The 112,303-nt window shown below is 66.8% G+C and carries 106 protein-coding genes (1 of these 106 only partly in view); 45 read left to right on the top strand and 61 right to left on the bottom strand.

Features of this window, described 5'->3' with window-relative positions:
* Both C5B90_RS18835 and C5B90_RS18830 read left to right on the top strand, forming a co-directional pair.
* Positions 1-810, top strand: partial view of a glycosyltransferase gene (locus C5B90_RS18835; protein WP_115883478.1) — the 3' portion only. It extends 345 nt beyond the left edge of the window; the window shows 810 of its 1,155 coding nt (coding positions 346-1,155); the start codon falls outside the window, past its left edge; it ends in the stop codon at positions 808-810.
* Positions 807-1,874, top strand: coding sequence for a glycosyltransferase family 4 protein (locus C5B90_RS18830; protein ID WP_115883477.1), 1,068 nt, complete (start codon positions 807-809; stop codon positions 1,872-1,874). The genes C5B90_RS18835 and C5B90_RS18830 overlap by 4 nt, the downstream gene beginning before the upstream one ends.
* Before the next feature lie 56 nt (positions 1,875-1,930).
* Here the strand turns inward: C5B90_RS18830 and C5B90_RS18825 are convergent, their stop codons facing one another.
* The 3 genes from C5B90_RS18825 to C5B90_RS18815 form a co-directional block, all read right to left on the bottom strand.
* A complete protein-coding gene (locus tag C5B90_RS18825) occupies positions 1,931-3,373 on the bottom strand; it encodes a lipopolysaccharide biosynthesis protein (RefSeq protein ID WP_115883476.1) in 1,443 nt (480 codons plus the stop codon).
* A 48-nt stretch (positions 3,374-3,421) separates the two neighbouring features.
* Complete coding sequence (locus C5B90_RS18820) at positions 3,422-4,819, bottom strand: sulfatase-like hydrolase/transferase (protein ID WP_115883475.1); 1,398 nt, start codon at positions 4,817-4,819, stop codon at positions 3,422-3,424.
* Positions 4,820-4,930: 111 nt separating this feature from the next.
* Complete coding sequence (locus C5B90_RS18815) at positions 4,931-6,343, bottom strand: sulfatase-like hydrolase/transferase (RefSeq protein ID WP_115883474.1); 1,413 nt, start codon at positions 6,341-6,343, stop codon at positions 4,931-4,933.
* Between the two features lie 101 nt (positions 6,344-6,444).
* Here C5B90_RS18815 and C5B90_RS18810 point away from each other — a divergent pair, with 101 nt between their 5' ends.
* On the top strand, positions 6,445-7,788 hold the full coding sequence (locus tag C5B90_RS18810; RefSeq protein WP_115883473.1) for a sulfatase: 1,344 nt from the start codon (positions 6,445-6,447) through the stop codon (positions 7,786-7,788).
* Positions 7,789-7,845: 57 nt separating this feature from the next.
* Here C5B90_RS18810 and C5B90_RS18805 read toward each other — a convergent pair whose 3' ends face one another.
* Positions 7,846-8,604, bottom strand: a complete 759-nt coding sequence (locus C5B90_RS18805; RefSeq protein WP_115883472.1) for a hypothetical protein — start codon at positions 8,602-8,604, stop codon at positions 7,846-7,848.
* Between the two features lie 282 nt (positions 8,605-8,886).
* The gene (locus tag C5B90_RS18800; protein ID WP_115883471.1) at positions 8,887-9,810 is read right to left on the bottom strand and encodes a glycosyltransferase family 2 protein; all 924 of its coding nucleotides are present in this window, start codon (positions 9,808-9,810) and stop codon (positions 8,887-8,889) included.
* Between the two features lie 133 nt (positions 9,811-9,943).
* Here C5B90_RS18800 and C5B90_RS18795 point away from each other — a divergent pair, with 133 nt between their 5' ends.
* Complete coding sequence (locus tag C5B90_RS18795; protein ID WP_233512126.1) at positions 9,944-10,642, top strand: CatB-related O-acetyltransferase; 699 nt, start codon at positions 9,944-9,946, stop codon at positions 10,640-10,642.
* Between the two features lie 36 nt (positions 10,643-10,678).
* Here C5B90_RS18795 and C5B90_RS18790 read toward each other — a convergent pair whose 3' ends face one another.
* The 3 genes from C5B90_RS18790 to C5B90_RS18780 all read right to left on the bottom strand — a co-directional run bounded on the left by C5B90_RS18790 (position 10,679) and on the right by C5B90_RS18780 (position 13,916).
* Entirely contained in the window at positions 10,679-11,626 is a 948-nt protein-coding gene (locus C5B90_RS18790) for a hypothetical protein (protein WP_115883470.1), read from the bottom strand.
* 106 nt (positions 11,627-11,732) lie between these two features.
* On the bottom strand, positions 11,733-13,178 hold the full coding sequence (locus C5B90_RS18785) for a sulfatase (protein WP_115883469.1): 1,446 nt from the start codon (positions 13,176-13,178) through the stop codon (positions 11,733-11,735).
* A gap of 18 nt (positions 13,179-13,196) precedes the next feature.
* On the bottom strand, positions 13,197-13,916 hold the full coding sequence (locus C5B90_RS18780; RefSeq protein WP_115883468.1) for a glycosyltransferase family 2 protein: 720 nt from the start codon (positions 13,914-13,916) through the stop codon (positions 13,197-13,199).
* Positions 13,917-14,102: 186 nt separating this feature from the next.
* Between C5B90_RS18780 and C5B90_RS18775 the strand changes: the two genes are divergently transcribed.
* Together C5B90_RS18775 and C5B90_RS18770 are read left to right on the top strand one after the other, a co-directional pair.
* Complete coding sequence (locus tag C5B90_RS18775) at positions 14,103-17,237, top strand: oligosaccharyl transferase, archaeosortase A system-associated (RefSeq protein WP_115883467.1); 3,135 nt, start codon at positions 14,103-14,105, stop codon at positions 17,235-17,237.
* A gap of 104 nt (positions 17,238-17,341) precedes the next feature.
* Positions 17,342-18,310, top strand: a complete 969-nt coding sequence (locus tag C5B90_RS18770; protein ID WP_115883466.1) for a DUF368 domain-containing protein — start codon at positions 17,342-17,344, stop codon at positions 18,308-18,310.
* 91 nt (positions 18,311-18,401) lie between these two features.
* Here the strand turns inward: C5B90_RS18770 and C5B90_RS18765 are convergent, their stop codons facing one another.
* Positions 18,402-18,557, bottom strand: coding sequence for a rubrerythrin-like domain-containing protein (locus tag C5B90_RS18765; protein WP_115883465.1), 156 nt, complete (start codon positions 18,555-18,557; stop codon positions 18,402-18,404).
* A gap of 173 nt (positions 18,558-18,730) precedes the next feature.
* Positions 18,731-19,285 (bottom strand): class I SAM-dependent methyltransferase, encoded by a 555-nt coding sequence (locus C5B90_RS18760; RefSeq protein ID WP_115883464.1) that lies wholly within the window; start codon positions 19,283-19,285, stop codon positions 18,731-18,733.
* Between the two features lie 177 nt (positions 19,286-19,462).
* On the opposite strand from C5B90_RS18760, the gene C5B90_RS18755 reads away from it, so the two are divergent.
* Positions 19,463-19,651, top strand: coding sequence for an HEWD family protein (locus C5B90_RS18755; RefSeq protein WP_115883463.1), 189 nt, complete (start codon positions 19,463-19,465; stop codon positions 19,649-19,651).
* 39 nt (positions 19,652-19,690) lie between these two features.
* Here the strand turns inward: C5B90_RS18755 and C5B90_RS18750 are convergent, their stop codons facing one another.
* The gene (locus tag C5B90_RS18750; protein ID WP_115883462.1) at positions 19,691-20,371 is read right to left on the bottom strand and encodes a phosphoglycolate phosphatase; all 681 of its coding nucleotides are present in this window, start codon (positions 20,369-20,371) and stop codon (positions 19,691-19,693) included.
* 124 nt (positions 20,372-20,495) lie between these two features.
* On the bottom strand, positions 20,496-21,716 hold the full coding sequence (locus C5B90_RS18745) for a Cdc6/Cdc18 family protein (protein WP_115883461.1): 1,221 nt from the start codon (positions 21,714-21,716) through the stop codon (positions 20,496-20,498).
* A 355-nt stretch (positions 21,717-22,071) separates the two neighbouring features.
* On the opposite strand from C5B90_RS18745, the gene glpA reads away from it, so the two are divergent.
* The 6 genes from glpA (at position 22,072) to ptsH1 (ending at position 29,761) form a co-directional block, all read left to right on the top strand.
* Positions 22,072-23,859, top strand: a complete 1,788-nt coding sequence (glpA, locus tag C5B90_RS18740; protein ID WP_115883460.1) for an anaerobic glycerol-3-phosphate dehydrogenase subunit GlpA — start codon at positions 22,072-22,074, stop codon at positions 23,857-23,859.
* A complete protein-coding gene (glpB, locus tag C5B90_RS18735; protein WP_115883459.1) occupies positions 23,846-25,114 on the top strand; it encodes a glycerol-3-phosphate dehydrogenase subunit GlpB in 1,269 nt (422 codons plus the stop codon). The genes glpA and glpB overlap by 14 nt, the downstream gene beginning before the upstream one ends.
* The gene (locus C5B90_RS18730) at positions 25,111-26,421 is read left to right on the top strand and encodes an anaerobic glycerol-3-phosphate dehydrogenase subunit C (protein ID WP_115883458.1); all 1,311 of its coding nucleotides are present in this window, start codon (positions 25,111-25,113) and stop codon (positions 26,419-26,421) included. Before glpB ends, C5B90_RS18730 begins: the two co-directional genes overlap by 4 nt.
* Positions 26,422-26,784: 363 nt before the next feature.
* Entirely contained in the window at positions 26,785-28,317 is a 1,533-nt protein-coding gene (gene glpK, locus C5B90_RS18725) for a glycerol kinase GlpK (RefSeq protein WP_115883457.1), read from the top strand.
* Between the two features lie 3 nt (positions 28,318-28,320).
* Positions 28,321-29,385 carry a hypothetical protein gene (locus C5B90_RS18720; protein ID WP_115883456.1) on the top strand — a complete coding sequence of 355 codons (1,065 nt, stop codon included), beginning with the start codon at positions 28,321-28,323 and terminating at the stop codon, positions 29,383-29,385.
* Positions 29,386-29,485: 100 nt separating this feature from the next.
* Positions 29,486-29,761 (top strand): phosphocarrier protein HPr, encoded by a 276-nt coding sequence (gene ptsH1, locus C5B90_RS18715; protein WP_115883455.1) that lies wholly within the window; start codon positions 29,486-29,488, stop codon positions 29,759-29,761.
* Positions 29,762-29,866: 105 nt separating this feature from the next.
* Here the strand turns inward: ptsH1 and dhaM are convergent, their stop codons facing one another.
* The 10 genes from dhaM to C5B90_RS18665 all read right to left on the bottom strand — a co-directional run bounded on the left by dhaM (position 29,867) and on the right by C5B90_RS18665 (position 40,056).
* A complete protein-coding gene (gene dhaM, locus C5B90_RS18710; RefSeq protein ID WP_058827337.1) occupies positions 29,867-30,253 on the bottom strand; it encodes a dihydroxyacetone kinase phosphoryl donor subunit DhaM in 387 nt (128 codons plus the stop codon).
* Positions 30,250-30,948: a dihydroxyacetone kinase subunit DhaL gene (dhaL, locus tag C5B90_RS18705; RefSeq protein WP_115883454.1), complete on the bottom strand. Its 699-nt coding sequence runs from the start codon at positions 30,946-30,948 to the stop codon at positions 30,250-30,252. The genes dhaM and dhaL overlap by 4 nt, the downstream gene beginning before the upstream one ends.
* Positions 30,949-31,062: 114 nt before the next feature.
* Entirely contained in the window at positions 31,063-32,061 is a 999-nt protein-coding gene (dhaK, locus tag C5B90_RS18700) for a dihydroxyacetone kinase subunit DhaK (RefSeq protein ID WP_115883453.1), read from the bottom strand.
* 183 nt (positions 32,062-32,244) lie between these two features.
* Positions 32,245-35,376 carry an isoleucine--tRNA ligase gene (ileS, locus tag C5B90_RS18695; RefSeq protein ID WP_115883452.1) on the bottom strand — a complete coding sequence of 1,044 codons (3,132 nt, stop codon included), beginning with the start codon at positions 35,374-35,376 and terminating at the stop codon, positions 32,245-32,247.
* A 429-nt stretch (positions 35,377-35,805) separates the two neighbouring features.
* Entirely contained in the window at positions 35,806-36,408 is a 603-nt protein-coding gene (locus C5B90_RS18690; protein WP_115883451.1) for a hypothetical protein, read from the bottom strand.
* Positions 36,409-36,468: 60 nt separating this feature from the next.
* Positions 36,469-36,924 (bottom strand): hypothetical protein, encoded by a 456-nt coding sequence (locus C5B90_RS18685; RefSeq protein WP_115883450.1) that lies wholly within the window; start codon positions 36,922-36,924, stop codon positions 36,469-36,471.
* 48 nt (positions 36,925-36,972) lie between these two features.
* Entirely contained in the window at positions 36,973-37,458 is a 486-nt protein-coding gene (locus C5B90_RS18680; RefSeq protein WP_058567578.1) for an acyl-CoA thioesterase, read from the bottom strand.
* 60 nt (positions 37,459-37,518) lie between these two features.
* Complete coding sequence (locus C5B90_RS18675) at positions 37,519-37,962, bottom strand: bifunctional nuclease family protein (RefSeq protein ID WP_115883449.1); 444 nt, start codon at positions 37,960-37,962, stop codon at positions 37,519-37,521.
* A gap of 81 nt (positions 37,963-38,043) precedes the next feature.
* Positions 38,044-38,664, bottom strand: coding sequence for a winged helix-turn-helix domain-containing protein (locus C5B90_RS18670; protein WP_115883448.1), 621 nt, complete (start codon positions 38,662-38,664; stop codon positions 38,044-38,046).
* Between the two features lie 63 nt (positions 38,665-38,727).
* Positions 38,728-40,056, bottom strand: a complete 1,329-nt coding sequence (locus C5B90_RS18665; protein ID WP_115883447.1) for a glycerate kinase — start codon at positions 40,054-40,056, stop codon at positions 38,728-38,730.
* Positions 40,057-40,109: 53 nt separating this feature from the next.
* On the opposite strand from C5B90_RS18665, the gene C5B90_RS18660 reads away from it, so the two are divergent.
* Together C5B90_RS18660 and C5B90_RS18655 are read left to right on the top strand one after the other, a co-directional pair.
* Positions 40,110-41,789, top strand: a complete 1,680-nt coding sequence (locus C5B90_RS18660) for a TraB/GumN family protein (protein WP_115883446.1) — start codon at positions 40,110-40,112, stop codon at positions 41,787-41,789.
* Positions 41,786-42,409 (top strand): metalloprotease, encoded by a 624-nt coding sequence (locus tag C5B90_RS18655; RefSeq protein ID WP_115883445.1) that lies wholly within the window; start codon positions 41,786-41,788, stop codon positions 42,407-42,409. The genes C5B90_RS18660 and C5B90_RS18655 overlap by 4 nt, the downstream gene beginning before the upstream one ends.
* Positions 42,410-42,887: 478 nt before the next feature.
* On the opposite strand, the gene C5B90_RS18650 is transcribed toward C5B90_RS18655, so the two are convergent.
* Positions 42,888-43,124, bottom strand: a complete 237-nt coding sequence (locus C5B90_RS18650; protein WP_115883499.1) for a hypothetical protein — start codon at positions 43,122-43,124, stop codon at positions 42,888-42,890.
* A 414-nt stretch (positions 43,125-43,538) separates the two neighbouring features.
* Between C5B90_RS18650 and purM the strand changes: the two genes are divergently transcribed.
* Entirely contained in the window at positions 43,539-44,513 is a 975-nt protein-coding gene (gene purM, locus C5B90_RS18645; RefSeq protein WP_115883444.1) for a phosphoribosylformylglycinamidine cyclo-ligase, read from the top strand.
* Between the two features lie 72 nt (positions 44,514-44,585).
* Entirely contained in the window at positions 44,586-45,890 is a 1,305-nt protein-coding gene (locus tag C5B90_RS18640; RefSeq protein WP_115883443.1) for a cytochrome P450, read from the top strand.
* Positions 45,891-45,953: 63 nt separating this feature from the next.
* Here C5B90_RS18640 and C5B90_RS18635 read toward each other — a convergent pair whose 3' ends face one another.
* Positions 45,954-46,493: a CBS domain-containing protein gene (locus tag C5B90_RS18635; RefSeq protein ID WP_115883442.1), complete on the bottom strand. Its 540-nt coding sequence runs from the start codon at positions 46,491-46,493 to the stop codon at positions 45,954-45,956.
* 117 nt (positions 46,494-46,610) lie between these two features.
* Positions 46,611-46,970: a DUF555 domain-containing protein gene (locus C5B90_RS18630; RefSeq protein ID WP_004970698.1), complete on the bottom strand. Its 360-nt coding sequence runs from the start codon at positions 46,968-46,970 to the stop codon at positions 46,611-46,613.
* Positions 46,971-47,310: 340 nt separating this feature from the next.
* Here C5B90_RS18630 and C5B90_RS20955 point away from each other — a divergent pair, with 340 nt between their 5' ends.
* Together C5B90_RS20955 and psmB are read left to right on the top strand one after the other, a co-directional pair.
* Positions 47,311-47,484 carry a hypothetical protein gene (locus C5B90_RS20955; RefSeq protein WP_198526065.1) on the top strand — a complete coding sequence of 58 codons (174 nt, stop codon included), beginning with the start codon at positions 47,311-47,313 and terminating at the stop codon, positions 47,482-47,484.
* A 148-nt stretch (positions 47,485-47,632) separates the two neighbouring features.
* Positions 47,633-48,364 carry a proteasome endopeptidase complex subunit beta gene (gene psmB / locus C5B90_RS18625; RefSeq protein ID WP_004976882.1) on the top strand — a complete coding sequence of 244 codons (732 nt, stop codon included), beginning with the start codon at positions 47,633-47,635 and terminating at the stop codon, positions 48,362-48,364.
* Positions 48,365-48,502: 138 nt separating this feature from the next.
* On the opposite strand, the gene C5B90_RS18620 is transcribed toward psmB, so the two are convergent.
* Complete coding sequence (locus tag C5B90_RS18620; RefSeq protein ID WP_115883441.1) at positions 48,503-48,880, bottom strand: hypothetical protein; 378 nt, start codon at positions 48,878-48,880, stop codon at positions 48,503-48,505.
* 121 nt (positions 48,881-49,001) lie between these two features.
* Positions 49,002-50,531, bottom strand: a complete 1,530-nt coding sequence (locus C5B90_RS18615) for a hypothetical protein (RefSeq protein ID WP_115883440.1) — start codon at positions 50,529-50,531, stop codon at positions 49,002-49,004.
* Between the two features lie 118 nt (positions 50,532-50,649).
* Here C5B90_RS18615 and ligA point away from each other — a divergent pair, with 118 nt between their 5' ends.
* The 5 genes from ligA to C5B90_RS18590 all read left to right on the top strand — a co-directional run bounded on the left by ligA (position 50,650) and on the right by C5B90_RS18590 (position 54,868).
* On the top strand, positions 50,650-52,407 hold the full coding sequence (gene ligA / locus C5B90_RS18610; protein WP_115883439.1) for an ATP-dependent DNA ligase LigA: 1,758 nt from the start codon (positions 50,650-50,652) through the stop codon (positions 52,405-52,407).
* Between the two features lie 73 nt (positions 52,408-52,480).
* Entirely contained in the window at positions 52,481-52,831 is a 351-nt protein-coding gene (locus tag C5B90_RS18605; RefSeq protein ID WP_115883438.1) for a hypothetical protein, read from the top strand.
* A gap of 93 nt (positions 52,832-52,924) precedes the next feature.
* Positions 52,925-53,632 (top strand): MBL fold metallo-hydrolase, encoded by a 708-nt coding sequence (locus C5B90_RS18600; protein WP_115883437.1) that lies wholly within the window; start codon positions 52,925-52,927, stop codon positions 53,630-53,632.
* 80 nt (positions 53,633-53,712) lie between these two features.
* Positions 53,713-54,546 (top strand): alpha/beta fold hydrolase, encoded by an 834-nt coding sequence (locus tag C5B90_RS18595; RefSeq protein ID WP_115883436.1) that lies wholly within the window; start codon positions 53,713-53,715, stop codon positions 54,544-54,546.
* A gap of 79 nt (positions 54,547-54,625) precedes the next feature.
* Positions 54,626-54,868: a hypothetical protein gene (locus C5B90_RS18590; RefSeq protein ID WP_115883435.1), complete on the top strand. Its 243-nt coding sequence runs from the start codon at positions 54,626-54,628 to the stop codon at positions 54,866-54,868.
* Positions 54,869-54,874: 6 nt separating this feature from the next.
* On the opposite strand, the gene C5B90_RS18585 is transcribed toward C5B90_RS18590, so the two are convergent.
* The gene (locus tag C5B90_RS18585) at positions 54,875-55,975 is read right to left on the bottom strand and encodes a DNA topoisomerase IV subunit A (RefSeq protein ID WP_115883434.1); all 1,101 of its coding nucleotides are present in this window, start codon (positions 55,973-55,975) and stop codon (positions 54,875-54,877) included.
* A complete protein-coding gene (locus tag C5B90_RS18580) occupies positions 55,975-58,371 on the bottom strand; it encodes a DNA topoisomerase VI subunit B (protein ID WP_115883433.1) in 2,397 nt (798 codons plus the stop codon). The genes C5B90_RS18585 and C5B90_RS18580 overlap by 1 nt, the downstream gene beginning before the upstream one ends.
* Before the next feature lie 253 nt (positions 58,372-58,624).
* Here C5B90_RS18580 and gyrB point away from each other — a divergent pair, with 253 nt between their 5' ends.
* The 3 genes from gyrB to C5B90_RS18565 all read left to right on the top strand — a co-directional run bounded on the left by gyrB (position 58,625) and on the right by C5B90_RS18565 (position 63,623).
* Entirely contained in the window at positions 58,625-60,544 is a 1,920-nt protein-coding gene (gene gyrB, locus C5B90_RS18575; RefSeq protein ID WP_115883432.1) for a DNA topoisomerase (ATP-hydrolyzing) subunit B, read from the top strand.
* 1 nt (position 60,545) lies between these two features.
* Positions 60,546-63,101, top strand: a complete 2,556-nt coding sequence (gene gyrA / locus C5B90_RS18570; protein ID WP_115883431.1) for a DNA gyrase subunit A — start codon at positions 60,546-60,548, stop codon at positions 63,099-63,101.
* Positions 63,102-63,209: 108 nt separating this feature from the next.
* Positions 63,210-63,623: a hypothetical protein gene (locus C5B90_RS18565; protein ID WP_115883430.1), complete on the top strand. Its 414-nt coding sequence runs from the start codon at positions 63,210-63,212 to the stop codon at positions 63,621-63,623.
* Positions 63,624-63,626: 3 nt separating this feature from the next.
* Here the strand turns inward: C5B90_RS18565 and C5B90_RS18560 are convergent, their stop codons facing one another.
* Together C5B90_RS18560 and rocF are read right to left on the bottom strand one after the other, a co-directional pair.
* The gene (locus tag C5B90_RS18560) at positions 63,627-64,097 is read right to left on the bottom strand and encodes an NUDIX domain-containing protein (protein ID WP_042663302.1); all 471 of its coding nucleotides are present in this window, start codon (positions 64,095-64,097) and stop codon (positions 63,627-63,629) included.
* Positions 64,097-64,996, bottom strand: coding sequence for an arginase (gene rocF, locus C5B90_RS18555; RefSeq protein ID WP_115883429.1), 900 nt, complete (start codon positions 64,994-64,996; stop codon positions 64,097-64,099). Before rocF ends, C5B90_RS18560 begins: the two co-directional genes overlap by 1 nt.
* 88 nt (positions 64,997-65,084) lie before the next feature.
* On the opposite strand from rocF, the gene C5B90_RS18550 reads away from it, so the two are divergent.
* Entirely contained in the window at positions 65,085-66,464 is a 1,380-nt protein-coding gene (locus C5B90_RS18550; RefSeq protein ID WP_233512124.1) for a TIGR00341 family protein, read from the top strand.
* Positions 66,465-66,507: 43 nt separating this feature from the next.
* Here the strand turns inward: C5B90_RS18550 and C5B90_RS18545 are convergent, their stop codons facing one another.
* The gene (locus C5B90_RS18545; protein ID WP_115883428.1) at positions 66,508-67,428 is read right to left on the bottom strand and encodes an NAD-dependent epimerase/dehydratase family protein; all 921 of its coding nucleotides are present in this window, start codon (positions 67,426-67,428) and stop codon (positions 66,508-66,510) included.
* Between the two features lie 165 nt (positions 67,429-67,593).
* Here C5B90_RS18545 and C5B90_RS18540 point away from each other — a divergent pair, with 165 nt between their 5' ends.
* The gene (locus C5B90_RS18540) at positions 67,594-68,127 is read left to right on the top strand and encodes an Rrf2 family transcriptional regulator (protein WP_004976849.1); all 534 of its coding nucleotides are present in this window, start codon (positions 67,594-67,596) and stop codon (positions 68,125-68,127) included.
* A 273-nt stretch (positions 68,128-68,400) separates the two neighbouring features.
* Here C5B90_RS18540 and C5B90_RS18535 read toward each other — a convergent pair whose 3' ends face one another.
* From C5B90_RS18535 to cdd, 4 genes are all read right to left on the bottom strand, one after another.
* Positions 68,401-69,594: an NAD(P)/FAD-dependent oxidoreductase gene (locus C5B90_RS18535; protein WP_115883427.1), complete on the bottom strand. Its 1,194-nt coding sequence runs from the start codon at positions 69,592-69,594 to the stop codon at positions 68,401-68,403.
* A 114-nt stretch (positions 69,595-69,708) separates the two neighbouring features.
* Complete coding sequence (locus C5B90_RS18530) at positions 69,709-70,527, bottom strand: nucleoside phosphorylase (protein ID WP_115883426.1); 819 nt, start codon at positions 70,525-70,527, stop codon at positions 69,709-69,711.
* Positions 70,524-71,765, bottom strand: a complete 1,242-nt coding sequence (locus tag C5B90_RS18525) for a hypothetical protein (protein WP_115883425.1) — start codon at positions 71,763-71,765, stop codon at positions 70,524-70,526. The genes C5B90_RS18530 and C5B90_RS18525 overlap by 4 nt, the downstream gene beginning before the upstream one ends.
* Before the next feature lies 1 nt (position 71,766).
* Positions 71,767-72,198, bottom strand: a complete 432-nt coding sequence (gene cdd, locus C5B90_RS18520) for a cytidine deaminase (protein WP_115883424.1) — start codon at positions 72,196-72,198, stop codon at positions 71,767-71,769.
* A gap of 145 nt (positions 72,199-72,343) precedes the next feature.
* Here cdd and C5B90_RS18515 point away from each other — a divergent pair, with 145 nt between their 5' ends.
* Both C5B90_RS18515 and C5B90_RS18510 read left to right on the top strand, forming a co-directional pair.
* Positions 72,344-72,598, top strand: coding sequence for a hypothetical protein (locus C5B90_RS18515; RefSeq protein ID WP_115883423.1), 255 nt, complete (start codon positions 72,344-72,346; stop codon positions 72,596-72,598).
* Between the two features lie 125 nt (positions 72,599-72,723).
* A complete protein-coding gene (locus C5B90_RS18510) occupies positions 72,724-72,993 on the top strand; it encodes a hypothetical protein (RefSeq protein ID WP_004976836.1) in 270 nt (89 codons plus the stop codon).
* A gap of 26 nt (positions 72,994-73,019) precedes the next feature.
* Here C5B90_RS18510 and C5B90_RS18505 read toward each other — a convergent pair whose 3' ends face one another.
* Positions 73,020-73,601 carry a GNAT family N-acetyltransferase gene (locus C5B90_RS18505; protein WP_115883422.1) on the bottom strand — a complete coding sequence of 194 codons (582 nt, stop codon included), beginning with the start codon at positions 73,599-73,601 and terminating at the stop codon, positions 73,020-73,022.
* A gap of 123 nt (positions 73,602-73,724) precedes the next feature.
* Between C5B90_RS18505 and C5B90_RS18500 the strand changes: the two genes are divergently transcribed.
* The gene (locus C5B90_RS18500) at positions 73,725-75,731 is read left to right on the top strand and encodes an AMP-binding protein (protein WP_115883421.1); all 2,007 of its coding nucleotides are present in this window, start codon (positions 73,725-73,727) and stop codon (positions 75,729-75,731) included.
* A 20-nt stretch (positions 75,732-75,751) separates the two neighbouring features.
* Here C5B90_RS18500 and C5B90_RS18495 read toward each other — a convergent pair whose 3' ends face one another.
* From C5B90_RS18495 to C5B90_RS18460, 8 genes are all read right to left on the bottom strand, one after another.
* The gene (locus C5B90_RS18495; RefSeq protein ID WP_115883420.1) at positions 75,752-77,059 is read right to left on the bottom strand and encodes a dicarboxylate/amino acid:cation symporter; all 1,308 of its coding nucleotides are present in this window, start codon (positions 77,057-77,059) and stop codon (positions 75,752-75,754) included.
* Between the two features lie 143 nt (positions 77,060-77,202).
* Positions 77,203-77,910: an AMP-binding protein gene (locus C5B90_RS18490; RefSeq protein ID WP_115883419.1), complete on the bottom strand. Its 708-nt coding sequence runs from the start codon at positions 77,908-77,910 to the stop codon at positions 77,203-77,205.
* A 108-nt stretch (positions 77,911-78,018) separates the two neighbouring features.
* Positions 78,019-78,339, bottom strand: coding sequence for a cupin domain-containing protein (locus C5B90_RS18485; protein WP_115883418.1), 321 nt, complete (start codon positions 78,337-78,339; stop codon positions 78,019-78,021).
* A gap of 52 nt (positions 78,340-78,391) precedes the next feature.
* Positions 78,392-79,546, bottom strand: coding sequence for a molecular chaperone DnaJ (dnaJ, locus tag C5B90_RS18480; RefSeq protein ID WP_115883417.1), 1,155 nt, complete (start codon positions 79,544-79,546; stop codon positions 78,392-78,394).
* 145 nt (positions 79,547-79,691) lie between these two features.
* Positions 79,692-81,563: a molecular chaperone DnaK gene (gene dnaK / locus C5B90_RS18475; RefSeq protein ID WP_115883416.1), complete on the bottom strand. Its 1,872-nt coding sequence runs from the start codon at positions 81,561-81,563 to the stop codon at positions 79,692-79,694.
* A 190-nt stretch (positions 81,564-81,753) separates the two neighbouring features.
* A complete protein-coding gene (locus C5B90_RS18470) occupies positions 81,754-82,524 on the bottom strand; it encodes an alpha/beta fold hydrolase (RefSeq protein ID WP_199517559.1) in 771 nt (256 codons plus the stop codon).
* A 133-nt stretch (positions 82,525-82,657) separates the two neighbouring features.
* Positions 82,658-83,353 (bottom strand): nucleotide exchange factor GrpE, encoded by a 696-nt coding sequence (locus C5B90_RS18465; RefSeq protein ID WP_115883414.1) that lies wholly within the window; start codon positions 83,351-83,353, stop codon positions 82,658-82,660.
* Between the two features lie 99 nt (positions 83,354-83,452).
* On the bottom strand, positions 83,453-84,199 hold the full coding sequence (locus C5B90_RS18460) for a proteasome assembly chaperone family protein (protein WP_115883413.1): 747 nt from the start codon (positions 84,197-84,199) through the stop codon (positions 83,453-83,455).
* A gap of 163 nt (positions 84,200-84,362) precedes the next feature.
* Here C5B90_RS18460 and C5B90_RS18455 point away from each other — a divergent pair, with 163 nt between their 5' ends.
* Entirely contained in the window at positions 84,363-85,304 is a 942-nt protein-coding gene (locus tag C5B90_RS18455) for an RsmB/NOP family class I SAM-dependent RNA methyltransferase (protein ID WP_115883412.1), read from the top strand.
* The gene (locus C5B90_RS18450; RefSeq protein WP_115883411.1) at positions 85,301-85,837 is read left to right on the top strand and encodes a hypothetical protein; all 537 of its coding nucleotides are present in this window, start codon (positions 85,301-85,303) and stop codon (positions 85,835-85,837) included. Before C5B90_RS18455 ends, C5B90_RS18450 begins: the two co-directional genes overlap by 4 nt.
* A gap of 33 nt (positions 85,838-85,870) precedes the next feature.
* Here C5B90_RS18450 and C5B90_RS18445 read toward each other — a convergent pair whose 3' ends face one another.
* On the bottom strand, positions 85,871-87,373 hold the full coding sequence (locus C5B90_RS18445; RefSeq protein ID WP_115883410.1) for a DUF790 family protein: 1,503 nt from the start codon (positions 87,371-87,373) through the stop codon (positions 85,871-85,873).
* A gap of 131 nt (positions 87,374-87,504) precedes the next feature.
* Between C5B90_RS18445 and C5B90_RS18440 the strand changes: the two genes are divergently transcribed.
* Positions 87,505-87,897, top strand: a complete 393-nt coding sequence (locus tag C5B90_RS18440; RefSeq protein WP_115883409.1) for a transcriptional initiation protein Tat — start codon at positions 87,505-87,507, stop codon at positions 87,895-87,897.
* A gap of 56 nt (positions 87,898-87,953) precedes the next feature.
* Here the strand turns inward: C5B90_RS18440 and C5B90_RS18435 are convergent, their stop codons facing one another.
* On the bottom strand, positions 87,954-89,324 hold the full coding sequence (locus C5B90_RS18435) for a DEAD/DEAH box helicase family protein (protein ID WP_115883408.1): 1,371 nt from the start codon (positions 89,322-89,324) through the stop codon (positions 87,954-87,956).
* Positions 89,325-89,459: 135 nt separating this feature from the next.
* On the opposite strand from C5B90_RS18435, the gene C5B90_RS20950 reads away from it, so the two are divergent.
* Positions 89,460-89,609 (top strand): hypothetical protein, encoded by a 150-nt coding sequence (locus C5B90_RS20950; protein ID WP_004970650.1) that lies wholly within the window; start codon positions 89,460-89,462, stop codon positions 89,607-89,609.
* 31 nt (positions 89,610-89,640) lie between these two features.
* On the opposite strand, the gene C5B90_RS18430 is transcribed toward C5B90_RS20950, so the two are convergent.
* From C5B90_RS18430 to C5B90_RS18420, 3 genes are read right to left on the bottom strand one after another with little or no spacing between them, the layout of a single operon-like run.
* Positions 89,641-90,450 (bottom strand): ABC transporter ATP-binding protein, encoded by an 810-nt coding sequence (locus C5B90_RS18430; RefSeq protein WP_115883407.1) that lies wholly within the window; start codon positions 90,448-90,450, stop codon positions 89,641-89,643.
* Positions 90,438-91,307 carry an ABC transporter permease gene (locus C5B90_RS18425; RefSeq protein WP_115883406.1) on the bottom strand — a complete coding sequence of 290 codons (870 nt, stop codon included), beginning with the start codon at positions 91,305-91,307 and terminating at the stop codon, positions 90,438-90,440. The genes C5B90_RS18430 and C5B90_RS18425 overlap by 13 nt, the downstream gene beginning before the upstream one ends.
* Positions 91,304-92,350, bottom strand: coding sequence for an ABC transporter substrate-binding protein (locus C5B90_RS18420; protein ID WP_115883405.1), 1,047 nt, complete (start codon positions 92,348-92,350; stop codon positions 91,304-91,306). The genes C5B90_RS18425 and C5B90_RS18420 overlap by 4 nt, the downstream gene beginning before the upstream one ends.
* Positions 92,351-92,606: 256 nt before the next feature.
* Here C5B90_RS18420 and C5B90_RS18415 point away from each other — a divergent pair, with 256 nt between their 5' ends.
* Positions 92,607-93,728 carry a pyridoxal phosphate-dependent aminotransferase gene (locus tag C5B90_RS18415; RefSeq protein WP_115883404.1) on the top strand — a complete coding sequence of 374 codons (1,122 nt, stop codon included), beginning with the start codon at positions 92,607-92,609 and terminating at the stop codon, positions 93,726-93,728.
* Positions 93,729-93,858: 130 nt separating this feature from the next.
* Complete coding sequence (locus tag C5B90_RS18410) at positions 93,859-95,427, top strand: Na+/H+ antiporter NhaC family protein (protein ID WP_115883403.1); 1,569 nt, start codon at positions 93,859-93,861, stop codon at positions 95,425-95,427.
* A gap of 128 nt (positions 95,428-95,555) precedes the next feature.
* Here C5B90_RS18410 and C5B90_RS18405 read toward each other — a convergent pair whose 3' ends face one another.
* The gene (locus C5B90_RS18405) at positions 95,556-95,975 is read right to left on the bottom strand and encodes a DUF5367 family protein (RefSeq protein WP_115883402.1); all 420 of its coding nucleotides are present in this window, start codon (positions 95,973-95,975) and stop codon (positions 95,556-95,558) included.
* 82 nt (positions 95,976-96,057) lie between these two features.
* Here C5B90_RS18405 and C5B90_RS18400 point away from each other — a divergent pair, with 82 nt between their 5' ends.
* Positions 96,058-96,303, top strand: a complete 246-nt coding sequence (locus C5B90_RS18400) for a hypothetical protein (RefSeq protein ID WP_042666638.1) — start codon at positions 96,058-96,060, stop codon at positions 96,301-96,303.
* A 242-nt stretch (positions 96,304-96,545) separates the two neighbouring features.
* On the opposite strand, the gene C5B90_RS18395 is transcribed toward C5B90_RS18400, so the two are convergent.
* The 3 genes from C5B90_RS18395 to C5B90_RS18385 all read right to left on the bottom strand — a co-directional run bounded on the left by C5B90_RS18395 (position 96,546) and on the right by C5B90_RS18385 (position 99,631).
* Positions 96,546-97,721, bottom strand: a complete 1,176-nt coding sequence (locus C5B90_RS18395; RefSeq protein ID WP_115883401.1) for a redox-regulated ATPase YchF — start codon at positions 97,719-97,721, stop codon at positions 96,546-96,548.
* A 75-nt stretch (positions 97,722-97,796) separates the two neighbouring features.
* Positions 97,797-98,660: a DUF4349 domain-containing protein gene (locus tag C5B90_RS18390; RefSeq protein ID WP_115883400.1), complete on the bottom strand. Its 864-nt coding sequence runs from the start codon at positions 98,658-98,660 to the stop codon at positions 97,797-97,799.
* Between the two features lie 119 nt (positions 98,661-98,779).
* Positions 98,780-99,631: a polymer-forming cytoskeletal protein gene (locus C5B90_RS18385; protein ID WP_115883399.1), complete on the bottom strand. Its 852-nt coding sequence runs from the start codon at positions 99,629-99,631 to the stop codon at positions 98,780-98,782.
* 121 nt (positions 99,632-99,752) lie between these two features.
* Here C5B90_RS18385 and C5B90_RS18380 point away from each other — a divergent pair, with 121 nt between their 5' ends.
* Positions 99,753-99,956, top strand: a complete 204-nt coding sequence (locus C5B90_RS18380; RefSeq protein ID WP_004976775.1) for a DUF5800 family protein — start codon at positions 99,753-99,755, stop codon at positions 99,954-99,956.
* 74 nt (positions 99,957-100,030) lie between these two features.
* On the opposite strand, the gene C5B90_RS18375 is transcribed toward C5B90_RS18380, so the two are convergent.
* The 4 genes from C5B90_RS18375 to C5B90_RS18360 form a co-directional block, all read right to left on the bottom strand.
* Entirely contained in the window at positions 100,031-101,191 is a 1,161-nt protein-coding gene (locus C5B90_RS18375) for a DUF3179 domain-containing protein (protein ID WP_115883398.1), read from the bottom strand.
* A gap of 117 nt (positions 101,192-101,308) precedes the next feature.
* On the bottom strand, positions 101,309-101,995 hold the full coding sequence (locus tag C5B90_RS18370) for a dolichyl-phosphate hexose transferase (RefSeq protein ID WP_042666633.1): 687 nt from the start codon (positions 101,993-101,995) through the stop codon (positions 101,309-101,311).
* Between the two features lie 71 nt (positions 101,996-102,066).
* Positions 102,067-102,411 carry a hypothetical protein gene (locus C5B90_RS18365; RefSeq protein ID WP_115883397.1) on the bottom strand — a complete coding sequence of 115 codons (345 nt, stop codon included), beginning with the start codon at positions 102,409-102,411 and terminating at the stop codon, positions 102,067-102,069.
* A gap of 106 nt (positions 102,412-102,517) precedes the next feature.
* Positions 102,518-103,273 (bottom strand): ribonuclease H-like domain-containing protein, encoded by a 756-nt coding sequence (locus tag C5B90_RS18360; RefSeq protein WP_115883396.1) that lies wholly within the window; start codon positions 103,271-103,273, stop codon positions 102,518-102,520.
* Positions 103,274-103,394: 121 nt separating this feature from the next.
* On the opposite strand from C5B90_RS18360, the gene C5B90_RS18355 reads away from it, so the two are divergent.
* From C5B90_RS18355 to C5B90_RS18345, 3 genes are all read left to right on the top strand, one after another.
* Positions 103,395-104,099: an SOS response-associated peptidase gene (locus tag C5B90_RS18355; protein ID WP_115883395.1), complete on the top strand. Its 705-nt coding sequence runs from the start codon at positions 103,395-103,397 to the stop codon at positions 104,097-104,099.
* A gap of 1,400 nt (positions 104,100-105,499) precedes the next feature.
* Positions 105,500-105,946, top strand: a complete 447-nt coding sequence (locus C5B90_RS18350; protein WP_115883394.1) for a DUF5805 domain-containing protein — start codon at positions 105,500-105,502, stop codon at positions 105,944-105,946.
* Positions 105,936-106,985 (top strand): tyrosine-type recombinase/integrase, encoded by a 1,050-nt coding sequence (locus C5B90_RS18345; protein ID WP_115883393.1) that lies wholly within the window; start codon positions 105,936-105,938, stop codon positions 106,983-106,985. The genes C5B90_RS18350 and C5B90_RS18345 overlap by 11 nt, the downstream gene beginning before the upstream one ends.
* 71 nt (positions 106,986-107,056) lie before the next feature.
* On the opposite strand, the gene C5B90_RS18340 is transcribed toward C5B90_RS18345, so the two are convergent.
* Positions 107,057-107,440: a RidA family protein gene (locus C5B90_RS18340; RefSeq protein WP_115883392.1), complete on the bottom strand. Its 384-nt coding sequence runs from the start codon at positions 107,438-107,440 to the stop codon at positions 107,057-107,059.
* 188 nt (positions 107,441-107,628) lie between these two features.
* Here C5B90_RS18340 and C5B90_RS18335 point away from each other — a divergent pair, with 188 nt between their 5' ends.
* Positions 107,629-108,243, top strand: a complete 615-nt coding sequence (locus tag C5B90_RS18335; protein ID WP_115883497.1) for a transcriptional regulator — start codon at positions 107,629-107,631, stop codon at positions 108,241-108,243.
* Between the two features lie 42 nt (positions 108,244-108,285).
* Entirely contained in the window at positions 108,286-109,245 is a 960-nt protein-coding gene (locus C5B90_RS18330) for a hypothetical protein (protein WP_115883391.1), read from the top strand.
* 8 nt (positions 109,246-109,253) lie between these two features.
* Here the strand turns inward: C5B90_RS18330 and C5B90_RS18325 are convergent, their stop codons facing one another.
* Positions 109,254-110,150, bottom strand: coding sequence for a hypothetical protein (locus tag C5B90_RS18325; RefSeq protein WP_004970628.1), 897 nt, complete (start codon positions 110,148-110,150; stop codon positions 109,254-109,256).
* Positions 110,151-110,225: 75 nt separating this feature from the next.
* Positions 110,226-112,241, bottom strand: coding sequence for a hypothetical protein (locus C5B90_RS18320; RefSeq protein WP_115883390.1), 2,016 nt, complete (start codon positions 112,239-112,241; stop codon positions 110,226-110,228).
* Between the last annotated feature and the right edge of the window lie 62 nt (positions 112,242-112,303).

The following is a 112,303-nucleotide window of genomic DNA, read 5'->3' as shown; positions in this document are numbered from 1 at the left end:
CGGGGGGTCGCACCCGCCCTCAACGAGGCGTTCGCGGCGGCGAGCAACGAACTGCTCTTCCGAACCGACGCCGACTCGAAGCTCGCCCCGGACGTGCTCCGGCAGGCGGCGGCGAACCTCTCGGACCCGACTATCGGCGCGGTGACGGGCCAACAGTCCGAAGTCCTCGGCGACAGCGAGGTCGAATCGGACTACCGCGGCATCCTCACGAAGATTCAGGGCCTCGAATCCCACCTCGACTCGACGTTCATCTTCCACGGCCCCTGCTTCGCGTTCCGCGCCGAGGACTTCGTTCCCATCGACCCTGACTCCCTCGCCGACGACACCGAACTCGCGCTCCGCATCCGCCGGGCCGGCAAGCGCGTCGTGATGGACCCCGCGATGGCGTTCACCGAGTCCGGCGTCTCCGAGTTCTCGAAGCGCCGCCAGCGCAAGGACCGCCGGGCGATGGGCCTACTCAAACTCCTCGTCCAGAACCGGGACATGCTCGGCCGCTACGGGTTCTACGGGACCGTCGTCCTCCCGTTCAACTGGTGGTTCATGATCGTTTCGCCGTGGCTGCTCGCGGCGAGCGTCACGCTGGCGACCGTCGCCGGCGTCCTCCTCGCGGGGCCGCTCGGCCTCGCCGTGCCGGCCGCCGTCGCCGCCTTCGCGTGGGCCGGCCAGTCTGAACGCCTCGGCCCGCTCCAACCGCTGTACGCCGTCTTCGACTCGCAGGTGTCACTGCTCGTCGCCGCGGTCGAACTCCTCCGCGACGAGGGCGACGGCACGTGGGAACTCGACCGCGAATCGAGGGAGTACTTCGAGTGAACGTCCTCTACGTCACGACGCGGTATCCTCCGCACACCGGCGGCGTCGAGACCCACGTCGCCGAGCTCGCGTCCCGGTTCGCCGCGGCGGGACACGACGTAACGGTCCTCACCGCCGACGCCGAGGGACTCACCCGCTCGGCGGAGTACCGGGAGGGCGTCCGCGTGATTCGACACCCCGGCGTCGCCCCCGGTGGCGCGTTCCACGTCGCCCCGGAGATTCTGGCGACCCTACGCCGTCTCGTCGGCGACGCCGACATCGTCCACGCCCACAACTACCACTCGCTTCCACTCCTGTTCGCGGCGCTCGGTACCGACGCGGAGACGCCGTTTGTCGCCACCCCGCACTATCACGGCGGGAGCGCCTCCGCACTACGGGACAAACTGCTGTCCGTCTACCGAGTTCCGGGCCGCTGGGCGCTCCGCCGTGCCGACGCTCACATCGCCGTCAGCGGCTGGGAGCGCCGGCAACTCGAAGCCGACTTCGGCGTCGAGGCGACGGTGATTCCGAACGGCCTCGACGTGGCGCGGTTCGCCGAGGCGTCGCCCGACCCCGAGTGGGCGGACCGCGACTACCTGCTTTCCGTCGGGCGGTTAGAGGAGTACAAAGGCGTCCAGCACGTGATTCGAGCCCTCCCCGACCTCGATTACGACCTCGCGGTCGCCGGCTCCGGCGACTACGGGTCGGAGCTGAAGCGACTCGCCCGCGAGGTCGGCGTCGAAGACCGCGTTCACTTCCTCGGCTTCGTCGCCGACGAGGACCTACCGGGGCTGTACGCCGGTGCGGCGGCGTTCGTGACGATGTCGGAGTTCGAGGCTTACGGGATGACGGTCGCCGAGGCGCTCGCAGCGGGCACCCCGTGCGTCGTCCGCAACGCGGGAGCGCTCGTCGACTGGGCTGAGCGCCCTGACTGCGTCGGCGTTGACCCTGCAGACCTCGTCTCGGGCGTCGAGCGCGCCGTCGACCTCGACGCGCCGGCCGAGTCGCTCCCGACGTGGGAGGACGTGGTCGAACGGACGGCCACCGTCTACGACTCGGTCTGTCGCGGCAGCTGGGCCGAATAGAGAACCGAGGCCCCGTTCCAAGTCGGCACGGTAGTCTCCGCTCGATGGGCGCTGGCTTAGCTGCCCGATAGACCGGGGACCGTGTTTCTGATCGTCTCGCGGAAGTGGCTGCTCAGACCAAGGAGCGCCGCAAAGTAGGCGACGGCACCGAACCCGACGACGAGCAGCAGCGAAACCCACCCGGTGATCGAGACGGCGTATTCGATGACCGACCAGACAAGAGCGAACATGACCGCGCCGGCGACCGTCTGTTCGAGCATCGGGCGCGTGAACACGATGCCGCCGAACTCGCGGTGAGCGACGTACTGAAAGACCACGTGACGGGCGACCTCCGCGGCAACCGTGCTGGCAACGACGCCGACGAGCCCATAGACGCTCCCGAGCGCGACCGCGAGCGGGAGATGCAGGAGTACGATGAGGCTGTTCACCCGAAAGACGAGCTCCGGGCGGTCGGTTCCCTGCAGGACGGCCTCGAAGGGGTGGCGGTAGGCGTTACCGATCTGGAACAGGGTCATCCCGATAACCACGAGCACCGGCGTGTTTGCGAAGTCGCTACCGAACAGCGTCGTGACCAGCTCTTTCGGCATCGCGGCCGCGCCGAAGAAGACCGGTATCGCGATGAGCCCCGCATAAGAGATGGAGTTTATGAGGTCGAACCGCACGTCGCCGCCGACAGAGTCGACGCCGCTCGACTTAACGTTCAGCACGTTACCAATAGTCGTCGCGAACATCGCGCCGGGCTGGGCGAGCTGAATCGAGACCGAGTAGTACGCTACTGACGCCGGGCCGACGAACGCCTGGATGATGAGCACGTCGGCGCTGGAGTAGAAGTTCGACAGCATCGACGTGGGGACACTCCAGCGGGCGAAGTCGTAGATGCGCTCGGCGACCAGCTTCGTCGGGCGCGCGGGGAGGACGCGCGATAGGGCCGCGGCGAGGACGGCCGTTCCGACCGTCGCGATGGCCAGGCCGATGACGAGCCCGAACGCCTCGAAGCCGAGCCAGTAGAAGAGCAGTTGGAGCATGATGGTCAGGAGGCTCCGGATGCCGTCGACCCACGACGAGACCGCGGGGTGGCCGGTGCCGGCGTAGAGCTTGTTCGTGATATTGAACAGGCCGAGCGTCACGACCACGAGCACCACGCCGGCAGCCAGTTCGCGAGTTCCGAAGTAGTCGACCGCGTAGGGTTCGAGGAGGACGTATGCGCCGGCGACGACGAGCGAGAACGCGAGGTGTGCGAGGAGCGCCGTCCCCAAAAAGGAGTCTGGCTCGACGCCGACCTCGCTCACCCGCTTTTTCACCGCTGCGCCGATGCCGCTCGGAACCTGCGTGAGGACGAACGCGGCGGCGAGGACGGTCCGATACTTCCCCCAGCCGACATCGCCGAGGAGGTTCGCGAAGATGACCACCCCGGCGAATCCGGTGCCGGCAGTAAGGACCTTCGAGAACAGGGAGATAAACGCCTCGCGGCCGATAGAGAGGCTGTCTGTCTCTTTCATGGGGCGCTGTACGACCGGCGTGCGAGAGGGTAGTCGGTCACGGTTGGGTCAGAGGTATCCGAGCTCGCGGAGTCGGTCCGCCGTCGCGCCGTCGACGCCGAGTTCGTCTTCGGCGGACCGGGCACGCTCCGCGGAGTCGGCGACGGGCGTCTCGAAGAACGATTCATCGAGTGACTCGGCGTCGAACGAATCGTCGATGCCCGCCTGCCAGCACGGCCGGTCGGCGTCGAGGCGGTAGGTCTCTCGGCTCCCGTCGTCGGCCCAGACGAACTTCCGGTCACCGTCATAGACGGCGCGGAGCATCCGGTTCGTGTCCCGCTCCTGCTCGGCGAGCTTGTGCTGTTTGCCGCTGTGTCCGATTCGCTCGACTGGAATCCGTTCGTCGGTCACGTCGGGGCACTCGCCGCGGGCGAGGCCGACGAGGAGGTCGCCGAGTCGAAGGTGCGAAACGTAGCCGTCAACGACGTCGGTACCCTCGCTGGGCGAGTTCACGACCACGAGCGGAACGTGTGTCAGCGCCTCGTTGAGACTACTCTCGGTGTGGCCCCACAGGCCGCCGTCGGCCTCGAACGCGAGGTTGTCACCGTGATCGGAGGTGACGACGAACGTCGTCTCCTCGTCGGTCATCGACTGCACCTCGTCGATGAACGTACACACCTTGCGGTCGAGGTAGTCGATGGCCGCGCCGTAAAGGTCTCGGTAGCGCGTCATCTCGGTCTCGTCTCCCTCGGCAACGATGCGCGACCAGTCGAGGTGCTCTGAGCTCCACGAGTTCGGCGCGTCGTGGAGGTCCCTGTCGTATCCGAGGATGTGTCGCAGGGGACCGTGGGCGTCCATAAAGTTCGTAAAGAGGAAGAACGGCTCACTGGACGCGCCTACGAGGCGGTTCGCCTGCCCGATGAGCGTCTTCGCGCCATCGTCCATCGGTTTCGGGACCGGAGCGGTCGCCAGCGTGTTGTCGACCTGGACCGCAACGCCGTTGAGGAGGCTTTGAATCGGCTTTTCGTGTTCGAGCGCGCGCTTGAGGAACTCGAGTTGTTTCCCGAGGCCGGTCTTCTGTGAGGACTGGCCGAAGCGGGCCACGTCGATACCCTCAGGGAACCGCCGGTCGGGCGAGATGTTAGAGAACTCATCGAAGAAGCCGTCGAACCCGAACGACGACCCCGCCCAGACGTTGGCGCTCACGCCGAGCGCGCGGTGGTCCGGGAGGTCGGCGAGAAACGTATCGTCGCGGCCAATACCGGAGAAATCTCGGTGGTACGCATGGACACCGTGTTGGTGCGGGAGCGTCCCCGTGAACATGCTCGCGTGGCTCGGAGCGCTCCACGTACTGGCGGTGCGGCACTGGTCGTAGACGATGTCCGCCCGCTCCCGGAGCCGCGAGGAGAAGGAATCGAAGAAGTCCTTTCGGACAGTATCGAGACAGATAAGGACGACATTTCTCATACGTCGGTACAGGTGGTTGATGCGGCGGCCATAGAAAGGTTCTTCGGGACCGATATCACCGCCGAAATCGCCCGAAACCGGACGGGCGAGCAGCCGCTGGCCGGCTGCGCGTCATATGTAACCGAGGTCGCTCAGCCGCGCTTTCGTCGTCTGGTCCACGTCGTGGTCGGTGCTCGCGGTGACCGCCTCACGCTTGTACTCGTCGAGCGGGACGTCGAAGAACTCTTTATCGAGGTCACCGATATCGGCGTCCTCCGCGGTTGTTTCCTGCCAGTTCGGTCGCTCAGGGTCGAGACGATGGCGGAGCCGGTGTCCGTTTGAGTCCCACTCGTACTTGTCGGTGCCGTCGTAGACGACGCGAATCATGCGGTCCCACTCGCGGCGCTCGGCCTCGGATGCGTCGGCGGCCATGTTGGAGCCGATTCGCTCGGCGGCGATGCGGTCTTCGAATACGTCGGGGGCCTCCCCGTGTGCGAGGCCGACGAGCAAGCGACCGAGGTCGACGTGCGAGAAGTAGTCAGTTTCGTGAGCGTCGTAACCCTTCGGCGCGTTGACCACAAGAAGCGGGACGTGAAGCAGCCCCTCGGAGAGGACGCCCTTGTGGGCGAGGAGGCCGCCGTCGGCCTCGAACGCGAGGTTCTCGCCGTGGTCGGCGGTGACGACGAACGTCGTCTCCCTGTCCGTCGCCGCCTGGACGCGGTCGATGAACGAACACACTTTACGGTCGAGATAGTCGATGGCCGCGCCGTAGAGCCCACGGGTGTGTTCGATGTGCTCCCAGTTCTCCTCGAGTTCGCCGGAGACGTTGACCTCGTGGGTGCTGTACGCGCCCGTCGTCCACGAGTACGGCGCGTCGTGGAGGTCGGAATCGTAGCCACGGACGTGCGTGAGCGGCCCGTGAGCGTCCATGAAGTTCGTGAACATGAAAAACGGGTCCGCGTCGCCGTGTTCGCGGACGAGCTTCACCGCCTCGCGCGCGACGATATTCGCGCCGTCGTCGAGTGGTTTCGGAACGGGGAGCTCCGCGAACTGCCGGTCGAACTCGACGAGCGCGCCGTTGGCGAGGCTCTGGACCGGATGGTCACTGGCGAGCGAGGCTTTCAGGAAGGCGAGGTAGCGGGCGAGTCCCGTCTCCTCACACTCCTGTCCGAACTTTTCGGCGTCGATGCCATCGGGGAACCGCCGGTCGGGCGAGACGCTGGTAAAGTCGTCGAAAAGCAGGTCGAAGCCGAACGCGTCGCTGGCGTAGACGTTCGCGCTCGACCCGAACGCCCGGTGGTCCGGGAGGTCAGCGAGAAACGTGTCTTCCCGACGGAGCCCTGAGAAGTCCCGGTTGTACACGTGAATCCCGTGTTGGTGCGGTAGTTTCCCGGTCATCATGCTCGCGTGGCTCGGAACGCTCCAGCCACTCGCAGCGCGACACTGGTCGAAGGAAGCGTCGGCCCGCTCGCGCAACCGCTCGGCGAACCGGTCGAAGTAGTCCTTCCGGACGGTGTCGAGGCAGATGAGGACGACGTTTCTCATTTCGGATTGTCGGCGATTCACCGCCGGAGGTTATAGCACCTTCGAGTGCGCCGACCGCTGAGCAACAGATATTTGAACGCACCTGCCACACCACCGAAGCAATGAACACCGTGTTGATCACCGTCGACGCGCTCCGGGCCGGCCACGTCGGCCAGTACGGCTACCAGCGGGACACGCTTCCGGTCCTCGACCGCCTGCTCGACGACGACTCGACGCTGTTCACCGCCGCCTTCGCCAACGGGACCAACACGGGAATCTCGGTGCCGTCGCTTCTCACCTCCCGGTACCGCGGGGACGAACACGCCCGCGACGGACCGAACATCGCCTCTCCGCTCCCCGACGAGGTATCGACCGCCGGCATCCATTCGAACACCTATTTCGCGAGCCGCGTCCCCCGCCCGGCCGACTTCGACCACTTCGACGACTTCGGCATCATGGACTCCGAGGACTCGGGGTCGCCGTCGGCGGCCCACAGACTGTTTCGGCGGACGATGGACCTCGTCCGTCCGACGGTCGAGTCGCTCGGAATACGTCCCCTCGCCGAACGGATTCAGGAGGCCGTCTTCCCGGCGTCGCTCATCATGGAGCAGACGGTGTACGAGAACGCCGAGAAGACGACCGACCGGGCCCTGGAGTGGCTCGACGGCGTCGACGGCGACTTCTTCCTGTGGGTCCACTACATGGACCCACACCGTCCTTACGGCATCGACCTCGAGGACCCGGCGTACGCCGAGCCCGCCGACGAGTCGGAGATTCGCCGTCTCATGTCCAAGGCGGGAATCCACCCCGAAGACGTAACCGAAGCGGAGCGTCAGCGAATCGTCGATCTCTACGACTCGGATATCCGGTACACGTCCGACCACATCGACCGCTTCCTCGACGGGTTGCAGTCGCTCGGCCGCTACGACGAGACGGATATCATCCTCACCGCCGACCACGGCGAAGAGTTCGCCGACCACGGGAACTACTACCACCGGAACCGCCCCTACGACGAACTGACGCACGTCCCGCTCGTGGTGAAGTCCAACCGGGGCGACGGCGGGGTCGTCGACGAACAGCGCGAACTGCTCGACCTCGCGCCCACGGTAGCGCGAAACCACGGCGTCGAACCGCCGAGCGCGTTCCGCGGGACCGACCTCTTCGAGGGCGGTCCCCGGCGGGTCGTCTCGACCGGGTCGTTCAGCGACGCCGGCCCCGTCGTCGGCGTCCGCGAGGACGGCTGGAAGTACATCGCGGTCGACGGCGAGGAAGACGAACTGTACGACCTCCGCGCCGACCCGAAAGAGCGCGAGAACGTCGCGGCCGACCACCCCGACCGCTGTGCCTCGTTCCGGTCGGAGATTCCGCCGCACCTGCTGCGCGAGGCGACCGAGGGCGTCCCGGAGGCCGACGACGTGAGCGAGGACGTACAGAAGCGACTCGAAGAGCTCGGATATATGGATTGACTGCGAGGAGACGTCGCCAGCGGCGATAGCGTGGTGTCGTCCCGCTACGACGGGACGCTACAGGTAGCCGAGCGAAGAGAGCTTGCTATCGAGACCGACATCGTCGGGGTCGGTGGATGCGGCGGGCGGCTCGTGGGTTCCCTCGTCAGTCGCCTCGGTGACGACCCACGGAACACGAATGAGTTCCGGGACTGGAGTCGATTTGTGGTGGCCGTACAGCCCCCACTCGCCGAAACACTCGCCGTGATCCGACGTGATTATCACCCGCTCCGCATCGAGATTCGAGAGGAGGAGTTCGAGGTCATCGAGCGCCCAGCGTAGGTTGTCTAGGTAGCCCTCCCACGCCTCCTCGCGAGTTATCTTTCCGTCGAGAATCGCGCCGAATATCCCGGACCGGTCGTTCGCGTCGTCCTCGATGGCGAGCGCCCCACAATCGTGCTTCTCGAAGTGCGGGTACGGCGTGTGCGGCTGTTGGTACTGGATAATCGTTCGCTCTGGATCGAGTTCGCGGTGAGCCGCTATCGAGCGGTTCGTCACCGTCCGCGGCCGGACGCTCCCGATGTCGGTCTCCCAGGCGTCCCGCCACACCTCGTCCAACAGCAACCAGTCGTTGGGGTCGAGCATGGCGTCAGAGTTCGGGTTGAACGTGACGAACGCCGTCTGGTCCATCTCCTCGCGATACTCTTCGGTGAAGTTGTACCGCATGAACTCGCGGGAGTTCGACCCGAGCGAGGTGGCCGCCGGGACGCGACCGTTGGGGAGGAAGTCGTACCCCGATGCGACCGCTTCGAGGGCGTCGGGACGGCACGTGTCCAAAATAATCAGCGCGTCCCAGTCCCGCTCGTATATCGGTCTCCCAAGTCGTGGGGCGCGTGAATACGCCCGCCGAACCGCACCCCCCAGTAGCTCCGCGGCGCTGACTTTCGCCGCGGTCCCGAGATTCAGATTCTGATAGTACCACCGTGCGTTAGATACCCAATCGCCAAGCCCCATAGGTGATACTCCCTTCAGGGGGTTTTGAACGTTTCTCCACAGAAATACAGTTTGATAATTAGGAACCGGGTATCCCACTGTCGGCGCGAGACGTTCCAGCGTCGGTCACATGTCGGCGTATTTGCAGAACGCCTTCCTGCCCGCCTCGCTGAACTCGTCGCAGTCGACCTCGAAGCCGTAGTAGGCTTCCATCTCAGGGAGCGTCATCCGCGTCGCTGCGATGCGCGCTTCGAGCGCGCCCTTCCGCCGGAACTCCGCCGGGGCCTCGTGTCGTTCGAGCGGGAGCGATTTCAGGTAGGCGTACGGGAACGTCGCGAGGTCGTAGAGGCGCTTTAGGACCTCGCGAGGGAGGCTCCGCGGCCGCTCGAAGATGTAGTGGTGTTCGTGGTGGAGCGTCCATCGAATCGCGCTCCAGAAGGAGACGCCCGACTGGAAGTCGGTTATCTTCCCGTGGATGTCGCGGCTAATTTCGCCGCGCAGGTCGAAGTCGTAGCCCAGCGAGTCCGAGACGTGACCGTGGTCCAACCAGATGAGCGCGTCGCGGGCGTACAGCCGTCGCCAGTGGTCGCGGTCCTCTGCGCCGCCCACGTCGTAGTACGGCACGTCGAGCAGGAGTCCACGGGGAGCGATGTTCATCCCGCGCCCGCTGAGGAAGAAGGGGCGGTCGACCTGCGCCTCCAGCGCGTGGAATATCTCGACGAAGTCCTCGATGACCCCCTCGTGGTAGTAGTCGTCCGTGTCGAGCGATTCGAGGACGTACTCGCCGCGGGACTCCTCGAAGGAGATGTTTCGGTCCCCGCCGAGCCAGTTGCACTCGTCCGACCGGTCAAGAACCGCCCGCAGATTGTCGAATTCGGCCTCCAGCTCGCGGAGGATATCGCGGCTACCGTCGGTCGAACCGCCGTCGACGACGACGACCTCGTACAGCTCCTCGTCGACCTGCTCAACCATGCTCCGAAGCGACTCCTCGATGGTCTCGGCCATGTTGTAGTTACAGACCGCGATGGAGTAGCGAGGGGAACTGGACATACTCAGAGTGCCCCACACGAGGTTAAAAATCAACTGTCCGGTCGTCATCGTAGCCATTGCTCATCGTGCTTCTCTATCAACATTGATAACCGAGAGGAAAGGGTAATATAGCACCACGCGGAGACTCCGTACAATGCGGAGCGTAAAGACGACTGTCGAATCCGTGGTTTCGCGGCTTGGTTACCCCGAGGTCGCCACGACGCTCATCGACAAGTCGCCCGCGGAGACGAACTTCTCACGGGGGCGGAACGTCAGCATCGAATCCGGCTGTTCGATGCGAGGAGATATCTCACTCAGTGACGACGTGCACGTCGGTCCCGACTGCGTACTCAACGGGACGGTAGGTCTCGGGCGGGGGACGAACCTCAACGGTCGGAACACACTCAGAGGGACCGTCGATATCGGACGGTACTGTGCCGTTGCCCCCGGTGCGGAGTTTCGGTCGAAGAACCACACGACCGCGAATCCGACGCTGCAGTTGAAACTGTACCGACAGGTCACCGGCGACGAGTTGGCGTGGACCTCGAAAGGAGACATCGACATCGGAAGTGACGTGTGGATCGGTTCGAACGCGACCGTCCTCTCGGGGGTCTCAATCGGCCACGGCGCAATCGTCGGCGCGGGGGCCGTCGTGACGAGCGACGTAGAGCCCTACGCCGTTGTCGCTGGCGTCCCCGCCGAACGAAAGAAGTGGCGGTTCGACGAACACATCCGAGAGGAACTGCTCGACACGGCGTGGTGGAACTGGTCGGAGGAGAAGGTAGCAGAGAACAGGCAGTTCTTCGAGACGGACCTCACGAGCATCGAGAGCGTCTCCGACGTGCTCGGGTGAGACTGCCGAACGAATCCGAATCGGAACCCCAGCTGACTACTTGTAGCCGAGATTCTCCAGTCGCTCCGTGACCTCCGCGGAGGTGGCGCGGCTGCTGGACTCGACGCCGTCGTCGGTGATAGTCGGCCGCTCGCCGTCGAGGACCGCCCACGGGACCGTCACGAGGCCGGGATGGCGGTGGTACGGCAGGTGTTGGTGGTAGGTGAACGGCAGCGGCCACGACTTTGCTTCGACCACGTTGCCGTGGTCGGACGTGAGGACGATGCGCTCGTCGAACGCGTCGATGAGCCGTTGGACCTCGTCCATCGCGTAGGTCAGGTTCTCGCCGTACGCCTGCCACATCTCTTCTTCGTCGACGATGCCCTTGGCCGCGGCCTCGAAGACGTTTCCGGCGCGGTCGTCGCCGTCCATGTCCAGGTCCTCGAACAGCTGGTAGGTACAGAAGTGGAGGTCCGGGCGGCCGACGAACGGGACGTGCGGTTGCATCAGGTGGACGATGAGCCGCTTGTCCGGGTACTCTTCGCGCGCTCGAATCGCGGCGTCGATGATGGGCCCGGGGAGAATCGCCTCCACGTCGTCGTCGTAGGCGTCCTGCCACACTTCGAAGAGCTTGTGCCACTTGTCCGGCACCTTCTTCGAGACCTGCGGGTTGCCCGAGACGTAGACGATGTCGCCGTACTCGTCGGGGAACGAGACCGGGAGCCACTCGGGAGTCGCACTCGCTCGACTGGTCTCCGCGCGGTAGTCGTCGAACTGGTCGAGGTCGACGAACTCCTCGAAGAGGTCGGCCCGGCACGCGTCAAGGACGATGAGCGTGTCCCAATCCGCGTCGACCACGTCGATACCGCGCCTGCCCGGATACAGTTTCGTCTGAATCGCCCCGTTTCCCCGCCGCATCAGCGTCCCCCGCCACCAGTTCAAACTCCGGCCGTTCTCGGCGATCTGCGAGAGGCCGTATTTGATCCGGTCGAATGCGTTCGACATAGAGGACCGGACCCAACCGACCAAAGAAAAACTTTCTATGGCTTCGGAACACGACGGGCCGCGACGGCGACCCGCCGTCACAGCGACTCCGCCCGTAGACGCCCCGTTACAGGTACCCTAAGTCCTTCAGGCGCTCTTTCGTTGCACCCTCGGCGGCATCGATGCCCTCGCTCTCCTCGCGGACGCCGAGATCGTCGAACGCGCCGAACGTCTCCGAGACGACGCCGTCGTCGGTATCGGCGGCCTTCCACGCGGTCTTCGCGTCGAAGATGCGAACCGTGCTGGCGGCGTCCTCCCAAGACTGATACTGCACCACGCCCTCGTCGGTCGTCTCGTAAACGGTCCGTGAGACGCCTCCGTAGGGCATGACGGACCCGCAGAACTCCTCGGCGAGCGCCTGTGAGGGTTCGTCGAGGCCGTGGGTCGAGGCGACGACCGCCCCGTCGTCGGGGACGAACGCGTCGCGGTCCCAGTCGCCGTCAAGGACGGCGTCGACCACCCGTGGGAATTCGGTGAGCGAGGCCGCCGCGGAGACCGTCTCCGGGTCCGTCTGTCCAGGGAACTTGACCACGAGCGGGACGTGGAGGACCGCTTCGTGGACGTCCTTGCCGTGACCGGCGAGTCGGACGTCAGGCTTGACTTGGCTCATCTCGCCGAAGCCCTCGCCGTGGTCGCCGGTGACGACGATGAGAGTGTCCTCATACTCGCCACGGTCTTTCAGCGTCGAGACGAGGCGCTCGATTTGGGCGTCCATCTGGTGGATAGTTCCGTCGTACAGCCCCTCCATGGCGCGTTTCTCCCACCACGGGCGGTGATCACCGAGGTACTCCCACACCTGGTCGTCAACGTCCTGTTGGAGTTTCTGGAGGCGCTTTCCGCCCCACTTGTCGTGTTCCGGACGGGGTTCGTACGGCATGTGACCGTCCATAAGGTTGATGCAGGCGGCCCACGGGTCGTCGCGGTTCCGCTCCCAGTCCAAAAAGAGGTCGACGTACACGTCGGCGGGCGTCGTCGCCTTCAGCGAGTCGGGAAGGTACTGCGGGTAGTCCCACGCGAGCTTCGTGACGAGTCCGTTCGCGAGCGACTTCGCCGGGTGGTCGTGGGAGAGACACCGCTTGAGGTAGCCGACGTAGTTACCCTGACCCTCGGTGAGCACGAAATTGCTCGGGTCGAGCCCCTCGACGTACGGGATGTTCCGTGCTCCCTCGACGGTCTGGAAGGTCTCTTTCAGCCCCACGTCCATCTCGGTGACCCACGTGTTCTCCGAGAAGATACCCGTCGAGTAGCCCTCGTCGTCGGCGAGGCGCTCGAAGACGGTGTGACCGGGTTCGAGCTTGTTCTTCGCGCCGGTGACGCCGTGTTCGGCCACGTGGTAGCCGGTGAAGATGCTGGTGTGGCTCGGGAGGCTCCACGAGCCGGGGCTGATTCCGGTCTCGTAAACCGTGGCCTCGTCGGCGAGCGATTCCAAGAACGGGGTTGTCCGGTGTTCGTGTCCGTGCAGGCTGGTGTTGCTCGCACGGACGCTGTCCATGATGAGGAGTAGGATATTCATGATTCGGAGGTCTGAAATTCAGTGTTCGAGCGGTGCGTCGTCGGTGTCGCTGAGCGAGAAAACGTCACCAGTCCACGACGCGTCGTACTCGATTTTCGACGGGGAGATGACGTTCACCTTCGCGAGCGCCAGTTTGAGCGCGGGAACCGCGACCTGTTTCGGGTGGCGCTTGAACAGGTAGAACAGCCATTCGAGGTGCGTCCCCGTATCGAAGTCGGACTCGGTATCGTGGTGCGGGACGATGCGACGGGGCAGACGGTGAACCTCCGCGCCGGCCTTCTCGGCGCGAATCGCGAAGTCGGTGTCGCCGCCGTGTTCGCGGTTCTCGTCGAAGCCGCCGACGCGTTCCCACAGGCTTCGGTGGAATATCATGAACCTGGTGAGCGTCCACCGCATGGGCCAGAAGTCTTCTAGCCCGACGACCTGGAACTCGTGCATCGAGTCAACGAGGTGGGCCGCGAGCCGAGTGGGGAAGGTGATGTCGTCGTCGGCGACGATTATCCACTCGTTTTCGGCCTCCTCGATAGCTCTGTTTCGCGCGTAGTTGCGGCCCTTGTCGGTGCGGACGACGACGTCGAGCCACTCCGGGGCGGTCTCACTGGAGTAACATCGCTCTCGGTTGCTCGCGACGACGAGCGACGCGTCGGAGAGGGTGGCGGTCACGTCGAGCGCCCGCGCCGTGTCGTCGCGGTACGACGCACCCTCGTGGCTCCTGTCTTCCGTATCCCCGTCGGCCATACTGAGTGCTATCAGAAGGTCCCCTATAAAGAGTGTCGTTCGCGCGGGTCGGTGCTCGATCGGTCGCGAAACTGCGACCTGACGGCCGCAAAACCACTCTGAACCGGGTCTCGACGGGAGCGAGCCTGTCTCGCCGATGAAACCGAGTCATAAGGCTTATGCGGGTTTTCCCAGTCCATCGAAGCGATGAGCGCAGACACAGAGCGCATCGAGGGTCCCGACTCGAAGTCGGTCCTCGACCTCGCCAAAGACTGGTATCACGTCCCCGCCCTCCTCGTGATACTGGTCGCCATGTTGGCCGTCCGTCTTCGGTCGTATAGCAACTTTATCAGGGACGGTGATGTCCTCTTCTCCGGAAACGACGCTTGGTATCACCTCCGAGAGGTGACGTACACCGTCCAGAACTGGCCGTCGACGATGCCGTTCGACCCGTGGACGTACTTCCCGTTCGGGACGAGCGTCGGCCAGTTCGGGACGATTTACGACCAGATTATCGCCACGGCCGCCCTCGTCGTCGGCCTCGGCAGTCCGTCGGCCGACCTCGTCGCCAAGGCACTGCTCGTCGCCCCGGCTGTCTTCGGGGCGCTCGTAGCCATTCCGACGTTCCTCATCGGCCGTCGTCTCGGCGGTCGTCTCGGCGGCATCTTCGGGGTCGTTATCCTCGCTTTGCTCCCCGGGACGTTCCTCCAGCGCGGCCTCGTCGGCTTCGCCGACCACAACATCGCCGAGCCGTTCTTCCAGGGCTTCGCGGTCGTCGCTATCATGATCGCCCTTACCGTGGCGAACCGCGAGAAGCCCGTCTGGGAACTCGTCGCCGCCCGCGACTTCGACGCCCTCCGCTCCACCCTCATCTGGTCCGCGCTCGCCGGCGTGGGCATGGCGCTCTACATGTGGGCGTGGCCGCCGGGCGTCCTTCTGGTCGGTATCTTCGGCCTGTACCTGGTCCTCCAGATGGTCGCCGACTACGTCGGCGGACAGTCCCCGGAACACGTCGCGTTCGTCGGTGCGGTCTCGATGGCCGTCACCGGCCTCCTGATGTTCGTCCCGCTGACCGACTTCTCGTTCAGCGTGACGAACTTCAGTCTCCTCCACCCCGTGTTCGCCTTCGGTATCGGCGCGGGCGCGGTGTTCCTCGCCGCGCTGGCCCGGTGGTGGGAGTCTAACGACGTTGACGACCGTGGCTACCCGGTTGCGGTCGCCGCCCTCGGCCTCGTCGCCGTCATCGGCACGGCCGTCGTCCTCCCCGACGCCTTCCGTCAGGTGAGCGTCAACTTCCTCCGCACCGTCGGCTTCAGCGCCGGTGCGGCGACGCGCACCATCGGCGAGGCACAGCCCTTCATCGCCGCGAGCGTCCTGCAGAACAGCGGCATGACCGCCACCGAGCGCATCATGTCCGAGTACGGCTTCACGTTCTTCACCGGCCTCGTCGGTGCCATCTGGCTCGTCGGCAAGCCGCTCGTCCGCGACGGCGACACTCGGAAAATCGGCTACGTCGCCGGCAGCCTCGCCGTCTTCGGCGTTATCTTCCTGATTCCGGCCATCCCGGCCGGCATCGGTGGGGTCCTCGGCCTCGAATCCTCGCTCGTCAGCCTCGCCATCGCGAGCGCCCTCATCGTCGGCGCGGTGCTGCAGGCCGACTACGAGAGTCAACACCTGTTCGTGCTCGTCTGGGCGGCCATCATCACCTCGGCCGCCTTCACGCAGGTCCGCTTCAACTACTACCTCGCGGTCGTGGTCGCGGTGATGAACGCGTACCTCCTCCGCGAGATTCTCTCGCTCGGTATCATCGACCTCGCCGGCACCGACCGCCTCGACGACGTGTCGTACGGGACGGTCGCGGTCGTCGCCATCGCCCTGCTTCTCGTCCTCACCCCGGTGCTCGTCGTGCCGATTCAACTCGGCAACGCCGGCACCAGCAGCAACGCCATCGAGTCCGCTCAGACCGGACCGGGCACGGTGACGCAGTGGCAGGACAGCTTCGAGTGGATGCAGAACAGCACGCCCGAAGAAGGGCAGTTCGGCGGCGCATCCAACGAGATGGAGTACTACGGAACTTACGAGCGGACGAACGACTTCGACTACGCCGAAGGGACTTACGGCGTCATGTCGTGGTGGGACTACGGTCACTGGATAACCGTCCTCGGCGAGCGCATCCCGAACGCCAACCCGTTCCAGCAGGGCGCGACCGAGGCCGCGAACTTCCTCCTCGCGCCGAACGAGGAGCAGGCCTCCGACGTCCTCGCCGACATGAGCGAGGAGGGTAACGAGACCCGCTACGTCATGGTCGACTGGCAGATGGCCTCGACCGACTCGAAGTTCGGTGCGCCGACCGTCTTCTACGACGAGTCGAACGTCTCCACGTCCGACTTCTACAGTACGATGTACCGCCTGCAGGAGCAGGAGGGTCAGACGAGAGTCGCCGCCGTGTCGAGCCTCAAAGACCAGCGGTACTACGAGAGCCTGATGGTTCGGCTCTACGCGTACCACGGCAGCGCCCGTGAGGCGTCACCCATCGTCGTCGACTGGGAAGAACGCACGTCCGCCGACGGCGAGACCACGTTCAAGGTGACGCCGTCCGACGGGCAGGCAGTCAGAGTGTTCGACAACATGAGCGCCGCCGAGGAGTACGTCGCGAACGACCCGACCTCGCAGATCGGTGGTATCGGCACGTTCCCCGAGGAACGCGTCGCTGCCCTCGAACACTACCGCCTCGTGAAGTCCTCGAACAACTCGGCGCTCCGTTCGGGGTCGTACCAGAACTCGCTCGTCCGCGAGGGGAACACCTACGGCATCCAAGCACAGGCGCTCGTTCCCAACAACCCGTCGTGGGTCAAGACGTTCGAGCGCGTCCCCGGCGCGACGGTCGAAGGCAGCGGTGCCCCGGCCAACGCGACGGTGACCGCCCGCGTGCAGATGCGCGACCAGACCACGGGTACGAACTTCACCTACACGCAGCAGGCGCAGACCAACGCAGACGGTGAGTTCACGATGACGCTCCCGTACTCCACGACCGGCTACAACGAGTACGGCCCGGACAACGGCTACACGGACGTCAGCGTCCGCGCGACGGGTGGCTACACGTTCACCGGCCCGACGACGTTCGCCGGGAACAACACCATCGTCAGCTACCAGTCCCAGAACGTCGCCGTCGATGAAGGCCTCGTCAACGGTGCCGAAGACGGTGCCGTGGAGGTCACCCTCGAACGGAACGAACAGGAGTTCGACCTGACGGAGAACTCCGCTTCGAACGACTCGCAGACGAACGAGTCGTCGTCGACCTCGGCGTCGGTCGACGCGACCGCGGTCCCGGCCGCCGCGTAGGACCGGAACCGGTCCCCGCGCCGCCCGCAGTTTCACGCTTTTTTCGCGCACGGTCCGCAGAGCGGTGGACTGATGTCCTTCCCGAGCGAGCATCCGACAACGAAATGTCGAGGAACTCAGACGGGGCGACAGCCCGCTTCTCGTGGCTTCTCATCTACCTGAAGGGCGTCTGTATGGGTGCCGCCGACGCCGTTCCGGGCGTCTCGGGCGGCACCATCGCGCTCATCACGGGCATCTACGAACGGCTCATCAGCGCGGTGACGGCCATCACGCCCGGCCGCATCAAGCGCGCTCTCGGCATCGTCGTGCCGGGACGCCGAGCCGACGCAATCGCGGCGATGCGCGAGGTCGACGTCGGCTTCCTGCTCGCGCTCGGTGCGGGCATCGCCACCGCCATCGTGACCGTGATGCGCGTGCTGCACATCGCGCTCAACGACGCGCCGGTCCCCACCTACGGCTTCTTCTTCGGGCTCATCGCCGCGTCGGCGGTCGTCCTGTACGCGCAGGTCTCGCTCGACGGACCACGGCAAATCGCGGCGGCCGTCGCCGGGTTCGTCATCGCCTTCGTCGCCTCCGGCGGGGGCGGCGGCGCGTTCGGACACTCGCTTCCCGCGATAGCGGTCGCCGGCGGTATCGCCGTCAGCGCGATGATTCTCCCCGGCGTCTCCGGGTCGCTTCTCCTGTTGATTCTCGGCCAGTACGAGTACATGAATGCGGCGCTCAACACGTTCATCGACCGCCTCATCGACGTCGCCAGCGGTGCGCCGCTGTCGGTCGTCATCGAGCCGGGGACGGTCGTCGTCACGTTCATGATCGGGGCGGTCGCCGGCCTGTTCAGCATCGCACACGTCGTCCGCTGGGCGCTCGAACACCACCGACGGGCGACGCTCGCGTTCCTCGTGAGCCTCATCGTCGGCGCGCTCCGAGCGCCGGTAGTAGAGAGCAGCAGCGCACTCGTGGATGCGGGTCGGTCGTGGACGACAGAGCTCTACGCCGCGTTCGCCGTGGCCGCGGTCGTCGGCGCGGCGGTCGTCCTACTCGTCGACCGGTACACGGGAATCATCGAGTCCTGAGCAGGCCGTCGCGGCGGGCGGCCACGGCGACCCGTCGGACTGTCTGTTCGGATCCGATACGCTCACGGCGTCGCTCAGGCGACAGCGAGGGTCACTCGCGGGCGACGGCGATGTTACGAACCGACCCGCCGCAGTCGGGACACTCGGACAGGTGAGACCCACTGACCGTCCGCGTGCGACAAGAGCGACACTCGTAGTACCCCTCTGTCGGGTGATAGTCGTCGATGACTGAGTTATGCAATGCCATGGTATGTCGAACCATGGTTTTCGTGGTAAGCGTTGTCCTGATATTCACCAAATTGCTCTAGGATGTTAATATTTACAACCGCGTTAGTCCGAGAGGCGGAACCATATTGACTACTCGGTTCCTCATATCTCAATTCTTGTGAGAAGGTCTTTCCATCTTCCCTGTCGGTCGCGTCAGCGCTGGGCGACGCAGACGAACGTCTCGCGGCGCGTCTCACCGTGAGTAACGGTGAAGCCGACCGATTCGAGCGCGTCGGTAGCGTCGCCAAGACCGAAGCGCTCGTCGAGCGGCGGCCCGTTCTCCCCCGACCCGGATGTGGACCAATCGACCACGACCACGGTACCGCCGGGACGGACGGCGCGGGCGAGTTCGGCGAGCGCGTCGTCGGTGGCGAACTCGTGGTAGGTCATCGTCGAGAACGCGGCGTCGAGGTGGTCGTCGTCGAACGGAAGCGATGCCACGTCGGCCGTGACGAACTCGACGTTGTCGGGCGCTCCCTTCTCGCGGTAGTAGTCGTGCATGACCTCCTGTACGTCCACCGCGTAGAGCGTGCCGACGTGGGGTGCGACCTCGTCGGTGAAAAAGCCGGTCCCGCTCCCGAGGTCGGCGACGACTCGCTCGGGCGCAACGCCGAGGTGCGAGAGCAGTTCCTCTCGGGAGACGAATCGGAACCGCGTGGGGTCGTCGAGTTTCGCCGCCCTGTCGGCGTCGAAGGTGTGAAAGCCCATGGAATCACTCCGCGCCCCGGCCCGTAAGTCCCATCGGTTCCGGAAGACACGTGTTCGACTCGCACACAACCGACCCGGTGAGGTCGCTCCGGCGGCGAGCGGCCGGGTGCCGAGCGGGCCGACCGCGAAACTGCCGACGGCGATGGGCTTTTTTGCCCGGCAGTCAGTCTCACACGTATGGAACCCCAACTTCGACGACCGACGCGACGCATCTGCGAGCGCTGCGGTCGGGTGGAACGCTGGGACGACGACGCCGCGACGTGGGTCGTCGCCGAAGAGGACGGCGAGAAACGGGTCGGAAGCCCCTATTGTATCCACGAGTGGGACATCAACGGCCGCTTCGCTCCCTTCGAAGAGCCGGCCTGAGACGCCGACGAACTTCGCGCGTGGTCGGCGGCGACGCCGCTACGCCGCGTCTTCTTCCCGGAGCGATTCGAGCACCGAGAGCGTGCCGTCCATGTACGACCGTTCGAGCACCGTGTCGGCGGCCTCCCTGGCCACGTCGTCCGCGTTGGCGACGGCGAACGAGCGACCGGCGACGCGGAACGTCGAGGCGTCGTTGACGCTGTCGCCGACGGCGACGAACTCCGCCGGGTCGTAGCCCATCGTCTCGCAGACGCGTTCGAGGCCGACGCCCTTCTCCACCCCCGGAGTCTTGATGTGGTACGCGTAGCCGGTGTCGATGACTTCGAGGTCGAACTCGTCGGCGACCTCCCGGAGGAGCGCCTCGTCGGCGTCGAGGCGGGCGATGAGTTCGGTCTCGCGCCAGCGGTTCGCGGTGTCTGCGGCGTCCCACCCGAGGTCGCCGCCGCGCGCGACGAACTCGTCGGCGGCGGCCTGCGCGGCCTCGCGGTCGCCGGTGAACGTCACCTCGCCGTCGGCGAGGACGACCCCGCCGTTCTCCGCGATGACCGTCTGCGGGAGGCCGAGGTAGTGACACAGCGAGACCGGATAGGGAAACGCCTTGCCGGTGGCGAGGATGACGGGCGCGTCCCACGTCGGGAGCACCTCGAACGCACGCGGGTCGAGGCGGCCCTGCGCGTCGGTGAGCGTCCCGTCGATGTCGAGTACGAGCGGCGGAACCATACCCGGAGTTGGGAGACCGGGGAAAAAGATTCAGCGGTCGGGGAGAAGCGCGCCGCAGGACGGCCCCGGCGGGTCGTCGCTCTCGCAGGTCGCGGGGGTCGCGCGGGCCGTCACCTCCCGCGGCTCAGCGCTCGGCGTCGTCCAGCCCGCGGAACGCAAGCGTCGAGAAGTTCGGGACGGGGCGCGTCGCCGGCCGGCCCGGCCCGTCGGTGGAGTCGCCGTCGGAGACGCGGCGGACGATGCCGAGGTCCGAAAGTTCGTAGAGGACGCGTCGGATGGTCGCGGGCGACAGCGACACGCGCGGCGACGCGGCGACGTTCTCGGTCGCCGCCGAGACGGAGGCCGTCTCTTCGTCGTCGAGCGCGACGAACGCCCGGAGGACGCGCCGGCGGCTCTCGGGGAGCGCGAACACGCGCCCGAGCGAACAGCCGTCGTCGGGGACGGCGTCGATGCCGGCACAGACGTACTCGGTGTCGAGGGCGTCCGAGCCGTCGGCGGCGGCCAGAGTCGCCGCTCCGTAGAGCGCCGAGAGCGCGTCGTGGGCGTCGCCGTCGGCCCACTCGGCCACCTCGCGCGTCGCCTCGTGCGTGAGCGCGTTTCGGGTGACGCCGTCCGAGGCGCGCGCGACGAGGATGTCCACGAGGCTGTGTCGCTCGTAGGCCGGGACGGCGATTGACGCTGCGTTGGTGGCGTCGGTGGCATTGGTTGCGCCGGTCGCGCCGTCGGCAGCATCGTCCTCGCTCGCGTCGCTTCGAGGGTCGCGGCCGACGGTGAGCACCGAGACGTGCGGCGACACCGAGGAAAGGGTCTCGACCGCCGTCGCCGCGGGATAGGTCTCCGGTTCGCCGACGTGGTCGACGGCGACGACCGCGTGTTCGTCGTGGGCGACCCGCTCTGTGAGCCGCTCGCGGAGTGCCTCGACGCCGACGCCCTGCGACGGCACCGGCTCGTCGCAGAGCGCGTCGAGCGCCGCGTGGAGGAGTGCGAACTCGGTCGAGGCGTCGCGGGAGTCGACGTAGGCGAAAGAGGTCGTCGGCGTGGCGGCGGTACGCGTGGCGGTGTGGATGACCGACCGTTGGGAGGGGAGCGCGCTGGAGAGATGCTCGAAGAGCGTCTCGACGACCGCCGACTTCCCGGCTCCCTTCGGCCCGTGGACGTGGGCGTCGGGCGGCAGGTCGCCGTCGAACACCGGGTCGAGGTGGTCGAGGATGCGTTCGAGCGTCGGCCCGCGGCCGGTCGGCTCGTCGGGGTGGGCCGTCGGGTCGAGCGCGTTCAGGTCCCGGACGAGCCGCCGTCCCGTCCCGCCGCGGCGGCGGCGTCTGGTGATTCTGTCTTCGAGGCGCATAGCGTGGAACGTTCCGTACTGACGGTATCCGGCGCACGCGTAAAAATCGACCACTACCGACATCTCCCCTGAGATGTGAGAACACAAAACATGGAAATCGGCCGTTCGGGGCGCTTCAAAGCTAGTTGAGAGGTCCGTTGTCGGCGAGGATTCGATACCGGACGTAACTAATAAGAACAATAGTTTTGAATTATTGTCGTCGTTTCGAATAGGCGTAGAAACGCCGAGATACGGCATTCTACGGGCAGTACGATGGCAATCGGGTCGACGAAGTGGTCCGTTCCGTGAGACGAACGGGGCGCGAGACGAGTGAAGGTAAAATAAAGTGCCGTCGGTCCTACCTCACGAAAGACAGATGAAAAAATCGCCGAGCGTCCTCGTCATTGGCGGGGGGTCGACCGGCACGGGCATCGCGCGCGACCTCGCGATGCGCGGGCTGGACGTGACCCTCGTCGAGAAGGGGAACCTCACACACGGGACGACGGGGCGGATGCACGGACTCCTCCACAGCGGGGGCCGGTACGCGGTGTCGGACCAGCCGTCCGCCAAGGAGTGTATCGAGGAAAACCGGGTCCTGCGGCGAATCGCGGGCCACTGCGTCGAGATGACGGGCGGGCTGTTCGTCCAGCGCCCCGAGGACTCCGACGAGTACTTCGAGAAGAAGCTGGAGGGCTGTCGCGAGTGCGGCATCCCCGCCGAAGTGCTGTCCGCCGAGGAGGCGCGCGAGATAGAGCCATACCTCGCGAAGGACATCAAGCGCGCCATCAAGGTCCCCGACGGCGCGGTCGACCCGTTCCGCCTCTGCGTGGCGAACGCCGCGAGCGCCGTCGAACACGGCGCGCGCATCGAGACGCACTCAGAGGTCACCGACGTGCTCGTCGAGGGCGGCGAGGTCGTCGGCGTCGAGGTCACGCACCAGACCGGAACCGGCCCGTACGTCCACGGTGAACCCGGGGAAGTCGAGGAAATCCGCGCCGACTACGTCGTCAACGCGACGGGCGCGTGGGCCGGCCAAATCGGCGACCTCGCCGGCGTCGACGTGGAAGTCCGCCCGTCGAAGGGCGTCATGACCATCATGAACACGCGGCAGGTCGACACGGTCGTCAACCGCTGTCGGCCGAAGGGCGACGCCGACATCATCGTCCCGCACGAGACGACGTGCATCCTCGGGACGACCGACGAGGAAGTCGAGGACCCGGAGGACTACCCCGAAGAAGGCTGGGAAGTGGACCTGATGATAGAGACGCTGTCGGAGCTCGTTCCCATGCTGGCCGAGGCGCGGACGATTCGCTCCTTCTGGGGAGTCCGCCCGCTGTACGAGCCGCCGGGAACCGGCACGGAGGACCCGACGGACATCACCCGCGAGTTCTTCCTGCTCGACCACGACGACCGCGACGACCTGCCGGGCATGACGAGCATCGTCGGCGGCAAGCTCACGACCTACCGGATGATGGCCGAGCAGATTTCGGACCACGTCTGCGAGAAGCTCGACGTGGAAGCCGAGTGCCGCACCGCCGACGTGCCGCTGCCGGGCAGTGAGGACTTCACCGTCCTCCGCGACTACATGGACGACTTCGGCCTGCGGTCGCCTATCGGCCGCCGGTCGGCCCAGCGACTCGGCTCGCGCGCCGACGAGGTGCTCAACAGCGTCGACCCCAACCCGGTCGTCTGCGAGTGCGAGGCCGTCACCCGCGCCGAGATTCAGGACGCCCTCGACACCGCGGGCACGGACCTCAACTCCGTGCGCATCCAGACGCGCGCCTCGATGGGCAACTGTCAGGGCGCGATTTGCTGTCACCGGATGGCGAACGAACTTGCGCCCGAGTACGACGAGACGACCCTTCGCGCCTCCCTCGACGACCTCTATCAGGAGCGCTGGAAGGGCGAGCGCCACGCCATGTGGGGCACGCAGCTCTCCCAGTCCGCGCTGAAACACATGCTCCACGCGACGACGATGAACCGCGACGAAGACCCCGCGGCGGCCGACGCCGACATCGACTTCGCCGCCTTCGACGACGGCGGTGCCTCGGAGGACGACGCCTCGGGCGTCGCGTCCGGCGGGGCAGTCGCGGACGGCGGCCGCCAACGGACCGCGGACCGCGCGGACGACGACGCGTTCGGAGGTGCCGATGGCGATAACTGACGACGTGCTCGTCATCGGCGGCGGCATCGCCGCCTGCACAGCGGCTCTCTCGGCCGCGGAGACGGGCGCTCGCGTGCGCCTGCTCGCCCACAAGAAGAGCACGCTCCGGCAGGCCAGCGGGCTCGTGGACGTGCTCGGCTACGCCGGCGGTGACGGTCCACTCTCGGACCCCTACGCCGGTCTCGACGCGCTCCCGGAGGGCCACCCCTACCACGTCGTCGGCGAGGACGGCGTTCGCGCCGGGCTCCGCATCTTCGACGAGGCGGTCGGCGACGCCTACCGCGGCGGCCACACGGACTCGAACGCGCTCGTGATGACTCACGGCGGCGCGGTGAAACCGACCGCCCGGTACCCCGAGTCGGTCGCGCCCGGTCTCGCCAGCACCTCCGGCGACATGCTTTTGGTCGGCTTCGCGGGCCTCACGGACTTCGACGCGCCCGTCGCGGCCGACCACCTGACGGCCGCCGGCGTGCCGTTTTCGGCCCGCGGCGTCACCGTGGAGTTCCCCAAGCGGTTCCGCGCCGACGCGAAGGTGACCCGGTTCGCCAAGGCGCTCGACCGAGACGAGGACGTGAACGGCGGCACGGTCCGTTCCGTCCTCGCCGACACCATCGCCGAGGAACTGGACAGCCAATCGCGCGTCGGCTTCCCGGCGATGCTCGGCGACGACCACGACGAGGAGGTCCGCGCGGAGCTTTCGGACCGCCTCGGCGTCTCCGTCTTCGAGGTGCCGACCGGGCCGCCGAGTCTGCTCGGACTCAAGTTAGAGGACATCCTGTTCGACGCGCTCGACGAGGCGGGCGTTCGCATCTCCGCGGGCAACCCGGCGGTCGATTTCGAGGCCGAAAACGGCCGTGTCGAGACCGTCATCGTCGACCAGAAGAGCCGACCGACGCCCTACTCGGCCGATCAGGTCGTCCTCGCCACGGGCGGCCTCGTCGGCAAGGGCCTCGACTCCGACCGAGAATCGGTCACTGAGCCCGTCTTCGGCTGTCACGTCCCGCATCCCGAGGACCGCTACGACTGGTCCGAACCCGAGGCGTTCGGCGACCACGCGTTCGCGCGCTTCGGCGTCGTCCCCGACGACGAACTCCGGCCGACCGGCGAAGACGGCGAACCGCACTTCGAGAACCTGCGCGCCGCGGGCGGCGTCGTCGGCGGTGCCGACGTGGCGCGCGAGAAATCCGCGAGCGGCGTCTCCTTGGCGACGGGTGCCGTCGCCGGCCGACTCGCGGGCGAGGAGGCAACCAGATGAGTGACGCAGAATCCCCAGGCAACCCGACTTTGACCCCCGACGCACAGACAGACGACTTCGAGGCCGTCGAGGTGTTCCCCGACAGCACCGATATGGACCTCCGTCCCGGCGCGGACAACTGTTACAAGTGTACCGCCTGCGACGTGTCCTGCCCGGTCGCGGAAGTCGACGACGAGTTCCCCGGGCCGAAGTTCCAGGGGCCGGAGCAGTGGCGGCTCAAGCGCAAGGAAGACGAGGCCGTCGACGACTCAATCATGTCGTGTTCGAACTGCATGCGCTGTGACGACGCCTGTCCGTCGGGCGTCCCGCTCAGCCAGATGCACAACACGGCCCGCGGCGAGTACGTCGACGAACAGATGGACAAGCTCTCGCGGGAGTACATCCGCAACCGTATCCTCGCCAACTACGGCACGCTCGCCCAGTTGGGGAGCATGTTCCCGCGGCTGGCGAACGCCGTCATGGGCAACTCGGTCGTCCAGCGGATAAACGAGAAGGTGCTCGGCATCACGGCCGAGCGCGACTTCCCCGAGTTCGCCACCCAGACGTTCCGCGAGTGGTGGAACGAACGCGGCGGCCCGCAGGTCCGCTCCGAGGAAAAGCGCGTCGCCTACTTCCACGGCTGTTACTCCAACTACAACACGCCCGAGGTGGGCAAGGCGATGGTCCGCCTCTTCGAGTCGTTCGGCTACGAGGTCGTCGTCCCCAAACAGCGCTGTTCGGGGACGCCGATGTTCGCGAACGGCATGCTCGACGACGCAAAGCGCGCCGCCGGCATCAACGTCGAGAACTTCGCGGGGCTCATCCCCGAGGGCTACGACATCATCGCGTCGTGTACTTCCTGTTCGATGTCGCTCCGTCAGGAGTACCCCGAACTGTTCGACATCGACGGCATCGAGGACCTCTCGGCGCACACCTACGAGGCGCTGGAGTACCTCCGCATCCACGAGGACCTCGAAAGTGCGGTTCGCGAGGCCTCGGTCGAGGACCAATCGTTCGCGTACCACGCGCCGTGCCACGGCCGCAATCAGGGCCTCGACCGGCAGGCGGTCGAACTGTTCCGCCAGCTCGACGGCGTCGAAATCGAAGACGTGGGCGACTCCTGTTCCGGTATCTCCGGTACCTACGGCTGGAAGGAAGAGAAGTACGACAAGTCGATGCAGATCGGCGCGGACATGTTCGACCACATGGAGCACGCCCAAGGGAACGTCGGCATGACCGAGTGTCCCACCTGCTCGATGCAGATGGAACACGGCACTGGGTACGACATCAAACACCCGCTCCAGCTCCTCGAAGAGGCGCTGGTCTGACACGCGCGCACGGCTGACGGACGAGTCCGTTCGAGCGCCGGACTACTCAAACGGCGTCGCGCTCGGCGCGCGCGCCGATTCGACGGCAACTTTCCGGTGATTGTTGCTCATTAACCGCGGTATTTTGCCGCTATCGGACCGAGCGGGACGTTCTATCCGACAGAATCTGTCCTTGATTAAAAGTGCCGAAAAAGTGCCCGTGTGAAATAATAGATACCGTATTCGGTGTTTAGAAGTCCCCTAAGACGATTTTATTCGCTGCGATATACAAGGCAGTAGTAAAGAAACATTTATCATATAATTTGTACACGTTTGTAGTGGTAGGACTCTCACACCGAGAGTTCGTATCGAGGTTGGTTAGAAATGTCAGGAGAAACTTACGTCGGTGCCATCGACCAGGGTACCACAGGCACGCGGTTCATGGTGTTCGACCACGACGGCAAGGTGGTCGCCAACGCCTACGAAAAGCACGAACAGATCTACCCAGAGCCCGGTTGGGTCGAACACGACGCAAACGAGATTTGGGACAACACGAAGAAGGTCATCGACGCGGCGCTTTCGAGCGCCGGACTCGACGCCGAGCAGTTGGAAGCCATCGGTATCACGAACCAGCGCGAGACGACGCTCATCTGGGACCGTGAGACCGGACAGCCGATTCACAACGCTATCGTCTGGCAGGACCGTCGGACGACCGACCGCATCGAGACGCTCGAAGCGGACGGCAAGACCGACGACGTGCGCGCCAAGACGGGTCTCGAACCCGACGCGTACTTCTCCGCGACGAAAGCCGAGTGGCTGCTGGACAACTCCGACCCCATCAAGCTCCAGCGCTCCCGACCCGAGGATATCCGAGACCGCGCAGCCGACGGCGAACTCGCCTTCGGGACCATCGACACGTGGCTCATCTACAACCTGACGGGGAACCACATCACGGACGTGACGAACGCGTCGCGGACGATGCTGTTCAACATCCACGACATGGAGTGGGACGACGAACTCCTCGACGAGTTCAACGTCCCCCGCGAACTCCTCCCCGAGGTCCGCCCGTCGTCCGACGACGACCACTACGGCGAGACCGACGCGGACGGCTTCCTCGGCGCGGAAGTCCCCGTCGCCGGCGCGCTCGGCGACCAGCAGGCCGCGCTGTTCGGCCAGACCTGTTTCGACGCCGGCGACGCGAAGAACACCTACGGTACCGGCTCGTTCATGCTGATGAACACCGGCGAGGAGGCGGTCATGTCCGAACACGGCCTCCTCACCACCGTCGGCTTCCAGCGCTCCGGTGAGCCGGTCCAGTACGCCCTCGAAGGCTCCATCTTCATCACGGGCGCGGCAATCGAGTGGCTCGAAGACATGACACTCATCGACAACGCCGGTGAGTCCGAGAAGCTCGCTCGGTCGGTCGAGTCCACCGACGGCGTCTACTTCGTCCCGGCGTTCACGGGCCTCGGTGCGCCCCACTGGGACCAGCGCGCTCGCGGCACCATCGTCGGCATGACCCGCGGCACCCGCCGCGAGCACATCGTCCGCGCGACGCTCGAATCCATCGCGTTCCAGACGCGCGACGTGGCCGAGGCGATGGAGTCCGACAGCGACATCGACCTCTCCAGTCTCCGTGTCGACGGCGGCGCGGTCAAGAACAACTTCCTCTGTCAGCTCCAGTCGAACATCCTCGACACGGAAATCGTCCGCCCGCAGGTCGACGAGACGACCGCGCTGGGCGCGGCCTACGCCGCCGGCCTCGCCGTCGGCTACTGGGAGACGCTCGACGAACTCCGCGAGAACTGGCAGGTCGACCGCGAGTTCGCCCCGAAAGACCCACAGAACGTCGAAGCGCGCTACGGCCGCTGGAAAGAGGCCGTCGACCGCTCGCTCGACTGGGCACGGGAGGAGTAACTCGTGTTCGAAGCATTCGCACTCCAGATTCCGGTCATCGGCGTCAGCGCCGAGCGGTTCGTCGTCCTCCTGCTCGCGGCGTTCGCGGGCGGGATGTTCGGTGCGGCCATCGGCGCGCTGCCGTCGTTCATCTTCACCGGCTTCGTCGTGCTGCTCGGCGAGACGGCGGGCGTCGTCATCCGACAGTTGGAAGGTGCCGACCTCGTCACCGCTGGCGAACTCGGCACGGGCATCACCGGCAGTATCGGGTTCGGCCCCTTCGTCGGCCCGCACATCGCCTTCGCCGGCGGTGTCGCCGCCAGCGCCTACGCAGGCAAGCGGTACGCCGACATGAACCCCAGCGAAGGCGGCTACCACTTCGGTAAGGACATCACGTACGCCTTCGGCACCCAGCCCGACATCCTCGCCGTCGGTGGTCTGTTCGGCGTCCTCGGGCTCCTCATCTCCCGCGTCGCGGGCGGCATCGGCCTCCCGCTCGACAGCGTCGCCCTGTCCGTCATGACGACGGCGTTCATCGCGCGCATCGCCTTCGGCTACCCGCTCATCGGCTCGCCCGCCGGTAGCGGCCTCCTCGACATGTCGCCGTTCGAGAAGGGAACGATGCGCGGCGACGGCAGCGGCCGCCCCGCAACCGAACCGTGGCTTCCCCACCAGTACAAGTGGGTCAACATCGTGGTCATCGGCCTCGGAGCCGGTATCCTCGGCGGCTGGACGTGGCTCATCACGGAGAGCTTCTTCCTCGCCTACGGTATCTCCGCGGCCAGCCTGCTGTTCTTGAACCTCGGCGTCGAGAAGATACCCGTCACCCACCACATCACCCTCGGTGGGTCGGCGTTCGGAGCCGTCGCCGCGCCGATGGTCGGCGGGAGCGAACCGCTCATCATCGTCGCCGCCGCGTTCGGTGGACTCATCGGGGCGCTTCTCGGTGAAGTCACCCAGCGCATCGCCTACGCGCACTCCGGGACCCACGTGGACCCGCCGGCGATGTCGATTACCATCTACTCGCTGCTCATCGGCGTGCTGTTCCTGCTCGGGGCTATCCCCAACTCGGCGTACCTCGGGCTCTAACCGCCCGGACGCCCCCGGCCCCGCACACGTCGTTCGCGATTTTTTCTGCGCCGCGTTCCGCAACCGGTAGCGATAACGCTCCGCAGTCGATACCCGACGTATGGAACGCATCGTCGCCGTCGTCCCGAAAGACGGCCTGCACGCTCGTCCCGCCTCCCAGTTCGTCGAGACCGCGAACTCCTTCGACGCCGACATCCAACTCGGCCGTGCCGACGAGGACGACCTCGTCCCCGCCGCCAGCATGCTCGCCGTCACCGGCCTCGGCGTCGGCCACGGCGAGGAGATTCGCCTCGTCGCCGAGGGCGACGACGCGGAGGCCGCGCTCGACGCGCTCGAAGCAGTGCTCTCGACGCCCGAAGACGGCGACGAAGAATAACACGAAACAGAACAAAGCGGAACGGGACTGCGGGCCGCCACGTCGCGCGGCGGTCTCTTTTCCGGTTGGGTCGGTGGCGCGGAAACCGGGTCGTCCCCGGCCGGCTCAGTTCAGTTTCCGGTAGTCGCGGGCGTCCTCGGCGCGCTCGACGACCGAATCGAGCGTCGCCTTCTTGCTCGTCGTCTCGACGGCCGCGTTGAGCGTCCCCTCCAGAATCGGCGCGTCCGCGATGACGGCCTCGGAGTCCATCGCCATCTCGATGGCGAGTTCCGCGTTCATCACGGCGCTGCCGAGGTCGACGAGGACGACGACACCGTCGCCGTCGTCCGCCTCCTCGATGCCCTCGCGAATGCGGTCCGGCGAGGTTCCGATGCCGTCTTCGTCCCCACCGGCGGGGACGATGCGGGCGTTGCCGCCGCCCATCTGTGCGGCGACCTCAGCGATTCCCTCGGCCGCCTTCGCGCTGTGCGAGACGACGACGAGGCCGATCATTCGTCCCTCCCGACGGCGTCTTCGGCCCGGGCGTCGCGGTCGACCTCGCCGTCGAGGTACTCCTCGGCGGTCTCCAGTAGCTCTTCGAGGATGAACAGCGTGCTCGTCGCGCCGGGGTCCTGATGGCCGACAGAACGCCAGTCGAGGAACGACGCGCGGCCCTTCATCGCCTTGATGGGGACCGTGAAGGCGACGCCGCGCTCGGCCGCGTCGACGGCCTTGGCGAGGGCTTCGAGCGGCGGGAGGTCGTCCTGCTCGATGGACTTCTTGTAGGTGTGGACGGCGGGGACGAGCGCGTCGACCATCGTCTTCGCGCCGACCTGCGCGCCGCCGCGGTCCTTGACCTTGTCGAGGTACGCCTCGGCGAACGCCACCGAAGTCTCGGCGGTGATGCCGTCTTCGAGTTCCTGACTGGCGAACATGATAGAGCCGCCGTAGAGGGGCCCGGAGGCCCCGCCGACGTTCGAGATGAGCGTCGTCCCGACGTTCTTGACGACCTCGTTCGGCTCCATCTCGGCGAACTCCTCGCGCTTTTCGGCGGCCTTGCCGAAGCCGCGTTCCATGTTCGCGCCGTGGTCGGCGTCGCCGATGGCGGAGTCGAGGTCCGTGAGGTACTCCTTCTCCTCGGCGAGGCGCTCGGCGACGTTGTCGAGCGCGTCCAGCACCGCTTCGCGTTGTGTCTCTGCGTCAGCCATGGCTGTCCTTCGTCGGCCTGTCGTTAATCCCTTGTCCCGCGGGACTGTTCTGCCGCGAAAAATCGGTGGACGTGTCGGGAGTCGACCCCGAGAGCGCTCGGTGGGCGTCGCCGCTTACTCGGTGACGGTCAGGCCGGGCGTCTCCGCGGGCGCGCCGAGCAGTTCCTTCAGTTCGTCGTCGACGCGGAGCACGGAGACCGAACAGCCCATCATGTCGAGCGAGGTCATGTAGTCGCCGACCCACGCGTCCCACGTCTCGATGCCGCGGTCGCCGAGGATGGACTGGAGCTTGCGGTTGACGATGTACAGCTCGGACAGCGGCGTGCCGCCCATGCCGTTGACCATCGTCACGACCTCCTCGCCCTCGTCGAGTTCGAGGTCGTCGAGGACGTTCTCGGTCAGGTGTTCGGTTATCTCGTCGGCGCTCATGACGTCGGCGCGCTCGGTGCCCGGCTCGCCGTGGATGCCGATGCCGAGTTCGATTTCGTCCTCGCCGAGGTCGAACGTCGGTTCGCCCTTCTCCGGGGTGACACAGGAGGTGAGCGCCATACCCATCGTCCGCACGTTGTCGACGACCTTCTCGGCGACTGCCGCGACCTCGCCGAGGTCGCCGCCCGCAGCGGCCTTCGCGCCGGCGCACTTGTGGACGAAGATGGTCCCCGCGACGCCGCGCCGGCCCGACGTGTACAGCGAGTCCTCGACGGCCACGTCGTCGTTGACGACGACCTGTTCGACCTCGACGCCCTCCATGGCGGCCATCTCGGCGGCGGTGTCGAAGTTCATCACGTCGCCCTCGTAGTTCTTGACGACGCAGAGGACGCCCTCGCCCGCGTCCGTGGCCTGAATCATCTCGTTCAACTGGTCGGCCGTCGGCGAGGTGAACACCTCACCCGCCGCCGCGCCGTCGAGCATCCCCTCGCCGAGATAGCCCGCGTGCGTCGGCTCGTGACCCGACCCGCCGCCGGAGACGACCGCGACCTTCCCCTCGACCGGCGCGTCGCCGCGGACGAGGACGTTCGTGCCGTCGAGTCGGCGCAGTTCGGGGTGCGCCGCGACCATCCCGTCGAGCATCTCGTCTACGACCGCTCCGGGTTCGTTGATGAGTTTCTTCATGACTCACCGTCCATCACGTTCGATGAGGTCAAAAGTGTTAGTCAGCCGGAAGACGAGGCCGGCGTCGTCTGCGAAAAATCGGGTTACATCACCCCCCATTTCACGGGGGTCGACGGCGGCCGAGTATCGGTCGGCGTGCCGACCGACGCGCCGACCAGCGGTCGGGGGGTGGCGCGAGCCGTCTCAGTCGAGTTGCGTGACCGCGATGGTCACCGACACGTCCTCGACGTCCCATGTCTCGACCGTCTCGCCCTCGGCGCTTCCGAGGTCGAACTCGCGGGCGCGGACCTCCTCGGCGATGAGGTCGCGGTTCTCCTCGACGAAGCCGGCGACGCGCTCGTCGTCGACCGCGAGCGACACGTCGATTTCGGCCTCGACGTCGAGGTCGAGTTGTTTGCGCATCTCCTGGATGCGGCGGATGACGTCGCGGGCGTAGCCCTCGGACTCGATGTCGTCGGTGAGTTCGGTGTCGACGTAGACCGTGCCGCCCTCGAAGTCGGCACCGCTGACGTGTTCCGGCGGCTCCGCGCGGTACGAGACCATCTCGTCGGTGAGGTCGTACGTCTCGCCGTCGACCTCGACGCCGGCCTCGACTTCAGCGCGCGAGAGGCCTTCGACGGCCTCCATTATCTTCTGGGCCTCAGCGCCGAACTCCGGCCCGATGACGCTCATCTGCGGCTCTGCGGTCTCGACGAGTTCGTCGAAGACCTCGACGACCTGCACGTCGCGGGTGTTCACGCGCTCCGCGAGGAGGTCGGAGAGGGCTTCGACCGCGTCGGCGACGTTCTCGTCGTCGGACTCGACGACGATGCGCGAGACGGGCCAGCGGAGCTTGCGGCCGCCGAGTTGGCGGGCGTGCGCCGCGGCCTCCTCCACGTCGCGGAGGACGGCCATGTTGGTCTCCAGTTCCTCGTCGCGGCGGTCCTCGTCGGCCTCCGGGTACGACAGCATGTGGACGGACGTCTCCGAGCCGTCGAGTCGTTGGTACATCCGCTCGGCCATGTACGGCGCGTAGGGCGCGATGAGCCGGATGGACTCCGAGAGCACCGTCGAGAGCGTGGCGTACGCGCCGAGCTTCGACGCCGAGTCCTCCTCGTCCCACATGCGCTCGCGGATGGCCTTCACGTAGAAGCGCGACACGTCCTGCGTGATGAAGTCCAGAAGCGTGTTGAGCGCGGTGGAGACCTCGTAGTCGTCCCACGCGTCGGCCATCTCGGCCTCGACGGTCTGGAGCCGCGAGAGCACCCACTCGTCGACGACGGTGAGTTCGCCCTCCGAGAGGTCGGCCTCGGCGGGGTCGTAGCCGTCGAGGTCCATGTACGGAAGCGGGAAGCGAAAGACGTTCCAGAAGATGTTGAGCGTCGACTGGGTGTCGGCGAGGCCGTCCCACTCGAACGAGAGGTCCACGCCCTGCTGGTCGTGGCTGAGGAGGTAGGCGCGAAGCGGGTCGCGGCCGGCGCGGTCGATGGCCTCCTCGGGCGTGACGATGTTGCCGACGGACTTGGACATCTTGCGACCGTCCTTGTCGTTGGCGAAGCCGTGCATGATGACCTCCTTGTACGGCGACTCGCCGGTCGCGGCGGTGCCCATGCCGAGTTGCGACCAGAACCAGCCGCGGGTCTGGTCGTGCGCCTCGATGATGAGGTCGGCGGGCCACAGTTCGTCGTAGGCGTCCGTCTCGCCGGGGAAGTCGAGCGTGCCCCACGTGGCGACGGAGGAGTCGATCCACACGTCGAACACGTCGGGGACGCGCTCGTATGTCACGCCGTCTTCGGTGATGGTGATGGGGTCCACCGAGGGCCGGTGGAGGTCCACCGTCTCGGGGTCGATGTCCTGGTCGGCGCGCTCGGCGAGTTCCTCGCGGGTGCCGACGACAATCATCTCCTGTGCGCCCTCGGCGTCGGCGTCCTGCGGAACCCAGATGGGAAGCGGGATGCCCCAGTAGCGCTGGCGGGAGACGTTCCAGTCGGGCGCGTCGCTCACGAAGTCGCGGAAGCGGTTGTCGCGGGCCCACTGCGGGTGCCACTCGGACTCCTCGATGTTGTCGAGGAGTTGCTCTTTCACGTCGGTGACCGTGATGAACCACTGGTCGGTGGCGAGGAAGATGATGTCCGTGTCACAGCGCCAACAGTGACCGTAGCGGTGGTCGTGCTCGTCGGCGTGAAGCAGGTGCCCGAGTTCGTCGAGGTCCTCGATGACTTCCGGGTTGGCGTCGCGGACGAAGGTGCCCGCGTAGTCGCCGCCCTGCTCGGTGAACTCGCCTTTGTCGTCGACGGGAACGAACACGTCTAAGCCGAGTTCCTGCCCGCGGGCGAAGTCTTCCTGCCCGTGGCCGGGCGCGGAGTGGACGAGGCCCGTGCGGTCGGCCTCGACGTAGTCGGCGGTGTACACCTGTCCCGCGCCCTCGAAGTCGGCGTACTCGGCGACGACGCCGTCGAGCGGGTGGTCGTACTCCCAGCCGACCATCTCCTCGCCCGTGACCTCCGAGAGGACCTCGTAGTCCTCGTAGCGGCCCTTCTTCAGGACTTCCTCGACGCAGGGTTCGGCGAGGTAGAGCACTTCGCTCTCGCCGTCCTTCTCGGCGCGGACCTCCTGATACGTCATCTCGCCGTCGACGGCGACGAACGTGTTGGCGGGGATGGTCCACGGCGTCGTCGTCCAGATGACGAGGTTGCCCTCGCGGCCCTTCAGCGGGAACTTGACGTAGATAGACGGCGAGGTGATTTCGTCGTACTCGACCTCGTTGGCCGCGATGGCGGTCTGACAGCGCGGGCAGTAGTTGACGCTCCGCTTGCCCTGTTCGACCAGTCCGTTTTCGGCGACCTTCGAGAAGGCCCACCACGCGGACTCCATGTACTCGGGCGACAGCGTCTGATAGGGGTTGTCCCAGTCCATCCACGCGCCGATAGACTGGAAGTCCTCGTCCATCGCCTCGCGGTTGCGGACGGCGAACTCCTTGCACTTCTGGATGAACTGCTCCATGCCGAACTCCTCGATGTCGCGCTTCGAGGTGAAGCCGAGTTCCTCCTCGACTTTGACCTCGATGGGGAGGCCGTGCATGTCGTAGCCGGGGCGGTCCGTGACCTGATGCCCCGTCATGCGCTTGTGCCGGATGACGGCGTCCTTCAGCGTCTTGTTCCACGCCGTGCCGAGGTGCATCTGGCCGGACGTGTACGGCGGGCCGTCGACGAAGAAGAACGACGGGTCGTCGGCGTGTGCCTCCTTCGTCGCCTCGTACGCGTCGTTCTCGTCCCAGTACTCGCCGACGACGGACTCCACGTCCGACGGCGTGTACTGGTCTGCGATGTCTTCCATACCCCGTCCTTCTCGTGGATATATATCAAAACGGCGGGTCTGGTCCGCGTCGGCGGGACGTGCCGCCGGGTCGGGCTCAGACACGGGAGACCCTCCGCTGTCGATGCTCTGCTGGTCGCTGTCGATACGCCTGTCGGGTGTGGGTTGTGTGTCGCTCCATGTTGGGTTCCGGTGGTCGTGGTCACACCGGACGGGAGACCGCTGTCGCTCGGAAGTCGATACGGGCGGGAGTCGAGGATGAGAGATGTGCGAGGCTACTGCCCCGCAATAATGGACGACGGGGCGACGACCGAGCGCCGTGACTGGCCGACCGCGGGCGGGCGGCGCAGAGTCAGGAGTCGTCGCATGCTGTTCGAACGAAGTCTCGGAAGCGACATAACGCTTACTCCGACGCCGTCTCGCGGCCCGCCGCCACCGCCGCCACCGACGCTACCGGTCCGACCAGCGACCGACGCGATGTGTTGCAACGACCGACTCGGAGTCCGACCCGTGCGTGGTTCCGGACTCATCGTCGCGCTCGAACATCCGGAGCGTGGCGTTCGTCGGAGCCTCCCCTCTCGCTACGTCGAACTTCGAGAGGTGAGTGCAGACGAGCGTGTCCGCGTCGAACGGTTCGAGGTCGGCGGGCGGCGACCGGCGAATCGGGAGTTCCGCGTCGCGCCACCCGGTCCACGACGGGGACTGCGCGACGTTGTAGAACGCGGCGTCCTCGCGTGCCATCCGGACCTCGAACAGGAGGACGAACGAATCGCCCTCGGCCCACAGCAGGTCGTTCGAGTACTCGCCCTGCATCGCGCGGTCGGTGAACACGTCCGTCTGGTCGTCCGGCGGGTCGCCGAACAGCCACCCGCGGAAGTCGGCGTCGTCGGGGAACGACCCGTTCACGTACTGCTCGTCTGCCGGGTGGAGTTTCGAGTGGCCGGTGTCGGCGCGGATGCGACCGCTTGTGGTCTGTCGGGCGTCGGCGAGACAACCCGAGAGACCGGCAAGCGAGAGCGCGGCGGCGCTCGAAAGGAGGGCTCGGCGGTGCATACTGTCGTGTGGTGCGGGAACGACATAAACGTCCGCCGCCGTGACACGCGACCCGGCGGCTCAGCCGAAGTCCGGCAGGTCGTCGGGCGCTTCGTACTCGGACTCCCAGTCGATGTAGTCGTCTTTGAGCACGTCGCACACGTCCTGTCCGAGTTCGGTGAGGCCGGCGTTGATAGACGACACCTCGCCCCACGAGGTGAGGTCGGGGTGGAGTTCGCGCTCCTTCCAGTCTTCGGGAATGCCCGGCGCGTGGTAGCCGACGCGGTCCGCGAAGTCGTCCCAGAAGAAGTCGAAGTGGGAAAGGAGGTCGAGGTCGAGGACGATTTCCCACTGCGCCTCGGTGACGGGCGTCTCCGCGGCCCACGCCTCGAAGGCGTCGGCCCACGCGCCGGCTTCGAGGAACTCCTCCAACTCGGCGCGCTTGAAGTCGGCGTCGGCCGCCACCTGCGCGTCGTCGTACTGGTTCGGGTCCACCGTCGGGAGCGACGGCGGGTCCGGGACGGGAACGTCGAGCATGGTCGTCAGTCGGTCGCGGTCCGGGAAAAGGGTTCGGCGCTGGTCGTCTCAGTTCTCCATGCGCTCGATGACGGATTCGAGCTGGTCGGCGCGGGCGGCGACCGCCTCGGCGCGGAGTTCCTCTTCCTCGTCCGTCTCGCAGACGAGTCGGGGGACGGGCGTCGGCTTCCCGTCGTCGTCGAGGGCGACGAACGTCAGGAAGGAGGTGGTCGTCTTCCGTAGTTCGTCGGTCTTCGGGTTCTCGGCGTGTACGTCGACTTTCACGTCCACGCTGGTCCGGCCGACGTTGAACACGTACGCCTCCATGACGGCCACCTCGCCGAGGTCGATGGGGCTGATGAAGTCGACGTGGTCCATCGACGCGGTGACGCACTGCCGGTTCGAGAATCGCATCGCCGCGATGGCCCCGCAGATGTCCATCCAGTGGAGGACCGCCCCACCGAGGGCTCGCCCGAGGTTGTTGGTGTCGTTCGGCAGGAGGAGCTCGGTCATCTCGGTGCGCGACTCGTCGAGCGTCGCGGTGGATTCGCTCATGCGAGCAGAGTCACGCCGAGGGGGCTTGAAATCGTGGGGCGCGGCGGCGACGCCCCCGGTTCACTCGTCGAAGTCGGCGTCGAACGCCTCGGGCGACTGCCCGGCGGCGTCGAGCACCTCGTCGGAGACGAGGATGGGGCAGTCCACGCGGATGGCGAGTGCGATGGCGTCGCTCGGGCGGGCGTCGAAGACGAACGTCCGCGCCTCCCCGTCGTGGTATCGCTCCGCGTCGACCTTGGCGAGGAACGTGCCGTTCGAGAGGTCGTCGATGCGGATGCTGTCGATAGCTCCGCCGAACTCCGTCACCATCTCGACCAGGAGGTCGTGGGTCAGCGGGCGCTCGAACTGCTCGCCGGAGAGGCCGAGTTGGATGGCCTGGGCCTGGTCCGACGTGATGACGATGGGCAGGAACTCGTCGCGCGCTTCGAGGACGACCGCCGGGACGTTCGAGCCGTCTTCGCCGACGCCGACCCCGATACCGCGGACCACGGCACGGTGTTTCATGCTATGCTGTAGTTGGTCGGAGTACGAATAGTTACCCCAGAACGAGTCGCCGACGCGGTCGCCGTCCGCTCCCGCGGAGCCTCAGCGTCTGGCGAACTGGACGGCCGCGATGACGAGCAGGATGACGAGGCCGCCGGCGAAGAAGGCGAGCCCCGGCGGGATTCCCTGCGCCGCCGCGGGCGCGGCCTCCGCAGCCATCGTCGAGACCGTCCCGGCGTCGGCGGACTCAGCCGCACCGCCAGCCCCGCCGAGGACGCCGAGGCCGCGCGTGGCGACCCACTGGACGAACGCCGAGAGCAGACCCAAGACGGCGACGCCGCCGAGCAGACTCGACAGCATGGACGCGAGGCCCGTCCGGGTCTCCTCGCCGGCGGCGACGACGACCAGCGGCCTGTCGGCGGGCGCGTACACCTTCATCTCGCGGCCCTTCTCGGAGTAGACGGTGTCGACCACCTCGACGAGGCCCGCGTCGTCGAGCTTTCGGAGATGGTACTGGACGTTCTGGAGCGACGTGTCGACGCGCTCTGCGAGGTCCGCGGCGTTCGTCGGCGTTTCGTGGAGCGCGGCGAGCACGCGGCGGGCCGTTTCCGAGGAGAGCGCCGATAGGAGGTCCGACGCCTCGTCGTCGTCGAGTCCGATGACCCGCGGGGAGGATTCGTCCGCGGCGGAGGTGTCGGGGGTAGAGGGCAACAAACCGGCCATGGAGTGAGGTACTCCGCCGGAGGATACAAACCTGTTGTCCGTCGCCCGCGAAACTGTCGGCGCTCAGACGCCCTCGCCGACCACGACGACGCGCAGGTCGTTGACGTTCGTCCCCGTCGCGCCGGACTCGACGAGCGCGTCGGCCTCTCGAAGCACCGGGAGCGCGTCGTTTCTCGCCAGCGCGTCGTGAGCGTCACCTGCGTCGACGGTCGACGAGTCCACGACCGCGCCCGCGACCTCCGTCCCGCCGTCTTTCCCGTCGCTGTCGATGCTGGCGAGGACGGCCTCGTCGGGGAGTTCCGCGGCGGCCGCGAGGCAGAATTCGAGATTCGGGCCGCCGTCGCCGTCGCCGCGGACCGTCACGGTGCATTCGCCACCCGAGAGGACCACGGCGGGCGCGGCAATCGGGTTTCCGGTCGCAAGCGACTCTTCCGCGACGGCGACGTGGGTCTTCGCGGCCTCGCGCGCCTCGCCGCGCACGCGAGACGAGAGGACGAGCGGGTCGTAACCGCGTTCGTCGGCCACCTCGCGGGCGGCGTCGAGCGCGGTGAAGGTGTCCGCGAGAACGTGGTTCGTCACCCGGTCGAACACCGGGTCGCCGGGCTTCGGCGTCTCCGGAACGTCGCCCGCCGAGCCGCGGGCGAGGCGCGTTCGGACCGATTTCGGCACGTCGAGGTCGAAGCGGTCCAGCACGTCGAGGGCGTCGTCGTAGGTCGTCTCGTCGGGCGCAGTCGGGCCGGAGGCGATGACGCCGAGGTCGTTTCCGACCACGTCCGAGAGGACGAGGCCGACGACCGTCGCGGGCGCGGCGAGGCGCGCGAGACCGCCGCCCTTCAGCGTCGAAACGTGCTTTCTGACCGCGTTGAGGTCGTGAATCTCCGCGCCGCTTTCGAGCAGTCTGTCGGTCGTCTCCTGCAACTCGGCGAGCGAGACGCCCTCGGCGGGAGCCGGGAGGACCGCGCTCGCGCCGCCGGTGATGGCGGCGAGGACGAGCGTCCGGTCGTCGAGGTCGGAGATGAGGTCCACGAGCCGCCGGGTGCTCTCGACGCCGCGCGCGGAGGGGACCGGGTGGTCGCCGGGGAGTCGCTCGATGCGCCCGTCGGGGCTCGGCGTCGGGTCGGGCGTCACCACGACGCCGTCGTCGATGCGGTCGCCGAGGACGGCTTCGAGGGCGTCCGCGACGCCGTCACCGGCTTTGCCCCCGCCGACGACGAGGATGCGGTCGTAGGCGGTCAGGTCGTAGGTCTCGTCCGCGACGGTCAGGGTGTCGCCGTCGAGCGACACGGATTCGCGGACGACGCGGTCGGGTAGGACGGCCTCGACGCCGGCCTGCAGGCAGTCGATGGCCGTCTCGTGGGCGGGCGTCGGGGTTCGCGCGTCGAAATCCTGCATAGTTCGTGGGAGATGCCGACACGGATAAAAACCGTGGGGCGGTAAACCCGGCGATGAACGATTCGTCGCCCGGCGAGGGTCACGTCCGCGTCGTCGGCACGGCCCACGTCTCGGCCGACAGCGTCAGAGAGGTCGAAGAGACCGTCAGGGAGGAGCGTCCCGACGTCGTCGCGGTCGAACTCGACGAGGGGCGCTACCGGCAGATGAAGGGCGGAACGCCCGACGACATCGAAGCGCGCGACCTGCTTCGCGGCAACACCGTCTTCCAGTTTATCGCCTACTGGATGCTCTCGTACGTCCAGTCGCAGATGGGAGACAAGTTCGACGTGAAGCCCGGCGCGGACATGCTCGCGGCGGTCGAGACCGCCGAAGAGGAAGGCCTCGACGTGGCGCTCGTCGACCGCGACATCCAGGTGACCATCCAGCGCTTCTGGCGGCGGATGGGCACGCTCGAAAAGATACGCATGGCCGGCGACCTCCTGTTCGGCGTCGCCGACGCCCGCGGGGTCGGCGCGGTGTTGGGCATCGCCGTCGGCGTCTTCCTCGGGCCGCTCGTCGGCCTGTTCGGGGGCGCGGTCGGCGTCACCGACCTCCTGTTGACGCGCACCGCCACCGCCGCGGTCCTCGGCGCCGCGGCCGCGTACATGCTCTACACCGTCGCCTCGTTCTCCCTCGACGGCGACGACGCGGTTCTCGCGGGCCTCGGCGGCGGCGCGGCAATCGGTATCGTCGCCGGCTTCGGCCTCGGAATTGGAACCGGTCTCGTCTCGGGTATCCTCGGGAGCCTCGGAACCGCCATCGTCGGGAGCCTCGTTATCGGCGTCCTTGCGGGCGTCGTCGTGGGCATCACCGCCGGCGCGGTCCTGAACGCCTTCGGCCTGTTCGCGCCCGCCGAGGGCGACGCCGACTACGAGGAGTTCGACATGGCCGAACTGACAGACGGCGACGTGGTCTCGGCCATGATGGAGGAGTTCCGCCGGTTCAGCCCCGGCGGCGCTGAGGCGCTCATCGACGAGCGCGACGCCTACATTGCCCACCAACTCGTCGCACTCCGGCAGTCCGGTCGGCACGTGGTCGCCATCGTCGGCGCGGGCCACCGCGAGGGCATCGAGAACTACCTCGAACACCCCGAGACGCTCCCGCCGATGGAGTCGCTCGTCGGCGTCGCCGAAAAGGACGGCTTCCCGTGGGGCAAACTGCTCGGCTTCGGCGTCACCGCCGTGTTCGTCGCCTTCTTCGTCCTCCTCGCGATGGCCGGCGTCGGCAACGAACGGCTCTTGACCATCTTCGGCGCGTGGTTCCTCATCAACGGCGTGTTCGCCGCCGCCCTCGCCAAGGTCGCCGGCGCGCGGTGGACCTCCGCCCTCGTCGGCGGTCTCGTCGCGTGGATGACCTCCATCAACCCGCTTCTCGCGCCCGGCTGGTTCACCGGCTACGTCGAACTCCGGCACACGCCGGTCAACGTCGGCGACATCGGCAAACTGAACGAACTGCTCTCCGACGAGGAGACGCCCATCGTCGAACTCGTCGGCCAGATGTTCGACGTGCCGCTGTTCAAGCTCATCATGGTCGTCGCCATGACGAACATCGGGAGCATCATCGCCAGCTTCCTCTTCGTCACGTACGTCATCCCCGTCATCGCCTCCGACCTCGGCGGCATCGCGGGCGTGACGAATCTGATGTTCGAGGGCGCGCGCAACAGTGCCGACCTCATCTGGAGGTCCCTGACGTGAACGTCTCCTTTTCCTCGCGCGAACTCCGCGACCTGCTCGTCGCGTGGGTCGCGCTCGGCCTCGCCTTCGCCATCTTCTTCGCTGGCGGCGGCAACCGCACCATCCAACTGCTGACGAGCGGGTCGTTCGGCCTCGCGCTCGTCGTGAGTCTCCTGACGGCCGGCGTGGGCTTTCTCCTCCACGAGGTCGCCCACAAGGTCGTCGCCATCAGGTTCAATCAGGTCGCCGAGTTTCGCGCGGACTACGGCATGCTCGCGGTCGCAATCATGAGCGCGCTCGTCGGGTTCATCTTCGCCGCGCCCGGCGCGGTCTACCACCGCGGCGTGCTCACGGAGCGCGAACACGGCCTCATCGCCCTCGCGGGACCGGTGACGAACCTGCTGCTCCTCGTCGCGTTTGCGCCGGTGCTCGTCGTTGGCGTCCTCGTCGGTTCCGACGTGGTCCAACTCGTCGGCTCGCGCGGGCTCATCATCAACGCCTTCCTCGCGGCGTTCAACATGCTCCCGTTCGGCTCTCTGGACGGCAAGACGGTCAAGGCGTGGAGCACGCCGGTGTTCGCCGGCGTGCTCGCCCTGTCGATTCTCCTCACCGTCGGCCTGTTCCTGTTCGTCGGGTTCTGACCCGACCGACGGGGTTTCGGACGACCCCAATCGCGCTATCGCTGGCTCGTCTCGTTCTCGAAGTCGCGAGCGACCGCTAACGTCGAGACGCGGGCCGGAGAGCACTCGGAAGACTCGGAATGCACAGACGGTACTCGGGGCGCGTCAGGGACGAATGGGGGGAGAAGGGGGACCGTACGAGTGTGGCGGGGGCCAGTCGCCGTCGAGGTCGGGATTCGGGGGTAGTTGCGGCCGTGGAGTGCAGTTCGAGACGCGGGGTTGGGTTGGGTTGGGTTGGGTGTGAGCAGAGGTTAGCTGAGGTTGGTGTTCGGGTTGGAGTTGGGCTAAGGTTGGTGTTCCGATTGGAGTCGGTGTCAGGTGGGCTAATTTGCAGACGGTTCGCGGTCGGGCAGGGGCAGACGCGCGCCGTGTGGAGGGGAAAGCGTCGACGGGGAACCGAGACGAATCCGGGTTGGTCGTACGCGTCGGGGACCGCGGTTTACTGCTGGCCGTGGTTGCGCCCGAGAACGAGCGCGACGGCGTGGACAGCGATGAGCCCGGCGAAGAGGGGGAGTTCGCCGGCTGAGAGACCGCCGCTGAGGACGGGCAGATACGCGAGGGGAAGCGTGACTGCCGACCAGAACGCGACGGTTTCGAGGGGGGCATACGCGAGGCGGCCGATAGTCGATGCGAAGTCGAGCGCCATCGAGTCGGTCGTGGAGGGGATTCCGGACATCGTCACTTCTGCATACGACAGGGACCATCATATAAGGGGCCGAGCGTTACCGTGAATTCGCTTCTTTTTCGACTGTTCAGACCCGGCTTAGGACGAACATTCTTCTTTCGTAACGTTTTATGAAGCTACCAAAACCGCCGAGAAATTTTATACTGCTCTCTGGAGCTTTTTCGCAAATATTGCAAAAGTTGCAGATTATTCAACATGATCGGCTCGGAGAACGGCCGATTAGGAGGCTCGTAGTCGGTTCGGAGCGGGGTGGTCGGAGAGCGCGCGCGACCGGCAGGACGTGCGTAACCGGAAGGGCGACGACGACACGATCGACGACCGACCGGCGGTGAACACTCACTTATGCGAGAACGTGTATGATTCGTACCCTGTGATTTTATATTTCGGCCTATCTCGTACACGAACATGACGAACGACGACTCCGAAGGGATGACCTACGCCGACGCGGGCGTCGACATCGAGGCGAGCGAGGCCGCGACCGCCGCGCTCGTCGCACAGGTCGGCGGCGGGTCGGGCGACTACGCCGGACTCCTCGACATCGGCGACCGCTACCTCGGACTCGCCACCGACGGCGTCGGCACCAAACTGCTCGTCGCCGAGGCGCTCGGCGACTACTCGACGGTCGGCATCGACTGCATCGCGATGAACGCCAACGACCTCGTCGCGGCCGGCGTCCGACCCGTCGCGTTCGTGGACTACCTCGCGGTCGACGCTCCCGACGAAACGTTCGCCGAGCAGGTCGGACAGGGCCTCTCCGCGGGCGCCGAGGAGGCCGACATCGAACTCGTCGGCGGCGAGACGGCGGTCATGCCCGAGGTCATCAACGGTCTCGACCTCGCGGGCACCTGCGCGGGACTGGCGAAGAAAGACGCCATCTTCCCCGGCGAGGCCGAGGAGGGCGACGCCCTCGTCGGCTTCCCGTCGTCGGGCATCCACTCGAACGGTCTCACGCTCGCCCGCAAGGCCGCGACGGCCGACGGCGACTACGAGGACGCGTGGGACGGAGACGACTACGACACCGTCGGCGAGGCGCTCCTCGAACCGACACGGCTCTACACCTACCTGCTGGACGACCTGCGCGCCGCCGAGGCGAACGCTGCGGCCCACGTCACCGGCGGCGGCTGGACCAACCTCGAACGCATGGGCGAGTTCCGCTACGTCGTCGACGACGCCTTCGACCCCCAGCCGGTGTTCGAGTTCGTCCAGGAACGCGGCGGCGTCTCCGACGAGGAGATGCACACGACGTTCAACATGGGTACCGGCTTCGTCGCCGCCGTCCCCGAGGAGAACGCCGAGGCGCTGGTCGAAGCCACGGACGGCCGCGTCATCGGGCACGTCGAATCGGGCGAGGGCGTCTCGATTCGCGGCCTCGACCTCTAACCGCGGAAAGGCCCTCTAACCGAACTGTTCGATTAGAAGCACTATTTTATCGATGTTCGCCATAGTGGAGGTGTGACTTCACCGCCACCGACACCGAGCGGCCTCCCGCTCGTGGGACACTCCCTCGGCTTCGCGGCCGACCCGTTCGGCTTCGTCGCCGACCTCCTCGCGGACCACGGCGTCGAGGACGCGGTCGGACTCGACGTGGTTGGGATGGACGACCTGTACGTCCTCGCCCACCCCGACCACTTCGAGCGGGCGTTCGTGACCGACCGCGATTCCATCGTCAAGGGCGGCGAGTTCGAGGCCGCCTTTGGCGACGCCGTCATCGCTGCCGAAGGAGACGAGTGGCGGCGACAGCGCGACGAGCTAGACCCCTTCTTCCGCTGGGAGCGCGTCGACGAGTACGCGTCCGTGATGCGCCGACAGGTCGAGCGCCGCCTGCGGACGTGGCCCGACTCGGGAACGCTGTCGCTCGAAGCCGAGATGAAGGCCGTCACCCTGGACATCATCTTCGCCACCATCCTCGGGCGGGAACTCGACCTCGACGGCGACGAGCGGATTCGGGCGGCCGCCGACGGTCTCAACGGTCGCTTCGCGCCCGCGTCGTGGGTCCTTCCGTCGTGGGTGCCGACGCCGAGCCGGCGGCGGTTCGACCGGGCCGACCGCGTCCTCCGCGAGGAGGTCCGAAAGCTGGTCGAAACCGCCGACGAGGAGAGTCTGACGCGCCGACTCGCCGACGCGCTCGGAACCGACGCCGACTACCCGGCGACCGTCGAGTCGCTGGAGAACCAACTCGTGGGCATGATTTTCGCCGGTCACGAGACGACGGCGCTGGCGCTCACCTACGCGCTGTACCTGCTCGCAACGCACCCCGAGACCCGCGAGCGCGCCGCCGCCGAGGTCGACCGCGTCGTCGGTGACGGCCCCGTGACCGCGGAGGCGACCGGAGAACTCCCGGTGCTCGAACGCGTCATCAAAGAGACGCTCAGACTCTACCCGCCGGTCCACACCCTCCCCCGGGAGACGGCGAAGCCGTTTCCGACCGGCGACCGGGTCATCCCGGCGGGCACGGACATCCACCTCTCTATCATCCGCATCCACCGCGACGACCGGTGGTACGACGACCCGCTCGCGTTCCGGCCCGAGCGGTGGGACCGCGAGCGCGACCGACCCGCCTACGCCTATCTCCCCTTCGGGGCCGGGCCGCGAAGCTGTCTCGGTCGGGCGTTCGCGCTCACGGAGGCGAAAATCGTGCTCGCGACCGTCCTCCGCGACTTCGACCTCGACTGGGGCGGCGACGGAGCGTTAGCAATCACGCCCGAGATGACGACCCAACCGAAGGGCGAGACGCCCCTCGTCGTCCGACGGCGCTGAGTCCGTCGCGATGGGCCTCCGTTACTGGTTCCGGTTGCCGGTTCCCGTTCGCGGGGCTCGACCTCAGATGTGGGCCGCGATGTCGGCCTCGGTGATGATGCCGACCGTCTCGCCGCCCTCGACGACGATGATGGCCGAGTTGTGGTCGAGGTAGACGCCGATTTCGTCCAGCGTCGTCTCGGGTTCGACGGTCGTGACGCCCTCGGACATGACCTCGTTGACCGGGCGGTCGGTAACGTCGTCCTCTTGGACGTGCCGGATGTCGGCGTTCGAGATGATGCCGAGCGGGCGGCCGTTCTCGATGACGGGCAACTGCGAGAAGCCGGCGTCGAGCATGATGTCGCGCGCCTCGCGGACGGAGTTGTCGGGGGCGACGCTCCTGACAGTCGTGTTCATGATGTCCTCCGCGCGCACGATGCGACCCTCGGCCTCGTCCAGCGCCTCGACGATGCGCCGGAGCGTCGAGAGGCGCGGGTCGACGTCGCCGCCCTCGATGCGGGCGATGAGCGGCTGTGAGACGCCGGCCATTTCGGCGAGTTTGCTCTGCGTCAACTCAAGGGAGTTCCGCCGTTCCCTGAGGTCCTGCGGCGTGGGGAGTTCCATGCCGGGATGATAACCCGTAGTTATGAAAAAGTGTTCCGGTCGCTCGCCTCGGGGGTCGCCCCGGTTGCGCCGGACGACGCAGCGCGGCGCGACGCGGTCGACCCCGACGACGCGGCGTTACTGGTCTTCGTCGGAGTCGAACTCGCGGATGTCGATGACGTCGAGGGGGACGTCGCGGAGCGCGCCGCCGACCTCGCTTTTCGCGATGCGGGAGGCGTGCTTCTCGCCGTCCGCGTTGAAAATCTTGATTTCGAGGAGCAGGCCGACGAGCGCGGTGTTGGCCGCGATGAACGCGGAGTCGAACGGTTCGCCACAGGCGGGACAGGGCGTCGCGCCGACTTCGACCTCGACGTACTCCTTGTCCTTCTGGTTGAGTCGCTTGCCGGCCTCGCTGACCGCGACGCCGATGGCGTCGTCGATGTCTTCTACGTCCCGGACCAACCAGGCCGCCTCCATCGCGACGAGATAGTTGCTCATACACACGTTACGCGCCGGTGGGGTTTCGTGTCTTGTGGTTCGAGCGCCGGGGCGCGTGGGATTCACACACCCGGGCAGCGAATCGACCGCGACGCGTCCGAGCTCGCGACGCTCTCGTCGCCAAACCGGAGCGCGCACGGCTCGCGCATGCCACGGGGATTATCGCTATAACTTATGGAAAAGTGCTCCGCGGGTCACGCGCGACTCACGCCGAATAGTCGGTCTAGTTGGAGTAGAGACAAGTGCGCTTTAATCAGCAGACAGCGTCGGGGTGGAGTGCGGTCGTCTGAGAGAAGATTTATATACCGGCACCGCGCGAGCCTCGACTGAGGACACGGTGATGATACCCCGCCTAACGAAGTACGTCCTGTTCGCCGCCTACCAGCTATCGGTCGCGATGGGCATCGCGCTGCTCCCCGTCGCGCTCGCCGCTCGCCGGATGGGTGTGACCCTCCCGATTCGCCGGCTCGTGGAAACGACCGGAACCGCCTACGAACGCGCCGCGACTCGCTAACGCGACTCGCGCGACTCCCTCCTCCCGACAAAACTCGCCGCGAGCGACCGCGCCGCCCGGCCGCCGCCGACGCGCGTCTGACGCTTTGGCACCGGCAACGGCGAGGTGAAGGGTTGCATTTATCAGCGCCGAAGTGCAATCGCTGACAATGCGTACCCCGACTCACGACGAGTTCTCCGGCCGTCTCGACTCGCTGAACGGCGACCGCTCGAACGTGTTCGGTCCCGAGCTCGGCGAGTTCCCGCACGCCGAGCGTCGCGCCGACTCGCTCGGAGACAAAGAGACGAAGACCGGAACGACCACCGTCGGTATCAAGACCGAAGACGGCGTCGTCCTCGCGACCGACATGCGCGCGAGCATGGGCTACATGGTCTCCTCGAAGGACGTCCAGAAGGTCGAAGAGATTCACCCGACCGGCGCGCTGACCATCGCCGGCTCCGTCTCGGCCGCCCAGTCGCTTATCAGCTCCCTCCGCGCCGAGGTTCGACTCTACGAGGCCCGACGCGGCGAGGACATGAGCATGCAGGCGCTGTCGACGCTCGTCGGCAACTTCCTCCGCTCGGGCGGGTTCTACGTCGTCCAGCCCATCCTCGGCGGCGTCGACGAGACCGGACCCCACATCTACAGCATCGACCCCGCGGGCTCCATCCTCGAAGAGGAGTACACCGTCACCGGCTCCGGCAGCCAGTACGCCCTCGGTGTGCTCGAACAGGAGTTCGAAGACGGCCTCAGCATCGACGAGGCGAAGCAGGTCGCCACGAAGGCCATCCGCTCGGCGGTCGAGCGCGACCTCGCCTCGGGTAACGGCATCAACATCGCCGTCGTCACCGAGGACGGCGTCGACATCCAGCGCCACCAGAACTTCGAAGGCCTCGAATAAGTCGCCCGCAGTCGGCGGTTTCTCTCCGTTTTCGCGATTCGCGACCGGCGGGACTGGCCGGGCTCCGCAAGAAGGCCCCGTGGTGGGACTCCCGCGGTGGGGCTCCCGCAGCGGAACCCCCGCGGCCGCAGTTCTCACTCAGTCGCCGCCCGGAAGCGGCCGAAAGAGCCCGTACCACGCCCGGTAGACGACCACGCCGAGGACGCGCCCGAACCCGAAACTGTACCGGAACGACTCGGTGCGGGGGAGCAGTCGGCGCTGGACCGCGATACCGACGAGGTTGACGGCCATCCCGCGACGCCGATTCGTGCGAATCTGCCAGCTATCGCGGTCGTACGCCCACACCTGTCCGATTCCCCAGGCTCCGCCGACGGCGATACCACCCGGCGACAGCGACGTTGGTTCGTGCGACTCGTCGTCGCTGGAGCGGAGCAGGCGACGCATCGACACCATCCAGAGCGCGGTGAGAACTGCGATACCGAGTTGAGCGACCGCTTTCGTCCGACGGGAGACCATGCGCGATGTTCGCGGGGCGCGATAATAGTTATTCCTCCGACAAGAACGAGTGACACGCGCGGGAGTCAGCGGCCGACAAGGACGCCCGCGAGCGTCGTCGGCGACGGGCGCGAGCGGTGAGTTAGAACCAGTCGGCGAACGCGCCTTCGAGCAGCGAGTCGGACTGCCGCTCGACGTACTCGCGTTGCATCTCGCGGAGCGCCGCCTCGAAGTCGCCGCCGTCGTCGAGGGCGTCGCGGACGCGGGCGCGCTTCCAGTCGGCCGGCGTGACGCCCGTCTCGACGCGCTTGCGTAGGGGTTCGAGGTAGTAGTTAGCCTCCTCCTCGGAACAGCCCGCGAGCCGGAGCCCGTCGCGGGCGTGGACGAGCAGGTCCTCGTAGAGGTCCGCGCCGGTCACGTCGTCGCCGTCGACGTCGATCCAGCGCAGGTCGCCGTGTGGGCCCTCGCGCATCGCGGTGTAGAAGTTCTCTTCGGCGGTCTCCCAGTCGAGGTCGATGACGGGGTGGTCGAGTCGGGGGAGTCGCTCCATGAGGCCCGCGAAGGCGGCCTGGAACGCCACGGAGTCGCGGACGGTCGGCTGGCCCGCGATGGGGCGGAACTCGATGCGGGCGTTGGCCGACGAGCGGGACGCGCCGTCGAACACCGGGCGGACCCACCGCCAGTAGGTGCCGTGCTTCCGGCGGAGCGTGGCGAAGTCGTCGTCGAAGCGGTCGCCGCGTTCGACCGACATGGGGACCATCGTGGAGTCCTCGACGACGCGGTCGACGGCGTCTTCGACGGTGTCGAGGTCGCCGGGGAAGGAGACCTTCTCGTGGTCGCCGGAGTTGAGCACCGACTCGAACACCGCGATGCGGTTTTCGTCCCAGCCGTCGCCGAGAATCTCGTCTGCCGTCGCGTCCTCGTCGTAGAGGTCGGCGGGGAAGAATGGCGAGTTGACGCCGAGCGCGAGGAGCGGGCCAGCGACCCGGAGCGCGTAGTTGAAGTGGTACGGCAGGTCGTCGGCGTGCGGGACCTGATAGTGCGGCTGGATGGACGTGATGAGCGCCTCGGGCATCACGGTGTCCGCTTCGAGCGAGACGTGCGGCGCGTCGAGCGTGAACGACGCTGGGGCGGTCGGCCCGTTGGCCATCGCGTGGTACCGCACGGAGTTGCTCATGTTCGTCGCGAGGCGGACGCCACCGTCGGTGACGGAATCGGTCAGGTACTCGCGGGCGCTCTCGCCGGCCGGCGGGATGCTCCACATCCCGTCGGAGACAAGGCGCATCCCCTCGGCGGCGGCGCAGTCGAGCGCGGCGTCGAGTCGGGCGCGGACCTCGGACTCCTGCGCGCGGAGCCCGTGGGGGTTCAGCGGCTGGGGGCTCGTGGTCATCTCGGCGTTGTGGAGCCCGAGTTCCTTCTCGAAGCCCATGAGGCCGAGCAGTCGGCGCGGAACCCGCATGAGCGCGTGCACGTCGTCTTCGCTCGCGGACCAGCGACCGTCGGAGACGGCGTAGAACTCGTACTCCAAGCCGACGATTGACTGGTGGTTGTCGAAGGTCCCCTCGCGCAGTTCGCGCTTGAGCACCTCGGCGTCGGCTTTCGCTTGCGCTTCGAACTCGGCCGCGTCGACCGCGAGCACGTCTTCGACGCGCTCTGCGAGGTCGTCGCTCATACCCGGCGTTCCGGCGTCAAGCGCCTTCAACTTCCCGGCACTCCGGACGTTCGACAGCGAATCACATCCCCGACGACTGTCGAGACGCTTTTGCCCCGCGCGGCGATACCCACGGACGATGCAGTTCGCCGAGTTCGCCGCCCGCGCCGCCGAGATAGAAGCCGAGCCAGCGGACCTCGCGGTCGTCTCGCTCCTCTCCGACCTCTTTTCGGACGCCGGCGACGACCTCCCGACGGTCGCCCGGTTCGTCCAAGGTCGCGTCTTCCCGGCGTGGGACTCGACCACGCTCGACATCGGCCCGCGGCTCTGCCACGAGGCCATCGCCCGCGCGGCCGGCCCGAACGTCTCCGCAGACGACGTGGAAGACCGCCTCGCCGACCGTGGCGAAATCGGCGCGGTCGCCGCGAGCTACGACTTCGGCGGCCAGCGCGGCCTCGCCGCCTTCGGCTCGGGCGGACAGGACGGCCTGACCGTCGCCGAAGTCGATTCGGAACTCCGCGCCCTCGCGGCCGCCTCCGGCTCCGGCAGCGAAGAAACGAAGCTCAAGACGCTCTACGGCCTGTTCAACCGAACCGACCCCGACGAGGCGCGCTTCCTCGCCCGCCTCGTCCTCTCGGAGATGCGCATCGGCGTCGGCGAGGGTGCCGTCCGCGACGCCGTCGCGGAGGCGTTCCTGGTCGACCCCGCGGACGCCGCCGCCATCCGCGACGACGACGCCGACTCGGAGACCGAAGACGCCGCCCGCGACCGCCGGAACGAGGCCATCGCCGCCGTCGCCCGCGCCCTACAGGTGTCGAACGACTACGGTATGGTCGCCGAACTCGCCCGCGACGAGGGCGAAGCCGGCCTCGACGGGGTTCGCCTCGAAGTCGGTCGCCCCGTACAGGCGATGCTGGCGCAGGCCGGCACGGCCGCCGACGCGCTCGACGAGTGGGAGACCGCCGCGGTCGAGACCAAGTTCGACGGCGCGCGCGTGCAGGTCCACCGCGACGCCGACGGCGAGGTCTCGCTGTTCTCGCGCAACATGGAGGACGTGACCGGCGCGCTCCCCGAGGTGGTCGAGTTCGTCGCGGACGCGGTCGACGAACCCGTCATCCTCGACGGCGAGGTCGTGGCGATGGACGACGACGGCGAACCCCTCCCGTTTCAGGAGATTCTCCGGCGCTTCCGCCGGAAGCACGACGTGGGACGGATGCGCGAGGAGGTCCGGGTCGAACTCCGGGCGTTCGACTGTCTGCACGCCGACGGCGACGACCTCCTGACCGACCCGCTTGCCGCCCGCCACGACCGACTGACCGCGGTCCTCGGCGACGAGTCGGCGGCTGTCTCGGACCTCCTCCTCTCGGACGACCCCGACGAAATCGCCGCCTACGAGGCCGATTCTCTCGACGCCGGCCACGAGGGCATCATGCTGAAGAACCCCGACGCTCCGTACTCGCCGGGCGACCGCGGGAAGAACTGGCTGAAGCGCAAGCCCGACGTGGAGACGCTCGACCTCGTCGTCACCGGCGCGGAGTGGGGCGAGGGCCGCCGCGCGGAGTTCCTCGGAACGTTCCTCCTTTCGGCCCGCGTCGAAGCCGAGTCCGGCGACGACGCCTTCGAAACCATCGGCAAGGTCGCCACGGGCATCACCGACGAGGAGTTGGCCGAGTTGACCGACCTCCTCGAACCCGAAATCGAACGGGAGTCCGGCAAGGAGGTCGACATCCGCCCGTCGGTCGTCTTCGAGGTCGGCTACGAGGAGATTCAGGCGTCGCCGACGTACTCCTCGGGCTACGCGCTTCGATTCCCGCGGTTCGTCACCGTCCGCGAGGACAAAACCGCCGAGACGACCGACTCGCTGGAACGCGTCGAGCGACTGGCCGACTCGCAGTAAGCGACGTTCGCCGCGAGCCACGCCCAAAGAGATATACTGTCGGTGCCTCGACGTTTCCCCACGGTGACCACACGTGAATCTTGACGCCCTCCTGAAGCCGCTCTTCCTCTATACGGGCCTCCTCGGTCTGCTCACGGTCGGAAGTGTGTATTTCGCCACGCACTCGGGACTGTACATGCTCGGGTTGACGGGAGTCGGCGTGCTCCTCGTCGTGCTCGGCGGCGGTGCCGTGGGACAGATGGGACCCAGCAACGTCGAACACGCGGGCGAGAAGGGCGGGACGAACAGGGTCGTCTCGAACGCGGGGCTGTGGTCGACCGTCGAGACGGACACCTCGCTCCGCCTCACCCTCCTGTTCTACGGGGCCGGCGTGTCCCTGTGGAGCCTCGTCGTGTTCGGCGTCCTGCGCGACACGCTCGTCTGAGCGAGGGCCCGCGCATCCGCGCCCGTCGCCCGTCGCACCGGACGCCTCGCCCCGAGAGCCGCGCTTTTTACCCCTCGGTTCGAGGTGTCGCGTATGACCATCAAACACGACGGCCTCGACGTGTCGTGGCTCGGCTACGCGACCGTCAGAATCGAGTCGCCCGACGGCTTCGTCGTCTACTTCGACCCCGGACGCTACGGCGTCCTCGACGACTACTACGCCCGCGACGGCGACCTGATTTTAGTCACGCACAACCACCACTACGACTCCGACGCCATCGAACAGGTCGCCGACGCCGACGCGACCGTCGTCGCCTTCGAAGGTGTCGACGCCGCGACCATCGACCGAGACGTGGTGCCGGTCGAAGACCTCCCCTACGAGACGGTCCGCGTCGGCGAGGAGGACCACCTCACCGTCGGCGAGGTCGACGTGTGGTCGCTCCCGGCGTTCAACGACCCCGACGGGCCACATCTCCGCGACGGCGACGTGGTCCACCCGCAGGGCTTCGGCTGCGGCTTCCACATCTCGATTGCCGACCGGACCGTCTTCTGGCCCGGCGACTCCGACGTGCTCGAAGGCCACAAACACCTCGAAGTCTCGCTGTTTCTCGCCAACATCGGCGGTTCGGTCGTGATGGACCGCCACGAGGCCGCCGACCTCGCGGAGACGCTCGACCCCGACCTCGTGCTCCCGATTCACTACAACACCATTCCGCTTCTCGAAACCGACCCGGACGCCTTCGTCGTGGACGTGGCGAACCGCGGTATCCCGGTCGTCCTCGACGACCCGGACCAAGTCTGAGGCGGAACGGCGGGGCGGACAGCCGGACGGACTGACGAACGGACAGAACGATTTTGCCGCGCCGGGCCGTCCGTTCGCGTATGGACCTCGACTACGGCATGCTCGGCGGCCGGCGGCCCTACTACCGCTTCGGCGACGCCGACGCCGACCCGCTCGTGGTGCTTCCCGGCCTCTCCGACGCCTTCCAGCGCACTGACCCGAACCGCGCGACTGCGGCGGCGCTCGCCGGACTGTTCCGCGAGTTCGACGACCGCGACGTGTGGGTGGTCGGCCGACCGCGACACCTCCCGGTCGGTTCGACCACGCGCGACATCGCAGCGGGCTACGCCGGCGTCATCGACGAACAGGACCTGTGGCCGGCCGACGTTATCGGCGTCTCGATGGGCGGCCTCGTCGCCCAGTATCTCGCCGCCGACTACGGCGACTACGTGGACTCGCTGGCCGTCGTCTCCGCCGGGACGCGACTCGGCGGCCACGGCGAGAACGTCGTGACGCGCTGGCGCTCGCTGGCGGGCAAGGGTCGCTGGGCCGAGGTCGTCGCCGACGCGGAGCGGGAGGCGGCGACGGGGCTCGAAGCGACCGTCGCCCCGTCACTCATCGAGGCGGCCGGCCGAGTCGTCGACTTCCGGCCCGCCGTCCCCGCCGACGCCGTCGTCTCCTGTACGGCCTGTCTCGAACACGACTCCCGAGAGATACTCGGCGACATCGACGCGCCGACGCTCGTCGCCGCCGGGAAGTCGGACCGACTCTTTCCCGAACCGCGGATTCGGGAACTCAAAGACGGCGTCGCGGACGCGACGCTCGCGCTGTTCTCCGGGGCGGGACACAACCTCGCGACGAGCGAGCCACGAACGCTGAACGGCGTTATTAGACGCTATTTCGACGGATTCCGCGGCGACGGGCTGTATCCGTAAGCGCGAACCGCGAGCGGCGAGGGCCCCGAACCCTCCCCGCGGCAACAGACACATACAGCAGGCGGCCGTCGGACCGCCCATGCGCGACGCCCTCCGGTCGAGCCCGCTTTTCAGCGGTCGCCGACTCCTCATCTGTCTCGTCGTCACGCTCGTCGTCGTGACAACCGACGCGCTGTTTCTCCATCTCGAACCCATTCGAACCGCCACGGACTTCGCGACCGAGGTGGCGATACACACCCTCGGGTTCTACGGCGGCTACACTATCGTGGCGCTGTTCAATCGGTCCGGAGCGGAGCGGGAGAAAAGCGGCGACCGGGGGTGACCGGAGTTAGATGACGCCCATCTCGTCGAGCCGCGTCGGCAGGTACTCGTCGGTCACGAAGTCGAGACCGCGGGAGGCAAGCGCCTGCTGTTCGGCCTTCTTGCCGATGTCGAGTTGCAGTTCTATCTGTTCGGTCCAGTAGTCGCCCATGAACCGCGGGTCCTCCAGTTCGGACTGGAGGGCGTTGATGTCGGAGTCCGCGAGCGGGTCGGTCGGGAGGTCGTAGTCCACGATGTCCTGCGGCTGGATGCCGACGAACCTGGCTTCCGGCGTCGCGAGGTGCTCCGACAAGTGCGCGGACTTGATGGAGCCGTAGGCGACGGAGCCGAAGATGCGGTAGGACCACGGGTCGCCGTCGGTGAAGACCACGACCGGCAGGTCGAGTTCGTTGTGCAGGCGCTTCGTGATGCGACGAGTCGCCCGCGCGGGCTGACCCTTCAGGTGGACGATGAGCACGTTGTACTCGTCGTCGAAGCCGTTTTCGACGAGGCGGTCGCGCATACCACCGGTCTCCACGCAGAGGACGAAGTCGATGTCGTGGTCGAGGAACTCGATGGTGTCGGGGTTGTTCGGAATCTGGTAGCCGCCCTCGCCCACGTCGAGTTGGCAGTGGATGTCGCGCTCGCCGCGGCGAGTCTGCTCGCGGAGTTCGAGCGGGCCCATGAGGGTCGCACCCGACTCCTCGGGCCGCATGTGGAAGTCCTCGCGGGTGACCTCGGAGACGATTTCGAGGTCCTCGATGAGCTGGTTCGACTCGTCTTGGTCGGAGAAGTGCGCCTCTTCTGCGTCCCACGACTCCGAGATGTAGTACAGCTCACGAAGGGTGGACGAGCGGTCCTCCTCCAACTGCCGCGCGAGGAACTCGATGGTGTAGGAAGCCTTCAGGAGCTTTCTCGCCCCCCGGACGCTGTTCGCAGAGCGCGTCGAGGTCCGGTCGCCGTACACCCAGACGTTGGAGTTCTCGTCGTACTCGATGTTGCTTTTCGTCCGCGTCGGGAGCGTCATGTGCGGAATCTCCCCCGCGTCGAACTGGTCGTAGAACTCAGCCGCGAGGTCGATGAGACGCTCGCGGGCGCGTTCCTCGGATGTCTTCCGTTCGGATGCCATTATACGTTCACCGTGAGTTTCTCCGTCTCGACGCCGTCGACGTTGATGTCGAACGACGCGTCCTGTGCGACCGAGTACGTGAGCGTCGCCGTCTCACCGGACGACACCTCGGGGTTCCACTTGACGAACCACTCCCCGTCGAGGTCGACGACCGTCGCCTCGCCGTCGAGGCCGCCCGGCTCCGCCGAGACGATGTCCGTGATGTCCGGCGACTCGTTCGTGTTGGAGTAGTTCTTCACCGTGAGCGTCACCTCGCCGTCTTCGACGGCGCGCTCGACGGTCAGGTTGTTCATGATGCGGCCGAGCGCGCCGTCGATGTTGGGCTCCGGTCGGCCGGTGACCTCCGAGAGCTTCGTCGCCATCTGCGGGAGGATGCGCCCGAGCACGTCCTGTTTCTTGCGGCGCTTCTGGAGCGACCGCCGCTTCGAGAGGTAGGACTTGAGTTCGCGGGCCGCCTCGCGGATGGCGAGTTCGACCTCGTCTTGAATCGCCGGCACGTCCGCGAGCGCGTCCTTCGACTCGCTCGTGAAGGGGACGTTCGTGGAGGCGACGTGGACCATGAGGACCGCGGGGCCGTTCGGCATGCCGCTGCCGCCCGGTTGGTCGAGGCCGTAGTTCCGCCAGCCGATGTCCTTGACGACGTGGGTGATGGTACACGCCCCCTGCTGGTAGACGAGCGGGACGCGGTTGGCGAAGCGGAGCAGGTCGATTTTCCCCTCGGACTTCAGTTCGCCGCCGTAGGCGATGCCGGCCTCGACGATGAACGGGTCGCCGCCGTGGACCTCGGCGTCGCGGGTCGCCGCGGCGTAGAAGTCGGCGTCGAACTCCTTTTTCAGGCCGGCTTCCACGAGGTCCGCGGAGATTGGAGAGAGGCAGTCCGTCGGCGGCGCGAGGATGTCCGTCTCGCGCATCGCGTCGAGCAGGTCGCGGGCCACGTCGCGGTCGTCGGCGACCTCTCGGACCTTCGGCACCTCGTCGGCGACGGTGCGCATTCGCGACCAGACGGCGTCGGCGATGTTCTCCTGTGCCGTCTCGCCGTAGGTCTCGTCCTCGCGTTCTTTGGTTCGCTCGGCGGCCCACGCGACGAACTCGGCCACCTCGCCGCGGGTGGCGCGGTCGGCCGGGCCGGTCGTCTCGGCGAACTGCGTGGCGATAGAGCGCGCCATCGACAGCTTGCCGGCGTCGTCTTTCTGCGTGGTCGTCACGTCGTCGACGATGGCGTACACGTCGCCCTCGCGGTCGTCGGTGAGGACGGGCCACAGCGCCTCGACGACGTTCTCGCGGACCGTCTCGCCGAACGAGGTGTCGGTCTCCTCGCCGACCGTCTCGGCGACGTTTCCGACGATGGTGACGAGTTCGCCGTGGGCGATGCGGTCCTTGCCGACGACGATATCGACCAGTTCGTCCGCGAACGCCGCGGTCGCCTCCTTGCCCTTGTTGGCGACGGCGTCCTCGACGACGGCGACGAGTTCGTCCGCCTCGGTCGCGTCGGGCGTCCGCCACGTCATCTCGCGGCCGAAGTGCCGGTCGCGGAAGGCGTCGTGAACCTTGTCGGAGGTCTTCGCGCCGACGCGGGTGAACTCCTCTTGGAGGAAGCCGGAGACGGAGTACGACTCGGTCGCCGAGAGCATCTTCAGGAGCGTCCCGAGTTCGACGCCGTGGGGGTGGGGACGAATCTCCTTCGTCTGCTTCGGAAGCTGGTCGGTCGCCCGCTCGAACTTCATCGGCTCGTCGAGGCCGGGTTCCCGGAGTTCGATGCGGGCGTGGGGGTTGACGACCGCCGTGTGGAGGATATAGTCGTGAAGCTGTTGGCGGGCGCGCATGTTGGCTTCCATCTCCAACTCGATGCGCGTGCCGTGGGGGCGGTCCCACGAGGTCGTCTTCTCGGTGCGAATCTCGGGTTCGTTCTGGTCCGTGTTGATGACGAGTTCGAAGTACTCGGCGTCCTCCGAGCCCTGCGTCCGACTCGTCACCTTGGCGGGCTTCCCGCTCGTCAACTGCGAGTAGAGGACCGCCGCGGAGATACCGATACCCTGCTGGCCGCGGGACTGTTCGCGCGCGTGGAAGCGAGAGCCGTAGAGGAGCTTCCCGAACACTTTGGGCACCTGCTCTTTCGTGATGCCCGGCCCGTTGTCCTCGATGACGAGGCGGTAGTAGTCGCCCGCCTCGGCGATTTCCACGTAGATGTCGGGCTGGATGCCCGCCTCCTCCGTGGCGTCGAGCGCGTTGTCCACCGCCTCCTTGACGGCGGTGACCAACCCGCGGGCTCCGCTGTCGAAGCCCAACATGTGCTTGTTCTTCTCGAAGAACTCGGCGATGGAGATCTCCCGCTGGCCCTTCGCCAGCTCCTCTGCGATCCCCGGCTCGTCACCGAGTGTCGACTGGAACGAGGTCATTTCCTGATGCGCATCTACCCAGTCCCGCGTTAAGTACTCACCGGCAACGGAGTGAAAGTGAAATCCGGGTGTTGACGCGCGTCGAAGGCTGTCCACAACAAAACGACGAATCATGCTACACAGAGTCACCCACGAAACACGCGTCAGCCGGTCGAAATCGCCGGACGCGGAAACCGCTACGCGGGACTCCAGTAAGTAGTACGCGCCCGCGCGTGCGAGCCTTTAAGGGACGGGCTATCCTAGGCCAGTTCAGATGTCACAGGATAACGAGTACGGGGCCGGACAGATTCAGGTCCTCGAAGGGCTTGAAGCCGTTCGAAAGCGTCCGGCGATGTACATCGGGTCCACCGATTCTCGCGGACTCCACCACCTCGTCTACGAAGTCGTCGACAACTCCATCGACGAGGCGCTTGCGGGCCACTGCGACGCCATCGAGGTCGCCGTCCACGAGGACGGCTCTGTCAGCGTCACCGACAACGGCCGCGGGATTCCGGTAGATACGCACGAACAGTACGACCGACCCGCGCTGGAGGTCATCATGACCGTCCTCCACGCCGGCGGGAAGTTCGACAACAAGTCCTACCAGGTCTCCGGCGGCCTCCACGGCGTCGGCGTCTCCGTCGTCAACGCGCTGTCGAGCGAACTCGAAGTCGAGGTCAAACGCGACGGCGCGGTGTGGACACACCGCTTCGAGTTCGGCGAGCCACAGGTCGACGAGTTCGAGCGCGTGCGCGAACTCGAACCCGGCGAAGACACCGGAACGACCATCCGATTCTGGCCGGACGACGGTATCTTCGAGACGACCGAGTTCGACTTCAAGACGCTCGAAAACCGCCTGCGCGAACTCGCGTTCCTCAACTCAGGCGTCGAGATTTCGCTCGCCGACGAGCGGAGCGACGAGTCCAGCACGTTCCTCTTCGAGGGCGGCATCCGCGAGTTCGTCGAATACCTCAACGAGACCAAGACGGCCCTTCACGACAACATCATCTACTACGACGACGAGTCGGAGGGCATCGAGGTCGAAATCGCCATGCAGGCGACCGACGAACTGCAGGGGTCGATTCACGCGTTCGCCAACAACATCAACACGCGCGAGGGCGGTACGCACCTAACTGGATTCAAGACGGCGCTCACCCGCGTCGTCAACGACTACGCGAACACCCACGACATGCTGGACGACCTCGACGGCGACAACCTCCGCGGCGAGGACGTCCGAGAGGGACTCACCGCCGTCATCTCCGTCAAGCACCCCGACCCGCAGTTCGAGGGCCAGACGAAGACGAAGCTCGGTAACTCCGAGGTCCGCGGCATCGTCGAGAGCGTCACCCACCAGCAGCTCGGGACGTTCTTCGAGGAGAACCCGGACACGGCGACGGCCATCATCTCGAAGGCCGTCGAGGCCGCCCGCGCCCGCAAGGCCGCGAAGCAGGCCGAGGAGCTCACCCGCCGCAAGTCGGCGCTCGAATCCACCTCGCTGCCGGGGAAGCTCGCGGACTGTCAGAGCCGCGACCCCGCCGAGTCCGAGCTGTTCATCGTGGAGGGCGACTCCGCGGGCGGGTCGGCCAAGCAGGGCCGCGACCGCAAGTTCCAGGCGATTTTACCCCTCAAGGGGAAGATTCTGAACGTCGAGAAACACCGCCTCGACCGCATCCTCGAAAACGACGAGATTCGGGCGCTCATCACCGCCATCGGCGGCGGCGTCGGCGACGAGTTCGACATCGAGAAGGCGCGCTACCAGCGGCTCATCCTGATGACCGACGCCGACGTCGACGGCGCGCACATCCGGACGCTGCTGCTCACGCTCCTGTACCGCCACATGCGCCCCCTCATCGAGGCCGGCTACGTCTACGCGGCCCAACCGCCGCTGTACCGCGTTCGCTACCGCGGCAACACCTACGACGCGATGGACGAGGCCGAGCGGGACCGCATCATCGAGGAGGAATGCAACGGCAACCCCACGCAGGTCCAGCGGTTCAAGGGGCTCGGCGAGATGAACCCCGACCAGCTGTGGGACACGACGATGAACCCCGAAAACCGCGTCCTCAAGCGCATCACCGTCGAGGACGCCGCCGCCGCCGACCGGATGTTCAACATCCTGATGGGCGACGCCGTCGGGCCGCGAAAGCAGTTCATCAAGGACCACGCGAACGACGCCGAATGGGTAGACATCTAACATGAGCTCTGACGCACCAGATTCTTTCGAACCGGGCGCGGGTATCGCGGCCGAAGTCAAGAACGCGCGCATCGAAGACGAGATGGAGCAGTCGTACATCGACTACGCGATGTCGGTCATCGCGGGTCGGGCGCTCCCCGACGTGCGCGACGGCCTCAAGCCAGTCCACCGACGCATCCTGTACGCGATGCATCAGGCCGGCGTGACCTCCAACTCGTCGCACCGCAAGTCCTCGTCCATCGTGGGCGAGACGATGGGTGACTACCACCCCCACGGCGACTCCGCCATCTACGACACCCTCGCGCGCATGGCGCAAGACTTCTCCATGCGCTACCCGCTCGTCGACGGGCAGGGTAACTTCGGCTCGGTCGACGGCGACCCGCCGGCCGCGATGCGCTATACGGAGGCGCGGATGTCTCCCATCGCCGAGGAACTCCTCGACGACATCGACAAGGACACCGTCGACTTCCAGTCGAACTACGACGACCGCAAGGAGGAGCCGACGGTCCTCCCGTCGTCGTTCCCGAACCTGCTCGTCAACGGGTCGTCCGGCATCGCGGTCGGGATGTCCACGAACATCCCGCCGCACAACCTCGGCGAGGTCATCGACGCCACCGTCGAACTCATCGAGAACCCCGAGGCGACCATCCCGGACCTGATGGAACACATCAAGGGCCCGGACTTCCCGACCGGCGCGAACATCGTCGGCCGCAACGCGGTCCACAAGGCGTACAAGACGGGTCGCGGTCGCGTCCGCGTCCGCGCCGACTACGACGTGTTCGAGGAGGAAGGCCGCATCGTCATCAACGAACTCCCGTATCAGGAGAACAAGGCCCGCCTCATCGAGCGCATCGCCGACGACGTGAACGAGGGCAAGATAGAGGGCATCCGCGACATCCGCGACGAGTCCGACCGCGACGGCATCCGCGTCGTCATCGAACTCAAGCGCGGCGCGATGGCCGAGGTCGTCAAGAACCAGCTTCTCGACAACCATCTCGAATCCACGTTCGGCGTCATCAACCTCGCGCTCGTGGACGGTCAGCCGCAGGTGCTGACGCTCAAGGAGACGCTCGAACACTACCTCGACCACCGCCGCGACGTGGTCCGCCGGCGCTCCGAGTACGAACTCGCCGAGGCCGAAGACCGCGCGCACATCCTCGAAGGCCGCCTGAAGGCCCTCGACAACATCGACGACGTGGTCGAGACCATCCGGAACTCCGAGAGCCGCGACGACGCGAAGGCCGCGCTCCGCGGCGAGGTCGAAGTCGAAGTCGACGGTGAACCCCTGCCGACGTTCGACTTCTCCGAGGAGCAGGCGAACCACATCGTCTCGATGCAGCTCGGCTCGCTCACCTCGATGGAGGCGGCCGAAATCGAAGACGAGTACGAGGACGTACAGGCGACCATCGAGCGCCTCGAAACCATCCTCGGCGACCAGTCGGAACTCGACGCAGTCATCGAGTCCGAACTGCTCGACATCAAAGACGAGTACGCCGACGACCGGCGGACCTCCTTTGTCGCCAACACCGGCGAGGTCACCCGCGCCGACCTCATCCCCGAGGAGGACGTGGTCGTCATCGTCAGCGAGGACGACTACATCAAGCGCATGCCGGTCTCCCGGTTCCGCGCCCAGCACCGCGGCGGCAAGGGCATCATCGGGACGGACCTCAAGGAGGGCGACAACGTCTCGTCGGTGTTCGTCACGAACACCCACGACGACCTGCTCTGTTTCACCAACCACGGACAGGTCTACCAACTCAAGGCCTACCAGGTGCCCGAGATGTCGCGGACCGCCCGCGGGAAGTCGGCGGTCAACCTGCTCGACTTCGACGACGGCGAGGAGATTACCGCCGTCGTCAACTGCGACGACCTCGAAGATATCGAGGGCTACCTGACGATGGTGACCCAGAACGGCTACATCAAGCGGACCGGCACCGACCGGTTCCAGAACATCCTCTCGACGGGTATCATCGCCACCAAACTCGACGAGGGCGACGAACTCGTCGACGTGGAGGTCACCGACGGCGAAAGCGACCTCGTCATCGGCACCGAACAGGGAATGTCTATCCGCTTCGACGAGGACGAAGTGCGCGCGATGGGCCGCTCGGCCCGCGGCGTCCGCGGCATCAAACTGACCGGCGACGACGTGGTCGCCGGCGTGGCCGCCATCGACGAGGCCCACCACAGCTGGATTCTCACCGTCACCGAGAACGGCTACGGGAAGCGCACGGACCTCGACGCCTACCGCAAGCAGTCCCGAAACGGCAAGGGGCTCATCGACATCAAGACCAACGAGCGGAACGGCCCGGTCTGCGCCATCAACACGGTCGGCGAGGGCGACCACCTCGTCGTCATGTCCGACGAGGGCCAGATTCTCCGGACGCCCGTCGAGGACATCTCGACGGTCGGCCGCAACACGATGGGCGTCATCGTGATGGACCTCGACGAGGGCGACGACGTGGCCTCCGTCGACGTGATTCCGGCCGCGATGACGACCGAAGACGAGGAACTGGACGACGTGGAAGGGGACGCGGAAACCGACGCGGACGACGAGTAAGTCGGCTCTCCCCGGCGACGGATTCTTTTTGCTGACCCCCACCGGAGAGTCGCGGCTCCGACCGACGCTCCCCGAAGACATTTACCTCGGCCGAGGGGTCGTCTCGGCATGAGCGTGCGACCGCGGTCGAGAGTCGTCGGCGTCTCGACGCTCGCGTTCGTCGTCGTCCTCGGCGGTCTGACGGCGCTTCGGGCGTGGAACCTCGAACCGCCGACACCCGTTCAGTCGCTCGTCGTCGATGCGGGCGCGGTACTGGTCGTCGCCGGCGTCGCGTCTCACGTCGCCCGCGGCGAGCGCGTCGGCACACGAATCGGCGAGGGTGTCGTCCTCGCGCTCGGTCCGTGTCTCGGCTTCGCGGTCAACCTGTTCGTCCCGGTTTCGACGATGGAGTCGCCGCTGTGGGTCGCGTACCCGCTCGTCGCCGGCGCGATGCTCGCGCTCGCGCTCGGCGGTGTCGGTGCGGGTATCGGGTACGTCGTTCGAGTCGTGAGAGCGAGAAAAACCAGTAACAGCGCGTCGTAGCTCCTATTTCTCCACGTCCGACGGCTCTCTGGTCAGGTCGTAGGTGTAGTGTCGCGGCTTGCGGTCGCGGAGCCAGTCGCGGAGCGGTTCGACCCGCGGGCGGTAGGTGAGCGTCGACCCGAGTGCGGTCAGCGGGAGGAACTTCGCCGCCTCGATTTCGTCGTCGGGGTCGCTCGGCGACGGCGTCGGGTCGTCGGCGACGGGCGTCGCGTGGTAGAACCGCTGGAGATAGATGCGGCGGTCCGGGGCGCGAATCTCGCTCGTGAAGGCGAGCGACTGGATTTCGACTTCGACGCCGGTCTCCTCTGCGGCCTCGCGGGCGGCCGTCTCGAAGAAGAACTCCCCGGGTTCGGAGCCGCCTTTCGGCAGTCCCCAGCGGTCCTTCTCGTAGACCGCGAGCACGGAGTTCTCCTGTAGGACGACGACGCCGGCGGCCAAGTCGTGCGGGGCGGGGGCTTCTCTCGGCGTCGACATCAGAGGATGCGCTTGCCGAAGGCGCTTGCGGCGAGTTCGGTCGCGAGCGTCGCGGTCTCGTTGTGCTCGTCGAGGATGGGGTTGACCTCCACGAGTTCGAACGAGCGCATGGCCTCCGAGCGGGCGACGAGTTCCATCGCCGCGTGAGCCTCGCGGTAGGTCACGCCGCCGCGGACGGGCGTCCCGACGCCGGGGGCCTCGCGGGGGTCGAGCCAGTCGAGGTCGAGGCTGATGTGGACGCCGTCCGTACCGTCGGTCGCCACGTCGAGGGCGTCGTTCGTCACGTCGGTGATGCCTCGCTCGTCGATGTCCGACATCGTGTAGACCGTGACGTCGGTGTCGCGAATCGCCTCGGCCTCCGCGCCGTCGACGGAGCGGAGTCCGACGATTGCGACGTTTTCCTCTTTCAGGCCGTCGGCGTTCGCCCATTCGACGCCCTCGAAGTCGCCGATGCCGAGGGCGGCCGCCAGCGGCATGCCGTGGACGTTTCCGGACGGGGAGGTGCTCGGCGTGTTGAAGTCGCCGTGGGCGTCGAACCAGATGACGCCGATGTCGGCGTCGCGGGCGCTCCCGACCAGCGAGCCGATAGCGATGGAGTGGTCGCCGCCGAGCGCGAGCGGGGTCGTCCCCTCGTCGAGCGCGGTCGAGACGGCGTCGGCGAGGCTCGTCGTCACCTCTTCGACCTCCTGGACGTGTTTGGCGTTCGCCGCCCCGGCGTCCGCGTCCCGCGTCGCGTGGTGCGGGACCGCGAGGTCGCCCGCGTCCGTCGGCGAGACGCCGGCGGACTCGAGTTGCCCCGCGAGTCCGGCGTATCGAATCGCGGAGGGACCCATGTCCACCCCGCGTCGATTGGCACCGTAGTCCGTCGGTGCACCGAGAATCCTGACGTTCCGTTCCATAGTTGACCAACTCGGTCGGGGTGTTTAGTGGCATCGGAAAAACACCCTTATTGATAATTCCGTCCGCCGCCTTCCGGGAGGCCGCCGTATGGCGACGTGGACTCCGGCCCGCCGCAAGGCCATCTCGCTTTTCCGCGACGGCGTCGTATCGGGTGCCATGCGGCACTTGCAGATTCGCGTCGAGGCGGGGGAACTCGACGCGGTCGTCGATGCGCTCCGAAGCGAGGACGTTGACCCGGTCGTCCTCCCGGTCGGCGAGTCCGACGCCGACTCTCGGTCGTACCTCATCGAGTTCCCGCTGCCGACGGAGGCGGTCGACAGAGTCAGAGAGACGCTCTCCGAGGCGGGGTTCGAGGAGCGCTACCTCGTCATCGGCAACATCGAGTCGGCGACGACGCCGCACTACGACCGGCTCGTCGAGCGGTACGTCGAGGGCGACGAGGAAGAAGAGCGCGTCTCGAACGAAGAGATTCTGACGAAGGCGCACGACCTCAACCCCCAGCCGACGGCGTACTACGGGATGACGGTGCTGAGCGCGCTGGTCGCCACGGCGGGGCTGTTGCTCGACTCGCCCGCCCTCGTCGTCGGGTCGATGGTTATCGCCCCGCAAATCGGCGCGGCGCTCATGGCCAGTGTCGGCGCGGCGCTCGGAGAGGACGCGATGTTCACCGACGGCGTTCGCTCGACGGTTGCTGGTCTCGCCGTGGCCATCGTCGCCGCCGCGGCGCTGGGGTGGGGACTCAAGACGGCGCAGTTCGTGCCGTCGGCGCTGAACGTGACCACGGTCGAGCAGATAGCGAGTCGGTCGTCGCCGGGACTGTTGACGCTCGTCGTCGCGCTCTGTGCGGGGGCGGCCGGGGGCGTCGGCTTGGCGACTGAACTCCCCGTCTCAATCGTCGGCGTCGCGGTCGCGGCCGCGACCGTTCCCGCGGCGGCGGCCGTGGGTATCGGCGTCGCGTGGGCGATTCCGGCGGTCGCCGTCGGGGCGCTCACCCTCCTCGCGGTCAACGTCGCGAGCATCGTCCTCGCGGGGACGCTCGCGCTCTGGTACCTCGGCTATCGGCCGAGCTACTGGGACTCACCGGGGTCGGCGAGACGGCGGCTTCGCTCGTTCTTCGGGACTAGAGCGACGTGGGTGGCGCTCGTCTTTCTCGGCCTCACCGTGCTCGGCCCGGGCTCGCTTCTCGCCTCGCAAATCGCGTTCGAGAACCGCGCGACCGGGGCCGTCCAGACCGTCCTCGACGACTCGGAGTACGACTCGCTCGAACTGCTGTCGGTCGGCGTCGAGTTCGAGACCCTCGGAATCGAGGACGGCCCGCGACGGATAACGGTGACGGTCCAACACCCGGTCGGTCGCCAGTACCCGCAGTTGTCGTCGCGAATCGGAGACCGAATACGCGAGGCCACCGGGAGGGACGTCGTCGTGACTGTGAACTTCGAACAGCGGAGTCGGTCGAGGCCGTCGTGACCGACTGAAAGGGAGACGAGCGTCGAGAGACCGAACCAGTAGGCTACTCGTCGAGGTACGGTTCGCAGACGCGCCGGACGCCCTCTTCGAAGGAAATCTGCGGTTCCCAGCCGGTCGTCTCGCGAATTTTCGTGCAGTCGGCCATCGTGTCGTGGACGTACACGTCCAGGGGGTTTTCGATGTAGACCGGGTCGACGTCGGTGCCGAGCGTCTCGTTTATCATCCCGACCATCTCGTTGAACGAGTAGCTCTCGCCGGTCCCGAGGTTGTAGATACCCTGAAGCCGGTGGTCGGCGGCGAGTTCGATGCCGCGGACGATGTCGTCGACGTGCGTGAAGTCACGCGTCTGGGTGCCGTCGCCGAACAGCTCCGGCGACTCGCCGTTGGCAATCTGGTCGGCGAACTGCGCGACCGTGTTGGCGAACTCGCCTTTGTGTTCTTCCGCGCCGCCGAAGCCCTGATACACCGAGAAAAAGCGGAGCCCGGCCGTCCGCATGTCGTAGTGGTGGTGGAAGTATTCGGCGTAGCGCTCGCGGGCGAGTTTCGACGCCTCGTACCCCGTGCGCGCCTCGACCGGCATGTCCTCCGGCGAGGGCTCCGTCCGAGAGCCGTAAATCGAGGACGTGGAGGCGTAGACGACGGTGTCGCAGCCGTCGTTGCGGGCCTGTTCGACCGTGTTCACGAAGCCATCGACGTTGACGCGCGCGCCTTTCGTCGGGTTCTCTTCGTGCATCTTGTACGACGACAGCGCCGCCAGGTGAAACACCACGTCGACGCCCTCGGTCGGGAGGTCGTCGTCGAGGACGCTCGCGTCGTGGAATTCGACCGCGTCGTCGAGGTTATCGGGCGTTCCGAGGTAGAGGTCGTCGACCGCGACGACCTCGTTTTCCGCCGCGAGATGGTTTGCGAGGTTCGAGCCGATGAAGCCGGCACCGCCGGTGACGAGGACTCGTTTCCCGTTCATGTGCTACCGAACTCTCGTGAGCCGTATAGTGCTATCGACAGCATCGAGGCCGAATTAGGGTTCAAAATGAACATTCATGAGTGAGTCATGGTTACAAAGTAGACGAACGGCAGATTCGAGGCGTCATCCATCGGATTTAAGGACGTATGTAGCGAACCACTCTCCATGTCATCAATCGAGCTCACTTCGAGTCAGAAAACTATCTTGACCGCCCTCATCAACCTCTATCGGGACTCCGAGGACGCGGTGAAGGGTGAGGATATCGCGACCGAAGTCAACCGAAACCCCGGCACCATCCGAAACCAGATGCAGAGCCTGAAGGCGCTCCAACTGGTCGAGGGCGTACCCGGCCCGAAGGGTGGCTACAAGCCGACCGCGAACGCCTACGAGGCGCTCGACGTGGACAAGATGGACGAGCCCGCGTTCGTCCCCCTGTTCCACAACGACGAGGAAGTCGAGGGCGTCAACGTGGACGAAATCGACCTCTCCAGCGTCCACCACCCCGAACTGTGCCGCGCCGAGATTCACGTTCAGGGCTCGGTCCGTGAGTTCCACGAGGGCGACAAGATTCGCGTCGGCCCGACGCCACTCTCGAAGCTCGTCATCGACGGCACCCTCGACGGCAAGGACGACACGAGCAACATCCTCATCCTCCGCATCGACGACATGAAGGCACCTGTCGGCGAACCCCAGCACTAACCACGCTCCTCTCTCCGTCTTTTTCCGGGCACTCTCCAGCTCTCTCGACCAGCAGGACCGGCGTTCGGTGGGCGGGCGGTCGGCTAGCGGGCGGTCGGGCGGCGCGAGAAACGGGAGTGTGGACGCGCTGAACGCCGTGAGTGACTGAATCGAACACCGCGAGTGGCGACGCGACGCGTGACTCGAAGCGTGAAGCACGAAGAACGAAGAATCGAAACCGAGTCGGCGAGCGTCGGGCGTCGTGTCACCCGGCAGCCGGGCGCAGCGACCGAGTTACAGGTCGTTCCAGGCCGAGAGCGCGCGCTTCGGCGACGTCACGTCCGCAATCCAGTTCGCGGCGATGCCCTTCTTCAGCGTCCGCGCGAGCGGGCCGCCGAAGACGTTGACGGGGAATTCGCCGACGACCGGGAACTTCACGCCGTGAGCGACGGCGTCGTGGCCGATGGAGATGACCGTCCCCTTGTCGGTGAACGTCCAGCGCTTGAGCGGCTTGCCGGCGATGGCGCGGGCGATGTTCTCGCCGGCCACGTCCGCGGCGTCCCAGGCGGCCTGCGCCGTCGGCGGCGCGACGCTGTCGGGACCCTGCTCGACGAGGGCGCAGTCGCCGACCGCGAAGACGCGGTCGTCGCTGGTCTGGAAGTCCTCCTCGGCGAAGAAGCGGTGGGAGCGCTCGTCCTGTTCGAGTTCCACGTCGGACGCCTCGGGCTGGCCGGTGATGCCGCCGGTCCAGACGAGCACGTCGTAGTCGAGTTCCTCGGGCGCTTCGTCCTCGCCGCCGCCGATGAAGACGGTCTCCTCGTCGACCTTCGAGATGAAGTCGCCGGTGAGAATGTCGATGTCGAGGTCCTCGACGCGACGACGGAGCGCGCCCTGCAGTTCGGGGTCGTTGCCGGGGAAGATTTCGTCCATCCCCTCGACCAGTTTGATGTCGATGGGCGCGCGGTTCGTGTCGCGGTACTCGGCGACTTCAGCGGCCGTCTGGATGCCCGAGAGACCCGCACCGCCGATGACGACCTGCGCGGGGTCGTCGCGGGAGGCGTCGGCGGCCGCCTCTTTGATGTCCTGGTGAATCTCGCGGGCGTCGTCGAGGCCCTTGAGCTGGTGGGCGAACTCCTCGAGGCCCTCGATGCCGAAGAAAGCGGTCGAAGAGCCGATGGCGACGAGCAGATAGTCGTAGTCGACGGTGTCGCCGCCTTCGAGTTCGACGACCCGGTCGTCGACGTTCACGTCGCTCGCGCGACCCTTGACGAAGTCGGTCGAGTCCGCTTTGACATCGTCGACGGGGATGGCGATGCTGGATTCGACGCTCGGGTCGCGGATACAGCGGTGGACCTCGTGGAGAACGAGGTGGTAGTCGTGTTCGGCGACCCACGTGAGTTGTGCGTCGTGACCGAGCTCTTCTTCGAGGGTTTTGACCGCGCCGGCCCCGGCGTACCCCGAGCCGAGAACGACGACCTGCGTGCTCATGTCGTCGGATGCGCAGTCATCCGATAAAGGGGCTTTGAAACCGTCTCCACGACTGTGGTAATTTTGGCCTCCACGCCCCCAGAGCGTCGAAATCCGGGTTCGACGGTTGTCGGATTAGTCGAGGCTGAGACCCGCGTGCCAGCGGTCGACGCCCGCGTCTCGCTTGACCGCGTCCATCTTGGCGAGGAGGTGGACCGCGAGGCTGGCGGTCTCCGCCGCGCGCGACTCGCCTTCAGTGCGGAACTCGCCCGTGACCCGGTTCGCGTAGACCGAGCAGACGGCCCCCGCGCGGAGGCCGTAGACGTTGGCGATGGTCAGGAGCGCCGCGGCCTCCATCTCGATGTTCTTCACGTTCGCCTCACGGAGTTCCTCGACCAGCGAGTCGGAACCGGCGGCGCGGAAGCCCTCGAATCCGGGGCGTCCCTGCCCCGCGTAGAAGGAGTCGGCGCTCATCGTGAGGCCGACGTGGTAGTCGTAGCCGAGGCGTTCGGCGGCCGCGACGAGTGCCGAGACGACCTCGTGGTCGGCGACGGCGGGGTAGTCCTCGCGGACGTACTCCTTGGAGGTTCCCTCCTGTCGGACCGCGCCCGAGGTGATGACGAGGTCGCCCACGTCCATCTCGGGCTGAATCGCGCCGCAGGAACCGACGCGGATGAAGGTGTCCGCGCCGACGCGAGCGAGTTCCTCCACGGCGATGGCCGCCGAGGGACTGCCGATACCCGTCGACGTGACCGAAATCGGCGTTCCGTCGTAGCTTCCGGTTGCCGTCCGGTACTCGCGGTGGTAGGCCTTCTCCTCGTGGTCGTCCCACAGCGCCGTCACCTTGTCCACGCGCTCGGGGTTCCCGGGGAGCAACACCGCGTCGGCGAGGTCCTCGGGACCGACTTCGAGGTGGTACTGGACCTCGTCGTTCGGGTCCTCGCTATCGTTCATGGCTCTACTCGCGGGCCAGCGGTGGAAATTCTTGCGTTCTCAGAGGAGGCCCCCGCGGGCGTCGTCGCGTTCCCTGTCGGTCTCTCGACCGTCGCGTCGACCGTCGTCGCTGCGTCGACCGCCGTCTCGCCCGCGACCCCGCGCCACGTCGGGTCGTCGGAGAGGTCGCCGTCGCGGAACGGCGGCGGGAGGTCTGCCCGCTCGTCGGCCGCCAGCAGGTAGCCGAGTCCCGCACCGACGTACCAGTCGACAAGCGACGGGCCGAGGTCGGCGTCCACGACGAGGTCGCCGCCGGTGTACCACTCCAGCGCCTCGTCCTCGTCGGCGTCGACGCCGGTCCGCCGCCAGCGCACGCCCGAGTCGCCGTCGCCGAACGCCGACACCGAGAGCCTCACGTCCGCCATCGCGGGGTCGGAAACGCGCTCGAACGAGAGGTTCGCGGGCGCGACGCCGTCGGCTCCGTTCTCGTAGTACGACAGCGCGTGGTCGATTTCCGCCTCGTAGGTCGGCCGCTCGTCGGGCGAGACGTTCGAGAGGTCGACGTGGACCGCGACGGTGCGCTCGCGGAAGGGCATCTCCCGGTCGGCGGCGTCCGGTTCGGGGAGTCGCGTCGTCTGGATGCGCTCGGACAGCACGGGGAAGGCGTCGGCGTCGTCGTGGGTCAGCCCGAGCAGATGGCCGAACTCGTGGCTCAGCACCGTCTGGGTCGTCCCGTCGTCGTACCCGGCGGCGACGACCACCGAGACCGGCTCCGTCGGCGCGGTGGGTTCGTCGCCGTCCAAGAGGGGCGCACAGCCGACCGCGTCCGCGCCGGCGTAGTCGCCGCAGCCGTCGATTCGCTCGACGACCGAGACGGTCACGTCCGGTTCCGAGGCGTTCGGCACCACGACGAACACCGGGTCGTAGGCGGTCGCCGACGCGTTCGCCCGCCAGTAGGCGACTGCCGATTCGACGAGCGAAGCGTAGTCGCGGCCGTCCGCGGGCGCGTCGATGCCGACGACGATAGGCGCTCGACGCCACGGGTTGTCCGCGGGTCGCGTCTCGGGCATCGCCGACGAGCCGGGTCCGCCGGCTGCGGCCGAAACGGCTCCGTCGTCGCCGTCGCTCGCGTCGGTCGAGGGGTCCCCGAGGGCCGCGTCCACGACCGGCGGGGACGGCGATAAGGACATACACCCCGAAAGCACCACGAGCAGGACGAGTGCGAGGGCGGCGGTTCCGCGGTCGGCGGCGGGCGACACGTTACTCGTCGGCGTCGGCGGCGTCGCGCTTCGCCGCGGCGGCTTCGAGCGTGTCCAGCGAGATGGTGTTCGGGAGGAGTTCGCCGAGCGTGTACTCGGCCACGTCGTCGCCCCCGAGGTCACAGACGACCGGGAGGTCTTCGTCGCAGAACTCCGCGAGCGTCTGGCGACACATCCCACAGGGGGTAACGCCGTCGCGCGCCCCCGAGGTGACGACGAGGCGGTCGAACTCGGTGTGGCCGTTCTTCACGGCCTCCGCGATGGCGACCTCCTCGGCGTGGAGGCTGTTCGAGTAGTTCGCGTTCTCGATGTTACAGCCGACGTAAACCTCGCCGTCGGCGGTCCTGAGCGCCGCTCCGACGGTGTACTCCGAGTAGGGAACGTAGGCGTTGTCGAGCGCTTCGCGGGCGCGTTCGACGAGTGCTTCGGGCATTGGGCGCTCATTCGCGTGGGGTGGCTTAGTTCGTTCGGCTCTCCGAGATTGTCGTGTCGGCCGACGGACACGGGCGGGTTGCTGGGTGTCGCACCCATCGCGTCGTCCCGCAAGCGACTATACGGCTCGGCCCTAACGCGGCGTCGTGAACGACACATCCGGCGGACGACGAATCCTGTTCATCGTCGGCGCGAGCGTCGTGGCCATCTCGGGCATCCTCGGCGTCTTTATCGGCGAGAACGGCGGCCAAGTCGCCGCCGAGATATCGCTGTTCGGCCTCCTCTCGCTTCCGACCACGCCGCTCGCGTTCAGCCTCTACGGAATGGTACTCTCGGCCGCCCTCCTCGGGGTGCTGTTCGGACTCGTCGAGTACGCCTCGCGTGTGGAAAACGCGCGATAACGCCGCGCTCACGGCTCGGTGAAGTCGCGCTCGCGGTGGTTCGGTGCACGGAGGCCGTCGTACCGGCCGGGGAACCGCGACCGGAAGGCGGACCGTTTTTGCTCGTCCGGCCCCGACGGACCCGCATGGACGCGCCCTCGTCGACCTCGACCTCGGACGCCTCGGCCGGCGACGCCTCGCCCGGACCGCTCCCAGAGGACACGGGCGGCAAGAACCGAAAGCGCGCCGCGCTGGCGACCGCGCCGTTCCTCGCGCTCGGACTGGCCGACGTGGTGCTCATCCTCCTGCAGGGACTCGAACCGCTCTGGGGGTTCGCCATCCTCCCGCCGATTCTGTTCTGTAGCGTGCTGACTTGGATCGTCTTCAGCACCGACTTCCTCGACGACCGGACCTGAGTCGGAATCGGCTCAGCGCCGGAGGGTCAGCGTCGCAGGTTCGTGGAGTACTTCGTCGGCGTCTCCTCGTCGTAGCCGAAATCCTCGGCGGTCAGTTCCGGTTCGGCGTCCCCGGCGCTCGCCGGCGCGGCGACCTTGAACCGCTCGCGGAGTCGCTCTGGCATCGAGAACGCCTCGCGGTCGAGTCGGAGCGCGATGGCGTCGCCGTCGACCTCTCTGACCCGGTCGAGTCGCTGACGCGGCCCCTCTGGGAGGTCCTCGGCGTCGACCGCCTCGAAGCCGAACTGCGCGCAGTAGCCGTGGTCCGAGGTGAAGCCGTACACTGTCTCGAACTCCTCGGCCGCGGCGCGGTCGACCAGTCGCTCGACGACGTGCGCGCCGACACCCTGTCCGCGCCACCGCTCCGAGACGCCGACGCAGGTGAGTTCGCAGAACGGCTCGTCGGTCTTGTGGACCCGAATGCGTCCGAATCCGGCCTTCTCGCCGGACTCCTCGTCGAGCGCGATAACGTAGTCGCGGGAGCGGAACGAGCCGTCGTCGAGTCCGAGTTCCTCCAGCGAGTCGAGCAACCAGACCTCGTCTCGGTTCTTCGCGTCTCGGACGTACATGCTTACTCGTAGCACACCCGCCGACAAAAACGACTCGGGCCGGTACGGCGATTCCCGCCGCGTCTGACGAACTCAACGAAAGAACAGTAAAGATTCATGGTCGCGGTCGCGGTACCTCGATTCATGGACGTACCCGACACCGACACCGTGGTGCACGAACCGGACCCGGCGTTCGTCGAGGACGCCAACGTCACCCGATTCATGCGGGAACACGACATCGAGGACTACGACGAGCTCATCGAGCGGACGACGACCGATGTTCCGGGCATCGGTGCCTCGGGCGTCGAGTGGTTCTGGGACGAACTCGTCGACTACCTCGACATCGACTTCTACGAGGAGTACGACGCCGTCCGCGACGACTCGGAGGGGCCGCAGTTCTCCCGCTGGTACCCCGGCAGCGAGATAAACGTCGCCCACAACACCCTCGACCGCCACGCCGCGGTCGACTCCGGGAACCGGAACCGCGTCGCCTGCATCTGGGAGGGCGAAGACGGTGAGGTCGTCCAGCGGACCTACCACGACCTCTACCGCGAGGCCAACCGCGTCGCCAACGTCCTCGAATCGTACGGCGTCGAGACCGGCGACACCGTCGGCCTCTACATGCCGATGGTCCCCGAGGTCATTTCCATCCTCTACGGCTGTTTCAAGGTCGGCGCGATAGCCGTCCCCATCTTCTCCGGATTCGGCGTCGACGCCACCGCGACCCGCCTCGAAGACCCCGAGTGCTCGGTGCTTTTCACCGCCGACGGCTTCTACCGCCGCGGCTCCGAGGTCCGACTGAAGCCGACCGCCGACGAGGCGATGGCGGAGGCGGACTGCGTCGAGAACGTCGTCGTCTACCGGCGGTTCGGGGACGAAAGCGAGGATAGTGACGCCGACGTGCCGTGGACCGACGGCCGCGACGAGTGGTGGGACGACACCGTCGGCGAGGCCGCCCCGGAGTACGAGACGAAGCGCCTGCCGTCGGACGCGGAGTCGATGCTCCTGTACTCCTCGGGGACGACCGGCAAGCCGAAAGGCATCGTCCACACCCACGCGGGCGTCCAGATGCAGACCGCGAAGGAGATTCACTTCGGCTTCGACCAGAAGCCCGAAGACCGCTTCTTCTGGGTCTCCGACATCGGCTGGATGATGGGCCCGTGGACGCTCATCGGGAACCACACGTTCGCCGGCACCATCTTCATGTACGAGGGCGCGCCCGACTACCCGAACCCGGACCGCTTCTGGGACATGATAGAGCGCCACCGCATCACCACCTTCGGCATCTCGCCGACGGCCATCCGAGCCCTGCGGAAGTACGGCGACGAGGAAGTCGAGAAACACGACCTGTCGAGCCTCCGCCTGCTCGGGTCGACCGGCGAGCCGTGGGACCCCGAGTCGTGGCAGTGGTTCTACGAACACGTCGGCGGCGGCGACGCCCCCATCATCAACATCTCCGGCGGCACCGAAATCTGCGGCTGTTTCCTCATGCCGATGCCGACCCAGCCGCTCAAGCCTTGCTCGCTCGGCGGCCCCGGCCTCGGGATGGACATCGACATCGTGGACTCGTCGGGCGAGTCCATCGTCGACACCCACGAGCGCGGCTTCCTCGTCGCTCGCGACTCCTGCCCGTCGATGACCAAGAGCCTCTGGGAGGGCGACGAGCGCTACCTCGACACCTACTGGTCGTCGTGGGACGACCTCTGGGACCACGGCGACTGGGCCCAGAAGGACGAAGACGGCTTCTGGTTCCTCCACGGTCGCGCCGACGACGCCCTCAACGTGGCCGGCCGCAAAGTCGGCCCCGCCGAGGTCGAAGGCGCGCTCATCGAACACGACGCGGTGAATCAGGCCGCCGCGGTCGGCGTCCCCGACGACACCACCGGGACCGCCGTCGTCGCCTACGTCGTCCTCGAAGACGGTATCGAGGAGAGCGACGACCTCCGCGAGGAGCTTCGCGGCGTCGTCGGCGACGAGCTGGGCAAACCGTTCCGCCCGCGCGAGATACTATTCGTCGACGAGTTCCCGAAGACGCAGTCGGGGAAGATTATCCGCCGCGCCATCGCCTCGATTTACGCGGGCGAGGACCTCGGCGACATGAGCAGTATCGAGAACCCAGAGTCGCTGGAGAAGATAGAAAACGCGTCCTGAAGCGGTTTTTCCGCCTTCGTTCAGTCGGACAGCGCCGAGCCGACACCGTCGTTCCACGCGTCGGCGGTGAAGTCGACCGCGTCGTTCCACGTGGCGACGACGGTCGTCACCGCGAGGTCGCCGGTCACGTTCACCATCGTCCGGATGCGGTCGAGGATGGGGTCGACGCCGGCGACGAGACCGACGATTTCCAGCGGGAGTCCCAACTGCGTCAAGACGAGCGTGAGCATGATGAGCCCCGACCCGGGGACGCCGGCGGTCCCGATGCTCGCCAGCACGGCGACCGCGACGACCGCGAACTGGTCGGCCAGAGAGAGGTTCACGCCGACGATGTTCGCCGCGAAGATGGCCGCGACGCCCTGATACATCGCCGTGCCGTCCATGTTGATGGTCGCACCGAGCGGGAGGGTGAAGCCGTAGATGCGTTCTTCGATGCCGAGGTTGTCGTCCGCGTCGGACATCGTCACCGGGAGCGTCCCCGACGACGACCGGATGCTCAGCGCGGTCACCATCGCGTCGCGCGCGCCGGAGAGGAACGCGATCGGCGACCGCCCCGCGACCCCGACGACGAACGCGCCGAGGTAGACGACCCCGATGTGGACGACGGCCGCGAGGAGCATCGTTCCGATGAGGAGCGCGAAGGGCAGGATAGCGTCGACGCCGGCGGTGCCGAAGACGTTCGCCATGAGCGCAAAGACGCCGAGGACGCCAAACTCCATCGCCCCCCAGACGACCTTGTACATCGCTTCTGCGCCCGCGTCGGCGAGGTCGAAGAACGCCTCGATGCCGCGTTTGACCTGCTCGTCGTCCGTCTCTTCCCACGCCAGCGTGAGGCCGAGGCCGAACACGACGACGAAGAAGATGGTCGGGAGCACGCTGCCCTCGGCCATCGCGCCGACGGGGCTCGCCGGGACGATGTTGAGGACGACCTCGACCGCGTCCGGGGCGTCCGCACTCTGGGCTTCAGCGCCGGTGAGCAGCTCTTCGAGCCCGCGGGAGCCGGGAGAGACGAGGTTGCTCACGCCGAGTCCGATGGCGACTGCAAACGCGGACGTGAGCGCGTACAGCCCGACTACCTGCGCACCGACGCGGCCGAGCGACGACGGCGAGAGCTGTCGAACGCCCATCAGAAGCGTGAACACCACGATGGGAACGATGAGCATCTTCAGCAGTCGGACGAACAGGTCGCCGACCGGTTTCAAGGCCGTCGCCGGCTCGCCGACGACGAGGCCGACGAGCGACCCGAGGACGAACGCGACCCCGATTCGGTAGACGATGCCGACCGACCGATACCGGTTCCAAAGAGACACAATGCTAGACCGTGACATGTAACGTGTTTGCACTAACGATACAGCCAGAATATAAATATAGCGGTGAGAGTCCTGAATTTAACACCGAGGTAGAATTCAATCTCAAATATGAATTAATGGTTGGAGTCTTCGGTGGTTTCTCTCCACCCCACGCGTCGTCGTCAGTACGCGTCGTCCGGTGCGAGCGCGACCGACTCGGGAACCCCGTCACCGACCGCGAGCGCCGCCTCGACGGCCTCGTCGTCTGCGGGGATTCGAATCGTCCCACCGGCGAGAAGCGGGGCGAGCACGCCGGCGACGACGGTTCCCGGGTGGCTGAGTGACGACCGGACCGCGACCGTGTCGTCCACGCCGAGGTCGAAGTCGGCGACGACCTCGCGGGCCGCGTCGAGCAGGTCGCCGTGTGTGAACTCGCGGTCGTCGGCGACGAGCGCTGGGTCGGCGGGCGCGACGACCTCCGGGTGGACCGCGGGGTTCTCGCTCCAGACTTCCTGTTCCCAGTGCGTCGTCGCGGGCGAACTCGGCGGGCCGCCGAACACGGCGAGTTTCTGTCCCGGCGGGAGGGCTTCGAACTCGGATTCGCGCTCGACATCCACGACGGTCGCCCTCGCCTCCACCGCGGGGTCGAACGCGGTCACCGCACCGAGTTGGGCCGCCCCGAGGAACGTCAACAGTGGTTCGGGAAGCGACACCGGGCCGACCGCGACGCGAGCGCCCTTTCGGACGCCGAGGTAGCGGAGGACGTTCCCGGCCTTGTACGAGGTCGTGATGAGGTCGTGGTACGTGTAGGTCCGGCCGGGGCCGTCGACCCGGAGGGCGAGTCGGTCGCTCCGCCGGTCGCGGGCCATGAGGTCGCCGATAACGTCCATGGCCGGTCGTAGGGAGTCGGCGCGAAAAAAGGCCCCGAGGCGCTCTCGCGGTTCGAGAGCGTACGGGAGTCTGGGCGAGCGACGCCGAGGCGACGCCAGCGCGACGAGTCAGGGCGCGCCCGCGATGACGAACGTACTCTCCTCTGGACCGTTTCGGAGTTCGCGGGTGTCTTCGGGTGCGACGCGCACGGCATCGCCCGGTTCGAGGTCGAGTTTCTTGTCCTCGACGACGAGCGTCGCCTCGCCGGAGACGAGATAGTACACTTCCTCGTGGCCTTGTTCGGCGTGGTCGTGCGGCTTACCGGACCAGTCGGGGTCCGCTTCCAACACGCTGAATCCGAGTTCGACGCAGTCGAGTTCGTCCCGCAGGAAGTGGAGACCGCCGCCGACCGCGTCTACGTCCTCGTAGTTCGCTTTCGTGTAGGACATCGGTCGAACTGACGGCCGCCGGACAAGAGAGCGTGGTGGTGCCGGAAATCCGTTACAGCGAGTTCTTCAACTTCTGGAAGAGGCCCTCTTTGACCTCCTCGCCGCCGGCCTCGGCGAACTCCTTGAGCGCCTCGCGCTGTTCTTTGTTGAGGTCCTCGGGCGTGACGACGTGGACCTCGACGTGCAGGTCGCCGTGACCCCGGCCGTCGAGGTGCGGCATCCCCGCGCCGGAGACGGTGAACGTCGACCCGCTCTGGGTGCCCGCGGGCACCTTCAGTTCCTCCTCGCCGTCGAGCGTCGGCACCTCGACGGTCGCGCCGAAGACGGCCTGCGGGAAGGAGATGGGATGGGTGTAGCGGAGGTCGTCGCCGTCGCGCTCGAACTCCTCGTGGTCGCGGACGTTGACCTCGACGAACAGGTCGCCGTTGGGACCGCCGTTCTCGCCGGGTTCGCCCTCGCCGCGGTAGCGGAGGCGTTGGCCGTCGCGGAAGCCGGCGGGGATGGTGATAGTCACGTCGCGGGTGCGGCGGACGCGGCCGCTGCCGCGGCACTCCGAACAGTCCTCGCTGTACGTCTCGCCCTCGCCGCCGCAGGCGCGACAGGTCGTCGTCTGCTGGACGCGGCCGAAGGGCGTCTGCTGGACCGTCGTCTGCTGGCCCGAGCCGTTACACTCCGAACAGGTGTTCACGTCGGCGTCGTCGGGGTGGCCCTCGCCGTCGCACTCGGGACAGACCTCGCGGCGGCGAATCGTCACGTCGCGCTCGACGCCGTGGTAGGCGTCATCGAGGTCGATGGTGATGCGCTGGGCAACGTCGCGGCCCTGTTGGGGGCGATTGCGCTGTTGGCCGCCCGCGCCGCCGTTGAACAGGTTGTTGAAGATGTCCTCGAAGCCGCCACCGCCGCCGCCCATGCCGCCGAACGGGTTGCCGCCGCCGCCGAAGGGGTTGCCCCCGCCGCGGCCGCCACCGCCGCCGCGCTTCTGGGACTGCTGGAAGCGCTCGTGGCCGACTTGGTCGTACATCTGCCGCTTCTCGTCGTCCGTGAGCACCTCCTTGGCCTTCTGGACCTTCTTGAACTTCTCCTCGGCGTCGTCCTCGTCGGAAACGTCGGGGTGGTACTTCGCGGCCTTCTTGCGGTACGCGTTCTTGATTTCGTCTTTCGAGGCGTCCCGCGAGACCCCGAGTACGTCGTAGAAGTCCTCGCTCATCAGTTGATATCTTGTAGCCGGTGAAGGTATTTGAAAAGTCCGTCTCTCGTATCGCGGCGAGCGCGAACGGCGTCAAACCCGGGGTTTCGAACGGATTCGACCGCCGGCGTCGGGTTCCTCGGCGACCCGAGAGTCGGTCAGTTGGTTAGTTGTCCTCGTCGTCCTCGTCGAAGTCCGCGTCGGCGTCGACGAAGTCCTCGGGGTCCGCACCACCGGGACCGCCGGCCGCGCCCGCACCAGCGCCAGCGCCGCCGGCACCGCCGGCCTGCGCCTGCTGCTGGTACATGCGCTTGCCGATTTCCTGCAGTTCCTTCGAGAGGTCTTCGGTCACGTCTTCGAGTTCGTCCGTGGAGGCGTCGTCGTCTTCGAGGACCGCTTCGACGTCCTCGATTGCCGCCTCGATGTCGGCGCGGAGTTCGTCGTCGACGTTCTCTTCGTTCTCCTCGAGGAGCGTCTCGGCGCGCTGAACCGCGCCCTCGGCCTCGTTGCGGGCCTCGACGGCGCGGCGGCGCTCTTTGTCCTCTTCGGCGTGCTGTTCGGCCTCCTGCTGCATGCGGTCGATCTCGTCGTCGGAGAGACCCGCGCCGCCCTCGATGGTGATGGACTCGGCGTTGCCGGAGCCTTTGTCCTCGGCGGAGACGTTGACGATGCCGTTCTCGTCGATGTTGAAGCCGACTTCGATCTGCGGGGTGCCCGCGGGGGCCGGCGGGATGCCGGAGAGCGTGAACTCGCCGAGGAGTTCGTTGTCCTCGGCCATCTCGCGTTCGCCCTGGAAGACGCGGACCTGCACCGTCGTCTGGTTGTCGGCCGCGGTGGTGAATATCTTCGACTCCTCGGTCGGAATCGTCGTGTTCTTCTCGATGAGGCGCTCGAAGAGGCCGCCTTTGACCTCGATACCGAGCGACAGCGGCGTCACGTCGAGGAGGACGATGTCGTCGACCTCGCCGCCGAGAACGCCGCCCTGGATGGCCGCGCCGAGCGCGACGGCCTCGTCGGGGTTGACGGACTTCTTCGGCTCGGAGCCAAGCAGTTCTTCGACCTTGTCGAGGACCTGCGGCATCCGGGTGGAGCCGCCGACGAGGATGACGTCGTCGATGTCGCCTTTATCGTAGCCGGCGTCTTCGAGCGCCTGCTCGGTCGGCTCGACCGTGCGGTCGATGAGGTCGGACGTGAGGGACTCGAACTTCGCGCGGGTCAGGTCGTATTCGAGGTGGACCGGACCGGAGTCCGTCGCCGTGATGAACGGGAGGTTGATGGTCGTCTCCTTGCGCGAGGAGAGTTCGATTTTGGCTTCCTCGGCCGCGTCCTTGAGACGCTGGAGAGCCTGTCGGTCCTCGCGGAGGTCGATGCCGTGGTCGTTCTTGAACTCGGTGGCGAGCCAGTCGATGATGGCCTCGTCCCAGTCGTCGCCGCCGAGGTCGTTGTCCCCGTTCGTGGCGACCACTTCGTAGACGCCGCCGCCGAGGTCGAGGACGGACACGTCGAAGGTGCCGCCCCCGAGGTCGTAGACGAGCACAGTCTGGTTCGACTCGTCGTCGAGGCCGTAGGCCATGGAGGCCGCGGTCGGCTCGTTGACGATGCGCTCGACTTCGAGGCCCGCGATTTCGCCGGCGTCCTTCGTCGCCTGACGCTGCTTGTCGTTGAAGTACGCGGGGACGGTGATGACGGCCTTCTTCAGTTCGTCGCCGAGGTAGTCCTCGGCGTCGCGCTTGATCTTCTGGAGAATCATCGCCGAAATCTGCTCCGGTGTGTACTCCTCACCCTCGATATCGACGGAGTAGCCGTCCTCGCCCATGTGGCGCTTGATGGACCGAATCGTGCGCTCTGGGTTCTGGATGGCCTGGTTCTTCGCCGGCTTGCCGACCAACCGCTCACCGTCGTCGGTGAACGCGACGACGGACGGGGTGGTTCGGTCGCCTTCTGCGTTCACGATAATCTCCGGGTCGCCGCCCTCCATCACCGCGAACGCGCTGTTCGTGGTGCCGAGGTCGATACCCAGAATCTTGTTGCTCGCCATCTTGCCCGCAAATACCGTCTTTTGCCGGTTAAAGGTTACTAGATACTGCGACACACGGCGCGCATCGAGGTCGACGCTGTCTTGCGATTTCGAGTTCTCGCGTCGAAACAGGTCGGTCGATTTATGTAGAACCGCCGACCGCGTCGTCGGCGGCGGGCTCGCCAGAGTCGCAGTCGAGGGCGACGGCGTCTCAGTCCATCGACTGCGGTCGCTCCGTCCCGTCGACCGAGTCGTCGAAGTCGGGCGCGTCCGCACCACCGAGTCGGAGCGACGACGGGTCCGCTCCGTCGAGGGCGTCGAGCACCACCGAGAGCGTCCGCTCTCTGCCCTCGCTGGCGAAGAACTCGTGGCCGCCGTCGTACGGGACGAGGTTCGACGCGGGGGTCCGGTCGCCGATTGCGCGAACGTCAACCACCCGGTCCGAAAGCGAGGCGAACACCACGTCGTCGGGGTTGAACGGCGGTAGCGACTCCTGCGCGCCGTGAATCATGCGGAGGAAGGCGGGCGAGGCGTTGTCCGGGCCGTCGGCCAGTTCGGCGGCGAGTTTCAGTTCGCCGAGGTCCTCGCGGGAGATACCGGACGGGACGAGCGGGCGCGTCGTCGGCAACCGCCTGACGACGGGGAGGAGCAGGCCATCGAGACCGGCGGTCGCGGTCCCCCACCAGGGGCTCAAAAAGACGTTCCGAACCGCGAGGTCGAGGTGGGCGGCGACGAGGCCGCCGGTGCTGTGGCTGAGCACGAGGTCGATGTCGCGGTCGACCGAGTACGCCCGCACCGGATCCACGTACTGGCTGTCGAACTCCCAGCCGTTCATCGGGAGTTCGACGGCGTGGACGTGGTAGCCCTCGTAGGTGAGGCGGTCGAGGAGCCACTCGACGCTCCGATGACCCGGCTTGTTGCCCCACCCGAGGACGAAAAGCAGGTCGTCGTCGCCGGGGTCGCCGTGTTGGGTGACGCGCACGGTTGGCCGCCGCCGACGGGAACGAAGTCGCATGGCGTAGTGATTGCGAGGTGAGAACAAAAGTCCTCCCCGGGCCGGTGGCGCGTCAGCCCACCGTGGCCCGTCGCGGGGAGACAGCCGTGTCGATTGCGACCTACTCGCCCTTACTGACCGTGATCTGCGCGGCGCGGATGACCTTGTCGGCCATCTCGTAGCCGGGCTGGAACACGTTGGCGACGGTGTCCGCCGGTTCGTCGCTGTCGACGCGCATCATCACCTCGTGGCGGTTCGGGTCCACGTCGGTCCCCGGTTCGGGGTCGATGATTTCGACGTTCTCGTCTTCGAGGATTCGGTCGAACTCCTTGAGCGTCGATTCGAGGCCGCCGCGGATGTCGGCGTCCTCGTCCTGGTCGAGCGCGCGGACGAGGTTGTCGCGGACGGTGACGACGCGCTCGACGAAGTCCTCGGTGGCGCGCTCTTTGATCTGGTCCTGTCGCTTCTTGGCGCGCTTCTTGTAGTTCTGGAAGTCGGCCTGCGTGCGCTTGAGGCGAGACTGGAGTTCCTCGGCCGTCGCTTCGGCCTCGTCGCGCTCGGCTTCGAGGTCGGTGACGCGGGCTTCGAGCGCCGCGACCTCGCCCGCGAGGTCGTCGTCGTACTCGGCGACGCGGTCGGCGACGGTCGGCCCGTCGTCCGCCGCGTCGGGTTCCTCGCTGGCCGCCTCGGCGCTCGACGCCTCGCCGTCGGCGTCGGTCGCCGCGTCTTCGGCCGCCTGCGCCGCTGCGTTGGGTGCCGCGTCGGCCTCGGGTTCTACGTTCGCGTCCGTGACCGACTCGGCGGGGTCGTCGCTCATGGGCGGGAGAAGTGTCCGACGCGGCTTAAACGTGTAGACTGCGGGCCGGCCGAAACGCTTCTCACCGCGGGGCGGCCGCGCGGGCGTCGCTTTCGCCCGCTACTGGTACATCCCGAGCGGCCGCGCCTGCGTGCTCTCCTCTTCGGACTGCTGCATCCGCCGAGCCAACTGCTCTTTGGCCTGTCGAATCTCGGTGGCGCTGTCCACGAGGTCGTCCACGGGAACCTCGACGCCGACGAGCGGTTCGATGCCCTGTTTGATGATGACCCGAGCCGCCTCGGGGTCCGGGAACTGCGGGTCCGACTCGACGACCAACGCGAGCGCCGGGCGACCGACCGAGACGGCGTTGCTCAGGAGCGCACCCGTCGGCCCCGAGACGAGGCCAGTCTCTGTCGGGCGGTCGATACTGGCGTCTTCGAGTCGCGGCGTCGCGCCGTCGGTGCCGACGCCGTAAAGCGCGGGCACCGCCTCGGACTTCTCGCGGGCGATGCCCGAGAGGAACACGGGAAGCACGTCGAGTTCTTCGAACCACGGGCCGAGACAGGTTGCGAGTTCGGTCGCCGCCTCGGGCCGGATGGGGATGTCGCTCTGGAGGACGAGCAGGTTCCGTTCCGCGTCGGCGTAGAGCCTAACCGGCGGGTGCAGCGTCGGGTTGTCTTTCATGTAGACCGCGACCTTCGGGACGCCCTCGCAGAACACGTCGGCGTAGTGGGTCATGTCGAACGCCTCGACCAGATGGTCGGCCGCGATTTTGCCGACCAACCCGACGCCCGGCAGCCCTTCGACCAGCGTCGGCGACTCCAGTTCGTCGGTGAGTTCCTCCGCGAGGACGCGAATGCGTGCCATACGTGAACATGGTCGCCCGGGCGAGGTAAATCCGACGGGTGAATGCGTCGTCATCGGCCGACTGGTCGGCGCGACTGGTTCGACTGGTCGCTTTCCGGCGGCTCCGAACTCGTCACCCGACGACTCCGAAACCGACAAGCGCGCCCCCGCGGAATCGAGTGTCATGAACCCGCTCCAGCGGTACGCGCCGCTCGTGGACGACGAGGAGGCCTTTTTCGCGGCCTGCGAGCGGCCGCTTCCCTCCGTCGTTCGCGTCAACACCATCAAGACGACGGTGGCGCGCGCCCGCGAGGCGCTCGACGACGAGGGCGTCGCCTACGAACCGACCGACTGGCACCCCGGCATCCTGAAGCTCGAAGACAGCAGTCCGGGGACGAACTGGCCGTACTTCCACGGCTGGCTCCACGGCCAAGAGGAAGTGTCGGCGCTCCCGGCTATCGCTCTCGACCCGCAGCCGGGCGAGCGCGTCTGGGACACCTGCGCCGCGCCGGGGTCGAAGACGACCCAGATTGCCGCCATGATGAACGACGAGGGCGTCCTCGTCGGCAACGACAACAACCTCGGGCGGCTGTCGGCGCTCCGCCACAACGCCGAGCGCCTCGGCGTGACGAACCTCGTCGTGTCGAATCAGGACGCCCGCAACTTCTCGATGAAACCCTACGGGGAACGGACCCCCGAGAAGGCCGGGTCGTTCGAGCAGTTCGACCGCGTCCTCGTCGACGCGCCGTGTTCCTGCGAGGGCACCTGCCGGAAGAACCCCGACGTGCTCGACGAGTGGACGATGAACCACGTCAAAAGCGTCGCCGGCATCCAGAAGGGCATCCTCCGGCGCGCCGTGCAGGTGACGAAAGCCGGCGGCACCGTCGTCTACTCCACGTGTACCTTCGCGCCCGAGGAGAACGAGGCCATCCTCGACTTCGTCCTCGAACGGGAGGACTGCGAGGTCGTCGAGTGGGACGTCCCCGACGGCTTCGAGACCGCGCCCGGCATCACCGAGTGGGAGGGCGACGAGTACGACCCATCGGTGACCAAGGCACGGCGCGTCTACCCGCACCACAACGACACGGGCGGGTTCTTCACTGCCAAACTGGAGGTAACCGCATGAGCGACGACACCGCCCCCGACGAGAACTGGGGCCAGCAGTTCGACCGCCTGCCGCCGACGGCCGACGACCGCGTCGTCGAGGGTCGCCCCTCCCGCGAGGAGGTCATCGACTGGTGGGACGAGCGGTTCGGCGTCGACCCCGCCGTCTTCGACGGCTACACGTTCTGGGAGAAGGGCGCGGGCAAGATTTGGGCGTTCCACGGCGAGGTCATCGACCCCATCAAAGTCGAGGGGCTCGGGATGCGCATCCTGCGGACTCGCCAGCGCCACTGGAAGCCCTCGACCAACGCTGTCCAGCGGTTCTGCGGCGACGCGACCAAGAACGTCATCGAACTGAGTCCGGGCGAGGCGAAGGCGTTCGTCGACGGCCACGACCAACAGCTCGACCGATGGGAAGGCGACTGGGGCTACCTCACCGCCGCCCACGAAATCGCCGGCGAACTGGAACCGCTCGGCGTCGGCCTCTACCTCCACGGGGAACTCCGCTCGACGGTCCCGAAGGGTCGGCAAGAAGAACTCGTCAAACCGGAATAGCCGGCAGCGACCGGGTCGCGGTGCTGTGCCCCGCTACTTCTCTCTGACCGTCCCGCCAGTCAGTCCCTCCCACTCGACCCGGTAGCCGAGCCGCGAGAGGACCGCGCTCGCGTCGTCGAGGCCGCAGTCGTCGAGGACGGACTCGGCCGCCGACAGCGACATCCCCGCCTCGACCTCTTCTGCGACCGCGTCGAGGACGGCGGGCCGAACTAGCGTCCGCCCGACGAGTTCGTGTTCGGGGAAGGTCACGTCATCGAGCGCGTCGACAGAAACGCCGCGGGCGGCCGCGAGGTCGGACAACGTCACCACGTCGTCGTCCGGCACAAGTTCGGCGGGGAGCGACGAGGCCGCGTCGGCGACGAGGTCGGACTCGTAGCCGCGCAGCACGTCCACCACGTCTTTCACGCGCACCGAGCCGGAGTACGGGACCGCGCGGTGGTCGCGGGCGGCGATTTCCTCGCCGACGCCGAGCGACTCGTCCACGGCGACGACGAGTTCCACGTCCTCCACGTCGGCGAGTTGCCCCAGTTTCTTCTCGACGTACTCGGGCGTCCAAAAGCCCATAATCTCGAAGAAGACGCGGAAGTCGGCGTGCGCGTAGTCGAACGCGAAGTCGGGAATCATCACGCTCGTCCCCGTTTCGAGGGGTTCCGGCTCCCGGACGAGCGACCAGTCGAAGTCGAGGCCGCGGAAGCGGGCGGCGAAGTCGGCCTCCACGTCGCTGTCGAAGCCGGGTTCGGCCATCGGTTCGACGCCGGGGACCGACACGTCGTCGCTCGTGAGCGTCAGCTCGCGCTCGGTCCCGCGGTCGTCGATGGTCGCCACGAGCCGCCAGTCGCCGGCGGTGGCGACCGACCGAAGCAGGCGGGCGAAGGCGGTTCCGTAGCGTCTGGTTCGCTGAAAGAGCGCATCGGGGCCGGTGACGACGACCTCGCGGCCGGCGTCGGTCTTCCGGACCTCGTACATCAGCCGGAGGCGCTTGACCGCCGAGACGACGGCCTTCGGGTCGGAGCTTCGGACCCGGACCTCGGTCGCGTCGAACAGGGTGGTCTGGGCGAGCGAGAGGTTGTACTGCGCGAGCAGTTCGTCCGGCGTCCACCGCGGGTCGAACTCGGAGAGGACCTGTTCGACCTCGCGGTCGGCGGTCAGCGACTCGTCGACCGCCTCGGGCGACGACCCGAGCGAGGACGCCGCGCGGTCGAGCGCCGCGGCCCGCTCCTCGGGCGTCGTCACGCCGCCAACCGCCATCGCGGCCTCGAACGCGGCGCGGCGGGCGCGGGCCGGCGGCAGGGGAGCCGCCGTCTCGAAGACCGCCTCGCGGTCGAGGAGCGACGCGAAGCCGCGGGCGAGTTTGAAGTCGTCGGCCTCGGCTTCGAGGTCGGCGAGGGCGTCGTCGAGGTCGGTCCGCGCGTCGCCGACGTGTCGCCGGAAGACGCCGATGGCTTTCGCGGCCAGCGGGCGGTCCCCCCGGTCGGCGAACTGCGGGTGGTAGCCGCCGCCCGCCCGCGACACGCGAAGCAGGTCCTTCGTCAGCACGCTCGCCACGACGGGACCGCGGGACAAAAACGACTCGGGCGGCGTGGGAAAGAAGCGAGCGACGGCGCGGGCGGACACCGACCGACGGCGCGGACGACAAGGTTCATTGCGTCCGCGGCGGACGCCATCGTATGGAGCGACGACGCCTCCTCGGACTGGTCGCGGTCGGCCTGTCGTCCGGCTGTCTCGGGTCGCTACCGGGCGCGACGGGCCCGCGAAACCCGCCCGAGGCACCGGCAGGGGAGCCCCGAGACACCCCGGAGGTACCGCCGGTCCGCATCTCCGAGGTCGACTTCGAGGCGACCGACGACGGCCGCCTCCGCGTCTTCGGGACGGTCGTCAACGACAGCGGAGCCGAGCGGATTGCCACCGTCGAAGCCCGCGTCGCCGTCCGCGGCGAGGAGTCGACGCGGTCGCAGGAACTCGCCGTTCCGGCCGCCGGGAGCGCCGATTTCGCAATCGAGTTCGACTTCGAGTACGACGCCTTCCTCAACAACGGCGACTTGAACGTCTCGCTGGTCTGAGGTCGAAGGCGGTCGCTTCCCCGCCTCACGGCCTCACTCGCCGATACCGTCTCGCGTCAGCGACGCCGGGCCGCGACCCGTTCTTCCGCCGTCTCGACGCTCACGAGTTCGTAGAGCGTCGCGGTCGCGCCATCAGCCTTCGGCCGGAGGATGCGACCGAGGCGCTGGGTGAACTCGCGTTCCGACCCCGACCCCGAAAGGAGGATACCGACGTTCGCGTCGGGTACGTCCACGCCCTCGTCGAGCACGTTGGCCGCGACGACGGTGTCGTAGGTGCCGTCGCGGAAGCGGTCGAGGATTTCGCGGCGCTCTTTCGTGCCGGTTTCGTTGGTTATCGGCGGGACGAGGAAGCGCCGCGAGATGCGGTAGACGAGGTCGGTCGACGCGGTGAAGACGATGACGCGGTCCTCGCGGTGTCGCGCGAGCAGTCGCGCCAGTTTGTCCACCTTCGCCTCGGAGTTCATCATCACGTCGCGGGCGCGCTGCTTGGCGAGGAGCGCCTCCCGCGCTCTCGGGTCGTTCCCGGAGCGCATCACGAGTTTCTGGTAGTCGCTGCCCGACTGCATCGACAGCCCCGAGGTTCGCAGGTAGTTCACGAACGTCTCCTGTGCCTCGTCGTACGTCTCGCGCTCGTCGGCCGTGAGTTCCACCTCGATTCGGCGGACTTCGTAGTCGGCGAGGTGGTCGCCCGCCAAGTCGTCCACGTCGAGGCGGTACGCCCGCGGGCCGACGAGTTCCTCGACGCGCTCGTGTGCGCCGTCGGGGCGCTCGAACGTCGCCGTCAGGCCGAGGCGAGCGGGCGCGGCGAGGAATCTGGGGATGTCCTGGTACCCCTCGCCACCGAGGTGGTGCACCTCGTCGAAGACGACGAGGCCGAAGTCGCCGCCCACGTCGTCTGCGCGGAGGTACGCCGAGTCGTACGTCGAGACCGTGATGGCCTCCTGCGTCTGCTCGCCGCCGCCGAACCGGCCGACCGGCACGTCGAACTCGGTTTCGAGTTCGCGTATCCACTGGTCCTGTAAATCGATGGTCGGCACGACGACGAGCGTCGGCACCGAGCGGGCGACCATCGCGGCGACGGCGAGCACCGTCTTGCCCGCGCCGGTCGGCAGTTCCACGACGCCGCGACCGCCCGCGTCGAGCCACGCGTCGAGGGCGGCGCGCTGGTAGTCGCGGAGGTCGTAGGTCGTCGAAAGCGAGAGAGGGGTGTCGAGAGCGGCCGCGACCCGGTCGTCGTACGCGACGCCGGCCGCGTCGAGCGCGTCCCGAACCGCGGCGTATCGCATCGCAGGGGCGCGATAGCCGCCGCTTCGGGGGTCGGCCTCGACGCTCGCCACGTCGGCGAGGGCGGCCCGAACGCCGGCGTCGGCGTCAGAGTCGTCGGTGCCGACGTGAACGGTGCCGTCCTCGAAGCGGAGGGTCGTCACTACCGGCGCGTTGGCGGGGCGCGGTGATAAATCGACGGTCCCGCGGTGCGGCCGTCGGACCGGAGTCCCGTGCGCTTCCGGCCCCGCCGTCCGCGTGCCGAAGGTTCAAATCCGATGGCGGGGCTACGGACGTGTATGAGCGACGACCTCGACGACGCGGTGGCACAGTTCCTCAGCGACTACAACAGCGCGATGAAGGAGTACGAGAAGGGCTACGTCGACGCCGACGCGACGCTGTCGGTCATCGACGCGCACATCGACGAGTTGCGAGAGGCGAGAGAGTAGAGACGCGAGAATCGGGCGCGGAGAAGCCGGATTACTCCCCGATGAGTCCGCGAATCCGCTCGACGTACGCCGCGAACTCGCTTTCGGTCCGCTCGCGCGGGCGGTCGATATCGACCGAGACGATTTCGCGGACGCGACCCGGATTGGCGGCCATGACGACCACGCGGTCGGCGAGCGTGACCGCCTCCTCCACGTCGTGGGTGACGAACAGCACTGTCTTGTCCGTCTCCGTCCAGATGTCGAGCAGTTCGCCGTGGAGCATGTCGCGGGTCTGCGCGTCGACCGCGCCGAACGGCTCGTCCATGAGGAGGAGTTCGGGGTCGACAGCGAGCGCGCGAGCGATGCCGACGCGCTGTTTCATCCCGCCGGACAGCTCTTTGGGGTAGGCGTCGGCGAAGCCGTCGAGGCCGACGAGTTCGAGCATTTCCGTCACGCGTTCCGAGCGTGCCGGCTCCTCGACGCCCTGTTCTTCGAGCCCGAAGGCGACGTTCTCGCTGACGGTCCGCCACGGGAACAGTCCGTACTCTTGGAACACCATCCCGCGGTCGGTGCCGGGGCCGGTGACGGGCGAGCCGTCGAGGGTGACCGCGCCCGACGTGGCGTCTTCGAGGCCGGCGATGATGCGGAACAGCGTCGTCTTGCCGCACCCCGACGGGCCGACGATACAGACGAACTCGCCGTCCTCGACGGCGAACTCCACGTCCGACAGCGCCTCGACCGTCCGCCGGTCGGACGCGTAGGTCTTGCCGAGCGAATCGACGCTGACCTTCGCGGTCTCGGAATCAGTCGCGGTCACGGTCGTGTCGGCTCCCGCGTTCGCGTCCCCGGTCATGCTCTCCACTCCAGCACCCGCCGTTCGACCCGGCGGAACAGACCGTCACTCACGAGGAAGACGATGCTGATGACGAGCATGTAGGCGACCGACACGTCCATCGCGAGGTTCTGCGCCGTGTTGAGAATCTCGTAGCCGACGCCGACGCCGACGATGAGTTCGGCCGCGACGACAATCATCCAACACTGGCCGATGCTCGTCCGGATGCCGGTCATGATTGAGGGGCTGGCCGCCGGAATGACGACCTTCCGAATCATCGTCCAGTCGTCGTCGACGCCGAGGGTCGCGGCGACCTCCTTGAGGTCCTCCGAGACGCCCTCGACTCCGCCGTAGGCGCTGTAGAAGTTAATCCAGAAGGAACCGATGGCGACGATGAACGTCGCGCCCTGATGGTTGACGCCGAGCCAGATGACGGCGAAGCCGATCCACGCCAGCGGCGGAATCGGCCGGAGCAGGCGCGTGACGGGCGTGAAGACGCTGTCAACGCGAGTGTTCCAGCCCATGGCGACGCCCGCGAAGACGCCGAGCGACGTCCCGATGAGCAGGCCCGGCACGTAGTGATAGAGGCTCTGAATCAGTTTGACGAGGAGCCTCGTCGCCGGGAGTTCCGCACCGGTGAAGGGAATCGAAAGCGACGCCGGCGCGGTGAGTTCGACGACGAACGCCGCCAGCACCTCGACGGGCGAGGGGAGGAGATACGTCGGCTGGAACAGCGCAGCGACGTACCAGACGGCGAGAAAGCCCGTGAAGCCGGCGACTGCGAGCCCCGTCTGTTCCGCGGAGAACCCCGCGAGTCGGTCGAGCAGTCGCTCGTCCGCCTCGGTCTCCGAGAGGGCGACGCTGGTGCCGACTTCGTCGTTGCTCATAGGGAGTCGTAGATGCCGTAATCGAACATCTCGTCGACGGTCAACTGCGCTTCCGTCTTCCCGAGCGTCTGGGCGTAGTCGGCGAAGATTTTGGCCCCGCCCTCGATGTCGTGGGGGTCTGTGATGAAGTCCGACGCGGGGGAGTCGAGCGCCGCGCGGGCGGTCTCGACCGGGAGCGCGCTCTCGCCGATGACCGAACTCGCGTGCTGGGCGGCCGTGTCGGGGTTGTCGGCGACGAAGTTCGTCGCCTGCTGGTGGAGTTCGACGAACTCCGTGGCGAGGTCGCGGTTGTCCTGCCGGAGGCGGTCGTGCATGAGCGTGACCGCCGCGGGCTGGCCGGGCATGAAGTCGCCCGCCCACGCGATGGGCTGGAACGGCGCGTCGTTAGCGTCGATGACCGTCGGCACGGGTTCCATGATGCTCGTGCCGTCGACGTTGTTCGAGAGGAGCGCCTGCTGGACCGCGGCCGCGCCGCCGAGACCCTTGATGTTCACGTCCTCCTCGGGGTCGAGCCCGAGCGTGTTCTGAATCCAGTAGCGAAGCAGGATGTCCGGAACCGACCCCGGCGGGAAGGTTCCGAAGGTGAACTTGCGGCCCTTCTGCGCCTCGAACTCGGCGAAGGCGTCTTTCCCATGTTCCTCCCACAGCGCGGCGAAGTCGTCGGTGGCGAGAATCTCCATCGCGTTTTTGATGTTCGCCGCGGTGATTTTCGCGGGAATACCCTTGTCCATGATGATCATCGCCGGGACGATGCCGAACATCATCACGTCGAAGTCCCCCGTCGCCGACGCCTGCACGATGCTCGGTCCATCGGAGAACTTCTTGCCCGACACCGAGGCCGAAAGCTCGTCGAACAGCCCCTCTTCTTCCATCACGAAGTACTGCATGTCCGGGTAGATGGGCATGTAGGCGACGTTGAGTTCGTCCAGCCCGCTTCCGCCGGACCCGCCGAGACAGCCCGCGAGGCCGGCGGTCGCGGCGAGGCCGGACCCCTGCAGGAATCGTCTACGGCTAATCGAAGTCGAGCGTGGTGCCTCTGTCATTGCCCTCGTTACGAATCAGTGCCTTATTCGGGGCGCGTACCCGGTAACGATAGACGCGGTAGATGACGCGTCGAAACCGAGAAAACACGGTTTTACGGCTGTTACCAGGGTTGAATCGGTCGGTTTTTCTGAATTGTCGTCTCTCAGATAGCGGCAGAAAAACCCGGGAAACGCCCCCGGTCACGTCACGGAGTCAATGAGTCTGCCGCGACCGTGCGTGGGAAGAACTATCCCGAACGGGGACACCGGATAGGATATGACGCACTTCTCCGACCGGGTGGAGCGCATCTCCATCAGCGGTATTCGCAAGGTGTTCGAAGCGGCTGGCGAAGACGCTATCAACCTCGGACTGGGCCAGCCAGACTTCCCGGCCCCGGACCACGCCCGACGGGCGGCCGTTGAGGCCATCGAGGCCGGCGAGGCGGACGGCTACACGGGGAACAAGGGCCTCCCAAGCCTGCGCGAGGCCATCGCCGAGAAGCACCGCCGCGACCAGGGCGTCGACCTCGACGCCGACGATGTCATCGCCACGGCCGGGGGCAGCGAGGCGCTCCACATCGCCATCGAGGCGCACGTGAACGAGGGCGACGAGGTCATCATCCCCGACCCCGGCTTCGTCTCCTACGACGCGCTCACCAAACTCGCCGGCGGCGAACCGGTGCCGGTCCCGCTCCGCGACGACCTGACGCTCGACCCCGCGGCGGTCGAAGAGGCCATCACCGAGGACACCGCGGCGTTCGTCGTCAACAGCCCCGGTAACCCGACGGGCGCGGTGTCGCCGCCCGACGATATCGCCGAGTTCGCCCGCATCGCCGACGAGCACGACGTGCTCTGCATCTCCGACGAGGTGTACGAGTACACCGTTTTCGAGGGCGAGCACCGCTCTCCTATCGAGTTCGCCGAGACTGACAACGTCGTCGTCGTCAACTCGGCCTCGAAGCTCTTTTCGATGACCGGCTGGCGGCTCGGGTGGGTGTACGGCTCCACCCGCCGGGTCGAGCGCATGCTCCGCGTCCACCAGTACGTGCAGGCGTGCGCCTCCGCGCCGGCGCAGTTCGCGGCCGAAGCCGCGCTTAGCGGACCACAGGACCGCATCGAGGAGATGACCGAGACGTTCCGCGAGCGCCGCGACCTCGTCGTCGAGGGGCTGGAAGATATCGGCCTCACCGTCCCGTCGCCGGGCGGCGCGTTCTACGTCATGCCCGAGGTTCCCGAGGGCTTCGTCGACGAGTGCATCGACCGCGGCGTGATTATCGTCCCCGGCGAGGCGTTCGGCGAACACGGCCACGGCTACGCCCGCCTGTCGTACGCGACCGACACCGAGTCGCTCCGCGAGGCCATCGAGATAATGGGCGAGGCGTACGACGCGGTCGTCTGAGATACTCAAGCGTCCGAAGCCGCCCGATTCGTCGACCGAACTACGGCAACTCACGGCATCCGATACGTCTTATTCTCGGGTCTCGAAGTGAAAACCCTTAAATTCGGGAGCCGGTGACGAAACGTTTGTCATGCCCGCAGAGACGCAGGGAGTCATCAGCCTGCTGCCGGCGCTCTTCGCAATCGTGCTGACGCTGCTCAGTCGGCAGGTGCTCCTCTCGCTTTTCACCGGCATCTGGATCGGTGCGACCATCCTGGTGGGATGGAACCCAATCGGCGGGGCGGCGTACTCCCTCCAGTTGGTCATCAACAACGTGACCGAGTCGTTCAACAGCAAACTCCTCCTGTTTACGTTCCTCTCGGGTGCGATGCTCGGGATGATATTCCTCTCGGGCGGGATGAACGCGCTCGCACAGCGCATCATCGCCCGCATCAAGACCCGGAAACAGGCCGCGTTGGGGACGAGCGTCCTCGGGATGCTCATCTTCGTCGACTCCTACGCGAGCACGATGATTACGGGCTCGGTGATGCGGCCTATCACCGACAAGTTCGACATCAGCCGCGAGAAGCTCGCGTACCTGCTCGATTCGACAACCTCGCCCGTGGTGAGCGTCGCCGTCGTCTCGACGTGGGTCGGCTTCGAGGTCGGCCTCATCCGCGAGCAGTTCGCCTCGCTCGGCATCGACCAGAGCGCCTTCGTGGTGTTCCTCCAGAGTATTCCGTTCCGCTTCTACAGCCTGCTCGCGGTCGTTCTCGTGTTCATCCTCGTCGTGATGGACTGGGACTTCGGGCCGATGAAGCGCGCCGAGCGCCGCGCGAAAGAAGAGGGGAAGGTCCTCGGCGACGACGCCGACCCCCTCATCGAGACGCGCGAGGAGGACATCGTCACGCCCGACTACGTCGATTCGCGCTGGTGGTACTTCGCCGCGCCCATCGTCACGCTCGTCGCCGTCACCGGCTTCGGCCTGCTGTACTCCGGCGGCTGGCCCGGGCAGGCACCCGTCGAGGCGCTGAAGGACGCGGCCACCGCCGACGCCATCCTCTGGGGCGTCTTCTCGGCGTGCGCGCTGCTGCTCGCCATCCTCGTCGGCCACGCCCGCGTCGAACTCGAAGCCGTCAGCGACGCCATCTTCGAGGGCTTCAAGATGGTCATGTTCCCCGTGGCCGTCCTCTCGCTGGCGTGGACCATCGGCGGTGTCAGCCAGGCGCTCGGCGTCGGTGCGTTCGTCGTCAGTGTCGCCCAAGGCGTCATCACGCCCGAACTCCTGCCCGCGGTCGTCTTCCTCGCCGCGGCCATCATCTCGTTCTCGATAGGCACGTCGTGGGGAACGATGAGTATCATGTTCCCCGTCGCGGTGCCGCTTGCCTACCAGCTCGGCGCGCCGCTTCCCGGTGCCATCGGGGCGATTCTCACCGGCTCGCTGTTCGGTGACCACTGTTCGCCCATCAGCGACACGACGGTCCTCTCGTCGATGTTCGCCGGCGCGGACCACGTCGACCACGTGAACACGCAGATTCCGTACGCCGTGCTCTGCGGCGCCGTCGCGACGGGGCTGTTCCTCGCCAGCGGCTACGGCGTGGGTTCGCTGGCGCTCCTCGGCGTCGGCGTCGTCGCGCTGTTCGCGCTCGCGTACTACCTCTCGCAACACGCCGACGTGAGCGTCCCGACCGCCTTCGGTTCCTCGTCGGACTCCGACTGACGAGTCGCAATCGGACCGTCGCTTCGCGCCCTATTTTTCGCGTCGTCGCGCATGGCTGAGGAGAAGAGAGGAGAGCCGCACCGTCGGCGAGCGGCGGCTTAACGATGGAAGCGTCGGCCCGAATTGGGTCACCGACCGACGAATCCCGCGACCAGCACCGTCGCGTACGCCAAGAGCAACAGCCCCCCGAAGAGCCCGGCGGCTTCGAGGCCCATGTTCGGGTAGACGACCGAGAACAGCGCCGTCGAGACCGCGTCGACGAGCATGCCCGGGACGACGAGCAGCACCGCGGCCTCCCGTTTCGCGCCCCCGGAGAGCCCGCGCCACCGGAAGATGCCGACTGCGAGCGCCCACATCACGGGCACCGTCAGCGCGAACACCGCGGCCGTGACCAGCGGGCGGGAAGGCACTAACACGAGTTGGCCGACGACGCGGAAAACGAGTCCGGCGACGAGGGCAATCGCCAGTCCGACGCCGAGAAGCACCCGCGTCTCCGACAGCGGGAGACGGGGCGCGTCGGTCTCGGAGACCTGTGAACTGATTGTCATGCACTTCGTACGCGGGCGAGGAGTATCAGCGTTCGTACGGGGCCGTAGGTTATTATGTCACTCGGAATTAACGATTGGGCGGATGTCAGTGCTCTCGACCGCCGACGAAGGGAAGTTCCTCATGGACGAGGAAGCCGAACAGATCGGAATCGTGACCGAAGTCGACACGGACGCCCAAATCGCGTACGTCGAACCCGACCCGGACCTCGCTGAAGCGGTCCTGCAGGGCCTCGGCTTCGGCGACGCCGACGGCGACGACATCGAGGTTCCGGCCGACTCCGTCGAGACGGTCACCGACACGGAACTTCGCGTCGCCAAAGACCTCTGAGCCGTCACCCGCGACGAATCATTTTCTGTGCGAATCACGACGCGTGAGCCTCACGACAAACGAACTGACAGCGACGGCTCCGCACCCTGTGTTCAATCCTTTCCCGGTGAACCCACGACTTGCGCCCACCCCCTCCACCACCCCAATTCTGTATAGCGAAATTTAGTTTATATGTGGCGTGGCAGACGAAGAACTGACCGATGAGAAACAACGAATCCAGGGAAAAGACGAACTTCTGACAGTTACTTCGCCGTCGAGACGATTTTGATGACGTCGCCCTCTTCGAGTTCGTGGTCCTCGGCGATGCGGCGCTTCGCTCGCGCGTCGACCGCGTGGAGGTAGCCGTCACCGATGTCGGAGTGGACCGCGTACGCGAGGTCCCGCGGTGTCGACCCCCGCGGGAGGAGGAAGGCGTCGGGGAGGACGTTCCCCGTGCCGTCGGTCCACTTCGACTCGTTTTGGACCGGGTAGACCGTGATTTGGTCGAGCACGTCGTAGACCGCGGTGTCGATGGCTTCCTGCGTGCCGGTGCCGCCGTGGTCGCCCATCAGGTCGCGGATGCGTTCGAGGCCCTTCTCCTGTGCGCCGCTCACGTCGCCGACGAGCTCGAAGTCGTCGTCGCCGGGATGGTAGTCGATGATACCCGCCTCGCGGGCCCGTCGAAGGGCGAGTTCGCCGTCCGCGGTCGCGGCGATGACGGGCTTTCCCGTCTCGGCGAGTCGTTCGAGGTTCTCCGGGGGCGCGATGTCGACCTTGTTGGCGACGAGGACGATTGGCTTGGTCCGCTGGCGAATCGCGCGGGCGAGTTCGACGCGGTCCTCGTCGTCCCAGTCTTGGGGATTCGGCGAGTAGTCGAGGCCCCGCAGGACGGCGGCGATGTCGTACTCGCTCGCGCCGACGCCCGTCAGGAGGTCCGAGAGGGCGTCGTCCATATCGAAGTCGGGCGACCGGGACTTGCGGACCACGGACTCCCAGTTCTTGTGGACGATGCCCGCGAGCCACTGTTCGAGTTCCTCCTCGATGAAGTCGACCTCCTCGACGGGGTCGAAGCTCCCGACTTCGACGGGTTCGCCCTCGGCGTTCGTTCCCCCAGAGGCGTCCACGACGTTGACGATGGCGTCCGCGTTCGTCAGCTCGTCGAGGAACTGATTGCCGAGGCCGCGACCCTCGTGCGCGCCGGGAACGAGCCCTGCCACGTCCACGAGTTCGACGGCGACGTAACGGATGCCGTCCTCGCAGTTGCCGCAGCGCTCGTCGCGGTCGAGACAGGGACAGCGGGTGCGAGCGTGCGTGACGCCGCGGTTCGCGTCGATAGTCGTGAAGGGGTAGTTCGCCACGTCGACCTCGGCGAGCGTCGAGGCCGTGTAGAACGTCGATTTGCCGGCGTTCGGCTTGCCGGCTAACGCGAGAGAGAGCATGGCTCGACGATAGTGACGGACGCGGAAAAACGCTCGCGTGCGAAGGGATGCGAGCGGCGAGCGAAACCGAGGTAGTCAGTCAGTCAGTCGCCTGAATGCGGCGCGGCCGGCGAGCACCACCCCGCTCCCGAGAATCGCGAGGAGGCCGCCGAAGACGACGAGGTACGGGACCGCGTAGGCGACGGCGACGACGAGCGCCCGAAGGGCGACGAACGCACCGTTAATCGACTCGGAGAACGCCTGTAAGACTGGCGTGTCGTACCACTGCGCCGGGCCGGGCGGTCGCTCGGACAGCGAGACCCGGACGGTCGAGAGGGCGACGCGGTCTTCGAGCGACTGCTTCTGGGCTTCGAGCCGCTCGATTTCCGTCTGGACCTCGGTCAGGCGCTCTTCGACCGCGAGCACGTCCTCGGTCGTGTTAGCCGACTCGTAGAGTTCGCGGAGGCGGTCGCGCTGGGCGCGGAGGTTGCTCAACCGCGCTTCGATGTCGACCAGTTGGTCGGTCACGTCCTGCGAGTTCGTCTCGACGCGCTCGACCTCGCCGAGGTCCTTCATGTCGGTCATGAACGCCGAGAAGTCCTCGGAGGGGACGCGCACGACGAGTTGGCCCGAGCGGTAGGTGCCGCCGCTCCGGCGGTTGACGTACTCGTTGGAGTCGCTGACGTAGCCGCCGTAGGACTCGGCGGTCGATTCGACCGCGTCGCGCGACTCGTTGAACTCGTCGACGGTCAGTTCTATCTGCCCGTTCTTGATGACCGCCCGCCGCTGGGCCTGCGGGAGGTCGTCGCCGCCCGCCTGTTCGGCCTCGGCGGAGCCACCGGTATCGGCGGCGAGCGAGACGCTCTCAGACCCACCGGCACCGCCGTCCGCCGCGCCGCCGGTACACCCGGCGAGGAGGACGAGGAGGGCGACCGAGAGAAGTTTCAGTCGATTGTCCATAGACGACACTCTCCACCAGAGGGATTAATCGTTGGGTAAGCACAAACGGCGACTGTTGCTATCGCGGCGCACGGGGGTCGCAGTCGCTCGGTCGGTCTCGGATTCGGATTCGGAATCGGTTACTCGGCCTCGCGCGGGAGGTTGTCGCGGTGGATACGCATCTCGCCGCGGGCGCGCATCGTGCCGTCGACGTGCGCGCCGGCTTCGAGCACGAGGTCGTTGCAGGACACGTCGCCGAGGACGCGCGCGTCCTCGTGGATGCGGACCTCGCCGTTTCGGGTGGTCACGTCGCCGTGAATGCGCGTCCCGCTCCCGACGACGATGTCGTCGCGGGCGCGGAGGCTCCCGAAGACGTTGTTGTCCTCGGCGAGGTCGATGGACTTCGCGCGGATGTTGCCGTGGATGCGGCAGTCGGAGCCGACGTGGGCGGGCGTCGAGACGCGCCACGCGTCGTCGGAGACGGTGGCGTTCCGGGGAATCACGAGCGGGTCGTGCGGCGACTCGCCCGAGAGCGTCTCGGCGAGTTCGTCTGCCGCCTCGTCCTCGCCGAGTCGAAGGAGTTGCGAGAGGACGATGAAGTAGAACACGAGCGTCGGAATCGGGTTGCGGATGACGATCCACCCGTTGGCCTCGAACCCCTCTTCGATGTCGACGTCGTCGCCGATGTCGAGGTCGCCCGAGACCATCAGGCGGCCGGCGATGTGGACGCGCTCGCCGAGGTAGGCGTCGTTGCCGACGAGGACGTTGCCGGCCACGTCGTCGAGCATGTCGAGTCGGCAGTCGGCTTCGGCCTCGATGTCGCCGCCGAAGGTGACGCGCTCGCCCGCGAGGACGTTCTGTCCGCGGACGCCGAACTCGACGGTGCTCTGCCCGCCGACGACGACATCGCCGTCGGTGACGAGGTCGTGTTCCTCGACCGTCGTCCCGTCGGGAATTTCGAGCGTATCGAGCGGGTCCGTACCCAGTGACACGCTCCGAACCAACACCCGTGCCGTAATAAACCGTCCGCAAGACGAACGTCAGACACGACGGAGGACGCCGGTTTCGCGACGACGACGCGTATTTAACTACTCGCGGGAAACAAAGAGAGGTATGACGATTCTCTCTTTCGACGACGACGGCGTAGACGTGGTCTACGAGGGAACGGAGTTCCGTCTCGAAAAGGCCCTCATCGAGGAGGCCATCGGGAAGTCCTACCCCGACGTGACCGACCACGAGGTGCTGAAAATCGTCGAGAAGGAGCCCTCCCTCTCCGGCGAACCCCGGCGCGTCCGCGACATCCTGAACTCGTCGTAACCGCCACCCGAACGACCGAAACTCCGTTTCTCAGCGTATCGGCCTCGAATCACGCGCGCTCGCCGCGCGAACGACTATTCCTCCTCGCCAGTCGCGTTTTCTCCCCCGTAAATCTCCGTCTCCGGGTTGAAGTCGGCCCACGCGAACCAGAACATCGGCGAGCGGTCGTTTGCTCGGGTCAGGACCGCGCCCTCGTGGGGGCCGTCGAGCGCCCGGCCGGTGAGGAGGTTCCAGCGCGACCCGGCGGCGACGAGCGCCGACCCATCGCGGTCGAACTCGACGGTCTCGCCGTCAACCCGGCGGACGTAGGCGACGAGACTCCCCTCGGCGGAGGCCGCCACGACGACCGGAAGGTCGCCCACGGTGTCGTTGACGACGCCCGCGGACTCGACCGCGCCGAGCGGGTAGGCCCGGGCGACCCCGTCGGCAGCGACGCCGACGACCGACGTTTTCGGATGAAGTCGGTCGTCCGCCGCGTCGTTGAAGCCGATACCGATAGCGCTCGACTGCTGATAGCTCGTGTAGGGGTTCACGTCGTACCGGCGGGTCTGCCGCCCGCGAATCGTCCCCGAGACGGGCGGCGGCACCAGCACCTCGGTCTCGGGGTTGGCCGCCCGCCACTCGCCCCACGTCGAGATAGTCGAAGGGAGGAGCGACAGCGTCTCGCCGGTCAGTTCCCCGCGAATCGCGGTCGCGAGCACCTGACTCCACAGCGAGTTCGTCCGGTCGTCGTACATCACGAGGTCGGACATCCAGAGCAGGCCCGAGACGCCGAAGTACGTCGGTTCGCCGCCGGCGAGCCTGTCGGCGACGACGGCGCTCCCGCACAGCGGGCAGTAGGTCACGACCACGGGCCGGCCGTCGAAGTCGTCGTTGACGATTTCGTGCCAGTTCAGGATTGCAAGCGGATAGGCGCGGGCGACGCCGCCGAGTTCGACGCCGACCACCTCGTCGCCGTCGTCCAGCGTCGCGTCCACCTCGTCGAACCCGGTCCAGTTGTCGGCGAAGACCGGGGCGGTGATGGCCGGGATGGCGTCTTTCGACGCGCCTCGGCGCAGTTCGTCCTCGGGGACCGGAAGCTCGAACGGGCCCGAGTAGTCGCCCGCGGTGGAATCGGTGGGTTCGGTGGACGCGGTGTCGTCGTCCGCGACCGGTGGGTCGCTCCCGAGACAGCCGGCCAAGGCGGCACCGACGCCGAGCGCGAGGAACCGACGGCGGTTCGTGGTCGAAGCCATGCCGGATATTCGACCGAGCCGCCTATGAGCGATGTGCGGTTTGGTATCTGGGCGCACGACCGCGAGGCTCGTCGGAGGGAAGTCGGGGCAGAGCAAAAAAAAACGACGAGCGCGCCTTCAGAACCGAAGTCGCTCTTCCAGACAGACTTTGACGATGGACTTCCCGATGGCCGCGCCGCCGGCGAAGGGGTCGAGTTTCGTCTCGCCGGCGCGCTCGCGGTAGGGGATTGGCACCTCGGCGATTTTGTAGCCGCGCATCGCGGGGCGGATGAGGAGTTCGGCAGACAGACCGGTGTTCTCGGTCCACTCGATGTCGTGGAGGAGTTCGCGGCGGTACGCCCGCATCCCGGTGGTCGTGTCGTGGACGGTCGCGCCCATGAGGAAGCTCGCGAGGCGGGCGAACGCGATGTTCCCCGCGCGGTTGAGTCGGGGCATCGTCTCAGCGCCTTTCGTGATTCGGTCCCCGGAAACCACGTCGTAGCCGTCGTTGATGAGATCGAGGAACTTCGGCAGATACTCCATCGGATAGGTGTCGTCGCAGTCGGTGGTGACGACGACCGGGCGGTCGGGCGCGAGCACCGCGGCCTCGACCGCGACGCCGTACCCCTGCGGTTCCTGTTCGATGACGCGCGCGCCCATCTTCCGGGCGATTTCGGGCGTCCGATCGTCCGAGCCGTCCACGCAGACGACCTCGGCACGCCCGTCGGTAATCCGGTCGATGTCAGCCAGAACGGACCCGATGGCCTGTTCTTCGTTGTACGTCCCCATCACGACCGCGAGGTCGTCGAAGGTGTACTCGGTCATTGGACGGGGTTATCGACGGTCGCTCTTGAACTTTTAGGTTTACCAAAACCGGGACGGTACGAGCGGTGGTGTTAGCTCAATCCGCGGCTATCGGGCTGGTCTTCCAGCTCTTTCGCGTGGTCGACGAGGTAGTCCATCAGTCGGGTCGCCGACGCCTCCACGTCGTCGAGTTCGTCGGTGGACTGCCCGCTGACGCGGACGGAGAGTTCGTAGAGGTCGAGTTCGACGTGCGGGACAGTCTCGTCACCGTTGCCGTTCCCGTTGTCGGGCTCGTCGGTGCCTCCGTCCGCCGCTTCGACGGTCGCATCGGTGTCGACCGGCTCGTCGCCGTCGGACGGTTCGGTCGCGTCGTCGGACGGTGGTGTCGAATCGGCGGATTCGTCCGCCTCGGGGTCGGCGTCGGGGTCGTCGGTCATGTGCGGCGCGTCGCTTCGGGGGATGAAAAAAGCGCGGGGTTCCGGCACGCTCGCTCGGGCCGGCGGCGCTCGCCAGACCGGGAGCGTGACCACCTCGATGGCCGCCTCAGACGAGTTCGGCGTCGAGTCCCTCGCAGGCGCGGTCGTGGAGGCGACCGGTGACTGTCTCCATGAGGCGTTCGAGGTTGACCGCGTCCTCGCGGTTGTACGAGACGAGCGTGTCGAGCGACGACTGGTCGCCGCGCTCGTACTCACGCCAGAGGCGGACGGCGTCGCGCCCGGAGATGTCGGGTCGGTCGCGGTCGATACCCACGTCTTTCTCGATTTGCTTCAGCCCGCCGGTGAGGTCGAGCGTCCGGCACGGATACATCAAATCGACGTGCGGTACGTCGATTGAGACGTCGAACGAGGTCTCGAGGAAGGGCACGTCGAAGCGCGCGCCGTTGAACGTCGCGATGAGTTTCGCGTCGGTGAACTGCTCGCGGAGGGCGTCGGCGGTCAGGTCCTCCCCGCTGACGAGCGTCGTGGTCTCGCCGTCCTGATAGAACGAGACGGTCGTCACCGAGTCGCGCTCGGGCGAGAGGCCGGTCGTCTCGATGTCGAAAAAGCACGTCTCGTCGCGGAAGTTCTCGTAGAGTCGCCAGCGCTCGCCCGAGGGGAAACAGTCGTCGAAGAACCGCGAGTTGCCGTCGTCGAGGTGGGCGGCGGCGTCGGCGATGAACGTCTCGATTCGGTCGCCCGTCTTCGCGCCGACGAGCGAGGCGTCGAACTCGTCCCAGTGGGTCGCCCCGGCCCGCCAGAGGTTCCGCTCCGTCCGCTCGCCCACGCCGCGGACGGGGATGAAGCTGTTCTCGATTCGCATGTCCGACAGGGGGGCGTCGGCGACCCTAAATGCGTCGTCGTGGACCGGCCGCCACGCTCCCAGAACGCTTCCGCATTCCCCTGCCGCGGGCGTTTTACCCGCAGAGCGCGAAGCCGGGGGTATGTGCGGCCGCTACACGCTGTTTACTTCACCCGAAGAACTCGAAACGCGGTTCGACGCGACGCCGACGCGCCCGCTTTCGGCGCGGTACAACTGCGCGCCCGGACAGGAACTCCCGGTCGTGACCAACGACGCGCCCGAGGAGTTCCGCTTCCTGAAGTGGGGGCTCGTCCCCTCGTGGGCCGACAGCGCCAGCGTCGGTAACGACCGAATCAACGCCCGCGCGGAGACCGTCCGCGAGAAGCGGAGTTTCGCCGACGCTTACGAGGCCCGCCGGTGTCTCGTTCCCTCGGACGGCTTCTACGAGTGGGTCGACCGCGGCGGGGACAAACAGCCCTACCGCGTCGCCTTCGAGGACGCCCGCCCGTTCGCCATGGCCGGCCTCTGGGAGCGATGGACGCCCTCGACGAAACAGACCGGTCTCGGCGACTTCGGAAGCGGCGACCCCTCGCGCGAACAGGAACCGCTTGAGACGTTCACCGTTGTCACGACCGAGCCGAACGACCTCATCTCGGAGTTACACCACCGGATGGCGGTCGTCCTCGCCCCCGAGGAAGAAGAGACGTGGCTCCACGGCGACCCCGACGAGGCGGCGGCGCTCCTCGACACCTACCCCGACGACGAACTCACGGCGTACCCCGTCTCGACGCGGGTGAACAGCCCCGCCAACGATAGCCCCGACCTGATAGAGCGAGTCGAAGCGTAGCGCACCGGGTAAAATCGTCGGCTTTCGGCCGTCTCGGCGACTTCGACGCGAACCGGCTGGGTTCGACGGGACCTCGAATTTTCCGAAAATCGGTCGAGCCCGAGAACCAATATTGTGTATAGCGATATGCGATATACGAGTCTCGAATCGGACAAGCGACGACTCGACAGAGGGACCGAGATATCGAGAGAGTTGATGACTGAGAACGCTGACTCGGAACGTCGGAGTTCCAGCGGCCGATAGTGCTGAAATCTACGTCAGTATCACAGAGCGACAGCCGCGTCGCGCTCGCGGCTCGGGCGGTTCGTATCGCAGTCGGAGGTACAGGCGGAGGTACAGGCGGTTGCGGGGGGCGCGGCCGCGAGTCCGGTCGTGCAGGCGGAGTGCGGCGTCGCATTCGAAATTCGAGACAGTTCGTTCGGGCGAGTCAGCGGCAGGGGAGGGGTTCGCTCGAACGGGTCGTCGCCGCCGAACGACTGGTTCGTCGAATCCGACCGGAATCAAGCCACCAAACCCCGGGATTTACGCGAGTCCGTCAGAACGGCCACAGCGCGGTCGAGCGCCGCTTCACCTGAGATGGGGAGCACGTCCCGAATTACGGATCTCACCGTGAAGACGAGGGCTGTGAAGGCGTCAAAAGAGAACGAATCGGGCCAGCGAAGACCTCGATTGGGTTCGTCTTCGAGCGAATTCGGAACGGTGTCACTCGGGTGGTTGTGTGTTCGAATCAGACAACATTCTGGGAAATTCTGCGTAGTGACACCAGCATAATCACAGCTGAATCTATTTCGAAACGAAGACCCGTTCGGCGACATATATTCAGCGTTCGATGACCGATATAATCGAGAAAATACCGAGCCATCTCTGGTCGGAATATATCCGTTCGAGAGAACACAGATGGTGCGTCGTCCCGCGAATATATTTCCAGTAAAATAGGAAGAAATTATGGATAGAATAGTTCATAGATTAAGGAAGAGAAACAAAAGAGGGCCTAAACCCAGCGGTACCCGGTTCTATAATAATTCAGTGAATTAAGAAGTGAAATAACGAAATTCGTGTAAGTGGATCTTCTATGTGTTACTCCGGGGGTAAACGGTGCAAGGAATGCTATCCAAAAATCAGTTGCCATCACAGAAGTGAGAAGAGGTTGTGCAGAATTCGACCTATTGAAAGCAACGGAAAGTTGGTCGAGTCTCAGATTTGCTCGAAACGTCCGAAATCGACGTTCTCCGGGAGATTCTAATATCCTGAATACTACATGCAAATCGCCGAAAATTCGATTGCAGTATTTAGGATAACTCAGATTCACCGCCAAAAATCCGCATGTACTGCTCAGGATAACTTCCCTTATTCTGGACTGTGCCGGTAGATTGAATATCGACCCCCGTGTCGACCCGTCCATGAGCGACGAGGCCGACCGCGCGACGGTGCAAACCTACCTTCCGGCCCACCAGAAGGCCATCTGGAAGGACCACGCGGACCGACTCGGGATGAGTCAGAGCGAATTTGTCAGAACGATGGTACAGGCTGGACGTCGCGATTTCGACGTTCCGTCGAGGGGCGATGAAGCGGCCACAACCCCCGGGGTTGAAGGGGTGAAAACGGGGATCCAGAACGGCGGTTCGAATCAGGGAGGAGAAGGTGAAAATAACGACCAGTTCGAGCCCCGAATCATCGAGGCGCTCGCGGCCGATTCACACCGGTCGTGGGACGACCTCGTTGCGGCGCTGACCGACGACATCGAGGACCGCCTCGAATCGACGCTACAGGAGCTACAGTCGAGCGGCCGAGTCGTGTACAGTGGGCGACACGGCGGTTATACGCTGGCGGAGCGCGATGGCCGCTGAGCGACCCGCCGACGCGGAGGACCCGGTCGGCTACTTCCTGCAGGATATGACCTATCACGGGAAGACCGACCGGACCCGCGCCGCCTACGAGCGCGTCCTCCGGGCGTTCGAGTCGTTCCTCGGCGACCCATCGCGGAACCCCTCCGGGAGCGCTCGGTCGGTCGACGACGCGACCCATCGCGACTGCATGGCGTGGATACACACCCTGCGAAACCGCGACGTCGCGGCGAGCACGGTAGCGACGTACGCCTCCTACCTCCACCGATTTTACGCCTACATGGCGCAGGTCGGCGCGTTCGACTCCAACCCGATGAGTCTCGTGATGGAGGAGATGGACGAGCGCATCGACACCAACCCCGCCCGAAGGGAGCTTTCGGTTCCCCAGATGCGGGCGTTCGTCCGCGAAATCGCCCATCCGCTGGACCACGCGCTGGTGGTCACCCTCCTCAAGACCGGGATGCGCGTCGGCGAACTGTGCAACCTCGACCTTCGGGACGTGTCGCTGACGACGGATACACCATTGACCGGTGTATCAACCCGCGCCGCCCTCGACGGTCGCGGGCCGTCGATATACGTCGCCGCCGACCCGAGCGTCGGAAGCGTCACCAACGGCGAGGAGCGAACCGCCTCGAACAAGCGAAAACGGTCGACAGTCGTCCCCATCGACGACGAGTTGGAGGCCGTCCTCCTGCGTTGGCTAGCGATTCGCCCGGATTCGACGTCACCGGCCGAACCGCTTTTCGTCGGTACCGCCTCGGGCTGGGGCCGGCGACTGGAGCCCGACGCGGTCCACCACGTCGTCACCTCTCACGCCGCCGACGCCGGGTGGTACCGGTCGGGTGGCGACCGCGAGGAGAACGTCACGCCGCACTACTTCCGGCACTTCTTCACGACCCACCTCCGGGACCGAACCGGCGACCGCGGTATCGTCAAGTACCTCCGCGGCGACGTGGCCGGCGACATCATCGACACGTACACCCACAACTGGGGCGATAGAGTGCGTGAGACGTACGAATCGAACATTTACTCGCTCCGCTGAGGAGCGTAACCGCTGTTCGAAGCGCGACTCATGAACTGTATCTCGCTATATTGAATTGGTAGGTGCGCGACCTATCGTTTGACGCCCGTCGCCTCGATTTGGACGGCGGCGTCGTTCGGGAGTTCGGAGACGCCGACGACAGTCATCGCCGGCCGTCGAGCGTCGAAATAGGCGTCGTAGGCCGACTCGATGGCATCGATTCGGTCGAGGTCGGTCGTGTACACCGTGGTTCGGAGTACGTCGTCTAAGTCGATTCCAGAGCGTTCGACAGCCGCTTCGACGCGTTCGAGCGCGCTCATCGTCTGGCTCTCGACCGACGGAAGGCTGTCCGTCGTCTGTTCCGGTTCGGGATACTGCGCGTCGAAGAAGACGAGTTGCAGGTTCCGCTTTCGGGCGCCGTATCCGGCGGTCGCTTTGAACTGGTCGCTCTCGTACCGGATCGCATCGCCGTTCATACCTGTTCCTCCGTGGGATTCGTTCGAATCTGATACACGGTCGTACTACTCCGCCAGCGGGCATCGACGTATCGCTAGCATGTACTAACTCCGGGAGAGACGTTCTCACGCGGGGGACGAGAGGGTCAAACGGGCGCTTGACTCATGGCCGTCTCTTTATCGGCAGAGTGAGAACGACGGCCGAGACCGTGAGTTCGTTGCTCCCACTGAAACCCGCTGCAGCATCGGTTCGAGACCGGTCCCTAAGCCCGCTTCTCGTCGAACTCGACGACGCTGACGCGGACGAGGTTCTGTCGGCGCTCTCGTCGGCCACCGCGAGACGGCTCCTCGCCGCCGTCTACGACGACCCGCGCCCCGCCTCCGAACTGGCAGACGCGCTCGACACGACGCTTCAGACCGTCAGCTACCACGTCGAGCGACTGGTCGACGCTGAGTTGATAGAGCCCGTGACGACGTGGGTCTCCGCGCAGGGGCGCGAGATGGCCGTCTACGGCCCGACCCGTTCCGCCGTCGTCCTCTTCGCGGGCGCGGAGCGAACCGAATCGAAGCTCTCCTCCGGGCTTCGGACGCTCGTCACCGGCGTGGGCGCCACGCTGGTCGGAAGCATCGCCGTGCAGGCCCTGTGGACCACACGACAGTCGCAGGTCCGGTACGCCACGCCCGCGCCGGTCGCATCCGACCCGGGCGTCGCGGAGTTCGTCTCCTCTTTCCTCGCCGGCCCCGGCGGGCTCGTTCTCCTCGTCGGCGTCGTCCTCGCCGTCCTCGTGAGCTTCGGGACGGTCTGGACTCAAAGGCGCGTTTGAGCCACACACAGGGGGAAGTGACCCCTACGCGTTGGGGTAGGTGTGCAACGAAGAACCCTCCTCGCCGCGGCCGGAACCGGCCTCGCGGCGGCGCTGACGGGCTGTATCGCGAGTGCCGGCGACGGCGCTGACGACGCTGACGACGGAAACTCGACGACCGAATCGACCCCCGACTCGACGCCGACGCCCGAACCGGTGGAAGCCGTCTCGGTCGCGACCGGCGAGCGCCTCACGACCGTCGTCGGCGACGGCCCCGCCAGCGACGACGGGGCGCTGAAACCGCACCACGTCCGCCTCGAAAATCCGACCGACGAGCCGTGGACCGCCCGTATCGACGTTTCGCGCCCACTCGGTTCAGGCCACGTGGAGACCTACGAACTTGACCACGACGCGACGGTGAATGTCTCGCTTCGCATCCCCGCGGACTACGAGGTGACGGTTACCGACATCGACTCGGACGCCGTGGCGACCGAATCGGTCGGTCCGGACAGCTTCGACTGTAACCGCTCATGGACCGCGTTCTCTCCCGGTGACGGCGGTGTCTCGGTCTCCGGGGCGTCCACCCGGATGGCTTGCGGACCCCAGGTGGTCGCGGCCGACGACGCGGTCACGGTCGCGCTCGGCGACGGGTCGCTTCCGACCGAGGCTGTCAAACCCCACGGCCTCGCCGTCGCGAACCCGACCGACGTGGCCGAAGTCGTCGAGTTCGCCTACGAGACGCCCGCGGGCGCGGTCGCCTTCGGCGGCACATACCGTCTCGAACCCGGCGCGCGGGTCGGCGCGTCGCTGACCGAAGCCCGCGAGGTCACGCTTCGCGTCGCTCGGCGGAGTGACGCGGGCGACGAGGTGTCTGAGGCAGTCACCGTCGAAAAATCGCAGTTCGACTGCAACGCGTCGAACACGACCGTCTCACTCACCGACGACGGCGGCTTCGAGGCGCGGACACTCTCGACGCTGATGTTCTGTGGCGACGCGGACGCGAAAAACGAGTCGTCGGCGTAGGTCAGCGGTCAGACCTTCAGTTCGGTCTCTAACTCGGGCGACGCGATGGCCCGCTTGACGGTTTCGGCGGCCGGCGTCGCCTCCGCGACGTTCTCCATCAGGACCGTCTCGCTCGGGAACAGGTGTTCGCCGAGGACGAGGCCGTGTTCGCGCGCGGTCGAACCGGTCATCGTGAGGTAGACACCGAGGCCGGTCTCCGCGATTGCGGCCTCTTCTTCGGGCGCGTCGTCCGGGTACGCGAACGTCACATCGTCGAGACACCGCGTGCCGAGGACCGCCTCCACGAGGCGCTCGTAGCGCGGCGAGATACACAGGTCGCCCGCGTAGTCCGCGACGAAGTCCCGGTCGAGTTCGGAGCCCGGCGGGAGAAGTTCGGGGTCGGCCATGAGCGTGTGGTAGACCGTGTCGCCGAGGCCGGAGACGACCCGAACGTCGGTGTCCATCGGGTCGATACGGGCGTTCACGTCCTCGATGCTCCCGAGGCCCTCGGGGCGGAGTTTGACGACCTCTTCGAGGACGAGGTCGGCGCTGTCGAACCCGAGGCCGAACTCATGGGTCCTGAGGGCGCGGAACGGCTCCTCGCGCCCGACGAGATGGATGTCCACCCCGTCGATTTCGAGGACGACGCTGTCGAAGACGATGCGCCGCGGCATGCCGTCTCGGTCGTCGCGCAGGAGCGTGTACTCCGGCGCGGCGGGGTCCGAGAGGTCGCTGTAGTCCGCGAGTCGCTCGTACACGTCGTGTTCCGGCTGGGTATGGCCCTTCGTGACCGACTTCTCGTATCGGAGTGTCGAGGTGATTTCGTCCGCCACCTCGGCGATGCTCTCGGTCGTGGCGAACCGTTCGAGCACCGCTTCGAGGGGGCGACCCTTTCGCGGAACAGCGACGCGCACCGTCTCTGTCATCATCGGAACGTCGGGGCGGCCCGCTAAACAGGTTGCGCTTCGGGAAAGCGTCTCTCGGGAGCGCGCTCGGTCGGGTTACTCGGCCTCGCCGTCGTCGTCGCCGGCGGCCGGGCCGCCGCCCATGCCGGTGCCGAAGGCCCCCGCGAGGCGCTCGCGGAAGGTTTCGAGTTCGGCGACGGTGTCGTTCAGCTCCCGGATGTCGTCGCGCAGGGCCTCGATTTCCTCGTCGGCCGCGGCGTCTTCGACCCGCGATTGAACCTCCGCGAGGCGGTCGTCGAGGGCCTCGCGCGTCTCCACGATGTCCCCGTCGAGTTCGGCGATATCCTCGCGGATGTCGCCGACTTCGGCGTGGAGGGTCGAGGCCTGCTCGGTCGCTTCCGCGGCGCTGTTTTCGGCCCCTTCGAGTCGGTCGACGGTCTCGTCTAACCGACCGGCGATGTCGTCGAGGCGCTCGCGGACCGTCACGAGTTCCTCCTCGCGCTTGGCGAGCGTCTCCTCGACGCTGTCGAGGCGGGCGGAGCCGGCGTCGATGTTCCGCGAGGCGGTTTCGAGCCGCTCATCGTGGTCCTCGAACCGACCGTCGTGGTCGTCCAGTCGGCCCTCGACGGCCTCGAACTGCTCGTTGTGAGATTCGAGCCAGCCGTGGTAGTCGTCGAGCGTGTCGTCCGCGGTTTCGAGGTCGGACGCGAGGCCTTCGAGCCGGCCATCGTGGTCGTCCAGCCGACCCTCGGCGTCCGCGACCCGCGTGGCGACGCGGTCGGAGCGCTCGTCGACCGCGGCGATGGTCTCCTCGGCCGCGTCGAGCCGAGAGGTCGCGTCGTCGACCGACTCGACCGCGCCGTCGACCATCGAGTCGAGGGCGTCGAGGTCCTCGCGGAACGCGGTCATCTCGGCGCGGAACTCGGAGACGAGTTCGCTCCCGGTCCCCTCCTCGTCGATGAACTCGGCGAGCGCGTCGGAGTACGCCGCGAGGTCCTCCATCTGCGACTGGAGGCGGCGGATGCGAACGTCGGTGCTCCGGCGCGTCTCGGCGTCGACCGCCTCGCGCAGGACTTCGATGTCCTCCTCGTCGGCCGCGCCGGACCGAATCTCGGCGGCGAGCGCCCCAACGAGGCTGTCCGCGTCGGGCGCGGGCGCGCTTCCGGTCGCGGCGACGTCGGCGTCCTCAGCCGACGCGCCGGCCGGCGGTTCGGCGTCCGCTTCGGCATCGGCGTCGGCGTCTTCGGCGGCTTCAGCCTCGACCTCGGCATCGACATCTGGCTGTTCGAGGTGCGCAGTCACGGCCGGCGCGGTGTCGGTGGCGACCGCGCGCGGGCCGGTCGGTTCGGCGGTGTCGTCGGCTTCCGCGTCGGCGTCGAGAACGTCGTCGTCGGCTTGGCTGACCTCGTCGGCCACGTCGGCCACGTCGGTCTCGTCTTCCTCGCCGTCTCCGCCCTCGAAGGCGGCCGCGAGGTCGTCGTCGGTCGGCTCGTCGTCGAGGACTTCCGCGCCGTCGGACGCCCCGGGGGCCGCCTCGGCTTCGACGGCCGCTTCGGCCTCCACGGCGTCGTCGGATTCGGCCGCGTCAGCGGTGGGTTCTTCGAGGACGACTTCCCCTTCGTCCTCGCTATCCGCGTCGGCCTCCTCCTCGTCGTGGAGTGGTTCGCGGTTCCCCGCGAGCACGTCCCGGACGAGTTGACTGCGGTCCTCGCCGAGGATGTCGTCGATGTCGTCGGGGTCGATGCCGCCGTCGATCGGGATGCGCTCGAGCGTCGGCTCTTCGAGGAAATCCGTCTGGTCGTGGCCGTCGGTGATGCGGATACCGTAGACCGTTACGAGTTCCTCGCCGGGGTCGAGCGTCCGCTCGTACTCGACGCGGTGGTCTTTGTAGGCCGTCCAGTTGTCGCTCTCGAACTCGGGGTGGAACCCGACGCTCTCCATCGGGAACGACTCCGGAATACGGTCGATGACCCGGATTCGGGTCGCCTCGTCTCGCGTCGAACTGATGACGAACTTGATAGCGGGAACGGGAAACTCGTCGGCGGCGAAGGTCTTTTCGACCGTGACCTCGCCGTCGGAAACCGATGTAACCCCTTCGGACTCGCGGCTCATGGCCGCCACTTTCCCGACATCCATTATAAAACAACCGGGGGCCGTGGGACTCCCCCGCCGCC

This window comes from Haloferax sp. Atlit-12N (genome assembly GCF_003383095.1).
Taxonomy (GTDB): domain Archaea; phylum Halobacteriota; class Halobacteria; order Halobacteriales; family Haloferacaceae; genus Haloferax.
Note: the sequence above shows the minus strand (reverse complement) of the source record. Positions and strands in the feature narration are given on the sequence as shown.

Bases quoted from the DNA above. Each gene is read 5' to 3' on its own strand.
- C5B90_RS18590 (WP_115883435.1), top strand. From the start codon at position 54,626: ATGCGCGACGCCCTCCGGTCGAGCCCGCTTTTCAGCGGTCGCCGACTC.
- C5B90_RS18595 (WP_115883436.1), top strand. From the start codon at position 53,713: ATGGACCTCGACTACGGCATGCTCGGCGGCCGGCGGCCCTACTACCGC.
- C5B90_RS18350 (WP_115883394.1), top strand. From the start codon at position 105,500: ATGAGCGACGAGGCCGACCGCGCGACGGTGCAAACCTACCTTCCGGCC.
- C5B90_RS18495 (WP_115883420.1), bottom strand. From the start codon at position 77,059: ATGTCACGGTCTAGCATTGTGTCTCTTTGGAACCGGTATCGGTCGGTC.
- C5B90_RS18790 (WP_115883470.1), bottom strand. From the start codon at position 11,626: ATGTCGAACGCATTCGACCGGATCAAATACGGCCTCTCGCAGATCGCC.
- C5B90_RS18665 (WP_115883447.1), bottom strand. From the start codon at position 40,056: ATGCAGGATTTCGACGCGCGAACCCCGACGCCCGCCCACGAGACGGCC.
- C5B90_RS18440 (WP_115883409.1), top strand. From the start codon at position 87,505: ATGGAGCGACGACGCCTCCTCGGACTGGTCGCGGTCGGCCTGTCGTCC.
- C5B90_RS18390 (WP_115883400.1), bottom strand. From the start codon at position 98,660: ATGGACAATCGACTGAAACTTCTCTCGGTCGCCCTCCTCGTCCTCCTC.
- C5B90_RS18325 (WP_004970628.1), bottom strand. From the start codon at position 110,150: ATGACAGAGACGGTGCGCGTCGCTGTTCCGCGAAAGGGTCGCCCCCTC.
- C5B90_RS18550 (WP_233512124.1), top strand. From the start codon at position 65,085: ATGGCGACGTGGACTCCGGCCCGCCGCAAGGCCATCTCGCTTTTCCGC.
- C5B90_RS18510 (WP_004976836.1), top strand. From the start codon at position 72,724: ATGGACGCGCCCTCGTCGACCTCGACCTCGGACGCCTCGGCCGGCGAC.
- C5B90_RS18465 (WP_115883414.1), bottom strand. From the start codon at position 83,353: ATGAGCGACGACCCCGCCGAGTCGGTCACGGACGCGAACGTAGAACCC.
- C5B90_RS18565 (WP_115883430.1), top strand. From the start codon at position 63,210: ATGAGCGTGCGACCGCGGTCGAGAGTCGTCGGCGTCTCGACGCTCGCG.
- C5B90_RS18615 (WP_115883440.1), bottom strand. From the start codon at position 50,531: ATGAGCGACGACCTCGCAGAGCGCGTCGAAGACGTGCTCGCGGTCGAC.
- C5B90_RS18600 (WP_115883437.1), top strand. From the start codon at position 52,925: ATGACCATCAAACACGACGGCCTCGACGTGTCGTGGCTCGGCTACGCG.
- C5B90_RS20955 (WP_198526065.1), top strand. From the start codon at position 47,311: ATGATACCCCGCCTAACGAAGTACGTCCTGTTCGCCGCCTACCAGCTA.
- C5B90_RS18375 (WP_115883398.1), bottom strand. From the start codon at position 101,191: ATGGCTTCGACCACGAACCGCCGTCGGTTCCTCGCGCTCGGCGTCGGT.
- C5B90_RS18455 (WP_115883412.1), top strand. From the start codon at position 84,363: ATGAACCCGCTCCAGCGGTACGCGCCGCTCGTGGACGACGAGGAGGCC.
- C5B90_RS18360 (WP_115883396.1), bottom strand. From the start codon at position 103,273: ATGCGAATCGAGAACAGCTTCATCCCCGTCCGCGGCGTGGGCGAGCGG.
- C5B90_RS18545 (WP_115883428.1), bottom strand. From the start codon at position 67,428: ATGAACGGGAAACGAGTCCTCGTCACCGGCGGTGCCGGCTTCATCGGC.
- C5B90_RS18355 (WP_115883395.1), top strand. From the start codon at position 103,395: ATGTGCGGCCGCTACACGCTGTTTACTTCACCCGAAGAACTCGAAACG.
- C5B90_RS18690 (WP_115883451.1), bottom strand. From the start codon at position 36,408: ATGCACCGCCGAGCCCTCCTTTCGAGCGCCGCCGCGCTCTCGCTTGCC.
- gyrA (WP_115883431.1), top strand. From the start codon at position 60,546: ATGAGCTCTGACGCACCAGATTCTTTCGAACCGGGCGCGGGTATCGCG.
- dhaM (WP_058827337.1), bottom strand. From the start codon at position 30,253: ATGATCGGCCTCGTCGTCGTCTCGCACAGCGCGAAGGCGGCCGAGGGA.
- C5B90_RS18670 (WP_115883448.1), bottom strand. From the start codon at position 38,664: ATGGCCGGTTTGTTGCCCTCTACCCCCGACACCTCCGCCGCGGACGAA.
- C5B90_RS18505 (WP_115883422.1), bottom strand. From the start codon at position 73,601: ATGTACGTCCGAGACGCGAAGAACCGAGACGAGGTCTGGTTGCTCGAC.
- C5B90_RS18365 (WP_115883397.1), bottom strand. From the start codon at position 102,411: ATGACCGACGACCCCGACGCCGACCCCGAGGCGGACGAATCCGCCGAT.
- C5B90_RS18490 (WP_115883419.1), bottom strand. From the start codon at position 77,910: ATGGACGTTATCGGCGACCTCATGGCCCGCGACCGGCGGAGCGACCGA.
- C5B90_RS18395 (WP_115883401.1), bottom strand. From the start codon at position 97,721: ATGCTCTCTCTCGCGTTAGCCGGCAAGCCGAACGCCGGCAAATCGACG.
- glpB (WP_115883459.1), top strand. From the start codon at position 23,846: ATGGCGATAACTGACGACGTGCTCGTCATCGGCGGCGGCATCGCCGCC.
- C5B90_RS18800 (WP_115883471.1), bottom strand. From the start codon at position 9,810: ATGTCCAGTTCCCCTCGCTACTCCATCGCGGTCTGTAACTACAACATG.
- C5B90_RS18820 (WP_115883475.1), bottom strand. From the start codon at position 4,819: ATGAGAAATGTCGTCCTTATCTGTCTCGATACTGTCCGAAAGGACTTC.
- C5B90_RS18540 (WP_004976849.1), top strand. From the start codon at position 67,594: ATGTCATCAATCGAGCTCACTTCGAGTCAGAAAACTATCTTGACCGCC.
- C5B90_RS18400 (WP_042666638.1), top strand. From the start codon at position 96,058: ATGTCAGTGCTCTCGACCGCCGACGAAGGGAAGTTCCTCATGGACGAG.
- C5B90_RS18785 (WP_115883469.1), bottom strand. From the start codon at position 13,178: ATGAATATCCTACTCCTCATCATGGACAGCGTCCGTGCGAGCAACACC.
- C5B90_RS18580 (WP_115883433.1), bottom strand. From the start codon at position 58,371: ATGACCTCGTTCCAGTCGACACTCGGTGACGAGCCGGGGATCGCAGAG.
- C5B90_RS18530 (WP_115883426.1), bottom strand. From the start codon at position 70,527: ATGAACGATAGCGAGGACCCGAACGACGAGGTCCAGTACCACCTCGAA.
- purM (WP_115883444.1), top strand. From the start codon at position 43,539: ATGACGAACGACGACTCCGAAGGGATGACCTACGCCGACGCGGGCGTC.
- C5B90_RS18345 (WP_115883393.1), top strand. From the start codon at position 105,936: ATGGCCGCTGAGCGACCCGCCGACGCGGAGGACCCGGTCGGCTACTTC.
- ileS (WP_115883452.1), bottom strand. From the start codon at position 35,376: ATGGAAGACATCGCAGACCAGTACACGCCGTCGGACGTGGAGTCCGTC.
- C5B90_RS18500 (WP_115883421.1), top strand. From the start codon at position 73,725: ATGGACGTACCCGACACCGACACCGTGGTGCACGAACCGGACCCGGCG.
- glpK (WP_115883457.1), top strand. From the start codon at position 26,785: ATGTCAGGAGAAACTTACGTCGGTGCCATCGACCAGGGTACCACAGGC.
- C5B90_RS18795 (WP_233512126.1), top strand. From the start codon at position 9,944: ATGCGGAGCGTAAAGACGACTGTCGAATCCGTGGTTTCGCGGCTTGGT.
- C5B90_RS18410 (WP_115883403.1), top strand. From the start codon at position 93,859: ATGCCCGCAGAGACGCAGGGAGTCATCAGCCTGCTGCCGGCGCTCTTC.
- C5B90_RS18815 (WP_115883474.1), bottom strand. From the start codon at position 6,343: ATGAGAAACGTCGTCCTCATCTGCCTCGACACCGTCCGGAAGGACTAC.
- C5B90_RS18560 (WP_042663302.1), bottom strand. From the start codon at position 64,097: ATGTCGACGCCGAGAGAAGCCCCCGCCCCGCACGACTTGGCCGCCGGC.
- C5B90_RS18775 (WP_115883467.1), top strand. From the start codon at position 14,103: ATGAGCGCAGACACAGAGCGCATCGAGGGTCCCGACTCGAAGTCGGTC.
- C5B90_RS18730 (WP_115883458.1), top strand. From the start codon at position 25,111: ATGAGTGACGCAGAATCCCCAGGCAACCCGACTTTGACCCCCGACGCA.
- psmB (WP_004976882.1), top strand. From the start codon at position 47,633: ATGCGTACCCCGACTCACGACGAGTTCTCCGGCCGTCTCGACTCGCTG.
- C5B90_RS18620 (WP_115883441.1), bottom strand. From the start codon at position 48,880: ATGGTCTCCCGTCGGACGAAAGCGGTCGCTCAACTCGGTATCGCAGTT.
- C5B90_RS18650 (WP_115883499.1), bottom strand. From the start codon at position 43,124: ATGTCCGGAATCCCCTCCACGACCGACTCGATGGCGCTCGACTTCGCA.
- C5B90_RS18755 (WP_115883463.1), top strand. From the start codon at position 19,463: ATGGAACCCCAACTTCGACGACCGACGCGACGCATCTGCGAGCGCTGC.
- C5B90_RS18680 (WP_058567578.1), bottom strand. From the start codon at position 37,458: ATGAGCGAATCCACCGCGACGCTCGACGAGTCGCGCACCGAGATGACC.
- C5B90_RS18745 (WP_115883461.1), bottom strand. From the start codon at position 21,716: ATGCGCCTCGAAGACAGAATCACCAGACGCCGCCGCCGCGGCGGGACG.
- C5B90_RS18450 (WP_115883411.1), top strand. From the start codon at position 85,301: ATGAGCGACGACACCGCCCCCGACGAGAACTGGGGCCAGCAGTTCGAC.
- ptsH1 (WP_115883455.1), top strand. From the start codon at position 29,486: ATGGAACGCATCGTCGCCGTCGTCCCGAAAGACGGCCTGCACGCTCGT.
- C5B90_RS18585 (WP_115883434.1), bottom strand. From the start codon at position 55,975: ATGGCATCCGAACGGAAGACATCCGAGGAACGCGCCCGCGAGCGTCTC.
- C5B90_RS18780 (WP_115883468.1), bottom strand. From the start codon at position 13,916: ATGGCCGACGGGGATACGGAAGACAGGAGCCACGAGGGTGCGTCGTAC.
- C5B90_RS18765 (WP_115883465.1), bottom strand. From the start codon at position 18,557: ATGGCATTGCATAACTCAGTCATCGACGACTATCACCCGACAGAGGGG.
- glpA (WP_115883460.1), top strand. From the start codon at position 22,072: ATGAAAAAATCGCCGAGCGTCCTCGTCATTGGCGGGGGGTCGACCGGC.
- rocF (WP_115883429.1), bottom strand. From the start codon at position 64,996: ATGGAACGGAACGTCAGGATTCTCGGTGCACCGACGGACTACGGTGCC.
- C5B90_RS18675 (WP_115883449.1), bottom strand. From the start codon at position 37,962: ATGAAACACCGTGCCGTGGTCCGCGGTATCGGGGTCGGCGTCGGCGAA.
- C5B90_RS18380 (WP_004976775.1), top strand. From the start codon at position 99,753: ATGACGATTCTCTCTTTCGACGACGACGGCGTAGACGTGGTCTACGAG.
- C5B90_RS18825 (WP_115883476.1), bottom strand. From the start codon at position 3,373: ATGAAAGAGACAGACAGCCTCTCTATCGGCCGCGAGGCGTTTATCTCC.
- C5B90_RS18370 (WP_042666633.1), bottom strand. From the start codon at position 101,995: ATGACCGAGTACACCTTCGACGACCTCGCGGTCGTGATGGGGACGTAC.
- C5B90_RS18460 (WP_115883413.1), bottom strand. From the start codon at position 84,199: ATGGCACGCATTCGCGTCCTCGCGGAGGAACTCACCGACGAACTGGAG.
- dnaK (WP_115883416.1), bottom strand. From the start codon at position 81,563: ATGGCGAGCAACAAGATTCTGGGTATCGACCTCGGCACCACGAACAGC.
- dhaK (WP_115883453.1), bottom strand. From the start codon at position 32,061: ATGAAGAAACTCATCAACGAACCCGGAGCGGTCGTAGACGAGATGCTC.
- C5B90_RS18420 (WP_115883405.1), bottom strand. From the start codon at position 92,350: ATGACAGAGGCACCACGCTCGACTTCGATTAGCCGTAGACGATTCCTG.
- C5B90_RS18485 (WP_115883418.1), bottom strand. From the start codon at position 78,339: ATGTCCTACACGAAAGCGAACTACGAGGACGTAGACGCGGTCGGCGGC.
- C5B90_RS18630 (WP_004970698.1), bottom strand. From the start codon at position 46,970: ATGAGCAACTATCTCGTCGCGATGGAGGCGGCCTGGTTGGTCCGGGAC.
- C5B90_RS18535 (WP_115883427.1), bottom strand. From the start codon at position 69,594: ATGAGCACGCAGGTCGTCGTTCTCGGCTCGGGGTACGCCGGGGCCGGC.
- C5B90_RS18425 (WP_115883406.1), bottom strand. From the start codon at position 91,307: ATGAGCAACGACGAAGTCGGCACCAGCGTCGCCCTCTCGGAGACCGAG.
- C5B90_RS18685 (WP_115883450.1), bottom strand. From the start codon at position 36,924: ATGCTCGACGTTCCCGTCCCGGACCCGCCGTCGCTCCCGACGGTGGAC.
- C5B90_RS18810 (WP_115883473.1), top strand. From the start codon at position 6,445: ATGAACACCGTGTTGATCACCGTCGACGCGCTCCGGGCCGGCCACGTC.
- dnaJ (WP_115883417.1), bottom strand. From the start codon at position 79,546: ATGAGCGAGGACTTCTACGACGTACTCGGGGTCTCGCGGGACGCCTCG.
- C5B90_RS18770 (WP_115883466.1), top strand. From the start codon at position 17,342: ATGTCGAGGAACTCAGACGGGGCGACAGCCCGCTTCTCGTGGCTTCTC.
- C5B90_RS20950 (WP_004970650.1), top strand. From the start codon at position 89,460: ATGAGCGACGACCTCGACGACGCGGTGGCACAGTTCCTCAGCGACTAC.
- gyrB (WP_115883432.1), top strand. From the start codon at position 58,625: ATGTCACAGGATAACGAGTACGGGGCCGGACAGATTCAGGTCCTCGAA.
- dhaL (WP_115883454.1), bottom strand. From the start codon at position 30,948: ATGGCTGACGCAGAGACACAACGCGAAGCGGTGCTGGACGCGCTCGAC.
- C5B90_RS18750 (WP_115883462.1), bottom strand. From the start codon at position 20,371: ATGGTTCCGCCGCTCGTACTCGACATCGACGGGACGCTCACCGACGCG.
- C5B90_RS18415 (WP_115883404.1), top strand. From the start codon at position 92,607: ATGACGCACTTCTCCGACCGGGTGGAGCGCATCTCCATCAGCGGTATT.
- C5B90_RS18320 (WP_115883390.1), bottom strand. From the start codon at position 112,241: ATGAGCCGCGAGTCCGAAGGGGTTACATCGGTTTCCGACGGCGAGGTC.
- C5B90_RS18340 (WP_115883392.1), bottom strand. From the start codon at position 107,440: ATGAACGGCGATGCGATCCGGTACGAGAGCGACCAGTTCAAAGCGACC.
- C5B90_RS18405 (WP_115883402.1), bottom strand. From the start codon at position 95,975: ATGACAATCAGTTCACAGGTCTCCGAGACCGACGCGCCCCGTCTCCCG.
- cdd (WP_115883424.1), bottom strand. From the start codon at position 72,198: ATGCCCGAAGCACTCGTCGAACGCGCCCGCGAAGCGCTCGACAACGCC.
- ligA (WP_115883439.1), top strand. From the start codon at position 50,650: ATGCAGTTCGCCGAGTTCGCCGCCCGCGCCGCCGAGATAGAAGCCGAG.
- C5B90_RS18635 (WP_115883442.1), bottom strand. From the start codon at position 46,493: ATGGAACTCCCCACGCCGCAGGACCTCAGGGAACGGCGGAACTCCCTT.
- C5B90_RS18660 (WP_115883446.1), top strand. From the start codon at position 40,110: ATGAACGATTCGTCGCCCGGCGAGGGTCACGTCCGCGTCGTCGGCACG.
- C5B90_RS18760 (WP_115883464.1), bottom strand. From the start codon at position 19,285: ATGGGCTTTCACACCTTCGACGCCGACAGGGCGGCGAAACTCGACGAC.